Raw genomic sequence first — 112663 nt, forward strand, 5'->3', positions numbered from 1 at the left:
GTCGACGCCGGTGCCCGAGCCGCCCGGCGCAACCGCGGGGGAGGCGGTGGCGGCGTCGCGTGGGGAGGGCCGTGGTGTGCGCCGCGGTGACCTGGTGATCGCCGCGGTGGTGGCCGGCGCCGACAACCTCGGCGCTCTGGTCTTCCGGCCGGAGCGGCCACTGGCCGATGTGGATCTGCGGATCCTGGAGCGGGCCGCGCAGGTCACCGCGTTGCTGCTGCTGTTCCGGCGAACCGTCGCCGACGCCGAGGCGCAGGTCCGGGGCGATCTGCTCGACGACCTGATCAGCCGCCCGGTCCGCGATCCGGAGGCGGTGCGGTCGCGGGCCGCCCGCCTGGGCCTGGACGTCGACGCCCCGTGGGTGGTGATCGCGGCCGGTGACGACACCGGCGACGGGCTGGGGCAGCGGGCCGCGTCGTGGGCGCGGACCTTCGCGGCGACCCGTCGGGGCCTGGCCATGCCCGGGACGGGCGGCTGGCGCTGCTGCTGCCCGGCGACGACCCGGCCGGGACGGCCCGCCTGGTGGCCCGCGAGCTGAGCCGCACGATGGGCCGGCCGGTCACCGCCGGTGGGGCCGGGCCGGGGCGCGGCGCCGAGGGGGTGGCCGGCGCCTACCGGGAGGCCGACCAGTGCCTGAGCGCCCTGGTCACGCTCGGCCGATCCGGTGGCGGCGGGTCGGCAGCGGATCTGGGGTACGTGGGACTGCTGCTCGGCGACCGGCGGGACGTCTCCGGTTTCGTGGCCGGAACGCTCGGTCCGGTGATCGACTACGACCTGCGCCGGGGGACCGCGCTGGTGCGGACCCTGGAGGCGTATTTCGAGGCCGGTGGCGGGCTGGCCCGGGCCGCCGAGGCGCTGCACGTGCACGTCAACACGGTCAATCAACGCCTGGAGCGGGTCGCCCAGCTGCTCGGCGACGACTGGCAGCGGCCGGGCCGCGCACTCGACCTGCAACTGGCGCTGCGGCTGCACCGGCTGCGCGGCCCCTGGGTGACACCAACACCTGAACGGCCGTCAATGTGTGGGCCGCATCCATGGGCTCCCGGGTGGTCCCGGACGTAGCGTCCCCCTACCACCGAATCCTGTGAACCTCCGAGAGGAACGCCCATGGCCACGACCGCCACCCAACGGGCCCCCATCGTCAAGGTCGTCTTCGCGTCCCTGGTCGGCACCGCCGTGGAGTGGTACGACTTCTTCCTCTACGGCTCCGCGGCCGCCCTGGTCTTCGGCGCCCTGTTCTTCCCGTCGTCCGATCCGGTCACCGGCACGCTGCTGGCGTTCGGCACGTACGCGCTGGGCTTCGTCGCCCGTCCGCTCGGCGGCATCGTGTTCGGCCACTTCGGTGACCGGGTCGGCCGGAAACGGATGCTCGTGCTGTCGCTGATGCTGATGGGTGGCGCGACCGTCGCGATCGGACTGCTGCCGACCTACGCCACGATCGGCGTGGCCGCGCCGGTGTTGCTGCTGATCTGCCGGCTTGCGCAGGGTTTCGCGGTCGGCGGCGAATGGGGCGGGGCGGTGCTGATGGCCGCCGAGCACGGCGACGACGCGCGGCGCGGGTTCTGGTCGTCGTGGCCGCAGGCCGGGGTGGCGCTGGGCAACCTGCTCGCGACCGGGGTGCTGTGGCTGCTGGCCCTGGTCCAGTCGGACGAGGCGTTCAAGGCGTGGGGTTGGCGGATCCCGTTCCTGCTCAGCGCGGTGCTGGTGCTGGTCGGCCTGTGGGTGCGGCTGAGCATCGAGGAGTCGGCGGTGTTCAAGGAGGCTCAGGCGTCGGTCCGGAAGGACCATCAGCCGTTGCGCGAGGTGATCCGCCGCTACCCACGGGAGATCCTGGTCGCGATGGGGATGCGGTTGGCCGAGAACATCGGCTACTACCTGATCACCGTCATCTCGATCACCTATCTGACGACGTACGCCGGAACGACCGCCGACAAGAGCATGATCCTCACCGCGCTGCTGATCGGGTCGGCCGTGCAGTTCGTGGTCATCCCGCTGATCGGGGCGGTGTCCGACCGGGTCGGCCGGCGCCCGCTCTACCTGGCCGGCGCGGTCGGGCTGGCGATCTGGTCGTTCGTCTTCTTCGGCCTGCTGGAGAGCCGCTCCGAGCCGAAGATCATCCTCGCCGTGGTGGTCGGGTTGTTCCTGCACGCGCTGATGTACGCCCCGCAGGCCGCGTTCTTCTCCGAGCTGTTCGGCACGTCGGTCCGCTACACCGGAGCCTCGGTCGGCTATCAGCTGGCGTCGATCCTGGCCGGGGCTCTGGCACCGATCATCGCGCTGAAGCTGCTCGGTGACGTGACCGACCCGAACCCGACGGCGGTGGCGATCTACATGACCGTCGCGTCGGTGCTCACCGTGGTCGCGGTGCTGGCCGCCAAGGAGACCGCCCGGACCTCGCTGCGCCACGACCGTACGCTCGAGGAAGTCACCGACCGGACCTGAGCCGATGGGACCACGCCGGGGGTGATGCTCTGTCATCATCTCCGGCGTGATTCGCCTCTATTCGTTGTTCGCGCTGATCGACCTCATATTGATCATCACTGCACTGATCTCCTGCCTGTCCGCGGAGGAGCTCGAGATCCGGGCCCTTCCGCGGGTCGTCTGGGTGATCCTGATCCTGCTGTTCTCGCCGATCGGCCCGATCGCCTGGTTCGTGGCCGGCCGCCCGGCCCGCCCGATCCAGCTGAGCAACGGCACCGTTTGGAAGCCCGGCGGTGGCTTCCCGGAGCACCAGCGGCCCCGCCCGGTCGCGCCCGACGACGACCCCCAGTTCCTCAAGGGGGTCGCCGAGCGCACCCGCAAGGACGACGAGGACCTGATGAGGAAATGGGAGGCCGACCTGCGCCGGCGTGAGGAGGAGCTGCGCAAGCGGGAGGGTGACGCGTGACCCCGTAATTGCACACCGGTGAGCAAGTAAGTAACCTGCACTCGACTGTGCAGGTTCTGCTCACCGGAGGTCGGCTCTGTCCACGATCCTCTATCGCGTCGCCACCGCCGTGGTCCGGCACCGCGCCCGGACCATCGCGCTCTGGCTCCTCGCGATACTCACCCTGGCCGGCGCCGGCAACCTGATCTCGGCCGGCGCCGACGACGAGTTCACCATCCCCGGCTCGTCGTCACAGGCCGCCCTCGACACCCTCTCCCGCATCTTCCCGCAGGTCAGTGGCGCCTCGGCCAAGATCGTGCTGACGCTGCCGGGCGGCCGCGACGTGCGGGACCGCCCGGTCCGCGAGGCCGTCGCCCACGCCGCCGACCGGGCCGCCGGCGTCGAGCACGTCGTCGCGGTCGTCTCGCCCTACGACGAGCGGATCAAGGGCGCGGTCTCCGCCGACGGGACGGCCGCGATCATCACGGTCCAGCTCGACGTCTCGGGCACCGAGGTCCAGCCGGCCACCCGCGAGCGGCTCACCGTCGTCGCCGACGAGTTGCGACAACGTGCCGGACCGGGCGCGCGGGTGCTCGCCGGCGGCGACGCCTTCGCCGACCGGATCCCCAGACTCAGCCCCACCGAAGGGCTCGGACTGCTCGTCGCGCTCATGGTCCTGCTGATCACCTTCGGATCGATGCTCGCCGCCGGGATCCCCCTGCTCACCGCGGTCCTCGGCGTCGGCCTGTCCGCGTCGCTGCTCTACGGGCTTACGGCCTTCACCGGCGTGCCGTCCACCGCGATCATGCTCGCCGTGATGCTCGGCCTCGCCGTCGGCATCGACTACGCGCTGTTCATCCTCTCCCGGCACCGCGACCAGCTCCGGGACGGCCTCGACGTCGACGAGTCGATCGCCCGGGCGACCGCCACAGCCGGCTCCGCCGTCGTCTTCGCCGGGCTCACCGTGGTCATCGCCCTGGTCGGGCTGATGGTCGCCGGCATACCGTTCCTCACCACGATGGGCCTGGCCGCGGCCCTCGCCGTGGTCGTCGCCGTGCTGATCGCGGTCACCCTCATCCCGGCGCTGCTGGCCGTGGCCGGCGAGCGCCTGCGTCCCCGCCGCCGGTCCCGCTTTCGGCTTCCGTTCCGGGTTCCCCGGATCAATGTCTTCGATCACTGGGTACGCCTGGCGACCCGCCGCCCGATCATCACGATCCTCGTGATCGTTCTCGGACTGGGAGTGGCCACCCTGCCCGCGGGGGAGCTCCGCCTCGCCCTGCCCGACAACGGCAGCGAAGCCCTCGGCAGCCCGGCCCGGCTCACCTACGACACGATCACCGAGCACTTCGGACCCGGCTACAACGGCCCACTGCTCGTCACCACGAGCGTCATCTCCAGCCGCGACCCGGTCGGTGACATGAACCGGCTCGGCGCCGAGATCGGCAAACTGCCCGGCGTCGCCCTGATCGCCCTGGCCACCCCCGACCCGAAGGGGCAGGTCGGCATCGTCCAGGTCGTCCCGGACAGCGCCCCCGACTCACAGGCCACCACCGACCTGGTCCACCGGCTGCGCGAGAAGTACGGCACACGCGTCGCCGTCACCGGCATCACCGCCGTGGGCATCGACGTCTCGGCCCGGCTCGGCGGCGCGCTGCTCCCGTTCGGGCTGCTCGTCGTCGGGCTCTCCCTCGTCCTGCTGACCATGGTGTTCCGGTCGATCGCCGTCCCGGTCAAAGCCACCGCCGGCTACCTGCTCTCGGTCGGCGCCGCCTTCGGGGCCACCGCGCTCGTCTTCCAGCGCGGCTGGCTCGCCGGCGCGCTGCACGTCTCCCACACCGGCAGCGTGATCAGCTTCCTGCCGATCATCCTGATGGGCGTCCTGTTCGGCCTGGCCATGGACTACGAGCTGTTCCTCGTCTCCCGGATCCGCGAGGAATACGTGCACACCGGCGACGCCCGGCAGGCGATCGGCACCGGATTCCGGGCGTCCGCCCCGGTCGTGGTGGCCGCCGCGCTGATCATGTTCGCGGTCTTCGCGGCGTTCGTGCCCGACGGCAGCGCCACGATCAAACCCATCTCGTTCGCCCTGGCCGTCGGCGTGTTCGTGGACGCGTTCCTGGTCCGCATGACACTGGTCCCGGCGGTGCTGCGACTGCTCGGCGACCGCGCCTGGTGGCTGCCCGCCCGCCTCGACCGGGCGCTGCCGTCCCTCGACGTCGAAGGGGAGGGGCTCGCCCGGGAGCTGACCCTCGCCGACTGGCCCGAACCGGGCGCCGGCGACGTGGTGGCGATCGCCGGGTTCACCCCGGACGTGCTGCGGGCCGGGCCGGGCGACATCGTCGAGATCGTGGGCGAGCCGGCCGCCACCCGGGACCTCCTCTACGCGATCGGCGGACGGGTCGCCGACCTTCCCGCACCGGCGAAGACGCTCGGGTTCGTGTTGCCACAGCGCGCTTCGGCCGTACGCCTCCGGGCTGTCCTGATCCGGTGTCCCGCGCTCGCCGAGCCGGGCCGGCAGACCGTGACCGCCGCCCGCCTCGCGCCGCCGTTGCTCCTTGTCGAAGGCCTCGACGAGATCGCCGGACAGGCCGACCGGGATGCGGCCCAGCGTGCCCTGCGGGCCGCCGCCCACGACGGATCCACCGTGATCGTCACCGTCCGTGACCACGATCCGCGCCTCGGCGCGACCCGCACGATCAACCTCAACCCCTCCGAGGTGTACGCATGAACAGGCTCCGCCGCGCCGGAATCCTCCTCGTGCCGGTGGTCGTCGCCGGCGCTCTGATCGGCGCCTTCGACCGCCCCGCCGAACATCTCGGCACCGTGACCGCCGCCGTGGTCAACCTCGACGAGCCGGTGCAGCGCGACGGGCAGACCATTCCACTCGGCCGGGAGCTCGCCGGGCGCCTCGTCGAGCACACCGGCGACGACTACACGTGGGTGCTCACCGACGCCGCCGACGCCGCCGACGGCCTACGGACCGGCGGCTACGCGGTCGCCGTCACCATCCCGCCCGACTTCTCCGCCGCGGCCGTCTCCTCCGCCGCATCGTCAGCCGCTCCGTCGTCCCCCGCTTCCGCCAACCCGCCCGCCGCCAACCCGCCCGCCGCCGGGCCTCCCTCCGCCTCCCCGTCCTCCGCCTCCCCGTCCTCCGCTTCCGCCGCCCCTTCGGCGGTTGCGTCTTCGGCCGCCGCCCCTTCGGCCGCCGCCCCTTCGGCCGCCGCCCCTTCGGCCGCGGCGTCTTCGGTCGGCGCGCGGTCCTCCGACGCGTCTGCTGCGGGCTCGGCCGCCGGGAATTCCGCGGCTTCCTCCAGCAGGGTGTCCGGGGCGGCTTCGAGCGGGAAGTCTGCTGCTTCCAGCGGGGATTCCACTCCTTCCAGCGGTGATTCCGCATCTTCCAGCGGTGATTCCACTCCTTCCAGCGGTGATTCCACGGCCTCTTCCGGTGGGAAGGATGCGGCCGCCTCCGGCGGCGGCGTGGCCTCGGCCCGGCAGGCACGTATCGATGTGACCGCCTCCCGGACCGTCGCGGGTGTCGATCCGGTCATCACCCGGACCCTCACCGACGCGGCCGTCACGACCCTCAACCGGACCGTCGTCGAGACCTATCTGGACAACGTGTACCTCGGCTTCAACCGCATGCACGACCAGCTCGGCCAGGCCGCCGACGGTGCCGGTGACCTCTCCGACGGCGCCGGCCGCCTCGCCGACGGCAACGGACGACTCGTCGTCGGCCTGCGCCGGCTCGCCGAAGGCAGCGACGAACTGGCCGCCGGCCTCGGCCGCCTCGACGACGGCAGCCGTGACCTCGCCGACGGCCTGCAACAACTCGACGCCGGCGCCGGTGACCTGGCCGGCGGCGCCCGCAAGCTCGGCGGCGGCGCGACCGCTCTGACCCGCGGGACCGGCGCCCTCGCCACCGGAACCCGGCAGCTCTCCACCGGCGCGGGACAACTCTCCACCGGCCTCGGCACCCTCGCCGACAGCACCGCCGCCCTCCCCGCGCAGACCCGCGCCCTGGCCGACGGCGCCCGCAAGGTCGCCGACGGCAACCGCGAGCTGGCCGACACGGTAGTCCCGCTCGCCGACCGCGCCCTCGACGGCATCGACACGCTGCCCGACCTGACCGCCGAAGCCGCCCGGATCCGGCAGCTCGCCGACCGGTGCGAGACACCCGCCGACCTGTGCGACCAGCTCCAGGCCCTCGCCGACCGGATCGTCGCCCGTGCCGGTGATGCCGAGAGCGCCAAGGACGGCGTACGCGGGCAGGTCGCCGGTGTCCGCAACGGCATCACCGCCCTGGCCGACGGCTCCGAACAGGTCGCCGACGGCGCCGAAACCCTGGCCGGAAAGACACCGCAGCTGGTCAGCGCGATCGGCAAAGCCGACACCGCCGCCGCAAAGCTCTCCACCGGCGCTCGTCAGGCCGCCGACGGTGCCGCCTCCGTCGACCGCGGCGCCCGTCGTCTGTCCACCGGCGCCGGCACGCTCGCCGAGGGCGCCGGACGCCTGGCCGACGGCACCGGCGACGCTGCCACCGGCGCGGAACAGCTGGCAGACGGGGCAGCCGACGCCGCGACCGGGGCGGGACGGCTCAACGACGGCGCCCGGGAGGCCGGCGACGCCGGACAGAAGCTGTCCGACGGATCCACGAAACTCGCCGACGGCGCGGGCAGCCTCGCCGGAGCACTGGGAGACGGCCGCGATCAGGTGCCCCACTACAGCGACACCGACCGCGAACACCTCAAGACCGTCGCCGCCACCCCGGTCGCCGGCGTGACCGGCGACGACATCGGCGTCGGTGACCTGATCGCCGGGGCGGTCATCGCGATCGCCCTCTGGATCGGCGCCATGGTGATCTTCCAGGTCACCCCGGCCGCGGCCCGCGACCCACTCGCCTGGGCCGGCAGCACCTGGCGACTCGCCCTCGTCAACGCCCGCGTTCCGCTGCTGCTGGTAGCCGGTCAGGCGGTCCTCGTCACCGCGGTCGCCGGGGCACTGTTGCGGCCCGGCCCCGTCGAACTCGCCGCCCTGCTGCTCGTCGACGTCCTGGTGGCTGTCACGTTCCTGCTGATCAACCAGGCGATCGCCGTCGCCTTCGGCAGCGGAGGCCGCATCCTGGCCCTCCTGGTCCCGGTCGTCGTCCTGGCGGCGGCCGTCGTCTCCGGGGTGCCCTCCTGGGTGACCACCCTCGACGGCCTGCTGCCCGGCCACGGGCCGGTCCTGGCGATCCGCGCGATCACCGCCGACGCCGGACTCGGCCCGGCCGGCATCGGCCACACCCTGGCCTGGCTGGCCGCCGGAGCGATCGGCTACCTGCTGGCCACCGCCCACCGCCGGACGATCCGTTCCGCCATCCGCGAGCACCCCTGAGCCGACATGGGAAAGCGCGAGCATCCCCGGCGGGGGACGAGAGAGCGCCCGGACCCCGGCAGTGGGCGCGTTGATCGTCGGCGTGACGCGAGGCCGGCGGGCTGGGGAGCTTCCGAGGTCAGGGTCTGTGCCGGGTCACCGCCGCCTGTGTCAGGTCACCGCCGCCCCGGCCGGCCTACCTGCCGGGTTCGGGTGTTCTCGCCGCCGTCTACGGTCGGTGACCGAGCCCGGGTTCCCCTACCGGGTGCACCGGACGCCCCGGTGGTGGGCCTTGTGCCCACCCGAACCGTTGCTCGGGTGCGACTGCGGCGCGACACCGGCGTCGACGACCCGGCCCTCCGATCCACGGCGGGTCCCGCCAGGCCTCCGATTGCGGCCGCTCTCCAGGAACTTTCTGGAGTCAGGGCTTCTGCTGCGCGTAGAAGGCCTGCTGTGGGGGTGACCAGTGTGCGGGACGCCGTCCCACGCATGCCCGTAGTCCGTGTAGTCGATCTTCTCTGTGGTCGCTGGCGGTGATGGGCGCACACGTAGCGGTTGCGTGTGCGCTGGTCGTCGCCCTGGCGTTGGTGGGAGCCCACGATCGGGGTTTCGTGTGAGCTGGTGGTCGTGGGGGCGTGGCTGGGGTCGCACGATCGGCGTACGTGTGCGCCTGTCCTCGTGCTCGTCCTCGGCGAAGGCCTCGGCGAAGGCAGGGAGCGTCCTGGTGACGAGTCCCCCGGTCAAGGGCAGCGGACGTCGCGGTGGCCAGTCCCGCGGGTCGAGGGCGGCGGGCGTCTTGGTGACCAGGTCGGTGGCGGTGCGTCTTGGTGGCCAGTCCCGGGGGTCGAGGGCGGCGGGCGTCTTGGTGACCAGGTCGGTGGCGGTGCGTCGATCCAGGTGGCGACGCGGTCGATGCTCTCGTGGTAGAGGGGCGGTCGGGGCGCAGCCGGTCAGCCAGTAGAGGGTGACCTGGTCCAGGATCTGGTCCGGGTTCAGGCCGTCGCCCCAGGTCAGGAGATCTCGCCCATCCACGCCAGCATGCCGGCGGGGGAGTCGAGCAGGGCGTATCCGAGGGTCTGCGGGGCTGTCCGATGGACCTCGGAGTAGGCGGACGAGTGCTTTGCGCGTACCCCCAGAAGGGTTGAGGCCGACCCCTCGGCATCGGTGAGATGATCGCCGGGTTGCGGGCCCGCCAGGGGCGGGATCAGGTGGATGCCGGCGACGGGGGTGGGATCGAGGGCCCCGAGGAGACCTGCTGACGCTGGTGCCCCGGTCGCTGCCGGCCGCGCCGTATCGGGTGTAGCCGGGGCCGGCCATCAGGGTGGCCCAGGCCGCGGCGATCCGTTCGATGCCCCGGCTGGCCAGCCGTGCGTGAGGATCAGCGGCAATGCGCCCGGGACCTAGCGGCCGGTGAGCTCCCGCATCGTCGACTGGTCGAGGCCGGGTGTCTCGTGGCGCGGCCAGCGGGTCCGCACGAAGCGCTCGTGCAGATCGTCCAGATCGGATTGCGGCACCGCCACCCGGAACGGATCGCATCGATGGCCATTGATCATCCTCCGGCGTAGGTTGACAACGGAACCTTACTGAAGGAGGCCGCGCCAATGACGCTCCGTGATACCCCTCCGTTCCGGGCCGACCACGTGGGAAGCCTGCTGCGGCCGCCGCGCCTGCTCCGGGCCCGCGAGCAGCATGCGCTCGGCGAGATCACCGCGCAGCAGTTGCGGTTCGTCGAGGACGATGCGATCCGTGAGGTGGTCCGGATGCAGCGGGACGTGGGGCTGCGGTCGGCCACCGACGGGGAGTTCCGGCGTACCTCCTGGCACATGGATTTCATCTACCGGCTGGGTGGGATCCGGCCGACCGACGAGAAGATCCAGGTGCACTTCCGCAACGAGGGCGGCGAGCTGGACTTCGAGTCGGCGGCGCTGGCCGTCGACGGGCCGATCACGATCAACGAGACGATCTTCGGCGACGACTTCGCGTTCCTCCGTGCCGAGACCGGTGACGGGGTCACCGCGAAACTGACCATCCCGTCACCGAGCATGGTCCACTACCGGGGTGGGCGGGCCGCGATCGATCCCGCGGTCTACCCCGACGAGGAGCGCTTCTGGGCCGACCTGAGCGCCGCCTACGCCGAGCAGGTGCGCCGGGTCGCCGCCCTCGGCTGCCGGTATCTGCAGCTCGACGACACGAGCCTGGCCTACCTCAACGATCCGGCGCAGCGCCGGCTGCTCACCGACCGGGGTGACGACGCCGAGCATCAGCATCTGCGCTACATCCGGCAGACCAACGCGGCGATCGCCGACCGGCCGGCCGGGCTGAACGTGACCACCCACATGTGCCGCGGCAACTTCCGGTCGTCGTGGGCGGCCGAGGGCGGCTACGACTTCGTGGCCGAGGCGCTCTTCAGCGAGCTGGCCGTCGACGGATTCTTCCTGGAGTACGACGACGACCGCTCCGGCGGTTTCGCCCCGCTCCGCTTCGTCCCGCCCGGCAAGGTGGTCGTGCTCGGCCTGGTCACCACGAAACGGGGCGCCCTGGAGTCCAAGGACGACCTGAAGCGCCGCATCGACGAGGCCGCCCGCTATGTGCCGCTGGAGCAGCTGTGCCTGTCGCCGCAGTGCGGGTTCTCGTCGACGGTCGAGGGCAACGTGCTCACCTACGACGAGCAGGTCGCCAAACTACGCCTGATCGCCGAGACCGCCGACGAGGTGTGGGGCTAGCGCCTCACCGACGCCGGCGAGCAGCTCGACGGCGGTGAAGGGCTTCTGGACGATGCGGGTGGACGCGGGGATGTCGTAGCGGCGGCGCAGCTCGGCGTCGTTGTAACCGGACATGAACAGCACCCGCAGGCCGGGGCAGCGGCCGGTCAGCTGGGCGGCGATGGCCGGACCGGAGCGGCCGGGCAGCACCACGTCGGTGATCAGCAGGGCGACGTCGGCCAGGTCGGCCCCGGCCACGGTGTCCTCGCTGATCGCCGTGGTGCGGTAGCCGTTCTCCTGCAGGATGCGGACCACCAGGTCGCGTACGAAATCCTCGTCCTCGATCACCAGCACCCGCTGCCCGTCGCCGCTCGGCCGGGCCTGGACCGGCTGCGGTCCGTCGTCGCCGGCCCGTGCGGCGGCGTGCGGCAGCAGGATCCGGAAGGTGGTGCCGACGCCGGGCGCCGAGTCGACGCTGATGTGCCCGCCCGCGTCGCCGACGATCCCGTAGACCGTGGACAGGCCCAGCCCGGTGCCGCGGTCCGCCGGTTTCGTGGTGAAGAACGGCTCGAAGAGCCGATCACGGACCTCCGCGGTCATCCCGGTTCCGGTGTCGCTCACGGTCAGCCGGGCATAACGACCTTCCGGCAGCTGTACGCCCGACCCGCGCCGAATCCTGATGAGGTCGGTCTCCACCACCACGACACCACCGTCCGGCATCGCGTCCCGGGCGTTGATCACCAGGTTCAGCAGGATCTGATCGAGCCGTCCCCGGTTGGCCCGCACCGGAACCGCGGTGCCGCACGGTCGGCACACGAGCTGGACGTCGGCGCCGATGGTCCTGGCCAGCAGCTCCCCGGAGCCGTTCACGACCTCGTTGAGGTCCACCACCTCGACCTGGGTGGGCTCCCGTTTCGCGAACAGCAGCAGCTGCCCGGTCAGCGCGCGGGCCCGGTCGGCGGCGTCGCGGATCCGGGCCAGGTCGGCCGCTCCGTCGCCGGTCACCTCGTCGGCCAGGAAGTCCGCGTAGTTCAGGATGATGGCGAGCAGGTTGTTGAAGTCGTGGGCGACCCCGCCGGCCAGCTGCCCGAGGCTCTCCAGGCGGGCGGCACGGACCGACCGCTCCATGGTCCGCTTCTCCTCGGCCTCGAACCGCTTCTTCTCGGTGATGTCACGTTCGGTGGCGGCCGCGGCGACGACGACGCCCTGCTCGTTGCGGATCGGCGAGACGGTGACCGACACGAGCATCGTGCTGCCGTCCCGGCGGACCCGGCGGGTCTCCTCCAGGTGGATGTGCCCGCCCATTGCCAGCACGGCGAGGGCCCGGTCCAGGGCGGGTCCGGCGCCCAGTGGCAGGATGCCGCGGAACGGGGTGCCGAGCACCTCCTCGGCGGACCAGCCGTACATGCTCTCGGCGCCGTTGTTCCAGACGGTCAGCGTGCCGTCCAGGGTGCAGGCGATGATCGCGTCGGCCGACTGGTCGGCCACGGCCGCCAGCATCTCCCGCTCCTGCGTGTAGGTGCGGACGGGCCGGTGCAGGTAGCGGCCGGTGAGCCAGCCGAGCAGCCCGGCGCCGGCCGCGGTGACCACGGCGATGGCGCTGCTTCTCGGGAGCATGACCGCGGACCGCCTTCCGTCGCACCGGTTAACGGGAACGGTAGTCCGCTCAGACCGACATTTCGTGATTTCTCATGGCGAATTGGCATGATGGCCGATGCGGGCCCGCCCCGCCGGAGCCCTTCCGGTCGATGAACTGAGTCGGTGAACTGATCGGGCCGGTCCTCCCGGCGTGGTGGGAGGACCGGCCCGCGAAGACCTCAGTGCGCGATCGGGCAGCCGCCGGTGAGCTTGCCGAGGAAGGCGTTCGGGTCGTAGTAGTGCTCGACCTCGAGAAGCTTCAGATCGTCGTCGACCTTGGCGATGCTCATGCCGAACATCTCGATGGTCTTCCCGCTCGGCTGGTAGCCGTGGTACTCGCCCTCGAAGGCGCCCCAGTGCCGCCACTTGAAGGCGACCACCGGCGGCGGGCTGAGGACTTCGAGGACCTCCCAGTAGAAGCCGTTCGGGAACGCGCCGTGGAAGATGTCGTGCTGGCTGTCGAACGACTCCTTGCCGACCCGGTAGAACGGGCTGTCGCCGATGAGCACGTTGTAGCTGCCCTGGTCGGCGATGTTCTGCGCGGACGCCCAGCCGCCGCCGTTGACGTTGGTGCGGAACTTCTCGGAGACCATCGAGACCCAGGTCGCCGGGTCGTGCTTGTGCGAGACCTCCATCTCGAAGACCTGCACGATCGACTCGACGATCGCCTCCAGCGAACCGGGTGCGTGGTCGGTGGTGCGCTGCTCGGGCATGACCGTGTGCGACAGGTGGTAGTCGGGCGTGCCGTGCCGGAATTCCGACGGGTCAGCGGCTTCGATGACGGCCGACCGGCCCTGCAGCCACAACGGAGTCTCAGACAAGACGAAAGGTCCTTCCGGAATGAGGGAAGGGGGTATCAGTTTGTTGCGCTTCGGTTACCCCCCGTAGTGCCAAAGGCGCTGATCACCATATCCACGATGGACGGTCCGGGGAAGGCTGGAACTGTTAACAACTGAATTCGCGCCGAATAGCCTATAAAGCCGACGGGTTATATGGTTTGCTGAACGCGGGAGCGATCAGCGGGAGGATCCGATGCACTGTTGCTGTACCAGGCGGCTGGCGACCGAGGCGGCAATGCAATGACCAGCAGCGTTGTGCGCAATACGGTCACGGCCGCAACAACCGGGCGCAGCCGAAACACCGTCGCGATCATCGGTGGCGGGTGTAGCGGCGCTCTCGCGGCAGCCGCAATAACGCGAAATCCCGCATGGCGGACAGTTGTGATTTCCCCCGAGGACCGGCCCGGCCGGGGTGTCGCCTACGGTGCCGCCGAGCCCTGGCACCTCCTCAACTCCCGCGTCTCCACGATGTCGGCCGACCCCACCGACCCCCAGCACCTGCTGCGCTGGTGCCGGGCCCGGGGCCTCCCGGCCGACGCGGCGACCTTCCTGCCGCGCGCCTGGTACGGCGATTACCTGTCCGACCACCTGGCTGCCGCGGCGTCCGCGGCCGGCTCCCGGCTCGTTCATCACAGGGCGAAAGCGGTGGAGGTACGAGCGGAGCAGTCCGGCTACACCATCACCGACGCCAACGGGTGCCGGATCCACGCTGACCAGGTGATCCTCGCCCTGGGTAATCCGCCGTCCCGCCCACCGGCCGCCGTCTCCGCCGCCGCGCTGCGCAGCCCCGCCTTCGTGGCCGACCCGTGGACCCCCGGCGCCCTGACGCGGGCTCTGTCCGCCGCCCGGACCGCCCCCGCCGTGACCGCGTCTCCCCCTTCCCCGGCACCGGCCGTGACCGCCGCCTCCGCGGGGCGTGGGCTCAACGACGGGGATCGGGACGGCGAGGCCGCCGTGCTGCTGCTCGGTAGCGGGCTCACAGCGATCGACGTGGCGCTGACCCTCAACGAGCAGGCGCGGGGCGTACGGATGGAGGCTCTCTCGCGTCGCGGCCTGCTGCCCCAGACTCACCCGCAGAGATCCGCACCCGCCGTTGATCTCGCGCTTGCCGAGTCGGCCCAGCTCGCCCCACTGCTGCGCCGTGTCCGTGCCGCCGTCGCCGAGGGCGCCGACTGGACCGCCGTGGTCGAATACGTCCGGCACAACGCCGACCGCCTGTGGAACGGCCTGGATCCGGCCGCGCAGGAGCGATTCCTGCGGCATGTCCAGCGCTACTGGGAGGTGCACCGGCACCGGATGGCCCCGGCGATCGCCGCCCGCATCAACCGCCTCCGCGACCAGGGCACGCTGCGCGTCCGCTCCGGCCACCTGCTCTCGATCGAGCCCGACCCGCGCGGCGGCCTGCTGGTCCACATCGAGGGCGAGGCCCCCCGCCGGTACACCGCCGTCATCTCCTGCACCGGCCCCGGCCCGCTCCCGTCCTCGGCCGGTTCCGTGCTCACCGGCCTGCTAACCGACGGCCTGGTGGAGACCGGCCCGCACGGCCTCGGGCTGGAAGCCGACACCGACGGCCGGATCCGCCCCGGCCTGTGGCTGGTCGGCCCGCTGCGCCGGGGCCGCTCCTGGGAGTCCACCGCGGTCCCGGAGATCCGCGCCCAGGTCGAACGCCTGGTCGCCGCCCTTCCGCAGCCGGTCCCCGCCCCTGACGTGCCGGGTCGGTTGGGCCACCGCCCCACAGCGAGGGTGACGACAGCTCGCCAGCCGCATCTGCGGGTCTCAATCGGCACTTTGGGTTGCAGATGCGGAGGCGATAGGGTTCCGGCGTGACGGAGTTTCGGATCGGTGAGGCGGCCGAGCTTCTCGGCGTCAGCGCTGACACCGTGCGCCGGTGGATCGATGCCGGGCGGCTGCCCGCCGGGCGTGACGAGGCCGGGCACCGCACGATCGACGGGGTGGAGCTGGCCGCGTTCGTGCGGGCCAAGGGCAACGATCCGGACGATCGCGCTGACGAGTCGTCGGCGCGCAACCGGCTCCGGGGGATCGTCACCGCCGTGGTCAAGGACACCGTCATGGCGCAGGTGGACATTCAGGCGGGGCCGTTCCGGGTGGTGTCGCTGATGAGCCGGGAAGCCGTCGACGAGCTGGACCTTCAGGTCGGCTCGATCGCCGTGGCAGTGATCAAATCGACCACGGTCGTCGTGGAGCGTGCCGTGGCACACCGGGGGAGGCCCAGTTGAGGATCCTGGCCATCGGGCTCGCCGCCCTCATCGCTCTCGCCGGGTGCGGCGCCGGCGCGGACGAGCCCGGAGCGGCGGGTTCCGGCGGCGAGAGCAACGTGACGGGCTCGATCACCGTCTTCGCTGCCGCGTCGCTGACCGAGTCGTTCACCGCGATCGGTGAGCAGTTCGAGGCCGCCCACCCCGGGGTCAGGGTGACGTTCAACTTCGCCGGCAGCTCGGCGCTGGCCACCCAGATCAACGAGGGCGCCCCGGCCGACGTGTTCGCCTCCGCCTCCCCGAAGAGCGTGGCCGCCGTGGTCGACGCCGGCAACAGCGAGGGCACGCCCACCACGTTCGTGAGGAACCAGCTGGTCATCGCGGTCGCCGAGGGCAACCCGAAAGGCCTAGCCGGGCTGGCCGACCTGACAAGACCGGAACTCAAGGTGGCGCTCTGCGCCGAAGCGGTGCCGTGCGGCGCCGCCGCGAAGACCGCGATCGAGGCCGCCGGCGTCAAGGTCACCCCGGTGACGCTGGAGCAGGACGTGAAGGCGGCGCTGTCCAAGGTGAAACTGGGCGAGGTGGACGCCGCGCTCGTCTACCGGACCGACGCGAAGGCGGCCGCCGGCGATGTCGACGCCGTCGAGTTCCCGGAGTCGGCGACGGCGATCAACGACTACCCGATCGTCGCGCTCAAGGACGCGAAGAACGGTGCCGGGGCGCAGGCGTTCATCGCTTACGTGCTGTCGGCGGACGGGTCGAAGGTGCTCACCGGGGCCGGATTCCAGGCGCCGTGACCGTGACCCGGCGAGGCGGAGGCACCGGGCGGAACCACTCTGGCGCCGGGATCAGGAGGAACACTCGGGGGATCATGAGAACGGCGCGTGTACCCGTACCCCTGCTGGTCCCTGCGGTCTTGGGTCTGATCTTCTTGATCCTGCCGCTGGTGGGGCTGCTGGCGCGCACGCCGTGGTCGACGCTGCCGGCCCGGCTCGCCGAGCCGCAGGTGGTCGAGGCGCTCCGGCTGTCGCTGCTCACGTCCACGATGGCGACGGTGCTGTGCCTGGCGCTGGGGGTGCCGCTGGCGTGGATGCTGGCCCGGGTGAGTTTTCCCGGCCGGCGTCTGGTCCGCGCGCTGATCACCGTGCCGCTGGTGCTGCCGCCGGTGGTCGGGGGCATCGCGCTGCTGCTGGCGCTCGGCCGGCGCGGCCTGGTCGGGCAGTGGCTGGACACGACGTTCGGGATCACGCTGCCGTTCACGACCGCCGGAGTGGTGATCGCCGAGTCGTTCGTGGCGCTGCCGTTCCTGGTGATCGCGGTCGAGGGCGCGCTGCGCGGCGCCGACAGCCGATACGAGGAAGCCGCCGCCACACTCGGCTCGACGCGCTGGACGACGTTCACCCATGTGACGTTGCCGCTGGTGGCGCCGGGGATCGCGGCGGGGGCGGTGTTGTGCTGGGCGCGGGCACTGGGCGAGTTCGGGGCGACGATCACGTTCGCGGGAAACTATCCGGGCATCACACAGACGATGCCGCTCGCCGTCTACCAGACGATGGAGAGCGGCGACCTGGAGGGAGCTGTCGTGCTCAGCCTGATCCTGCTGGTCGTCTCGGTCGCGATCCTGGCCGGTCTCCGCGACCGCTGGCTGACCGCGCCGTGATCATCGTCTTCCGCGGCGGGCGGGCGCGTGTCGCTCTGGGCGGTGGCGGGTGCGAGGAGACCGTGGCGTGACGCTTCTGGATGCGCGCCTGGTCGTGCGACGCGGGACGTTCCTGCTGGACATCGCGTTGCGGATCGCGCCAGGGGAGACGGTTGCGCTGCTCGGGCCGAACGGCGCCGGGAAGACGACCGCGCTGCGGGCACTCGCCGGGCTGGCCCCGCTCGACGACGGGCACCTGCGCCTCGACGGCCGTGACATCGGCGGCGATCCGCCGGAGCGGCGCCCGATCGGTGTCGTCTTCCAGGACTATCTGCTGTTCCCGCATCTCAGCGCCCGTGACAACGTGGCCTTCGGCCCGCGCCGGCACGGCATGGACCGGCGGGAGGCGCACGCCGTCGCCGACCGCTGGCTGGAGCGGGTCGGGCTGGCCGAGCACAGCCGCCGCAAACCACGTCACCTGTCCGGCGGGCAGGCGCAGCGGGTGGCCCTGGCCCGGGCGCTCGCCGTCGACCCGGTGCTGCTGCTTCTCGACGAGCCGTTGGCGGCGCTGGACGCCCGTACCCGGCTGGAGACCCGTGGCGAGCTGCGCCGGCACCTGTCCGCGCACCCGGGCGCGACGCTGCTGGTCACCCACGATCCGCTCGACGCGCTGGTGCTCGCCGACCGCCTGGTCATCGTCGAGCAGGGCCGGGTCGTGCAGGAGGGCGACGCCGCAACGATCACCGCCCGGCCGCGCACCGACTACGTGGCCCGGCTCGTCGGCCTCAACCTGTACCGGGGGCGCGGCGACGGCCACACCGTGACGATCGCCGACGGCTTCACGCTGACCAGCACCGATACCGTGACCGGAGACGCGTTCGTGGCGTTCCCGCCGGCCGCCGTCGCCCTGCACCCGAGCCGGCCCGACGGCAGCCCGCGCAACACGTGGCCGGCCGTCCTCGCCGACGTCCAGCACCACGGCGACAACCTGCGGGTCCGGCTGGACGGGCCGATCAGCGTGGCCGCCGACATCACCCCGGCCGCCGCCGCCCACCTGCACCTCGAACCGGGCCGGGAACTGTGGGTGGCGGTCAAGGCGGCGGAGACCCGCGCCTATCCGGGGGACGGCTGAGGGCCGGTGACGCGGGAGCGCCACCGACCCCGGTCACCGGGTCAGACCCGGCACTGCCAGGTGGACGAGTCGTAGAAGTCGACGAAACGGTTCAGCTTGGCGTAGCCGTGCGTCAGGTCGGTGCAGGCGGCGGCGACGTCGATGTCGTAGTACGTCGGCCCGGCCCGGCTGTACTGGACACAGTGCCAGTCGTAGACGGTCGTGCCCAGCAGGGCGGCGTCGCTGTAGCCCTTGCCGGTGCAGTAGTCGCCGAAGTCCGGGGTGACCACGTCCGGCTGCACCAGCCAGCAGCGCACCGACGTCGGGTCGTAGAAGTCGCCGATCCGGTCGACGGCGTGGGCGGAGGAGTACGTCCACCGGCAGGCCGCGTCGAAGGCGAGGTCACCCCGCTGCCCGCTGCCGCTGACACAGTGCCAGTCGTACGCCGTCGGCCCGGTCAGAGCGGCGTCGGAGTATCCGATCGACCGGCAGTAGGCGCCGATGTCGAGCCCGCCGAGGTTGGTGGGCGGCGGCGGGGATGCCGAGGCCGGCCCGGCGATCGCCAGAACCCCGGCGAGCCCGACGAGCAGGCTGAGCAAGAACTTGCTGACAGAGCGCATAGCTCTCCTGAAATGATGATGGTCCGGCTGAGCAGCATCAACCAGCCGAAGCCTCCTCAGTGGAGCAGGCGAATCCAGCTTAGTGAATGCCGTCGCCTTTGCAAGTTCTTGCAATTATTGCTTCTTCATTTCTTACGAAACAGTTCGCGAACGTGTCACCGACGCCGACCAGACCCGGGCTTCGTGGGCGGGCCGGCTGGGGAATCGAGACCGCCACCTCGAACTCGAATCCAGCATCCTGGGCGAGCGTGTCCTGCGGGCTCGCACCCCCGGCAGCGTCGAGCAAGAGACCTACGCCCTCCATCGGCGCCCAAGTCCTGGCCCACCTGTTGCCGGACCGCCGGATCCGCACCAAAACCCGCATGATCAAACGCTCACACCGCGGATACCAGGCCCGCGGCCCGACATCGACCGACGAGGTACGCGCGCGGTCGGTCTAGGGAGCTTCCGAGGTCAGGGTCTGTGCCAGGTCGCCGCCGCCCCCGGCCGGCCTACCTGCCGGGTTCGGGTGTTGTCGCCGCCGTCTACGGTCGGTGGCCGAGCCCGGGTTCCCCTACCGGGTGCACCGGACGGCTCCGGTGGTGGGCCTTGTGCCCACCCGATCCGCTGCTCGGGTGCGACTGCGGCGCGACACCAGCGTCGGCGACCCGGCCCCCGCGTGTCGGTAGTCCGTACCAGCGTCGGCGACCCGGCCCCCGCGTGTCGGTAGTCCGTACCAGCGTCGGCGACCCGGCCCCCGCGTGTCGGTAGTCCGTACCAGCGTCGGCGACCCGGCCCACGCGTGTCGGTAGTTCGTGTAGTCGATCTTCTCTGTGGTCGCCGGCGGTGATGGGCGCACACGTAGCGGTTGCGTGTGCGCTGGTCGTCGCCCTGGCGTTGGTGAGAGCCCACGATCGGGGTTTCGTGTGCGCTGGTGGTCGTGGGGGCGTGGCTGGGGTCGCACGATCGGCGTACGTGTGCGCCTGTCCTCGTGCTCGTCCTCGGCGAAGGTCTCGGCGAAGGCCTCGGCGAAGGCAGGGAACGTCCTGGTGACGAGTTCCCCGGGGCAAGGGCAGCGGACGTCTCGGCGACCAGTCCCTCGGGGCAATGGGCCGGAGACGTCTTGGTGGCCAGTCGCGCGGGCCGAGGGCAGCGGACGTCTCGGTGACCAGGTCGGTGGCGGTGCGTCTTGGTGGTCAGTCCCGCTGGCCGAGGGCGGCGGACGTCTCGGTGACCAGTCCGTGAACCGCGGCGTGAACGGGCTTCCGGCGACGTCATGATCTGGCTGAGCTATGGCCAGCCGGCGCCGGCGCAGACCCTGATTCCGAAAGCTCTCTAGGCGCCGCGGAAGATCGGGGGGCGGCGTTCGAGACTGGCTGCGATGCCCTCGGCGCTGTCGGCCGTCGCCCAGTGGATCTTCTGTTCGGCCAGCTCGTGGTCGAGGGCCTCGCGGACCCGGGACGCCAGGCCCGCCCGCAGCGTCGCCCGGATGGAGCGGACCGCCAGCGGCGCCGACGCGGCGATCTCGGCAGCCAGCGCGAAGGCGGCCTCCCGCACCTCGCCGGGCGCGGCGAGGCGGTCGGCGAGGCCGAGGCGCAGCGCCTCCTCGCCGCCGATCCGGCGGCCGGTCAGCAGCATGTCGGCCGCGGCCTGCCGGCCGACGATCTCCGGCAGTGTGACGCTGGTGCCGAAGCCCTGGTGGAAGCCGAGCCGCGCGAAGTTCGCCACGAACCGGGTGGACGGCTCGGCGACCCGGAAGTCGGCGGCGCAGGCCAGCCCGAGACCGCCACCGACGGCGGTGCCCTGCACGGCCGCGATCATCGGCGTACGCACGTCGAACAGCTCCGCGGCCCGCCGGTAGAGACGCTCCGCCGCCGCCACGTGATCGCGCGCGAAGTCGCCGCCGCCGAAGTCCGCGCCGGCGCAGAAGTGCCGGCCCTCGGACGCCAGCACGATCACCCGGCAGCCCGGGTCGTCGTCGAGGCCCCTCGCCGCGTCGACGACCTGCCCGATCAGCGTCTCGTCGAAGTGGTTGGCGGGCGGGCGCCGCATCTCGAGCAGCGCCACACCATCGGAAATCGAGACCGAGAGATCCACACCCTCATCGTCGCACGCGCCCGGAACTGCATGATCAGCAGGAAGAGGCCTCCCGCGAAGTGCGAATCCGGATTTACATTGTGGGCACTGCTCCCACGAAGTAAGCCGAAGCAGGAGGACCGAGTGTTCACTTCGGATCAGATCAACGTGCTGCGACTGCTCTGCGACACCGTGGTTCCCTCGATCGACCGTCCCGACGACCACGACGGGTTCTGGGCTCGCACCGCCACCGACACCGGCGCCGACCAGGGAGTCCTCGCCCTGATCTCGGGTCTGCCGGCCGAACACCGGCAGGGGCTCGGCGGGCTCTTCGACGCGCTCGCCGCCAACGGCTTCACCACGGCGCCGCAGGCCGCCCGCGAGCAGATGCTCGCGGCGATCCCCGAGACCGGGCCGCTGATCAGCCTGATCCTGCTGATGACCTACGGACTGACCGGCCCGGACGGGCGCAACCCCAACTGGGACCGGCTCGGCTATCCGGGTCCCGCGCCCGTCACGGCGCCGGGTGGCCGTACCGCATCGGCTTTGAGAATCGACGGGGACCGTGAGCTGGACGCCGACGCCGTGGTGATCGGATCCGGCGCCGGTGGCGGGTTGATCGCCGGGCGGCTCGCCGCCGCCGGCCTGCGCGTCGTCGTCCTGGAGGCCGGGCGGTTGCGCACCGAGACCGACTTCCACCAGCTGGAGCTCGCCGCCTACCAGGCGTCCTACTGGCGCGGCGGGCCGGCGCCGACCGGCGACGGCAACATCACCCTGGTCGCGGGCGCCGGCGTCGGCGGCGGCACGGTGATCAACTGGACCAACTGCCTGAAGACCAGGGAGGCGGTACGCCGTCAGTGGGCCACCGAGCACGGGCTCACCGACGTGGCGACCGGTGCTTTCGACAGGCACCTGGACGCCGTGTGGCGGGAGTTGTCGGTGACCGACCGGTGCTCGGAGCTCAACCGGATCCACGAGGCGATGTCGCGCGGCGCGGAGAAGCTGGGCTGGTCGTTCGCCACGATCTTCCGCAACTGGGACGAGAAGCGGCACGATCCCACGGTTGCCGGGCACCTCGGGTTCGGGGATCCGTCCGGGGCGAAACAGTCGACGCTCAAGGTCTACCTGGAACCGGCCGTCCTCGACCACGGCGCGCGGCTGATCGACGGCTGCCGTGCCGAGCGGATCCTCGTCTCCGGCGGTCGGGCCGCCGGTGTCGTCGGGCACTGGACCAGCGAGGACGGCACCGCGAGCGCGACCGTCACGGTCCGTGCGCCGATCGTCGTCGTCGCGGCCGGGGCGCTCGAGTCACCCGGTGTGCTGCTGCGGTCCGGGATCGGCGGTCCGGCCACCGGGCGGTACCTGCGCCTGCACCCGTGCACGGTCACCATGGGTGACTACGGCGAGGACATGCGCGGCTGGTGGGGGCCGCCGCAGGCCGGGCTGGTCAACGAGTTCGCCGAGGCCGATGACGGTTACGGGTTCCTGATGGAGAGCGTGCAGTACGCCACCGGCCTGGGCGCGTCGTCGGTGCCGTTCACCACGCCCGCCGAGCACAAGGAGGCGATGGCCGGTTACCGCGACAACGGTTCGTTCATCGGGCTGATCCGTGACCGCGGGCACGGCCGGATCACCCTCGACCCGGCCGGCAACACCGTGGCCTGGTATGACCTCACCGACGAACGCGACGTCCGCACCACGCACCGTGCCCTGGAGGCGCAGATCCACCTGCACCGGGCCGCCGGGGCGCGGCGCATCCAGGCGTTCGGCCGCGGGCTCGGGCCGTGGACCGAGGGCGACGACCTGGACGCGTACATCGAACGGGTGAAACGGGTGCCGCTGCAAGCCGGCGGCATGACCCTGTTCTCGGCACACCAGATGGGCAGCTGCCGGATGGGCGCCGATCCGGCCACCAGCGTCGCCGATCCGCGTGGGGAACTGCACGACACCCCGGGCGTGTGGATCGGCGACGCGTCCGCGTTCCCGACGCCGTCCGGCACCAACCCGATGATCACCATCATGGCGCTGGCGTCCCGGACGGCCGAGAACATCGTCTCCGTCAGGTGAGGGCCAGCTCGACGCGACGGTTGGCGGCCCGGTGCCCGGCGGTGTCGTTCGGCGCCGCCGGGCGCGCCTCGCCGTAGCCGATCGCGGTCATCCGGTCGGCGGCCACCCCGAGCTCTCGCAGCGTGTCCCGGACCGCCTCCGCGCGCTCGCGGCTGAGCTGCAGGTTCGTGGTTTTCGAGCCCTGCGCGTCGGTGTGGCCCTCGATCCGGATCCGGGCGTCCGGATGATCCGCGAGCAGGGCCGCGGCCTTGCGGAGGGCGGCGCGGGAATCGGCGGTCGGTTCGGCGCCGCCGAATCCGAACAGCAGCGGGGGTACGACGGCAAGCTGTTCCCGGAGCAGCATGAGGTCGACGGTGGCCCTGACATCCTCGGCCAGGGTCACCACCTCTCGTGGCGTGGCGGCCGTGGCCGTTGACGGGGCTGCGGCGGGGATCGCGTGGGTGGTCACGGCGCGTACTCCCGTCACGCCCTCGACGATGCTCCGTGCCCGGACGGCGTCGGCCTCGGACGTGACGATCAGGCCGTCCCGCCCGGTGAACGAGACCCGTGCTCCGGTCTGGCCCGCGGCGGCCAGGGCGGCGGTGGCTCGCCGGGTCAGGTCGTTCTCGATGCGGTCGCGGTTGGGGCCGAGCTGGGCGGTGAGGATCGCCGCCAGTCCGAGCAGCGCGATCGGGGCCGCGATCCACCGGCCGGCGGCGCGGCTCATCGGGTGCCCTTCGTGCCGGTCTCGTCAGCGGGCGCTGCGGTGTCAGCCTTCTCGGGGGCTTTCCCCGCGTCGGCGGTGTGGTCGGCCGGACGGGGCCGGGGCCGGGGCCGCGGTCGTGGCTTGTCGGTCCACGGCGCGGCGGGTTGCGGGGTCGTGGCGATCGGCGGGGTCGTGCCGGATGCCGGCAGGCTCGTGGCGGTTACGGGGAGGCTGCCGGTCGCCCGGCGGACAATGGTGGTCGGCCCGATCTCCTCCGTGCGCTCCGATTCGTCGTTGATAAACGCCTTTTTCGGGGGGCGCACGGAAAGGCGTCCGGCAATGACGCCGAGAACGAATGCGAGCAGGATGAAGACGAGTGACTGGCCGATGAACCAAGCCACGACGACCTCCGGAAACACGTGGGAAACCGCACCTGAACGCCCGCATGCCAAGGCGGCGCGGCAACGGTTTTCCCGGGTCCGGGAGCCGCGACGACGCGATCATGCTATCGGCCAAGATCGCCACTTTCAAAATTGACGGACGACGTCTTTGAGTGATTACCTCGCTACGATTCAGGAGCCGATGAGCATCAGTTTGGCGGCGGCGTCGCGCGCCAGGAGGAAGCCGACGATCCCGACGATCCAGGCGATCGTCTCGCTGCTGGACATCCAGGCGCTGACCCGGTTGAGCACCGGATCCAGGCGTTTCCCGGCGACCAGCCGCCCGGCCAGCAACGCCAGCGCCGGCGTGATCATGACGAGGCAGTATCCGGCGAGCGTCACGGTCACCGTGGCCACCGGCAGCGCGGCCGTGGTGATCAGTCCGATCGCGGCGATGTACGGCAGCATCGACCCCACCTCCACCGCGGCCGCCGTCAGCGCCAGCCCGGCCAGCGGCAGAGCCCCACCCTCGTCGTCGAGAGCCCGCTCCCGCCAGCGGTGCATGCGCCCCTGCTCGGCCGGCTTCCCACCCCGGCCCATCACGAAGCTCCAGAAGAACAGCGCCACCCCGAGGACCAACTGCGTCCACTGCACCGGGCGGGTGGCCAGCAGCGCCGTGATCTGGGGAAGCAGGGCACCGGCACTGAGCGTGACGATCAGGCCCAGTGCGAAGTAGAAGACGGCGACCGTACCCAGGAAGACCAGAACGCGACCGGAACGCGCCCGACCCGGATGCAGGAGCAACCAGATCGGGATGAGCAGGGTCCCGAAGCTGGTCGAGTCGATCAGCGCCAGGACGGCCAGCGAGGCGGCGAGGGTGGCATCCATGACCGTCACGATGCCCGAGTCGACGGCCCTGCGCGTCCGCCGAAGGATGCGCTGCGGCGTACGACTTTGGAGGGACGCCGTCACGATCACCGGCATGATGGGATGGCGGCGTGGACGTGCGCGAGCTGTGGCGGAAGGTCTACGTGCCCGCCGTCGGCACGTTCGCCGCCGGTGTGCTGCTCGACGTGGTGGGCCTGACCGACGTCTGGTCGATCCCGCACGTCGACGCGCCGGAGAGCTGGCACCTGGCCCCGCTCGCCGCCGGGTGTCTCGCCATGCTGGGCAGCCGCCGTCACCCGATGCTCGCGCTCGCCGCGGGGAGCGCCGCGTTCGCCGTCGACCTGGTGCTCGGCGGCAGCATCGCGTTCATCCTGGTCATGTTCGACCTGCTGTTCTCGGTCGGCCGGTTCGCGTCGCCGCGGGCGCGGGCCGCCGTCACCACCGCGGTGTTCGTGCTCGTCGGCACGGCCAGCGTCGTCGGCGGGCTGGCCGAGGGCAAGGTGCGCATCGGCGTCTTCATCTGCCTGCAGCTGACGTCGGTGCTGTTCGTGCCGCTGTGGTGGGCCGCCAACATCCGCCAGCAGCGGCAGATCGGCGCCCTCGACGCGGAGCGCATCGCCCGTGAAGCCGTCGTCGCCGAGCGTGCCGCGATGGCCCGTGACCTGCACGACGTGATCGCCGCACACCTGGCCACGACGGCCATGCACTCCGGCGCCGCCCTGGCGATGCCACCGGAGACCGGCCGCGACCGCGCCGCCCTGCGGGCGGTGCGGACCAGCAGCCTCGCCGCCCTGGAGGAGATGCGCTCGATGATCCTGCTGCTGCGGGCCGACTCCGCCTCCGCCGACCCGGACCCGGTGCTGCCCGGCGGGCTGGACCGGCTGCCCGACCTGGTGGCCGCCGCGACCGCCGGTGGCCTGCACGTCGAGGTGCGCACCGGGGACGTGCCGGCCATCCCGGTGGTGGTCGCGCACACCGTCTACGGCATCGTCCGCGAGGCCCTCACCAACGCCGGCAAACATGCCCCGGGCTCCACCGTCGACCTCGACGTCAGGTGTGCCGGCAACCGCTTGACGGTCACCGTCACGAACACTCTGACCAGGTCGAACCTCGACCATCAGGCGCTGAGCGCGGGCACCGGCCTGTGGTCCATCCGCGAGCGGGCCGCCCTGCTCGGCGGCGAGCTGACCGCCACCCACGACGGCGACCGCTGGCGGGTGCACGCCTCGCTGCCCCTGGCCGCCGCATGATCCGCCGCATTCCTGGAGGTGCCCCGTGATCCGGGTGCTGGTTGCCGACGACCATGCCGCGATCCGGGCCGGGATGCGGTTGATGCTCGAACAGGCCGACGACATCGAGGTGGTCGGGGAGGCCGCCGACGGCGCGGTCGCCGTCCGTCAGACGAACGCGCTACGCCCCGACGTGGTGCTGATGGACATCCGGATGCCGGGCACCGACGGCATCCAGGCCACCCGCGAGATCACCACGGCCGGGCTGGCCGACGTGCTGATCCTGACCACCTTCGACCTCGACGACTACCTGTTCGGCGCGTTGCGGGCGGGAGCGGCCGGTTTCCTGCTCAAGTCGGTGGAGCCGGCCACCCTGGTCGAGGCGGTCCGCCGGGTGGCCGCCGGTGACGGCTTCCTGGCACCCGAGGTGACCCGCCGCCTGCTGACCGCCTTCGTCAGCGCCGCACCACGCCCGACGGCCGCACCCCCGTGGCTGAGTGACCTGACCAGCCGGGAGCGCGACGTCCTGGCCGGCCTGGGCCGTGGCCTGTCCAACGCCGACCTGGCCGCCGACCTGGCCATCACCGAGGCCACCGCGAAGACCCACGTCTCCCGCGTCCTGGCCAAGCTCGGCTGCACCTCCCGGGTCCAGGCCGCCATCCTGGCCCGAGAGGCCGGCCTGGCCTGAGCCCCGGTTCGTTGCTCGGATGCTCCATGTCCCGGGTGGACACGACCGGGTGGTCACCCATCAGCTCCCGGTAGCGGCGCCAGCGGGGTACGGGGCGGCGTCGGTCATGCGGGTCAGCTCTTGACGACGATGCCGAGGGCGCCGGCCAGCACGTACGACAGGCCGATCAGGTCGTCGGGGTGGACGAGGGCGCCGGCCCAGCTGGTGATGCCGCCGATGCCGGCCAGCTCGCAGCGCTCGAACCGGGCGCCCTGCATGGTGGCCCCGCTGAACTGGGCGCCGGTCAGGTCGCAGTCGGTGAACCGGGCACCGCGCAGATCGGCGTTGGTGAAGTCGGCGCCGGTCAGGTTGCAGCCGGTGAGGGCGACGGCGTCGAACCGGGCCATCCGCCAGTTGGTCAGGTCGACCTTGGCGTCGGTGACGGTCACGTCCCGTAGCAGCCCGCCGTTCCAGGCCAGCCCGGTCATCCGGCAGCCGTTGATCGCGACGCGTTCCATCGTCGCGTTCTCGGCGCGCAGGTTGGACCAGTCGCAGCGCTCGACCACGCAGTCGGTGAGCCGCACCTTCGGCAGGGTGGCGCCGGCCAGTCGCGCTGATCGGAAACGGACCTGACCGAACTCGACCGACTGCGCGAACACCCCGGACAGATCGGCGTCGGCGAACATCACCTTCTCGTGCAGATCCTCCGACTCGAGGTCGAAGAGAACCTCCGGAAGCGCGTCGGGCACGATGGGCGCCCGAGGCGAGGCGGTGGAAGCCCCGAACCGTGACATCAGACCACTCTATGAGGACACGTATGGACGACATGATCTGGGATGCCGCCCGCCGGTGGCAGCGCTTCCTCGACGAGCAGAACGGCAACGACCCCCTCGAGATCGCCTGCCGCATCATGAAGGTCACCGAGGAGGCGGGCGAGGCCACCCAGGCCTGGATCGGTGTCCTCGGCCAGAACCCCCGCAAGGGCGTCACCCACACCACCGACGACGTGGTGGGCGAGCTCGCCGACGTCGCCTTCACGGCCCTGGTCGCCATCGCGAGCCTCGGCGCCGACCCCCGCAAGGCGATCCAAGACGTGGTCGTCAAGACAAGCGCCTACCTCCCTTCCGAAAACCCCTGAGCCGGTACGGTCCGGCCCGCCCCACGCCGCACATTCGCCGCCCCGGGCCACCCCGCGACGCAGGCGACACTCCCGACCGCATCGCGCCCGCCGGGCTGAGGCCGCCGGTCACCGCCCCACCACGCCCGCCGCCGGATCGCCGGCCGTCGCTGACGATGTTCCCGGTGTGCGCGTGACCGGCCGGTGATCCGGACGCTCGCATACGCCCGGCGGTCGCGCTGTCGGGCCGGACGGGCAGCCTGCGTCGCGTCGTAGTCCGGCGCGGGATCGTCCGGCGTGGGGCGGCGCGGACCGTACCCCCGCCCGGGGTCGATCTCGGGGTGATCATCGCCTCGGCGGTCACCTGTGGCCGGGCGGAGGGGTTAGGTTTCTAGACTCGGTGGCCCGTGTAGTCGTTTCGGAAGGACGCCCCGTGACCCTGACCCAGCACGCCCCCGCCTCGTCCGGGGCGCAGCCTCGCCCCGGTGACCAGGCCGTGCTCATCGTGCACGGCCGAGACCGGACCGGGATCGTGGCGGCCCTCAGCACGGTGCTCGGTCGGCACGGGGCCAACATCGTGTCGCTCGATCAGTATTCGGACAATCCGCAGGGCGGCGCGTTCTTCCAGCGGACCGTTTTCGGACGTCCGGACCTGAAGGCGGCGCTGCCGGCGATCGAGGAGGACCTGCGGCGGGAGCTGGCCGACGGGTTCGACCTGGAGTACACGGTGCGTGATCTGTCGGTGCCGAAGCGGGTGGCGATCTTCGCGTCCAAGGCCGACCACTGCCTGCTCGACCTGCTGTGGCGCAACCGGCGCGGCGAGCTGCCGATCAACATCAGCATGGTCATCTCGAACCACGCGCACACCGCCGACGAGGTGCGCTCGTTCGGGATCCCGTTCTTCCACGTGCCGTCGCAGGGCCCGGACAAGTCGGCCGCCGAAGCGCAGCATCTGCAGCTGCTCACCGGCAACGTCGACTTCATCGTGCTGGCCCGCTACATGCAGATCCTCTCCGCCGACTTCATCGAGAAGGTCGGCGTGCCGATCATCAACATCCACCACAGCTTCCTGCCGGCCTTCATCGGCGCCGACCCGTATGCCAAGGCGCAGCAGCGGGGAGTGAAGCTGGTCGGGGCGACCGCACACTACGTGACCGAGGATCTGGACGAGGGCCCGATCATCGAGCAGGACGTGGTCCGGGTGAACCACGCCCACACCGTCGCCGAGTTGCGCCGCCGGGGCGCCGACGTGGAGCGGGCCGTGCTGTCGCGGGCGGTGCTGTGGCACGCCGAGGACCGGGTCATCCGGCACGGCAACCACACGATCGTCTTCCAGTAGGCCTGCGCGGCCGGGTTTCCAGCGGCTCGCGGATTGGGTGGCGCGTCGGTCAGCGGCTCGCGGGTGGGGCGTCCGGCTGTCAGCGGCTTGCGGATGGGGCGTCTGGCTGTCAGCGGCGCCACCACTGACGCCGGGGCGGTGGCTGGGTGCGGGTCAGGCCGCGCAGCAGTGCGTGCGGATCGCGGACGGTGATCGACGGGGCCGGCCCGGCCTCGGACAGCGCCGCGCTGACCTGGGAGTCCTCGCCGACCTGGACCACCGTGGCGACCCGGTCGACGCCGGCGTCGGCGAGCAGCAGTTTGACCGTGTCCGGTAGGCGGTCCAGGTGGACCGCCTTCGCCGCGGCCAGGTCGTCGCGGGTCAGGACGACGGCCTGATGCGGCTCGGGCAGCAGCATCGCGGCCCGCTGCTGCAGGCCCAGGGTGGCGCGGGCGCGCTCGATCTCGCGGGTCAGCCGCCAGTCGTCGGGGTCGGCCTCGGCGCCGCCGCGGGTCGCGGCCACCCGCAGCAGGGCCTCGTCGATCGCTGGCGCCCCGGGCGCCCGGACCGCGGAGGCGGCCAGCTGGCGGTGCCCGTCGACGAGGGTGAGCTCCGGCCACGCCGCGCCGGCCACACACACCAGCACGATCCCGGGACCGGCCTGGGCGGCGGCCGCGGCGGCGGTCGAGACGACGCGGGGGCGGGGGAGCCCGGCGGTGGCCGCGGCCTGTTCGAGCCGCTCGCGGGCCGGGCGGTCCCACTCCTGGGCGGTGACGACGGCCAGCGCGGCGGGCCGGCCGGTGCGTTCGACGACGTGGGACAGGACCGCGGCGACGGCGGCCGGTGGACCGCCGTGCCGCAGCAGGGTCATCGGGTCTGGTCGATACGATTCCGGGTTCGCCAGGCCGGCGACGAGGGCCGGGGTGCCGGCGGTGTAGACCCCGGGCCCCTGGAAGACCCCGCTGGGTGCGCGGGCTCGCCCGTCGAAGAGAACGGGCCGGTCGAAGCCCTCGGACTCGAACACCGCGGTGACCCACCATGCGGCGATGTCGACGACCACAAGATCCGTCGCTGGCATGTCCGGCAGTGTCTCAAATGGACGAATCTTCCGGCACTCCTTGTCCGGAATTTTCCACGCATAGTGATAGATCGTCAACACTAGGTTAGTCTGGCCGGATCGCTCGCAGACGGCGCAGAATCTCCTCCAGCACGCTCAGTGACGTGGCGAAGTTGAGCCGTGCGTAACCGTCTCCGCCCGGGCCGAAACGGGGACCCGGGCTCAGCATCACATCGTCCGGCGGATCGATGCGCAGCCACGCCAGATAGGTCCCCTCCGGGGAGCGGTTGCCGGGGAAGGCCTCGGCCACCATCCGGCGATTGCGCTCCAGCAGCGACCGCACCTCGGCCAGCCACGGATCGCCGTGCCGCCAGGCGGCCAGTGTCCCGAACACCCCGAGATTGCCGGCCTGGCCCAGCAACAGCGGCGGCAGCGTGTCCAGCGCCTTGCGGACCGACGGGACCGCCACATCGGCGATCGCGCAGCGCAGGCCCGCCAGGTTGAACGCCTTGCTCGCCGAGTTCAGCGTGACCGTACGGCCCGGCGCGATCGAGGCGAACGGGATGTGCCGGTGCGGCTCGTAGATCAGCTCGGCGTGCACCTCGTCGGCGATCACCAGCACGTCGTGGCGCTCGGCGAGCCCGGCGATCCCGGTCAGCTCGGCCCGGGTCAGGACCCGGCCGGTCGGGTTGTGCGGGTTGACCAGGATCAGCACCTTGCAGCCGGCCAGCGGCGCCGGGTCGAACGTCCAGCCGTCACCGTCGTCGACCATCGGGATCGGGACGAGCCGGCGGCCCATCGTCTCGATCGTCTCCAGGAACGGCGGATAGGCGGGCGTGTGCAGCGCCACCGCGTCACCGGGCGCCGTCGCGACGTGCAGGATGGCCTGCAGCGCCTGGATGATCTCGGTGAAGACGCGGATGCCGCCGGGATCGGGACGGTGGCCGTGCAGGCGGGCGGTGCGCTCCACGTACGCGTCGATCAGCGGATTGGCCCGGGGCTCCTCCTGCCAGGCGGGATAGCCGAGATCGGTGGCGGCGGACTCCCGTATCGCGTCGAGGACCGGCTCGGCGACCGGGAAGTCCATGTCGGCCACCCAGGCCGGGATGGCGCCGACGGCGGTGGCCCGGGACCATTTGAGCCCGGGGCGTGCGGACAGGGTCGAGATATCGATGTCGTCCAGCATGTGTCCCACCCTATGGGCAGGCGGACTCGTAGCGCAGGGTCGAGACGTGACCCGGCCATTCGGCCGCGGTGAGGCCGCCCTGGCGCAGGCAGGCCTCGGCACGCGGATCGCGCAACGTCATCTGCAGCGCGCTGACGTCCCAGATCGTCGTCCCGCCCGGGTCGCCGACCGCTAGCAGAGGACCCCGCGGGCTGAACGCCGCCGACGTCGGATCACCCGGCAGCACCGCCACCAGCAGCGGGTCGGCGCCGGGCGGCAGGCTCCACAGCTCGGTGCCGGACCGGCCGGTGATCGCGAGCAGCGTGCCGTCGGCGGACAGCGTGACCGCGCCCACCCCGGCGACCCGGTTGCCCGGCCGCGGCGCGGACCGAACCGTCCCGGCGGTCCAGGCCACCACGTTGCGGTCCACCGTGACGACCGTGCCGCCGCGGGCCTCGAGCGCCTGCACCCCGCCCTGAGCGGCCTGGACCGCCGCCCGTCGCGGAGTGCCCGGGACGGTCAGGTCCCAGACGGTCAGCGCCGACTCGGCGCCACCGTTGTCATCGGCGACCACCAGATCGCCGGTGACCTGGTCGAACACGATCGACGCCACGTAGGCGGCGGGGATCTCGGCGAGCGCCACCGGCTCGGTGCCGGCCGCGACCCGGTAGACCAGGACCCGCTCGCCGTCGCGCAGCACCGCCGCCAGGCCACGGTCCGGATCGGCGTCGACCACGCCCTCCAGCAGGCGGCGTGGCTCGGCTCCGGACAGGTCGTGGACGGCGCCGTTCGCGTACAGCAGGGTCGTGCCCATGCGGATCCGGGACGCCCCGGACGACCGGAACGCCGGCCGTGCCCGCGCCGGCCGGCCCGGGTCGCGCAGGTCCCAGAGCTCGACCTGCTCACCGCCGAGTGCCGTCACCACGAGCACGTCGGCGGGGGAGAGGCCGACCAGGCGGATCGGGTCGGGGGCGGCGTCGAGACGGGACCGCCGCACCGGGGCGAACGGTGCCACCCGCCACAGCGCCGCCGACCGGGCCGCGCCCTGCCAGCCCGCGGTGAGCAGCCGGTTGCCGTCCGGCGTGAAGTCGATCGAGGAGATCCAGCCGCCGTCGCGGCGCAGTGTCCGCACCGGCTGAGGGCGGGCCGGGTCGGCGACGCTCCACAGGCCGACGGTCCGCTGTTCGCTGCCGACGGCCAGCAGCGTCCCGGCACGGTCGAACGCCACCGTCGTCGCGGTCCCGCCGTCGGCTGCGAACGTCGACATCAGCCGGGGCCGGGCCGGATCGGCGAGGTCGTAGAGGCGTACCCCGTCGCTGACCGTCGCCGCCGCGAGCCGACGTCCGTCCGGGCTGAACGCCAGGTTGATCACCGCGTCGGCGTCGGTGATCACCGAGAGCCGCTGGGGAGTGCCGTCGGCCGCCCACACCGTGAGCAGCTCACCCTCGGCCACCCCGGCCAGCAGCCGCCCGTCCGCACTGAGGCGGGCGCCGCCCCGGGTCGCCGTCCCGGCCGGAGCGCTCCACACCGATCGGGGGCGGGAACGGTCGCGCACGTCCCACAGCTCCAGCCGGTCCGAGACCGTGAGCAGCCGATCGCTCGATCCGCTGAACTGCACCCCGTCCCACGCCTGCCCGGTCAGCTCGGCCAGCGGATGGGCCGCGGCCGTGTCCCACAGTTGCAGCCGCGCCCCCGCCGTCGCAATCGTGCGCCCGTCCGGGCTGAACGACAGATCCGTCGTCTCCTGCCCGGCCGTGGCCAGCGCCCCCACCCGGGTGAAGCGACCGCCCTCGACCGTCCACAGACCGACGTCCCCGGCCCCGGCGGCGGCCACCATCCGCCCGTCCGGCCGGAACTCGGTGGTGTAGACCGCCTCGTCCGGGCTCAGCTCACCCTCGTACCCGGTGGCCAGGGCCGCGTCGATCGCGGCCCGGCCCCGGTCCGACGGGCTGATCGAGTCCGCGCTGACCGCCAGCCGTAACGCCAGGCCCGGATCGGTCTCCAGCACCCTCGCCGACCGGTCCAGCAGGTCACGCTGCACCAGCGCCCGGTCCTGGCGCTCCACCCGATCCGACGAACGGGCCAGCGCCACCCCGGACGCCACCAGCAGACCGGCGGCCAGCAGGGCCGCGGCCCTGCCCAGCCAGCGGCCGGTGCGGCGGTTGCCGGCCTGCGCGGCCAGCGCCACCTCGCGCAGCTCCGGGGTCATCTCCGGCCGGCCCGCCGACAACAGGGAGTCCAGCAGCGCGCTCGCCGACGGGCGCCGGGCCGGGTCCTTCTCCAGGGCGGTCGCGGCCAGCCGCCGCAACGGCTCCGGGACACCCTCCAGATCGGGCGGCTGGGTGAGGATCCGCCCGATCGTCGCCAGCGGGGAATCACCACCGAACGGGGTACGGCCGGTGGCGGCGAACCCGACCAGCACACCCCAGGCGAACACGTCCGCGGGCGGGCCCACCCGGCCGCGGGCCCCGGTGTCCAGGCACTCCGGCGCCAGATAGCCGATCGTGCCGATCACCTGGTCCGGGCCGGTCAGCTCGGCGCTCAGGTCGACACCGCGGGCGATCCCGAAGTCGATCACCTTGGGCAGGCCCACGGCGAGCAGCACGTTCGCCGGTTTCAGATCGCGGTGCACGACGCCCGCCCCGTGGATGGCGACCAGGGCCGTGGCCACGCCGACCGCCACGGCGTACGCCTCCGAGGACGGCAGCGGCCCGTTCTCCCGGATCACCTCGGCCAGGCTCGGGCCGTCCACGAACTCGACGACGAGGTACGGCGGATCGTGCTCCAGATCGTCGTGGAGGACGGCCGCGGTGCAGAACGGCGGAACCTGTCGCGCCCGTTTCACCTCACTGCGGAACCGGGCCAGGAACTTCGGGTCGGCGGCCCGCTCCGGGCGGACCACCTTGATCGCGACCCGCTGATCGCCGGGGACCGTGCCAGATAGACGGTGCCCATCCCACCCGACCCGAGACGGCCGACGATCACGTGCTCCCCGAGGCGCTCCGGGTCGCCGGGCGACAGCGGGGTCACGGGCACGGCCGGCTCACCACCCCGGCGCCGCGCGACCCGCATCCCATGGTGAAGAGTCTCGATAGGACGAACGGGTCCCGTCAACGCCGCCCGGATGTCACCCGGGCGAGTGTGCGCGCCGCGCGATCGGCTCGTGCGTCGACTTCTGGCCGCCGGCGGCGGCCCCGGCCGCGCCCGCTACGGCGAGCAGGGCGACGCGAAGGACACGGCGGGGCGGCCGGCGCGGCGTCGTCATGGCCGAGTGCATCGGCGGGCCGGCGCCGCATCCGAGGATTCCGGTGGACGATCAGGTGGGCCGGCGGCGGACCATCTCGGTGATCCAGATCGGGGCGTACGGGGAGGTGCAGTTCGGTGGGGTCGGGTAGTCCTTCAGGACCTCCAGGCGCTCGCCGATCTCCAGCGCCCGGGCCCGCCGGTCCGGGTGGGAGATGCCGATCTGGGCGAGGCAGTGGTTCATCGCCCACTGCAGCCGGTCGGGGGCGTCCTTCATCCGCGCGTCGATCACGTCGAGCAGCCCGTCCAGGTCGAGGCCGTCGGGCTTCTTCGCGACCCGTTCGACGGTCAGGGCCCAGCCGGCGCTCGCCACGACCGGATCCGGGTCGGCGGTCCAGGCGACCCGCAGCGACTCGGCGTGCGGGCTCTTCTTGACCACGTAGTTCACCAGCCAGTCGTGCACCTTCGGGGTCCGCGACTCGCGCAGCATGGCGTCGAGCTCGTCCCGCTCGAACGCCCGCGGCCGGCAGATCAGCAGCGCCAGCAGGCGGGCCGCGCCGTCGCCGGTCGCCCACAGCTCACGGGCCAGGTGCTGCTGGGTCTTGAGTCGTTTCGCGATGGCCCGCAGCGCGCCGAGGTTGACCCCGTGGTCGTCGCCGTGCCGCTCGTTGATCGCGCGCGCCTTCGGGTCGTCCAGAGCGGCCAGCTCCGCCAGCAGCTCGGTCACCGTCGTCTCTGCCACGCCCGCCTCCGGTCGGTCAGGGGAGATCCCGCAGAACAGTATCCCGGCGACCGCGCTCCGACCCGGGACGGCGGGCTCTCGCCGCTGCCCGACGGCTTCGCGGCGGCGGCTCGCGGAGACCGGGCCGCTTCCGGAGGTCGGGCCGCTCGCGGGGATCGGGACGGCCGGGGATCGGCGAGGATGGCGGGCAGGTGGGCGACGAGGAGGTGGGTATGGCTGAGGACGTCAGATTTCCGGGAGCCCTCCTGGAAGCGCTGATCGCATCCGGTCGTGGGCGCCGTGTCACGGCGCGATGCCAGACGTGCGACAGGTATACCGGGCAGCTGACGGTGCCCGATCTGCCGCCCGGCAGCCCCATGGTGGGGCTGCCGATGATGGAGATGTTCACCCGTGGGCATGCGTCGGTGTGCCTGGGCTGCCGGACGCTCAACCGTCAGTCCGAGCCGTTCGACGACTGACGGGACAGCACGGCCACCCCGGCCAGCATGATCAGCAGGATGGCGGCGAACCAGGTCATCACCGTGATCACCGGGGCGGCCAGCACGGCGACGCCGATGGCCAGGGCGGATACTGCCAGCGCCACGTAGGCGATCAGGAAGATCCCGGCGAGCGCCGCTCCCCGCTCCGTGCCGGTGGCGAGGGCGGCGACCGTACCGATGCCGGCTTTGAAGAGAACGCCGGCTCCCGCGGCCGCGAGCATTCCGCCGAGCAGGAAGACCGTCAGGCTGGCCTGATGCATTCCGGTCACCAGGATGATCGTTCCAAGGGCCTGCGCGGTCAGGCCGAGGGTGGTGCGGCGCCGAGCGCCGAGGCCGGTGGTGAGGGTCTGCGCGGCCGCGGAGCCGCCGAAGACGGCGAAGACGATCAGTCCGGCGAGCGCACGCGACGGGTGGTTCAGGGTGCCGGCGACGAAACCGGGCGCGACCGAGGTGAAGAATCCGAACACGGAGAAGGCAGCGAACGCGCCGGTGGCGGCAGCGAGGTAGGCGGGGCCGCGGCCGGTGGCCACCCGCTGCGGCCGGTACCGGTAGGCGGGGTTCGGGCGCACGGTCTCCGGCGCCATCGCGACTGCCGCGATGGCAACGGAAAGCAGAAAGACGAAGAGGAGGTACGGCGTACGCAACGGCGAATCCACGTAAGAGGCGAGCACCCCGGCGACGAGCGTGCCGACGCCGAGGCCCCCGATGTTCGCCGCCGTCGACACGATCTCGAATCGTGCGGGCGAGGCGCCGTTGAGCTCGAGCAGGTGCGCGGTGGCCGTGGCGGTGATCATCCCGACGCCGAGCCCGGTGATGAGCCGAGCCGCCAACAGCACGGGCAGTGACGTCCCGGAGAGGAACAGCAGCGCCGCCACCAGTTCGAGCGCGAGCGCCGGTATCAGGATCCGCCGCCGTCCGACCTGGTCGGAGACGTGCCCGGCGAGCAGCAGGCTGGCCACGACGCCGACCGCGTAGGCCGCGAAGATCACGGTGACGGTGAACGTGGAGTAGCCGTAGAGCGGGTAGAGCGGCGCCGGGACCGTCGAGAACGCCATCGCCACGGTGAACGCGAACGCGACCGGCCAGAAACCTGTGCTCCGGGTGGCGACCCGTGCCTCCAGAAGTGCCATGCGCCGACTGTGCGCCGTCGCGATCATCACCGCCAACGAAAGTTGCAGCTCGTACCGATCGCGATCGTTGATACTTCGATGCGTGGAACTCCGCCAACTCGAATACTTCGTGGCCGTCGCCGAGGAGCAGCACTTCACCCGTGCGGCCGCCCGCCTGCACGTGGTCCAGTCCGCCGTCTCGGCCGCGGTGAAGACGCTGGAACGCGACCTCGGCACCCCGCTGCTCGAGCGCAACGCGAAACGGGTCCGGCTCACCGACGCCGGTCTCGCCCTGCTGCCACGTGCCCGGATCGCACTCGACGCGGCCCGGGACGCCCGGGACGCGGTGGCCGAGGTGCGTGGCGGCCTGCGCGGCACGCTGCGAATCGGCACGCTGACCTCGATCCGGGTCATCGACCTGCCGGCCCTGCTCGGCGAGTACCACCGACGCCATCCCGGCGTGCTCCTGCAGACCGCGGTGTCGCCGATGGGCTCCCGCGGCCTGGTCGCCATGCTGGCCGAGCACCGGCTCGACCTGGCGTTCGTGTCGGTGCCCGGCCCGCGGCCGGCCGGTGTGCACCTGGTCGAGCTGACCAGCGCGGTCATGGACCTGGCCGTGCCTCCGGGCCATCCGCTCGCCGGCCGGGGGTCGGTGCCGATCGAGGAGCTGGCCGGGCTGGGCTTCATCGACCTGCCGGCCGGCTACGGCAACCGGGACGTCACCGATCGGGCGTTTGCGGCGGCGAGCGTCCGGCGGCACGTGAGCATCGAGATAACCGACATCGGCACGAGCGCGGATTACGTACGCCATGGTCTCGGTGTCGCCCTTCTTCCCCGGTTTCTGCTGGGCGCGGGATCGGGACTCGCGGTGGTCCAGGTCACCGGCGCCGACCTTCGATGGCCGTTGTCCCTCGCCGTTGCGGCGGACCGTCCACCGGGCGCCGCGGCGCGTGCCCTCATCTCGCTGACCGCGGACTTCCTGCCGGACGGGGGCCGCCGGCTCGATTAAAGTGACCCGTCATGAGGTCGAAACGGGTGTGGATCATCGCGGCGGCAGCGGTGGTCGCCCTCGGCGGAGGGGGCCTGGTGGTGGCCGATCCGACCCCTGACGAGCCGGTACGAGCGGCCCCCGTTCCGGTCGCCGCCGTGATCCTCCCGGACCGGCCGCTGAAACCGCCCGTCGCCGTCTCGCCCGCGCCGCCGATCGCCTCGGCCGCCGCAGCACCGAATCGCGCCACACGGGTGAAGAACCTCAACGCCGCGCTGAAAGCGGTCAAGGGCGATTTCGCGGTCGCGGTCCTCGATCGCAAGACCGATCAGCGGTACGTGTATCGCGGCTCGGTCCGGTACGACACCGCCAGCATCGTGAAGGTGCAGATCCTGACCTGCATGCTGCTCAAGGCCCAGGACGCCGGCCGCGCCCCGACCGCTGCCGAGATGAAGCTGGCCCGGCCGATGATCCGGCTCAGCGACAACAACGCGACCACGTCCCTCTACCGCAAGATCGGTGGCAAGAGCGCGGTCACCGGATGCAACAAACGGCTCGGCCTGACGCAAACCGTCGTCAACACCCGCTGGGGACTGACCCGCACCACCGCCGCCGACCAGGTCGTCCTGCTGTCCGAGTTGGTCGACACGACGGGACCGCTGTCGGCAGGCTCCCGCAAGACGGCGTTCACCCTGATGAACACGGTCGACAAAGCGCAGGACTGGGGCGTCCCGGCGCTGGCGAGGAAGGGCGAGATCTTCACGGTCAAGAACGGGTGGGACACGCGTACGGCCGACGGCGGCCTGTGGGCGGTCAACACGATCGGCCGGATCACCGCGAAGAACGGCTCGGTCGACGTCTCGGTGGCCGTCCTGACCCGCCGCAACAGGACCATGGGCGCCGGCGTGACCCTGGTCGAGAAGGTGGCCCAGCTGACCCGCAGGCACCTCGCCTACTGAGTGACAGCGGCCCACCGGCTGCGGCCGGGGGGTTGCCCGCGGTCACCGTCCTGGGTAAGGCTGACCGGGTGGGAGAACCGGGTGCCCGAGCCGCGCTCGGGTTCGTTCGTGCCGTTGCCGTGCTCGCGTCCGACGCCGAGGTCCAGGTGGCGTGGCTCAGCCGGGTGTTCGCCTCCGGCAGCGCCGCCGTCGACGAGCTGGCGCTGGAGTTCGACGAGGGATACGGGCAGTTGCCGGCCTTCGTGCGGGAGAACTGGATCGATGCCGCGGCGGCGCCCGCGCTGGCCGATCTCGACCGGCAGCTCGACCAGATGAGCGGCGATCACCAGCGGGCACTGTGGACCGCCGAGGCGCTGGCCACCCGCCCGGAGTGGGACCGGGTTCGGTTCCTGGCCCGGGCCGCACTGATCCTGCTGCCGTGACCTCGCGTTCCCTCGTGCCGGCCGGCCGCCCCGGGCTCGATCGTGGTGACGATCGTGGCTATCGTTTGCGGCGCCCACCGGTTCGATCATGGGGAATGCCGATGTCGTTGCGCCGCTGGACCCGGCTGCTGGGCCGCTGGGCGCTCACCGTCCTGGCCGGCCTGACCTGGCTCGGCGGCCTGTGCGGGCTGGCTCTGATCCTCGCCACCGGGACCGGGGCGCTCAGCGACACGACCCCGGGCCGGATGTGGGCGGTGTGGCTGCTGCTGGTCGCCGCCTGCTTCCTGAGCCTGCTCGCCGACCGGGCCCGCCCGGACGCCGTCCTGGCCCGGCACGCGACGGCCGCCGGATGGGAGCGGGCCGATCCGGGGAGCCGGACGTGGCCCTGGCCGGACCCGGAGCCGGACGGCACGATCCGGGTGCGGCGGGCCTGGTCGACGACCGCCGGCGGCTTCCCGGTCACGGTGGGCGAGGTCCGCTGGACCGGCCGGGGCTTCGGCGCCGCCACGGACGACGCCGAGGGCCGCGGTGTGGTCGTGGTGATCCGGCTCGCGTCCCCGGTTCCGGCGATGGCCTACCACGTCCCGTTCGAGCGGGTCGGTGACTCGCCGGTGCTCGACGACGCCGAGCTGCGCAAGGCGTTCCTGACCCGGCGGATCCCACCGTGGACGGTCCGTGACCGGGAGCTGTTCACCGTCGAGCCGGCGAACGAGGGTGTCACCCCCGCCGTGATCGACGCGGCCGTCCAGCGTGCTCTGCGGGTGGCCGCGCTGCTCGGCCTGACCGCCGGCGCGACGGGCTGAGCCGAGGCGGGTGCGCCCCCGCGATGCCGTGACCGGGGTCGGCCTGATGAATAAGGCCGTGCTCCCGGTGAGGGCCGGACACGCCCGTGAGGGGCCTTGCCGCCGGGGGTGCGGAGGCCTCGTGCCGGTGATCACGGGCGTTGTGGGTGCGGTTGCCGGCGGCGGGCGGCGTACCCCCTGGTTAAGGCGGTTGACCTGGGGTTTGGTGATTTGTGACACGGGAGGCTGGCTCCGGTTGTAAGGGGCTGGGCGTGCTACGGTCCGGTTGGGAGGACGCCACGATGCAGACGCGTACGGATCTCATCGAAGATCTGATGGGACGGTTCCCACACATCCCGCGCGAGGCGGTGATCAAGGAAGACCTGCTGCGAGGCGGGCTGGCGTTCGACGATGCGGCGCTCACCGACAATGAGAACGGTGATGTGAAGCCGAAGTCGTATTTCATCTTCTCGTTCGATCACCGCACGCTGCCGGAGCTGGGTGAGGCGGCGCTGCGGCGGCCGCCGGAGGAGATCGTGCTCACCGGCGGGCCGTATGGGCTGCGCCGCACGGTGGTCTCGGTGCGGGTCAATCCGACTTCGCCGTACCGTGTGAAGCCGTCCGACGACGGCCGTTTGATGCTCTTCCTCGACGACAAGCCGATCGCCGATGTCGGGCTGCCGCCGATGCCGGATTACTACCGGCACACGCTCGAGGGCGGCAAGCAGATCATGGAGGTGGCGCCCACCATTCAGTGGGGCTATCTCATCTACCTGACGGTCTTCCGGGTGTGCCAGTATTTCGGCGCCAAGGAGGAGTGCCAGTATTGCGACATCAACCACAACTGGCGTCAGCACAAGGCGGCCGGGCGGCCCTACACCGGTGTGAAACCGGTCGACGAGGTGCTCGAAGCGCTCGCGATCATCGACAAATACGACACCGCGAAGACGTCGCAGGCCTACACGCTGACCGGTGGCAGCATCACCAGCAAGGTCGACGGGCTGGCCGAGGCCGACTTCTACGGTCGCTACGCGCAGGCCATCGAGGAGCGGTTCCCCGGTCGGTGGATCGGCAAGGTCGTCGCCCAGGCGCTCCCGAAAGAGGATGTGCAGCGGTTCTACGACTACGGCATCCGCATCTACCACCCCAACTTCGAGGTGTGGGACAAGCGGCTGTTCGAGCTTCACTGCCCGGGCAAGGAGCGCTATGTCGGCCGGGCGGAGTGGCACCGGCGCATTCTCGAGTCCGCCGAGGTGTTCGGGCCGCGTAACGTGATCCCGAATTTCGTGGCCGGTATCGAAATGGCCGAGCCGTTCGGTTTCCGCACCGTCGACGAGGCGATCGAGTCGACCACCGAGGGCCTGCAATATTTCATGTCGCGGGGCATTCTGCCGCGCTTCACCACCTGGTGCCCGGAGCCGACGACGCCGCTCGGCAAGACCAATCCGGAGGGCGCCCCCCTGGAGTACCACATTCGCCTCCTGGAGGCGTATAGGGCGACCATGGAGGCGAACGGACTGAGCAGTCCGCCCGGCTACGGCGAGCCCGGCGCCGGTAAAGCCGTCTTCTCGGTGAGCTCTTTCATGGATACTCTGCCGGCCGCTGAATGATCGAGGCGTTCCGCGCTCTGCTGCGGATCCCGACGGTCTCGACCCGTGATCCGCAGCAGTGGGATCATGCCGCCTTCGACGCCTTCCTGGAGGCGTTGGAGGGGCATTTCCCGCTGCTCCACAAGCTTCCGCTGGTCCGCGTCGGAAGCCATGGGCTGCTGTTCCACTGGGCCGGGGAGTCGGCTGACAGACCGGTCGTGCTGATGGCCCACATCGACGTGGTGCCGGTCGAGGGCGAGTGGCGGCACCCGCCGTTCGACGCGGTCGTCGAGGACGGGGTGATCTGGGGCCGCGGCACCCTCGACTGCAAGGGCAGTCTCACCGCGATCTGCCAGGCCGTCGAGGATCTGATCGCCGCCGGCCACACCCCCGCGCAGGACGTGTGGCTGTCGTTCGGCTGCGACGAGGAGGTCGCCGGTGAGGCGGCGCTGCTCGCCGTCGAGGAGCTGCGCCGGCGCGGGGTCACCCCGTGGTTCGTGCTGGACGAGGGCGGCGCCGTGGCGTATGACGCGTTCCCCGGCGTCGAGAAGCCGATCGCCGTCATCGGCGTCACCGAGAAGGGCGTCGTCTCCATCGAGCTGCGCGTCGAGGGCCGCGGCGGGCATGCGTCCACCCCGGCCCCACTCGGCCCGACCGCGCGTCTCGCGCGGGCGATCACCCGCCTCGACCGCTCTCCGATGCGGGCTTCAGCGCCCGATGCCACCGTCGAGCTCTTCCGGCGGGCGGCACCCCACGCCAAAGCCCCTGTTCGGTACGTGTTGGGCACCGCCGTCCGCAGCCGTGCCCTGCTGACCCGGCTGCTGCTGGCGTCGGGTCCCGAGACGGCGGCGATGGCCCGCACCACGTTCGCGGTGACGACGCTCAGCGGCTCTCCGGCGATGAACGTGGTGGCCGCGTCCGCCACCGCGGGGGTGAACATCCGCATTCTGGTCGGCGACACCATGGAGGGCGTCATCCGGCACGTCCGCCGCGTCATCAAGGACCCGCAAGTGCGGATCACCGTGATCGACGAGGGCGAGCCGTGCCCGTCGTCCCCGCTCGACGACGCGTTCGACCTGCTGGCGGCGGTCACCGAGACGCACTTCCCGGAGGCGGTGACCTCACCCTATGTGATGATGGCCGCGACCGACGCCCGCCATTTCACGAGGATCAGCGAGCGGGTCTACCGGTTCACCCCGTTCGAGATGACGAAGAGGCAGCGGGAGTCGATCCACACCACCGACGAGCACATCACGGTCGACGCCTACCGCAAGGGCGTCGCCTGGTATGGCGGTCTCATCGAGCGTCTTCCCGCCGGTCCTCCCGCTGGTTAGTGGAGCGGGCGCGGACGTGGATGCGCTCGCCCTGCCGGCCCAGGATGCTGATGATCTCGACGGCGTGCTCGCCGGTGCTGCCGAACCAGTGCGGCAGCCTGGTGTCGAACTCGGCCGCCTCGCCCGCGCTGATCTCGAAGTCGTGGTCGCCGAGCAGCAGCCGTAGCCGCCCGGACAACACGTAGAGCCATTCGTAGCCCTCGTGGGTCCGCGGCTCCGGCTCGGTCTGATCGGCCGGGATGATCACCTTCCAGGCCTGCAGCGACCCGGCGTGCGGGGTCAACGGCAGCACGATCCGTCCGTTGACCCGTCGTGGCGCGGGCCGGACCCGGGGGTCGGCGATCTGCGGCGCCCCGATCAGCTCGTCGATCGGCACCCGATGCGCCTGGGCGATCGGCAGCAGCAGCTCGAGGCTGGGTCTGCGTTGCCCGCTCTCCAGCCGGGACAGGGTGCTCTTGGAGATCCCGGTCGTCTCGGCGAGGGCGGTCAGGGTGATGTTGCGCTGAGTGCGCAGCCGCCGGAGCCGGGGCCCCACCTCGGCGAGCGCGGCGCTGATCGCGTGATCCACCCGTCCATGACACCCACCTTTCCCGGAAACGGCAACATTGATTGCCGGTTTCAAGGGTGGGGCCGACGCTGGGCCCATGAACGAATACGACGTCGTAGTGGTGGGCGGTGGCGCTGCCGGACTGAGCGCCGCCCTGGTCCTGACCCGGGCCCGGCGCCGGGTCGCGGTGGTCGACGCGGGCCGGCCCCGCAACGCGCCGGCCGCGCACATGCAGGGATTCCTGTCGCGTGACGGCATGCCCCCGGCCGAGCTCCTCGCCGCGGGACGGGCCGAGGTCACCGGGTACGGCGGCCACCTGATCCCCGGCACGGTCCACGCGATCACCCCGGCCGGTCCCCACGGTCTCCACGTCCGTACCGAGGACGGCCGCCTTCTCGTCGCGCGCCGGGTCCTCGTCTCCACCGGGCTGCGCGATGAGATCCCCGACATTCCCGGGCTGGCCGGGCGCTGGGGCCGCGACGTGCTGCACTGTCCGTACTGCCACGGCTGGGAGGTCCGTGACCGGCCGCTGGGGGTGCTCGGCGGCGGCCCGGAGACGGTCGCGCACGCCCTGCTGATCCGTCAGTGGTCGGACGACGTGACCTTCTTCTCCCACGGATATGAATCGACCCCCGTCGAACGGCAGCGCCTGCGCGCCCGTGGCATCCGCATCGTCGACGGTGTCGTGACCAGGATCGTCGCCGTCCGCGACCGGCTGGCCGGCATCGAGCTCGACTGGGCGAGCATGGTCGCCCCGCACGCCCTCTTCGTCCGGCCGCGGCTCGTCCCCGCCGACGGCCTGCTCACCTCACTCGATGCCGTCGTCGTCGACGATCGCACCGGCCGCACCAGCACCCCCGGAGTGTGGGCCGCCGGGAACGCCGTCGACCCGCGCGCCCAGGTGATCACCGCGGCCGGGGCCGGCTCGGCCGCCGCCATCGACCTGCACGCGGATCTCGTCGACGAGGACGTCCGCGACGCTCTCCCCTTCTCGGCCGCCCAGGAGCGTCGGGTGGCCGCCATCCTCGCCAACCAGGAGTAATCGCCATGTCGCATCAATCGAACCGGCACCAGATGGCCGTCATGATCTGGCTCGCCGTCGCCCCGACGCTGATCGTCCTGCAACTGCTGCTCGGCGACCTGCTGCGGGATCTGCCGATGGTGCTGCGCACCTTGATCACGGCGTCCCTCGCGGTGCCGATCGTGGTCTACGGCCTGTTGCCGTTCCTGCAACGCCTTCGGGCTCGCCTGACCTGGCCCCGGTCCGGGTAATCTTCCGGCGTGAGGAGTCATAGGTTCGCGCTGGTCCGGGCGGATCTGGAGGCCGCGGTCTGCCCGCTGCCCGACGATCTGGCCGCCACGGTCGCCGACCGGGAGACGGTCACCGTCGTCCTGGAGCACCGCGCGCTGGGCATGACCCCGGTGCGGGAGTCGTTCGAGTCGGCGACCGCACACGACCCGGGACCCCGGCTGACCGGGATCACCTGGCCCGGCGACGTGCGCCCGGGTGTGCTCGTCACCGTGGCCTGGCGTCCCTCGGAGGAGTGTGTGGTGGTCCGGACCACCTCCCTGGACGAGCCGCTGCGGGTCGACGGCGTCGACTACTTCCACGACTACGACCCGACGGTGATCACCCGCGAGTTCGATCCGGGTGTCTCCAACCGGGGCCGGGTGCTCAAGGCGGTGCGGCGGCTGGGCCGGGTCTTCGACGACGGCTCGGCCGTCTTCCCGGAGGCGGAGCTGCCCGCCCACTGCGGTCTGGGCCGGGGCAAGAAGGGCATGTTCCTGCTCCGCAACGCCGTCGACCAGCTGCTGCGCGAGGGCTACGTCACCCGGGTCACCGGCAGCACCAGCCCGGACGGCGAGCTCAACTATCCGGCCGCCGACGGCGAGGACACAATCGACCTGCTGTTCTACGCCCCGCTCGTGGAGGAGGCCGCACTACCGGGCGAGGGCGGCGGCGACGGGCACGGCGATGCCGGTGAGCGCCGTGACCACTGGGTCAACGGGTTCGTCCGCCGCCTGCCGCCGGGCGCCCACGCGTCGAAGAGACAGCAGACCCTGCACCAGAAGGCTCTGGAGAAGGAGCAGATCGACGGGTTCACCCTGGAGCCGGGTTACACGTTCGTCAAACGGCATCACCGGGGATAGTCGATCTCCTCGATGTCGCCGGCCAGATAGTCGACGGTCACGGCCGGGTTCAGCCGCCGTACCAGCGGATCGGAGAGCGGCCGCAACGCGAACACCTCGGTGACCGCCGCCAGGTCGACGTCCTCCTCGTAGTAGTCCTCGGCGAACTCCTGGTACGCCTCCGGCGTGCCCTCCACGAGCAGCTCGAACAGCCACGCCACGTCGTCGGGCCCGCGCCCGTGCCACCGCTGGTCACCGGTCTCGCGCCAGAGACAGACGTTCGCCCCCTGACTGAACGCCGTCTCCCCGACCTGAGCCGCGAACACCTCCGGAACGTCGTCGAAGAGCCCCGGCGCCTGGGGGGCCTCGTGGTCGAGCCCACGGATGTACACGCCCGCGGGGGAGAACACGATCGAGTACTCGTCACCGGACCCGTTGCGCATCGACGCCAGGTGCTCGCCCCGTTCGGGGTTCCACCGGGAGTCGTACGAGTAGTAGCGGCTCTCCCAGTCGGGGCTGATGATCGCCTCGCACATGGCGAGCGCCCGCGACCGCCGCCGCAGCTCCTCGATGCCGGGCAGAGCCTGGACCACGTCAAGAACACTCACAGGAAGATCCTGCACCCTTGGCGGATGAGAGCCCTCGCCGCCCTCGGTGCCGCCGCCGTGCTCACCTCGCTCGGGCTGTACGCGTCGCTGCACGTGCTGCCGCCCTCGGCCGAGCTGGACTGGACCAGGCGCACCATCAGCCAGTATGCGCTGATGCCCGACGGCTGGGTCTTCGACCTCGCGACCCTGCTGCTGGCGGCCGGTTCCGCGGCGATCCTGGTCGCCCTGCACCGGACCGGCCGGCTCAGCCGCGGCGCGCTGGCGACGCTCGCCCTGTGGGTGGTCGGCCTCGTCGGCGTGGTCTGGTTCGAGAAGCACAACTGGCAGGCCGGCGGCTCGATGAGCGGTGACGTGCACCGGGTGTTCAGCGTGGTCGCGTTCCTCAGCCTGCCGATCGGGGCGCTGCTCGCCGCCGGCCGGGCTCCTGGAGCGGCCCGCTGGGTGGCCGCCGGTGGGGTGGTGTCGCTGCTCTGCTTCACGCCGATCCTGTGGGCGGTGCTGGCCGAGCCGTGGACGGGCGTGCGCTGGTGGCGGGCCATCCCGCTGGGCACAGTGGAGCGGCTGCTGGGCCTGGCCGAGGTGGTCACGGTGCTGCTGCTGGCGTGGTGGGCGGTCGCCACCGAGAAGGTGCGCCGAAAGGTGCCGGTAATGTCCGACTGATACCAGGTGGCAACCGTTCAGCACGGGTCCTGCACTCGGGCATCCGTACTTTTCGACTCGTGCGGTATCGAACCCTGATTGTCGCCGTGGCGCTCACCGCGGCCTCCCTGACCAGCGCGAACCCCGCCGGCGCGACCACCGGCGAAACCGTGGCCATCGGTCTGCGGCCCGGCGTGTCCGCGGCCGCCACGGTCGCGGCACTCGACGCCGACCCGGCGGTCCGTGTCCTCGCCAGTGACACCAACGACCAGCTCGGCGCCGTCACGGTCACCGTCACCGGCGATGCCTTCCGGGCACTGGCCGGTGACCCGGGAGTGGACTACGTGGAGCCGGTGCCGGTCGCGCGCGTGGACCGTACCCCGAATGATCCCCTGCAGTCGCAGCAGTGGGGCAATCGGGTGATCGGCAGCCCCGCCGCCTGGGATGTCACGACCGGGTCGGCCGACGTGACCGTGGCGGTCGTCGACACCGGCGTCACCGCGGTCAGCGAACTGGCCGGCCGCGTGCTGCCCGGCTACGACTTCGTCAACGACGACGCCGACCCGACGGACGACCACGGGCACGGCACGATGTCCGCCTCGCTGATCGCCGCGGCCGGCGACGACGGCGCGGGCCTGGCCGGTCTCTGCTGGACCTGCCGGATCCTGCCGGTGAAGGTGCTCGACGCGGGCGGCTCGGGCGGGCACGACGACATCGCGCAGGGCATCGTCTACGCCGTCGACCACGGCGCCGACGTGATCAACCTGTCGCTCGGCGGCCCGGCCAGCTCCCAGATCCTGTCCGACGCGGTCACCTACGCGACCGACCGGGGCGTGCTCGTGGTGGCATCGGCCGGCAACGACGGCGTCACCACGCCGTCCTACCCGGCGGCCTACCCGACCGCGGTCGCGGTGGCCGGCTCCACCGAGACCGACACCCGTCAGGAATGGTCCAACCACGGGTCCGACTGGGTCGACGTCGCCGCGCCCGGCGTCAACGTGGCGCAGGGCCGCGACGGCGGACGATACTGGTTCACCGGCACGTCGTCGGCCGCGCCGATGGTCTCCGGCGTCGCGGCGCTCGGCCTGTCCGCCCGGCCCGGCACGACCGCCGCGCAGCTACGCTCCGCCATCGAGACGACCGCCGTGCCGGTCGGCTCCTGGGTCGCCGACGGGCGCGTGGACGCTGCCAAGACGGTGAGCACGCTGCTCGCCATCGATGCGCCGCCACCCGCCGTGGGCTGGTCGTCGCCCGCGGCCTCCACCACACCGCGTCGCGGCAAGATCAGTGTCGTGGCGGCGGCCACCGGCGCCACACGGGTCGAACTTCTGCGAGCCGGGCGTGTCGTCGGCGTCGACACGGCCGCGCCGTGGACGTTCACGTTCGACAGCGCCGGCCTCAACGGATCACACACGCTCACGCTGCGCGCCACCGGCCCAGCCGGCGACACCCGCACCGCGAACCGGACCATCGTCCTCGACAACACCGCGCCGAAGATCTCCAAGGTCCGTGTCAGCCGCTCCGGCTCGACCGTGACGATCACGCCGTCGGTCCGCGACGATTCGGGAATCCAGCAGGTCAAGGCCGTTGTCACGGCCGGCGCCAAGAAGGTCACCCTCACCGCGTCGAAGTCGCCGTGGGCTCTGAAGTGGAAACCCGGCACGCGCAAGGCCACCACCCCGGTCACCATCACCGTCACCGACCGTGCAGGCAACACCACAACCCACAAGATCAAGATCAAACCCTGACGGTGGTACGCCCCACGCGCCCCCGGTCGTCGCAAGAGGCCATCCGCAGCCCCGGTCCGGTGCGAGCCTCGGACCGGGGCTGCGGATGCGGGGGCCGTGATTGCGGGACGGTGTCGTCGAGCGCGGTCCGGCCGTAGCCGCACCCGGTCGTTGTCTCGGGTGAGTGCGGCGCCCCTGGCCGATGCACCCGGTGCCGGGTTCGGGCGCCGCCTGTTGAGGGGCGGTGAGGGCGCCCGGGTTCGGGTTCGGCCGCCGCCTGTAGAGGGCTGGTCAGGGCGTCCGGATGGTGACCGGAGCGGCGGGGGACGGCCTCGCCCGTGAGGCGCCTTGGCGGCCGTCGGGGGCCGCCTGCGTCGCGTTGTAGGTACGGGACTGTCCCGGTTCGGCGGGGCGGGGGACGGCGTACCACATCGAAGGTCTTGTTCTCCGGGGCTGCGGATGGTCAACATTGGCGGCAGACTGGCGGGGATGAGCGAATCCGGCGCGACGGCACACGAAGGACTGCTCCTGGGTGGGCGCTATCGGCTGGTGGCGCCGATCGGCGCCGGTGGGATGGCCGTCGTATGGCAGGCGCACGACGAGGTGCTCGGCCGTGCGGTGGCGGTGAAGCTGCTGGCGCCGGAGCAGACCGTGGACATCCGTTCGCGGGAGCGGATCCGGCGTGAGGCACGGGCCGCCGCGACGCTGTCGCATCCGAACATCGCCCAGGTCCACGACTACGGCGAGACCGGACTCGCCGGGCGGGTGTTCCCCTATGTGGTGATGGAGCTGGTGCCCGGCGGGACCCTGTCGGCGCGGCTGTCGGCGGGAGCGCTGGCGCCCCGCTTCGCGATGCGGACCGGGGCCGAGATCGCGGCCGCGCTGGCCGCGGCCCACGCCGAGGGGCTGGTGCACCGGGACATCAAGCCGGGCAACGTGATGCTCGCCCCGACCGGGGCCAAGGTGGTCGACTTCGGCATCGCGGCCGCCGTCGCGCCGGACGGCTCCGCGGGATCCGACGATCCGGACGAGGTGCTCGGCACACCCGCCTACCTGGCGCCGGAACGCCTCGTCGGTGACGCGGTGGTGCCGGCGTCCGACGTGTACGCGCTGGGGGTCGTGCTCTACCGGATGCTGTCCGGCCGCTCGCCGTGGAGCAGCGAGGACACCCGGCAGATGGTTCAGGCGCACCTCTACGTCCCGCCGGCGCCGCTGCCGCCCGTCGTGGACGTCCCGGAGTATGTGGTCCGCCTCTGCGACCACTGCCTGGCCAAGAATCCGGCGCATCGTCCCAGCGCCGAGGAGGCCGCCGCGGTTCTCGCGCACGGGGCCGGCATCCGGGTTGTCACCGACGAGCCACTGCCCGGCGGTGACGTCCGGGCGGAACCGACCGTGGTGGTCCGTCCCGCTCCGCCTCCCCGCCCGCTCGCCACTCCGGCCGCGCCGTGGGCCGCGCCGTGGGCCGCGCCGTCACCGGCGGCCGTTTCATCCTTTTCGGAGCTTTTGTCGCCTGCGCCCGCCTCTCCGGCGCATCCGTTGCCCGCCTCCTCAGCCGCTTCGCCCGCGCATTCGTCGGCTTCACCCGCTTCGGCGGTGCCTTCTTCGGCCGCTTCGCCCGTGGCGTCTTCGCCTGCTTCGGCGGTGCCTTCTTCGGCCGTGTCTTCTTCGGCCGTTTCGCCGGTGCCGTCGCCTGCTTCGTCCCGGCGTTGGAAACCGGTCGTCGGCTGGGCTGCCGGGGTGATCCTCGTCGTCGTTCTCGCCGGGATCGCCGTGTGGGCTCTCGCCGGTCGTCCGGCGGACCGGTCCGGGGCGGCGAGCGGACGGACCGTGGCCGGCGCCTCCGCACCGGTGCCGCCGGTCGCGCCGGGCGCCGACCCGGAGGCGACACCCGGCGCCGGGCCGGCGGCGACGACCGCACCCGGCACGAAGCCGGACCGTTCCCGTCCGGCGTCCGCCAATTCCCGGCAGCAGTTCCCGTCACCCGGCGCGGTGGCGCCCACCGTGACCTCCGCGCGCCCCTCGCCGTCCCCGACGCCGACGGCCGAGCCGGTGGAGCGCGCCCTCTCGTCGGAGGGCGGCACCGTGGTCGCGACCTGCCCGGAGGCGGCGACCGCGCAGCTGCTGTCCTGGAAGCCGACGCGACCGTACAAGGTGCAGACAGCCGATCCGGGTCCGGCGTCCGCCACGGCCGTCACCTTCAAGCACGGAACCGATGTGATCACCATGACGGTGACGTGCGCGGGCGGGATTCCGGCCGCGGATATTGCCCGGGCCTGACCCCGGCCGTAATACTTGCACGAACCGTGCAGAAATCACGGCTGTCTATCGGGAGGGTCGATGGGGATTACTCGCCGAAGCTTGATGACGGCGTCGGCCGGCGTCGCGCTCGTCACCGGAACGGGCGTGCCGGCGCTGGCGGGCCGCAGCCGGCCACCACGGCCGCTCGTGTTCATCCACGGCAGCGCCGGATCCGCCATGCAGTTCCGGGTGCAGGCGAAGCGCCTGGCGAGCAACGGATATCCGGCCGGGTTCGTCGAGGCCCACGAGTACGACTCACCGAACATCGCCGCGATCGTTCAGCAGGTCTGGGCGACCCTCGACGAGCGGATCACCAGGCTGCTGGCGCTGTCCGGAGCGGATCAGGTCGACCTGGCCGCGCACTCGCTCGGCACGTTCGTGACCCAGGGCTATCTCAACAGCTCACCCGAGCGGGCGGCCCGGGTCGCCCACTATGTCAACCTGGACGGGCGGCCGGCCACGGCGCTGCCCGGTGGCGTGCCGACGCTGGCGATCTGGGGCGAGGGCGACCCGGCCCGGACCGTGATCGGCGCGTCCAACGTGTACCTGCCGGACCAGTCGCACACCCAGACCGTGTCGTCGGCCGAGTCGTTCCGGGAGATCCACCGATTCCTGCGGGGGCGCGAGCCCCGTACCACCGAGGTCGTGCGGGAAAGGATCGCGCACGTCTCCGGCCGCGCCGTGCTGTTCCCCAGCAACGCCGGCGTGACCGGTGCGTCGCTGGAGGTCCATTGCGTCGGTGAGCGGACCGGCCGCCGCCGGGGCCGGCCGATCAGGGCGGTGGTCGGCGCGGACGGCCGGTTCGGCCCGATCCCGCTGTCACCCCGGGAGAGGTACGAGTTCGCGCTCCTGCGCCCCGGCCAGTCCACCCACCACTTCTACTTCGAGCCGTTCCGCCGCTCGGACTCGTTCGTCCGGCTGCTCACCAGCCGTCCCGGTGAGGGCCTGGGCGGGCTCGTCGACACCAGCGACCGGCACACGGCGCTGACGTTCCAGCGCCAGAAGGAGTGGTGGGGCGGCGAGGGCGACCACCTGTGGATCGACGGGCGGGACATCCTGAACCCGGCGACCGCCCCGCACAACCGGCGGGTGATCGGCGTGTTCGCGTTCGACGACGGCAGCGACGGGGTGAGTGACCTGACCGCGCCGCTGCCCGAGTTCATCGCGCAGACGTTCATCTCCGGGGTCGACCTGTTCATCCCGGCGCGCGGCACCGTGTCGATCGTGGCGCGCGAGCGGGGCGGTGGTGTGACCCGGTTGCCGGTGCCGGCCTGGCGGTCCAGCGGCCACCGGGTCAGCGTCGAGTTCGGCTGAGCCGCTCGACCACGGTCACCACCTCGGGGAACACGGCGACTGACGCGGTCACGTACCGGCTGTCGAAGTCCTCGAGGCGGCGCACGCCGCTCTGCAGGCAGGCGATGAACGCGATGCCCGCCCCGCCGGCCGCGACCGCGTCACCGGGCGAGTCGCCGACGTAGACACACTGCGCCGGCGACAGCCCGGTGTGCGCGAGCAACTCGTCGAAGGCCCGCGGGTCGGGTTTGCCGTGCCGGGTGTTGCCGCGGTGCCAGACGCCGCTGATCCGATCCGCCAGCACATGGTCCGGCTCGAGCATGTGCGTGACCTCGTGGCCCTCCCGCGAGGTCAACAGCATCACGCCGCGACCGGAGAGGATCAGCTCGTCGAGGGCCGCCAGGTTCTCCGGCGGGATCACGTCGAGCCGGCCCTGCTCCAGATAACGGTCCATGGTCGTCTTGAACAGCGGCGCGAACGCGGCCATGTCGATCCCCGGCGACCGCCGTGGCATCGCCTCCAGCAGCGGCTCGCCCCACGACGCCAGATGCCTGCTCCGCGGCATCGGTGGCCGGCCCATGGCGGCCAGCACCTCGTTCTCCAACTCGAACGAGACCGCCTCGGTCATGCACAGGGTGTCGTCCACATCGATCACGACCGCCTTGATCATCGTCAGAGGATGAAGGCGGAGATCATCTGGCCCAGGGCGCGGATGTCGGAGCTGGCCTTGAACTCCAGGCGCACCTTGCCGAGGCCGCTGAAATACAGCTCCAGCTCGGCGTCCCGGTCGAAGTTGCCGGCCGTCTCGATCGAGAAGGCCTGGATCTTGTTGTACGGCAGGGAGGTGAAGTCGACCTTCTTGCCGGTCATCCCCTGCACGTTCGCAGCGATCAGCCGCTTGTTCGTGAACGCCACGAAGTCACGGGTCGTCTTGAACGCGTAGATCAGCTGCTCGCCCTGGATCAGCAATGGCGACACCTGCGAATACACCGAACCGGGGTCGACGGGGGTGAGCTTGAAAACCGACGGGCTGGAGAAATCGATCACGCGACCACGGTAGCCCGCCATCGCCACCCGCCGGGGTTGATCTCAAGCGCGGTAGAGGTCCTAGCGTGCGGTGCATGAGGATCGAACAGCTCTCCGACGACGAACTGGCAGGGCAGCCGGCCGCCTACTGGACCGGGGTCGCATACCAGGCGCTGATCGCGTTCACCCGGGCGCGGCAGGCCGAGGCGGGCTTCTCCCAGCCGCAGTTCTGGCTGCTGCGCAACCTGTCCGCGAACGATCTGTCCCCGGACGGTGCGGGGCGTACCGTGCCCGAGCTCGAGGAGGCGATGAGCGATTATCTGCGCCCCGAGGACGACCTGGCCGCCTCCGCGGCCGAGCTGGAACAGCGTGGACGGCTCGCGCGGGAGGGCGACCGCTGGTCGATCACCGAGGAGGGCGAGGCGGCCCGCCTGGAGATGAAGCGGGCCGCCCCGGCCATCCGGGCCCGGATCCACGACGGCATCCCGGACGCCGACTACGTGACGGCCCTCCGGGTGCTGGGCCGCATGATCGCCAATGTGGGCGAGCAGGGACCGCCGGGTCCGGTTTGAAAAGGCAGTCCAGAGGCTGCATAATGCAGGTCATGGACATGGTCTTCCGGGCTCTCGCCGATCCGACCCGCCGCCGGCTGCTCGACAGCCTGCGCGAGGAGACCGGTCAGACCCTCGGCCGGTTGTGCGGGAGCCTGGCCATGACCCGGCAGTCGGTCACGCAGCATCTGGCCGTGCTGGAGGAGGCCAACCTGATCAGCACGGTCCGGCGCGGCCGGGAGAAGCTGCACTACCTCAATCCGGTCCCGATCCACGAGTTGCAGATGCGCTGGCTGGCGCCGTTCGAGGAGCCGCGACTGCGGATCCTCTACGACGTCCGGCGCCATGCGGAGGAGCACAGGGTGAAACCCGATTTCGTGTATGTGACGTATGTCCACGCCACCCCGAGCGGGTGTGGGAGGCGCTGACCTCAGCCGACCTGACCGGCGAGTTCTGGGGCACAGCAACGTGTCCGACTGGCAGCCGGGCTCGCCGTGGGAGCACCGGCGGACCGACGGGTCCGGCATCGCCGACGGCGGCGGTGTGGTCCTCGAGGCCGACCCGCCCACCCGGCTCGTCATGACGTTCGGGGAGGCGGGCTCCGGCGCCGGGCCTGACGCGTCGACGGTCACCTTCCTGATCGAGCCGCACCAGGAGATCGTCCGGCTGACCGTCACCCACGTGAAGCTGGCGACTGACGACGACCTCGAGGCCGTCTCGCACGGCTGGCCGGCGGTCATGGCCAATCTCAAGTCCCTGCTGGAGACCGGCCACGTCCTGCCACAGGCGCCCTGGGAGATGCACGCCGCACTCCGCCCAGGCCGCTGATCCGCCCAGACCGCCTCTACGTGCGGGCCGTTGCGCCTGTGGTCAGGGCGGCTGTGACCGCGTCGCGGATCTCCGCCTCGGTCGGCATGCGCAGCCCCTGCTCGTGGGCGAGTTGCCGCAGCGAGGTCATCGCCACGTCGTCGAGGCTGCACGCCACGAAACGGTCGAAGATCGAGAGGTCGGGGTCGATGTTGAGGGCGAAACCATGAGTCGTCACCCCGCCGCGGATGCGCATGCCGATCGAGACGAGCTTGCGGCCGTCCGGCGTCCACACGCCGACCAGGCTGGGCGAGCCCGGGGGAGTGTCCCGGCGCTCGGTGGCGAATCCCAGCCCGGCCAGCGCGTCGATCAGCCCGTTCTCCAGCCAGCGGACCACGTCGACCGGTCCCCACTCGCGCAGGTCCATCACCAGGTATCCGACGAGTTGGCCCGGCCCGTGATAGGTGGCGTTGCCGCCCCGGTCGACCTCGACGACCGGGATCGCCGAAAGGTCGTGCGGCAGGTCGCCCGGCGGGGTCCGGCGGCCGTAGGTGATGACCGGTGGATGGCTGAGCAGGAAGAGACGATCCGGTGCGGCACCCGCCCGGCGCTCCTCGGCCCACTCCGCCATCCACCCCACGGCCGTGCCGTAGTCCACCTCGTTCAGATCAACACGCTGGAGTCGCATGGACTCCATGAAACACCGTCAGGCGGGTTCGACCGGCAGCCACAGCTCGGTGGTGGCGGTGCTGAAGTCGGCGGCCCGCTCGAGGAAGGTGACGATCGACGGCCCCGGCCGCAGACGCCACGGGTTGGACGGGAACCATTCGGTCGCCGTCGCCGCCCACGTCGCCTGCAGCGTGTCCGGGAAGGGGCCGCTGGCGTTGAAGACCGCCCACTTCCCGGCCGGCACCTCGATGGCGTCGAGGTCACCGGGCACCGGAGTCTGCCCGGTCACGGCGACCCCGTGCAGATAGGTGAGCTCGCTGCCCTCCGGCGCGTCGGGCTCGACACCGTCGGTGATCTGCAGGAGCCCGGCCGGCTCGGTGTCGCTGAGATCCTTCAGCCGCTGGTGCACCTCGGGTGGCAGCGCGGCGATGTGCTGCTGGATGTGCGGGTTGACGCCTTCGTGGATCAGCGGAACCCTCGCGGCGTGGCCGACGAGCCGGAAGGCGGGCCGGTCGGCGATGCGGGTGTCCATGGGGGTGCTCCCTTCGACGGTCAGGCGGAACCTGAGTTGTGGTTGAGTCCGAAGGGGACCTCCGTCGCGGCGTACCTCACCGGGCCCGGCGCCGTGGACCGCCCGGAACGCCCGGCCGAACGCCTCGGTCGAGCCGTACCCGTAACGCACCGCGATGTCGAGCAGGTCGCCCGCACCGCGGACCACGTCCCCGGCGGCCACCGTCATCCGGCGCCGCCGGACGTACTCCGACAGCGGCATGCCGGCCAGCGACGAGAACATCCGCCGCAGGTGGTATTCGGTGGTGCCGAGGCTCTTCGCCGTCGACCCGAGGTCCAGCTCGGCGCCGAGGTCCTCCTCGACCAGGTCGACGAGCCGGTTGAGTGCCGAGATCATGAGGTCTCCCTTCGGCTTCCACTCTCATCCGCGGGGCCGGGTCGGCGCCCGATCGTTCTGGCCCGATCCGATCATGTTTGGCAGAGTAGGCCGGTGGAACTGCTCGATGATCGCGCCCTGCACGCCTCGTCGGTCGTCGCCAACAACGCGATGAACCGGGAACGCCAACTGCACGGGGTCAACAGCTACGCCAAAGTGCTCGGGTTCGACCCGCTGACCAGGGCCGGGGCGGCGTGGCTCGACCTGTGCTGCGGCAGCGGGCGGGCCCTGATCCAGGCCGCCGGGCAGACCGGCGGCGCCACACTCATCGGGGTGGACCTGGTCGACGCGTTCCGGCCCGCCCCGCCCGGGGTGACCCTGATCGCGGCGCCGCTCGAGACGTGGGTGCCGAGCCTGGCGTTCGACCTGATCACGTGCGTGCACGGGCTGCACTACGTGGGGGACAAACTGGGCGTGCTCGCGAGGGTCCTGACGTGGCTGACGCCGACCGGGACGTTCGTCGCCGATCTCGACCTCGCCTCGATCCGGGCCGGCGACCGGTCACCGGCCGAGCCGGGCAGTCGATCACCGGCCGAGTCGGGTGACCGGCGGCCGGCCAAGTCGGGCACGGCCGAGTCTGGTGGCCGGCGGCTGGCCGCCCTGTTGCGTGCCGCCGGTGTCGAGTACGACAGCCGCCGCAAACGCCTCAGCTGCACCGGCCCCCGGGTTCTCGACCTGCCCTACCGATACCTGGGCGCCGACGACCGGGCCGGGCCCAACTACACCGGTCAGCCGGCCGTGACGTCCTACTACGAGAAAACCGTTTGACGGCACCGATAATCTGATCCTCCGTGCTCGCGATGGGTGCCGAGGGGGGCTTTCGCCCACCTCGACTCACCGGAGCCGACGTTGAGATTCCTGCTCGTCACCGTCTTCCTCGACATGCTCGGGCTCGGCCTGATCGTGCCGATCCTGCCCACCCTGATGACCGTGGTCACCGCCGATCCGGCCACCGCGGTCCTCTGGTCCGGGGTGCTCGGTTCCACCTACGGCGTGCTGCAGTTCGTGGTGTCGCCGCTGCTCGGCCGGATCTCCGACCGGTACGGCCGCCGGCCCGTCCTGCTGGTGTCACTGACCTGCCTCGGCGTCGACTGGCTGGCCCACGCGTCGGTGTCCGGCCCGTGGACGCTGCTGGTCTTCCACGCTCTCGCCGGAGCGTGCGCGGGCACGAACACCGTGATCAACGCGTATGTCGCGGACGTCACCGAACCCTCGGGGCGGGCCTGGGCGTACGGCCGGATCGGCGCCGCGTTCAGCCTCGGTTTCGTCGCCGGGCCCGTCCTGGGCGGGTTGCTGGGAACGGTGGACGTACGCCTGCCGTTCCTGGCTGCGGCCCTGCTCTGCTTCGCCAACGTCGCCTACGGCTGGTTCGTGCTGCCCGAGTCGCGCCCTGGTGACGGTGTGACCCCGCTGACTCTGCGCGCCGCGAACCCGATCGGCGCCGTCACGGCCGTCCTGCGCCGCCCGGTCCTGGGCCGCCTCACCGGCGCCCGCCTGTGCGCCGACATCGCCCGCATGATCCACCAGTCGGTGTGGACGTTCTTCCTGACCGTCCAGTTCGCCTGGAGCACCACCCACATCGGCGTCGTCATGGCCACGGCCGCCCTGGCCGGAGCGGCCTTCCAGACGCGGGCGACAGGTGGGATCGTCCGCCTCCTCGGTGACCGCCGTGCCGCGATCGTCGGCAGCCTGATCGGCGTCGCGTCACTGACCGGCATCGTCTTCGCGACTGCGCCGTGGATGCTGTACACCTCGCAGGCGGTCGGGGTGGCCGGCTCGTTCGGCGGCGCCGCGGCCCAGTCGTGGTTCGCCCGCAATATCGGCGCCGGTGAGCAGGGCACGGTTCAGGGCGCCCTCACGGGCGTGAGCGCGATCGCCGAGGCCTGCGTCCCGGTCACCGCAGGCGTGATCTTCGGCTTCCTCATCGGGTACGGCCACCCGCCCCTGATCTTCGCCGCCGCCGCAGCCTTCGCCGCCGTCTCGACGTCGCTGCTCGCCACCACCCGCGACCTCGCGCCGGCACCGTAGCCGGGAGGTGGCGGGCCCGGCCGGCGGCCCGCGTTCGTGGGGCGGGCGAGCCTGCCGTGGCGGTGCGGTGGATAACAGCGCCGCCGGCCGGGCCCGGGGCGGCGGTCTCAGGGCTGCCGCGCCGACATCTCCAGCCAGGTGGCGAGTGGTGGCAGCACCGCGCGCAGGTCGTCGCCGTCGGCCGACACGTGTGCCGCCGCCCGTGCCGCCGGTGTCGCGTTGAAGGCGACCCGCGACGGTTCGTGACCGCGCCATCCACGGGCGTCGAGAACGGACACCTCCTGGTTGGTGAGGGTGCCCGCCGCGTAGGCCGCCTCCGCCTCCCGGACCACCGGCGCGTGCCCCAGCAGCCCGGCCAGAAACTGCCCGCTGCTCGTGCCGGGCACGAGCGTCCCGTCCACGTCGAAGAACACCACCCCACGAACCACGCCCGCACGCTACCCGGCGCCGGGCCGGCTCTCGTGCAGCACCGGGCGCCGCCGGTCCGGGAGTGGGGCGAGCCCGTCCCGGACCGGCGGCGCCGCTGCTCAGGCGGCCGGGATCGGCAGCACGTGCAGCTGGGCCGGCGTCGTGTGCAGGTAGCCGTCGTTGCTCACCGCGTAGAGGCGGCGGCCGTTCGGCGACCAGGCCAGAGCACCGGGCGCCAGGGTGTGGTCGGTCCCGCCCAACTCGAACCGGGTGACCAGGGTGCCGTCCGGGTCGAACACGTAGACGTCCGGGTCGTACCAGGCGAAGACACCGCCTGCGATCCGGGTGCCGTCCCGGGTGACGTCGACGGCGCTCGGGTACGCCCCGGTGTCGTACAGCGTCTCGGTCCGGCTCATGTCGGCGACCGGGAAGGACCGCACCTGGTACGGCGCGCCGTTGGCTGAGAACGCGGTGGTCCCGGCCGGGTCGAGCGCCAGGTCCTGCCCGTTGCCTCCGGAGTTCTCCCAGGTGGTGGCGCTGATCCGGGTCAGTGTGCCGCCGGTGCCGATCGCGTACGCGATGTGGGCCGACGGGCTCTGGCCCTCGTCGCCGGCGAGCAGCACCTTGGTGTTGCGCACCGCCGACGCGAGCAGCGGCGGGGTGTAGAAGGAGGTGTCGGCGAGGCCCTTGGTCACCACGGCGGGCTGGCGGCCGAGGTCGATGCGGCCGATGTTGCCCTCCCAGCCGCCGCATCCGTATCCGAACCAGACGTACCGGCCGGTGTAGGCGAGCGACGACGGGCACGTGCCCTCGCCGATGTCGTAGGTGGCCGACCGCAGCAGTGAGCCGGTGTCGAACGCGGCGATCTCACCGCCCGCCCGCAAGGTCACGTAGAGGGTCTTGCGGTCGTTGCTGAGCTGCAGCTTGGTCGGCCCGTCCAGCCCGTCGATGGTGCCGGTGATGGTGCCGACCGCGTTGGTGACGGCGATCCGGGTGGACTCGCGTCCGCCGCTGACGAAGACGCGGTCTCCTGTGCTGACGACGTCGAACGGGTCGCTGAACGGAAGGACGGTGACGGTCGGCGCTGCCGCTGCCGCTGCCACGCCGGGCGTGATCGCGGCGCCGGTGAGACCGGCTAGAAGTGCGGTGAACAGGGCGAACTTCTTCGAGTGGCGCACTGGCTCTCCCCCATGGATTGTCTGGCGCTCACCACGCGGGGACCGATCCCCGGGCGGCGATCGAATCGTATCTATGGGACTGGCGGGGCGCGACCCGAGAGAGGTCGGCGGGCAAGGCGCGGCAACGGCAGCCGGGCGGCCTGTTTGAATCCATCCCATGCGACACGCTCTCGTCATCGGCGGCACCGGCATGATCGGCGGCGCCGTCGCCCGTCACCTGATCGGGGCGGGCTGGCAGGTCACCGTGACCGGCCGCCGCCCGCGCCCGGTCCCGGACGGGGCCGCCCTGCTCCTGGCCGACCGCTCCGCCCTGCCCACCGGCGCGTACGACCTGGTCGTCGACTGTGCCTGCTACACCGCCGAGCACGCCCGGCAGGTGCTCCCGCTGATGCGTGACGCCGGCTCCGCGGTGATGATCTCCAGCAAGGCCGTCTACGTCGACGCCGCCGGCAACCACGTGAACTCGCCGGAGCCGCCCCGTTTCGACGGCCCGGTCACCGAGGACCAGCCGACCCTGCCGCCCGGTGACATGGACTACGACTCGGCCGAGGGCTACGGACCCAACAAGGTGGCCGCCGAGCGGCTGCTGCTGGACAGCGGGGCGCCGGTGACCGTGCTGCGCCCGTCGAAGGTGCACGGCCCCGGCTCGAACCCGCCCCGCACCTGGTGGTTCCTCAAACGCGCCCTGGACCGCCGGCCGTACGTGCTGCTCGCCGACGGTGGCCGGGGCGCCGACCACACGTCGGCCGCCGCGAACATCGCCGCCCTGGTCGAGTGTGTCGCCGACCACCCGGGGCGGCGGATCCTGAACGCCGCCGACCCGGACGCCCCGGACGGTCTCACCGTCTCCCGCGTGATCGCCGGCCTGGCCGGGCACACCTGGGAGGAGATCGACGACGAGACCGGACGGCATCCGTGGCACCGGGTCCCGCCGATCGTGCTCGACATGACCGCGGCCACGGCACTCGGTTACCGGCCGATCGGCGACTTCGCGGCCACGGTCGTGCAGGAGGTCGACTGGCTGCTGCGCAACCGCCCGGAGGATCCCGAGGGCTGGTTCGACTATCCGGCCGAGGACGCACGGGTCCGATCGGGCTCGGGATCGGCCCGGTGACGGGATTCGGGGGACGGCTGCGCTCGTTGCGGCGCGGGGCCGGGCTGACGATGGAGCAGCTGGCCGAGGCTTCCGGGGTGAGCGTCCGGGCGATCAGCGACATGGAGCGCGGGCACAGACTTCCGCGCCGACCTGGCCGCCTTCGACGTGCCGACGCTGGTGATCCACGGCGACGACGACCAGGTGGTGCCGTTCGAGGTCGGCGGCAAGGCGTCGGCGGAGCTGGTCAAGGGCGCGCGGCTGATCGTCTACCCGGGCGCGCCGCACGGCATCACCGACACCCACAGCAGCAGCTCAGCAACGATCTGTTGACGTTCCTGCAGGAGTACGGCGCCTGACCGCGCCGCCGGCCGCCCCCGTCTCCGCCTCGTCGGGGGCGGGGGTCGCGGCGCTCGCCGGGTGCCGTGGCATCCGGCTGACGTCCGGCTGAGCACGGAACGCCTCGGCCAGCTTGTCCCCGTGGAACTTCTTGGGCGCTTCCGGTACGTGTGTCTCTCCCATACGTCCATGGTCGGCCCGCCCGGCCGCTCACGTGACCGCTTTCGGTCACCCGGGCTCGTGCCGCGCTTCTTTCGGTCACCCAGGCTCGTGCCGGGCTTCTTCGGTCAGCCGGACTTGTGGCGGGCTTCTTCGGTCAGCCGGGCTCGTGCCGGACCCCCGCCGCCACGAACCCGCCCCGCAATGCCTGCTCCGCGCCACTGACCGTACCGCTGCCGCTCCGAACGCCCTACGCTGCGAGGAGTGAGCGACTTCGATCTGGCCGGCCGCCTCCGCACGGTCGCCGAGGAAATGTCCGCCCTGAGCGACGACCTGCGGGCCGCGACCACGGCCGCGCACGCCCGCGAGTTCCACGCCGCCGACCACGACGGATACGTTGAGGTGACCGTCGACGGCCGCCCCCGCGTCATCTCGATCCGGTTGCACCGCGACGCCTTCCAACTGCACCCCGACGACCTCGACGAGATGCTGACCCCGCTGCTCAACGACGTTCTGGGTCAGGCGCGCACCGCCGTCCGAGACGCGATCTTCGAGGCGCTGCCGCCGCACTTGCGCACCGACATCGAACGGGCGGCCGACCGATGACCGACCCGATGGACGCCCTGCACCGGGCCATCACCGACTACCCCCGCCTACTGGCCGCCGCCTCCGAGAGGGCGGCCACCGCCGCGGCGGCGACGATCACCGCCCGAGACGAGAGCGGCGCGGTCACGGTCACCGCGTCAGGCGCGGGAGACATTCTTGCGGTACGGGTGACCGCCCGATCCCTGCAGGACTGGGACGCCCACCAGTTGGCCGCAGCCGTGACCACCGCCGTGAACGAGGCCCTGTCCCGAGCCGAGGCCTCCCTGGCGCAGGCGACGACCGTGACCACCGCCGACACCGAGCGTCGGGTCGAGGGCCAGTTGCAGGCCTTCGAGCAGAAGATGGACGCCACCCTGGACCGCCTCGACCAGCTGACCCGCGACCTGGACCGCCTACTCGACGACTGACCCGGTCACCGCCGCTCCTCCTCGGCGATGTCGTCGGCTCTTTCGGCGGCGCGGCCGGCGTCGTAGTAGTTCTTGGCGGCGTCCTCGGCCGCGCTCACCAGGGTCGGCGGCGTCACCACACCGAACGTCGCGATACCCACGGCCTGCGCTGTCGCCGCGTTTGCCGAGTGGAATGCGGCCGTCTTGCGCAGTCCTTCGACGCCCTTCGTGGCCTTGGCCGTCGTCTTCATCTTCGTGAGCGTCTCGTGGAAGCTGTTCATCGCCTTGTGGAGCTTTCGCAGAATGGCCGTCAGTCTTTCGAGTAGCCCGGCGACCTTCTTGAGCAGCCGGCTCAGCCTGGTGATGACCCGGGTGACGTCGGATAGCGTCTTTGCCGCCTTGGCGAGGGCGGCCGTGGCGAAGGCGGCCATGGAGGTGCCGGCCGTGACCGTCAGAAGGGCGAGATTGGTGATCCAGATGCCGACCACGAACATCACCAGGCTGGTGACGAGGCTGATGATGACGTTGGCTGCTTCGACACACGCTGCCGCTGACTGCTCCAGCAGCTCAGGGACCTGCTGCAGCGAATCGCCCAGATGGCGCAGCTGACGATCGATCAGGCCGATGTCGGCGGCGATCGCCAAGTAGGCGCCGCCTTCCCAGTCAGCGGCGAGCTGGTCGCATTCGCGCAGCTGCGCGTCGGCCATCGCGGTGACGGCGGTCGCCATCGCGGCGTACTGCGGGGCCGCGGCCATCAGCGCCTGTGGATCACCGCTGACCGCCTTGAGGTTCTCGTTGATACTGGTGAATGGCTCGTGCAGTACCGATTGGATGATATCGGGCAGACCTGCGAACCAGCTCTCGAGCTGATTGGCCGCTGTCTGGCTCATTGGACCCCCGGGTGCAGGGTCTCGTCGAGGTCGTCCGCGCTGAACTGGTCAGTCTGGGCTATCAGGTCGACTGCCTTGTGGATGCGCCGACCGAGCGCCAGCTCGATCTCGCTCGCCATCTCCGTCGCCTCGGCACACTGCGCCACGAACTCCTCGTAGGCGTCGTGGACCTTCCCACCGATACCCGGCACGTAGCCGAACGCGTCGCGTGGCAGCCTCGTCGAGTTCAGCTGACTCCGAATCTGATCGAGGTGGTCCCGGCGCACGATGGTGCGGTCGGCGAAGGCCTCGATCGCCGGTAGATCGGCTCTCACGTCGGACATGTGACCCCCGTTGTGGCTCCTCAGTGCTGATCGGACAGAGCGCGCATGAAAAGGCGGGGAGCGCCCAGGTCGAAGGCGGTGAGGGTGAGCATCACCGTCGAGCCGTCGACGAAGGTCAGCTCGCACCGGCCCCACTGGATGAAGAGCTTGCCGCGTCGCCGGACGCTGCGGATCGTGGAGCGGGGAAGCTCGTCGAGAAGTCTGAATCGGACCTCGTCGTCGCCTTCCCTGTTCAGGAACAGCAGCCGTTTGTCGGTTACCGCCCAGTCCGGATTGATGTTCTCGGAATCGGCATTGCGGATCATCTGCCAGACGCGGTGGCCCCAGGTGCCCGGCGGTCCGTTTCCGGCTGAGCCGAACAGCCACCGAAAGAAATAGACCTTGTTGACGTGGATGCCCATCCAGGAAACGCCCTCGATGAAACGGCGTGACTCGGGCGGATCCATGCCGCTGCTGTCATTAGGCATGTGCGTGTGGATGTAGCCCATGGCGAGGAGGCGCTCGCCCGGGTCGAGGATCTTGGCTACGTCGGCGCCGTACACCTTTAGCAGGTTGAACAGGGGCACGCTGGTCACGGTATCGGCGACGACGCCTTTTGCGCGACCCCGGTGCGCCTTACGCGTACCCCTGCAAAAGGGTTCAACCGGAAGTGATCGGCTTTGTCAGGTAGACGCAGGTCAATGCGGCTTGGGCCGGCCTGCCGGTGATCATTTCGCGGATGTCGGGGTCGTCGGTTTTCGGCATCTTGCAGGATTTGCGGGCCTGGTCGATCAGGCGCAGCGCCTGGGCGATCTCGGCCTCGCGCTGCGGGCAGCGGTATTCGACGTCCACGTGCACGTCGGCGAGGGTGCCGTCGTCGGTGTTGACGGCCACCCAGCCGGCGAACTCCTCGCGGTCCCAGCCGCAGACCTGTTGGGCGACCTCTTCGATCTCGGCGAAGCCGGTGTCGGACAGCCGGTGCCCGATCTGGCCCTCGAGGGCCTTGCGGTAGCCGTCGGCGTCGTAGAGGGCCTCGGCGACCGGCTCGTTGACGACCGGGCCGGCGGGCGCCGTGTATCCGGCCGGCGCGGTCACCGGGGCCGCGGGCTGGTCGAGGACACCGGCCTGGAGGGCTCCGGCGCCGACCGCGCCGGCCAGGGCCAGGGCGGCGACGGCAAAGCGGGTACGGCGGGTCGTCCGGCGTCGGTGCAGCGCGCGGCGGGTGTGTACGCCCCGGTACCGCTCCTCCATCCGATGATCCCCTCCGTGTCCGCCGGTCAGCCGTTCCACCAGTCCTTTCGGCCGTTCCGGCGTGGTCCCAAGGGGTTCGGGGCAGATCTCACACGGTCAGTCGCCCTTGACGTTGACGATCTGGCGCAGGGTGTGCCGGATCTCGACCAGATCCTCGGCGTCCTTCATGACGACGTCGATCGGCTTGTACGCCTGCGGGATCTCGTCGAGGAACGCGTCGGTGTCGCGGAACTCGATGCCCTTCATGGCGGTGCGCAACTGCTCACGGGTGAAGGTCTTGCGGGCCTGGGTTCGCGAGTAGGCGCGGCCCGCCCCGTGCGGCGACGAGCTCAGGGCGGCCGGGTGGCCCTTGCCGACCACCACGTACGACGCGTCGCCCATCGAACCGGGGATGAGGCCGGGCACGCCCTTCGCCGCGTTGATGGCGCCCTTGCGGGACAGCCACACGGTCTCGCCGTAGTGGGTCTCCCGTTCGGTGTAGTTGTGGTGGCACTGGACGCGGTCGCGCTGCGCGACCGGGCCGCCGACGAACGCGGCGAAGCAGGCGATCACCCGGTCCATCATCTCGTCCCGGTTGACCAGGGCGAAGTTCTGCGCCCACCGCAGCTCCCGCAGGTAGGCGTCGAACTGCTCGGTGCCCTCCTCCAGGTAGGCGAGGTCACGGTCGGGCAGGGTGACGCCCCGCTCGGCGATCAGGGTCTGCGCGACCCGGATGTGGTGGCTCGCGATCTTGTTGCCGACGCCCCGGGAGCCGGAGTGCAGGAACAGCCAGACCGCGCCCTTCTCGTCGTGGCAGACCTCGATGAAGTGGTTGCCGCTGCCGAGGGTGCCGAGCTGCAGGGCCCAGTTCTTCGCATACCCGGCGGGGTCGAATCCGGCGGTCTCGGCCTCGGCGGTCAGCCGCTCCACCCGCTGCCGGGCCGAGTCGGTGAGGCTCGTGTTGTAGGCGCCCGCCGACAGGGGCACCGCCCGCTCGATCGAGGTGCGCAGCCCGGTCAGGTTCCCGCGCAGGTCGTCGCGGTGATACTGGGTGCGCACGGCCGCCATCCCGCACCCGATGTCGACGCCGACCGCGGCCGGGATGATCGCCCCGAGCGTCGGGATGACCGAGCCGACCGTGGCGCCCTTGCCCAGGTGGGCGTCGGGCATGAGCGCGATGTGCGGGTGGATGAACGGCAGCTGCGACGCCTTCTCGGCCTGGCGCTGCGTCTCCGCCTCGAGGATGCTGGCCCAGCTGATCAGCCGATCATTGATCTTGCGCATGCGTCCACCGTACGGTCAGGGGGCCCCGAGATCGCGGACGTGCCGGATGCCGCCGCGCTCCGACGGGCCGACGGCGACGAAACCGGTGGCCCGCAACACCGCGAGCGAGGCCGTGTTGTCCCGGCCGGCGCCCGCGGTCAGCCGGGTCAGGCCGTAGTCGTGGCGGGCCAGGTCGATCACCCTGCGGACACCGAGTTTGGCGAGCCCGCGCCCGGTCGCGTGCTCGGCGACCCGGTAGCCGAGCTCGGCGCTGCCCTCCGCGACGTCGAACAGGTTGAACCGGCCCAGGACGGCCCCGTCCTCGTCGACCAGCACGTGGAATTGGCAGGTCCCGGTCGACTGCTCGGCTAGCAGTGCCGTGTGCCGTCGGCTGAAGTCGGTGAAGTAGTCGTCGCCGCGGTCCGGAATGGTCCGGGCGAAGAACTCGCGGTTCGTCACCTCGAACGCCAGGAGGGCTTCCGCATGGTCGTCCCGTAGGCGCTGTATCTCGGCCATTCCGCCATCGTAGGTTCTCGATCGAGCCGCCGGCCGCCGGTGTCGTCCACACGGTGACCGACGGCCCACGGCGTACCCTAGGAAACCGTCCTCGACCATTGCTGATTGGTGCCGGAACCGCAGGTGTACTGCTGGATGTCGGCGCCGTCGGCGGTGTTGGCCGAGACGACGTCGAGGCATTTCCCGCTGTGCCGGGCCTTGATCTGGAAATAGCTTCCGGTCGCCGCCCACTGCCACTGCTGGTTGGTGCCGTTGCCGCAGGTGTACTGGATGACGTTCGCCCCGTCGGCGGTCGAGCCGGACGCCACGTCGAGGCATTTTCCGCTGTGCTGGGCGACGATCTGGAAATAGCCGCCGCCGGCGTCACGGAACTCGAACTTCTGGTTTCCGCCGCTGTTCCAGGTGTACTGCTTGATCTCGGCGTTGTCGGCCTGCGACGCGCTCACCACGTCCATCACCTTGCCGCTGTTGCGGTTGGTGACACGGTGGTAGGTCGCCGCGTTCCCGGTGACCGTGCCCGCGGCCGCGTCCACCGTGATCGTCGGATACCAGGTCAGCGACATCGACGTGGAGCTGGGGAAGCTGATCGGCAGCCACACGTAGCGGGAGTCGTTGACCGGCCCGGACCACGCGCCGGCCCAGCGGTCGCCCATGTAGAGGTAGCCGGTGCCGGCCGTGCCGGTGATCGGCAGGACGTACGCGGACTGCGAACCGTAGGTGGTCGAGTCGCCGACGTTGGTCCAGCCGGACCATGGCCCGCTGATGCTGGTCGCGGTGGCGTACTTGGACTGGTTGGGGTTCCACCCGGAGGTGCCCGACGTGATCAGGAAGTAGACGCCGTTGCGTTTGAACATGGCCGGCGCCTCCCGGGTCGCGTTGTCCCAGAAGTTGCCGACGACCGTGGAGACCTGCAGGTAGTCGGCGGTCAGGCGGTAGATCATCAGGTCCCGGTTCTCGTCGGCGGCCGAGATCATGTACGCCGTCCCGCCGTCCTCGTAGAGGGTGATGTCCCGCGACATGTAGGTGCCGAACGGCCGGAAGCTGCCGTGGTACGTGTAGGCGCCGTCGATCGTGGCCGACGACGCCACCGCGGCCCGCGCCTCGCCGTAGTCCGTCGCGTTCTCCTTGTGCATCCACATGACGTAGCGCCCGGTCGACGCGTTGTAGACGACCTTCGGCCGTTCGATCTTGGAACTGCCCAGCTCGGACGCCGACGACGACGTGAGCACGTTGTTGCGGAACTCCCACGTGCGCAGGTCGGTCGACCGGTAGACGGAGACGGCCTTGAACGTGTCGTCGGCGTTGCGATTCTCGCCGAACCAGTACCAGTAGGAGCCGACCTTGAGCACCCCGCCACCGTGGGCGTGCACCCCGGCTCCCGACGTGTCGGTGAACTGCACCCCGTTGGTGATCGTGACCGGTGCGGCCTGCGCCGGCGCGGGCAGCACCAGGATCAGCAGGAAGGCCGCGACAGCGGCGAGAAGTCTCATCCGAAAGCCCCGATCGATGCGTAAGAATGTGCGTAACGTCTTCGTAAACGGTCGGAAACGGTGATGCCATGGTGCGATCCCGCTCGGTCGCAAACGCAACCAATCGAACAGCCCTGTTCCAGGTGCAGAGGCACGAGCGGCTGCTCACCGAGTTGCGGCGCTGCGGCGCGGTCCGGGTCAGCGACCTGGCCCGCGATCTGGGCGTCAGCGAGTTGACCATCCGGCGGGACATCGCCGCCCTGGCCGCCCGCAACCTGTGCCATCGGGTGCACGGCGGTGCGACCCTGCCCGCCCCGACACGGCCTTCCCCGATACGCAAGACCGCGTTCACCATCGGCATGGTCGTGCCGTCGCTCGACTTCTACTGGCCACCGATCGTGGCCGGCGCCCGGGCTGCCGGCGCCGCACTCGGCGTCAACGTCCAGCTGCGCGGCTCCAGCTACGACCCGGAGGAGGACCGCCGCCAGATCAGCCGGCTCGTCGACGCCGGCCAGGTGCAGGGTCTGCTGCTCGCCCCCAGCCTGGACGGCGACGACGCGGCCGAGACCCTCCACTGGATCGGCCGCCTGCCGGTCCCGACGATCCTGGTCGAACGTCAGCCGCACCGCTGGACGAGCGCACCCCGGCGGATCGAGTGGGTGCGCAGCGATCACGCCCTGGGCCTGGAGATCGCCGTCCACCATCTGTACGAGCAGGGCCACCGCCGCATCGGCCTGCTGCTCTCCGGCGGCAGCCCCACCTCGACGTACCTGCTGCAGGGCTGGCGCCGGGCCTGCGCCGACCTGGGCCTCGCCGACGACGCCGTGAACGTGCCGATCAGGGGCCTGTCAGCGGTGATCGTGCACAGTGACCCGCAGGCCATCGTGCTCGCCCAGAACGCCGCCGACCAGGGCATCCGGGTCCCCGACGACCTGGCGATCGTCTCCTACGACGACGAGGTGGCTCACCTGGCCGAGCCGGCGCTGACCGCGATCCGCCCGCCGAAGAACCACGTCGGCCGCCTGGCCGTCGAGCTCATGGTGTCCAGGCTGCTCGACGGCGACAAACGACCGGTCCAGGGGGTGCTGGTCGCGCCGGAGCTGGTGGTCCGTCAATCCTCACTGTCACGCAGGACGAGGGTGTGACGGCGATGCCCGGCCCGTGTCACGGGCGGCGCGGGGCGGCCGCCGAGTCGCGGATGCGCAGCGAAGGGCTTATCACGATGCGGTGGGTGGGGCGCTGCGGATCGGCGAGACGGTCGACGGCGAGACGGACGGCGGCGTGGCCGATCGAGCCGCGCGGCGGCCGGACCGCGGTCAGCGCCGGGCTGAACAACCCCGCCACCTCGTCGTCGTAGGCGATCACCGACAGGTCGCCGGGGATCGACAGCTGGCGCTCCTCACAGCGCTGGACCAGGGCGATCGCCTCGGCGTCGGCATGGACCAGCAGTGCCGTGGTGCCGGTTTCGAGGGCCCGGTCGAGGGCCTTGTCGAGGGCCGCCTTGCTGTCCGGCGTACGCGCGTCGGGCACGCGCTCCTCGACGGTGCCGGTCGCGTCCAGGCCCAGCTCGGTGACCGCCTCGTGCCAGCCGCGGTGGATGTGCGGGCTGGTGGGGCTGAGCGCGGCCAGGACCACGCCGACCTTGCGGTGCCCGAGACCGGCCAGGTGGCGGACGGCCATGCCGGCGCCCTGCGCGTGGTCGGAGACGACCGATTCGAGGTGGGCGTGGTGCGGGCCGGCGGTGGCGGTGCGTTCGAGCAGGACGACCGGCATGTCGAGCCCGGCCAGCCACTCGATGGTCTGCTGGGCGGTCGGCGCGTCCAGTCGCGGTGCCACGATCAGCGCGTCGACGCCCTGGTCGACGAGCCGGTCGAGCTGGGGCCGGTCGTCCTCGGTCTGGTAGGACGAGCCGCGCAGCACGATCCGCAGGTCGAGCTCGCGGGCGGTCTCCTCGGCGCCGCGTGCCACGTGCGGGTAGTAGTAGTCGAGCGACGGCACGAGCATGCCGATGCTGCCGCTGTACACGTCCTCGCTGTCGCGCTGCTCGTCGCCGGTGGGCAGGGCGACGCCGCCGTGCACGCGCCGGACCAGGCCCTCGGAGGCGAGCTGGGCGATGTCGCGGCGGATCGTGACCGTGGAGGCGCCGAGAGCGTCGGTGAGGTCGGAGACCCGCAGCACACCGTCACGCTGCAACTGTTCGAGCAGCCGCGCCCGGCGGGCCACCTGCAGCGGCCCCCGCTTGTCCGTATTGCTCACCGTCTCTCCTTCACGATCAGTTCGAGGGAGCCGACGGGCCCCAGGGTGGTGACGTCGATGTCGAGGCGGGTCAGCCGGCCGCCCCACACCTCGGTGAGCAGCGGGTCGTCGAGCTGCCGGGTGGTGACCGTGCAGGGCAGGGCGCCCCAGGTCACGCCGACCCCGTCGATGTCGGCGCCGTCGTCGGTGAGCGTGACCTCGCCGGCCGCGATCAGATGGAGCACGATCGGCCCGCTGCCCGGGAGCAGCTCCCACGAGTCGCGGACGGTGATCGTCGCGGTGTCGCGGTCCAGCCGGGCGGCGCGAACCCAGTGGCGCACGTCGTCACGGGGGTAGGCGCCGGCGAGATCGAGGGTGAGCGACGTGGACTCCCCGATGTCGGCGACCACGTCACGGGCCGCGAACGACCGGCCGGCGCTCTGCTCGGCGCCCCGGATCGACGGAGTGTTGTGCCAGGTGGAGCGCATGGTCCAGATCTCGTACCGCCGGGGCCCGAAGGTCTGCGCGGTGTAGGTGGGCCGCCCCGGGTCGATCAGCACGGGCACCCCGTCGCGGGCCACGATGAAGCTGCCGACGTCGTTGTGGTTGTGGTTCTCCCCGTTGTGCCCGCCCTTGACGGCCAGGGTCAGCCCGGCGGAGCTGCCCGCGGTCGGCCGGGCCAGCAGCACCTGTGTGGACGGGAACCATACGTCGCGGGGCAGCGGCGACGCGACCGGTGTGGCGGTGATCCAGTCCTGGTCGACGACCGCCTGCAGCAGGTAGCCGAGGCCGTGGCTCTCGTGCGCGACGGGCTCGCCGGGCCGTCGATGGGTGGCGGCATGAAGGAGGGCGTCGCGGGCGCCGATCGACCGGGCGAGCCGGTGCAGGACGTGCCACGGCTGGTCGGGCGACGGGCGCGCGGGCCCGTCGGCGTGGTTGAGATACCAGGGTCCGCCCAGGTGGACGCGATGCGGGAAGTCGATCAGCCCGGGATCGAGGTCACGCCCGAGGCGTTCCAGGGTCTCCAGGTAGCGCAGCGCGCCGTACCACCAGTAGTGATAGCCCTCGTCGATGGCGCCGTCGGCGGGAACTGCGGCGCCATACCACCCGAGGCCCTCGACGACGAGGTCGGTCAGCTCGTCGTCCTGGAGGCCCAGGAGTGAGGCGGCGACGAGGACGTTGCTGTGGATCCACGGGTTCCAGTTGTGCACGTGACCGTCGAGACCGAGCCAGTGCCAGTCGCGCCGCTCGGCGAACGGCCGCAGCACGCGCAGCGAGACCTCGTGCCGGATGCGGGCGCGCAGCCCCGGATAGCGCTCGTCGAGCTGGGCACCGAGCACGTGATCGGTCCAGGCCAGCTCGGCGGCGACCTCACCGGCGCCCAGGTCGAGGTAGGGGTCGGTGACGGTCGGCACCACCGAGCCGTGCTTGGTGAACGTGTCGTCGTGGGCCGGCCAGCACCAGGTGCTCTGCTCGCAGAACAGGGTGACGCCGTCGGCGACCTCGTCGAGCCAGACCGGGTCCTCGGTGGCGGCGGCCAGCACGACGGCCCGGGACAGCCGCTGGTGCCGGCCCCAGATCGCCTGCTCGTAGGTGTCACGGTCGCCGTCGCGGTGGTAGCGGGCGAAGTCGCGGGCCAGGGGAGTGGGCCAGGGCGTGCCGAGGGTGGCGCGTGCGCGCGCGGACAGCGCCCGCAGGGTCGGCTCGTCGGCCGCGCTCCACACCGGACGGTCGGTTGCCGGTGGCACGAACATGGACACCTCCCCGTGATCGATCGCGATCGTATCAGATCGCTTTAACCGTCCTGTGACGATCGGGCCGCGCTGAGGGGCCCGATCGGCTAGCTGTTAGTCCTCCTAAACGGCCAGCTCACGGCGTTATGCGATCACTTTTGGCGTGGTCTGAGCGAAGAACTCATTGACATGGTCGATTGTGAGCGTTTTACTTCCCGGAAACCGATCACAGGTACCCGCCCGACCGACTCCGGAGCGTGAAGTGCCACCTGCCTTGGACACCCGTGCCGACTGGACCGGGTTCGCCGACCGCCTGCTCGCCGCCGCGTCCCGGCACGCCTCGCCGTCACACGCGCTGATCACGTTGCCCGGCGCCGAGGGCGGCTACGGGCGTGCGGTCGACGGCCTGGAGGGCTTCGCCCGCACCTTCCTGCTGGCCGGCTTCCGCCTCGCCGGCGAGCGCGGCCGGGGCCTCGATCACCTGGTGGAGCGCTATTCCGCCGGCCTCGCGGCGGGCACCGATCCGGCAAACCCCGACCGGTGGGTACGGATGACCGAACACGCCCAGGCCAAGGTGGAGGCGGCGTCGATCGCCCTGATCCTCGACATGACCCGCGACTGGATCTGGGACCGTCTGGACCCGGGTGTCCAGGAGCGGATCGTCGACTACCTGGCCCCGGCCGTCGGCGACGACACCTACCCGCGGATCAACTGGGTGTGGTTCCGCCTGGTCGTGCAGACGTTCCTGCGCTCGGTCGGCGGCCCCTACTCCGAGGCCGAGATGGCGGCGGACCTGGCCACCCACGACACGTTCCGGCGTGCCGACGGCTGGCTGTCCGACGGCTCGTCACGTGCCTATGACCACTACACCGGCTGGGCCCTGCACCTCTACCCGGTGCTGTGGTCACGGATGAGCGGCGCCCCCGGCCTGCGCCCGGTCGACCGTGACCTGCTCGACCGGTTCCTCACCGACGCGCTCGCCCTGACCGGCGGCGACGGCTCCCCGCTGCTGCAGGGCCGCAGCCTGATCTACCGGTTCGCCGCGGCCGCCCCGTTCTGGGCCGGGATACTCGCCGACGTCCCGTCGCACGCGCCCGGGCAGCTGCGGCACGCCGCCGGCAAGATCGTCGGCCACTTCGCCGGGGACGGCGATCTCCTCACTCTCGGCTGGCACGGACCGTGGCCACGGCTCGCCCAGTCCTACTCCGGTCCCGGCTCGCCCTACTGGGCGAGCAAGGGACTGCTCGGCGTGGCACTCCCGGAGGATCATCCGGTGTGGGCCGCGCCGGCCGAGCCGCTGCCGGTGGAGACCGGCGACGTGCTCCGCGCCGTCCGCGCCCCGGGCTGGCTGATCGCCGGCACCCGCGCCGACGGCATCGTCCGCGTCATCAACCACGGCACCGATCACGGCGACGAGGGCGTGCCGGGCGGCGACTCACCGCTCTACGCCCGGATCGGCTACTCGACGGCGACCGCGCCGGTCCTCGACGAGCGCGGTTGGACCGACCCCGAGGACCAGTCGGTGGCCCTCGTGGACCGGGCCGGGCGGCACTCGCACCGCACCGGCATGCGCACTCTGGCCGTACGCCTCGATGGGTCTCTCGGTTTTGCCGGATCCGTGACCGAGGCGCATTGGCTCGAACCGGACCCGCCAGGCCGGGACCACGGCTCAGGCCGCACCGGAAAGCTCCGCCCAGCCGGGCGGATCACCACGTTCTCGCTGGTCCGCGGCCCCTGGGAGGTCCGGCTCGTCCGGGTCGCGCAGGTCTCGCCGGACGCCTTCCGCCTGCGGATCGGCGGCTGGCCCGCGACCAGGGGGCTCGTCTCGCGTCTCACGCCGATCATCGGCGCGGGCGTGACGGGCGAGACCGAACACGACGACGCGTCCCCACTCGGCAACCCGGTCCGGGTGCCGTGGATCGAGTTTCCCCTCGCGGAGAGCTGGATCGCCGTGCTCGTCGAGCTGTCCACCGACCCGGCGGAGACGACGTGCCGCGTCGAGATCAACCGCGAACACGTCCGGGTCGTCTGGCCCGACGCAGTTCTGACCCACACCAGAATAGACATAGAGGAGTAGAGATGAAGCGCTCCCTCGCCGCTGTCACGGCGCTCCTGCTCGGTCTCACCGGCTGCAGCAGTGGCGGCGACGCCGAGGAATCCGGCCCGGTCACGCTCACCCTGGCCGGGTGGAGCCTCGCGACCACGCCGGAGTTCAAGACCCTCGCCGACGGCTTCAAGAGCTCGCACCCCGACATCACGGTCGAGCTCAAGGAGTACGACGCCGCCAACTACGACACGCAGATGATCGCCGACCTGGCCGCCGGCAAGGCCCCGGACATCTACGTGCAGAAGAACCTGAAGAACTTCTACACCTACCAGAACGGCAAGCAGCTCGTCGACGTGTCGGACGTGGCCGCCAAGCTCGGCCCCAAGGTCGGCGGGGTGAGCGGCTACCAGGTCGAGGGCAAGACCTGGGCCATCCCGTACCGGGCCGACTCCTGGGTGCTGTATTACAACAAGGCGCTCTTCGACAAGGCCGGCGTCAAGCACCCGGACGGCAGCTGGACCTGGGCCGAGTACTCTGCCACCGCCAAGGAGCTGACCACCAAGCTGAAGGCGTCCGGGGACAAGGCGCTCGGCGCGTACCAGCACACCTGGCAGTCCACCGATCAGGGCTTCGCGCTGGCCCAGACCGCGGGCGCCAGTCTGGAGACCGGCGACTACGGGTTCCTCAAGCCGTACTACGAGACCAGCCTCGACCTGCAGAACGCCGGCGCGCAGGTCAGCCTCGGCGACGCGACCACCAACAGCCTCACCTACCAGGCCCAGTTCGGTAAGCAGTCGGCGGCGATGATGGTGATGGGCACCTGGTACATCGCGACCCTGCTCAACCAGCAGGCCAAGGGCGACGCCGACACCTTCGAGTGGGGCATCGCACCGGCGCCGCAGCTGACCAAGGCCACCACCGGCACGTCGGCCACCCCGGTGACGTTCGCCGACCCGACCGGTCTCGGCATCAACCCGAAGAGCAGCGAGAAGAAGATCGCCGCGGCCAAGGAGTTCCTGGCCTACGCGGCCGGCGCGGACGCCGCCAAGGCGCTCGCCGGCATCGGAGTCACCCCGGCCGACAACAGCACGGTGGCCGACACGATCTTCTCTCTCAAGGGCGCGCCCGGCGACGACCTGTCGAAGTTCACCTTCGCCAACCACGACACCAAGCCGGAGAACCCGGTCTCCAAGTACACGGCGCCGTTGCAGAACATCCTCAAGGACCTGCACACCGAGATCCTGTCCGGGACCACGCCGATCGACGCGGCCATCACCAAGGCACAGGACCGGGCCAAGAACGAGGTCCTGAGCAAGTGAGTCTCCGCGGGCCCGGCACTCCGACCGGGCCCGCGGCACCTCTAGGAGATCTGATGACGACGATGCCCGTACGACGCCGGCGGTGGCGCAACACCGCGATCGGGCTGAGCTTCCTGCTGCCGAACTTCCTCGGCTTCCTGATCCTCACCCTCATCCCGGTCGGGCTGCTCTTCTACTACGCGTTCACCGAATGGAACGTGTTCGGCGGCGCCACCTGGACCGGGCTGGACAACTTCCGGCAGATGGCCTCCGACACCACGTTCTGGACGGCGCTGCGCAACACCCTCTACTACGCGGCCTTCCACATCCCGCTCACGCTCTGCGTGTCGCTCGGGCTGGCCCTGCTGCTCAACCGCAGACTGCGCGGGGTGGCGTTCTTCCGTACGGTCGCGTTCTTCCCGTACATCACCTCGATCGTCGCCATCGCGCAGATCTGGAACATGCTGTTCAGCCCGGGATACGGACCGGTCAACGAGCTGCTGCGATGGATCGGCGTGGACAACCCGCCCGGCTGGACCACCTCGGCCGACTGGTCCATGCCGGCCGTCATCATCGTCGGCACGTGGCGCGACATGGGCTACTACATGCTGCTCTTCCTGGCCGGCCTGCAGACGATCCCGGGCCAGCTCTACGAGGCGGCCAAGGTCGACGGGGCGTCGGCGTGGCAGCGGTTCCGCGCGGTCACCCTGCCCGGGCTGCGGCCCACCACCTTCTTCATCACGGTGCTGCTCACCATCGGCAGCTTCAAGGTCTTCGACCTGATCCTGGTGATGACCAACGGCGGGCCGGGACAGTCCACGCTGGTGCTGGCGCAGTACATCTTCCGGAAGGGCTTCGAGGAGAACCAGTTCGGGTACGCGTCGGCGGTCTCCATCGTGCTGTTCGCGATCTGCCTCGTGGTGACGGTCATCCAGTTCGTCGTCAACAAGCGCAGGAGCTCGTGATGACCACCCTGTTGGTTCCCACCACCCCCACAACGGCGGAAGCCCCCTCCCTCACCCGCCGTCCGTCGAGGGTCTGGCGCCTTCTCGGGTACGCCGCACTGGCCGCCGCCGGACTCGTGGTCCTGATGCCGTTCTACTGGATGGTGCTGTCGTCGCTGAAGTCCAACAACGACGTCTTCACCATCCCGGTCCAGTGGATCACCACCGATCCGGTCTGGAGCAACTACGCCGACATCTGGTCGAAGTCGAGCATGACGACCTGGCTGGGCAACACCGTCTTCCTGTCGGCGGTCGTCACACTGCTGCAGGTCCTCACCGGCAGCTTCGCGGCGTACGGCTTCGCCAAGGTCCACTTCCCGGGGCGTGACGTGCTGTTCCTCGCCTACATCGGCACCCTGGCCGTGCCGTGGCAGTCGTACATGGTCCCGCAGTTCGTGATGATGTCGAAGCTGCAGCTCACCGACTCGCTCTGGTCGATCGTCGCGTTGCAGGCGTTCGGCGCGCTGGGCGTGTTCATGATGAAGCAGTTCTACGAGACCATCCCCGACGAGCTGCTCGACGCGGCCCGCATCGACGGGATGAGCGAGTACGGCATCTACCGCCGGATCATGCTGCCGCTGTCCGTCCCGGCCCTGGCCAGCCTCACCCTGATCACCGCGGTCACCACCTGGAACGACTACATGGGGCCGCTGATCTACCTGCGCAGCCCCGACCTGTGGACGATCCAGATCGGTCTCAAGTCGTTCATCAGCCAGTACAACGCCGAGTACGCGCTGATCATGACCGGATCGGTGCTGTCGGTGCTGCCGATCGTGGTGGTCTTCCTGCTCGGCCAGCGGTACTTCGTCGAGGGCATCGCGACCACGGGGCTCAAGGGATGAACGCCGGCCGGATCTTCGAGGCGGTGTACGTCGCGCTGCTGACGAATCTGCTGCTCGCCCTCGCCTGTGCGCCACTGGTGCTGGTCGTGCTCACCACCGACCCGGGACGGACCTGGCCACTGCTCGTGCTGTTCGCCCCGCTCGGCGGGCCGGCGCTCGTCGCGGCCTTCGCGGTGCTCCGGGCGGTTTCCGACGGCGAGGTCTGGCGGGTCTTCTGGACCGCCTGGCGCACCTCGGCACGACCCGCACTGACCGCCGGGAGCCTCGCCACCGTCGCGCTGCTCGTCCTCGGCGTCGACGCGGCCTGGCTCGCCGGTCGCCCCGCCGGCGCCGTGCTGCTGCCGGTGATCGCCGTCGTCATGACACTGATCGTGATCACCACCGTGCTGACGCTCGTGGCCCTGGCCGAACGGCCGGACGCCCGGCTGCGCGACCTCGCCCGCGCCGGCGCCTACCTGGGCCTGCGCCGCTGGTACCTGAGCCTGTTCTCGCTGGTCGTGCTGGTGCTGTTCGAGGTGCTGCTCGCGGCGCGGCCGGCGATCGCGATCGGTGTGGCGGCCAGCCCGCTGCTCTACATCGTGTGGGCGAACAGCCGGTTCACCCTGACCACCAACGGAAGGACGACATGACGGCGATCGCCGACCAGACCGGAACCGCGGTGACCGCCGCCCTGCGCACCATCGACGCCAACATCGCCGAGTTCGGTGACCGCTACCCCGACGACACGACCGTCGACGACCGCTATCGACCACGGCCGGCCAACACCGGCTGGACCACCAGCTTCTGGCCCGGGATGCTGTGGCTCGCCCACGACCTGACCGGCGACGAGACCTACCGCAAAGCGGCGTCCGCGCACGTCCGGTCGTTCGTCGAGCGGGTCGACCAGGAGATCGACCTGGACACCCACGACCTCGGGTTCCTCTACACGCTGTCGTGTGTGACCGCATGGCGGCGAACCCGGGACCCCGAGGCCAAGCGGGCCGCGCTGTCCGCCGCCGATCACCTGATGCGGCGGGTGCTGCCGTCGGCCGGGATCATCCAGGCCTGGGGTGATCTCGCCGACCCGCGGCAGCAGGGCCGCACCATCGTGGACAGCCTGATGAACACGCCACTGCTCTTCTGGGCCAGCCGGACCAGCGGGGACCCCCGTTACGCGGCGGCGGCCCGGCGGCACACCGCCCAGCTGCGCGACCACATCCTGCGGCCGGACGACACCACCTACCACACGTTCTACTGGGATCCGGCGACCGGCGAGCCGCTGCGCGGGGAGACCGAGCAGGGCAGCGCCGACGAGTCGTGCTGGGCGCGCGGGCAGGCGTGGGGGATCTACGGCTTCACGCTCAACCACCAGTACACCGGCGATCCGACGCTGCTGCGTGCGGCGATCCGATGCGCCGACTACTTCCTGGCCCATCTGCCGCCGGACGGGGTGGCGTACTGGGACCTGATCTTCACGTCCGCCGGCTCCGGCGAGGAACGCGACAGCTCGGCGGCGGCCATCGCCGTCAACGGGCTGCTCGAACTGGCGGCCCTCGTGCCGTCGTCACTGGCTGACCACTATCGGGCGTCGGCCGGCCGGATGCTGCGGTCACTGATCGACGGCTACGCGACCCTCGACCGGCCGGACTCCAACGCGCTGCTGCTGCACGGCGTCTACGACAAACCCAAAGCCGTCGGCGTCGACGAGGGCAACCTGTGGGGAGACTACTTCTACCTGGAAGCCCTCGCCCGCGTCACCCGGCCCGGCTGGACCCACCCCTGGTAAGGAGCACCACCGATGGACTACAAGTACCACTGCTACATCCCGGCCGCGCCCGGACTGAACGAGCTGCCGTTCAACCCGTGCTCGCTGCTCGACCTCCAGCTGCTCACCCTGTCGCCCGGAGAGACCTGGACGGGCTCCTCCGGCGACCGCGAGATCCTGGCCGTGATCCTCGGCGGCACCGCGAACTTCACCGTCGGAGGGTCGAAGTTCGCGTCGGTCGGCGGCCGGGCGGACGTGTTCAGCGGCAAGCCGCACTCGGTCTACATCCCGGCGGGCTCCGACATCTCCGTCGAAGCCGTGTCGCACGTCGAGATCGCCCTGCCCAGCGCACCCAGCGATCTCGTCACCGAGCCGTACGTCATCGAACCCGCCGAGGTGGCCTCCGGGCGCTGGGGCGGCGCCAACTTCGGTCGCGACTACCACCAGATCCTGACCGAGATCGCCCAGCCGACGCTGCCCGCCCGGCGGCTCATCGTGGGGGAGACGTACACACCGTCGGGAAACTGGAGCACCTACCCGCCGCACCGGCACAAGACCGACAACCTGCCCGCCGAGGCCGCGCACGAGGAGATGTACTACTTCCGCGTCGCGCCGGAGGGTGGCTTCGGGATCTGCCGCCTCTACACCGACGAGGGCTACGAGGAGAACTTCACCGTCCGCGACCACGGTGTCCACATGATGCCGGAGGGCTATCACACCGTGGTCAGCGCGCCCGGGTACACCACGTACTACCTGTGGTTCCTCGCCGGCACCCAGCGCACCCAGGGCGCCCACGAGGACACCACGCTCAGCTGGGTCGGCAAGACCGTACCCACCCTGCGCGACCTGGGCCTCTGACCGTGATCCTCTCGCCTCTCCCGGGCCCCGCCCGCTCCGGTCCCGTCCCCCTCGCCCGTGGTTCCGCCGTCATCGGTCCAGCGAGTCGTTCGGGTGTCGCTGGTCTCGCGGACCGTTCCGGTGTCGCTGGTCTTGCGGGCCGTTCGGGTGTTGCTCGTCTTGCGGGTCGTTTGGGTGTTGCTCGTCTTGCGGGTCGTTCGGGTGTCGCTCGGCTCGCGGGCGGTTCCGGTCTCGCCGGGCTCGCGCTTTCCGGGGGGTTCCGGTGATCCTGGACAGCTTCCGCCTCGACGGGCGGGTGGCCCTGGTCACCGGCGGCAACCGTGGCCTCGGCCGGGCGTGCGCTGACGCCCTGGCCGAGGCCGGCGCCTCGGTGATCGCCGTCGGCAGCAAGGAACTCGACCTCGCCACCGCCGACCTCCACGCCTACGTGTCCGAACTCGATCGAATCGACATCCTGGTCAACAACGCCGGGATCATCCGCCGCGCCCCCGCCACCGAGGTCACCGCCGGCGACTGGGACGACGTCCTCACCGTCAACCTCGACGCCGCCTTCCATCTCAGCCAGGCCGCCGGCCGCCGGATGATCGCCCAGGGCCACGGCAAGATCATCAACGTCGCGTCGATGCTCTCCTTCCAGGGCGGCGTCCGGGTGCCCGCCTACACCGCCAGCAAGCACGCCATCCTGGGGCTGACCAGGGCGCTCGCCAACGAGTGGGCCGGTTTCGGGGTCAACGTCAACGCGATCGCCCCCGGCTACATGGAGACCGACAACACCGCCGAGCTCCGCGCCGACCCGACTCGTGCCCCCGGCATCACCGACCGCATCCCGGCCGGGCGCTGGGGCACCCCGGACGACCTCAAGGGCGCGGTCGTCTTCCTGGCCTCCGACGCCGCCCGCTACGTCCACGGCGCGGTCCTCCCGGTCGACGGGGGCTGGCTCGCCCGCTGACCGCTCCGCCGGTGGCGCGTCTCCAGCAGGCGTCCCACCGGCGGCCTTCCCCAGCCTGGCGGGTCACCGGAACTGGTCGATCACCGGACTGGTTGCTCAACGGGCTGGTCTCCGGACTGGTTGGTCTCTGGGCTGGTTGGTCTCCGGGCTGGTTGGTCTCCGGGCTGGTTGGTCTCCGGGCTGGTCGGTCACCGGGCTGGTCGGTCACCGACCTCGTCGACGAGCGCCTGCTCGGTGGTGTCGAGGTCGCTGCCGAGGAACTCGTGCGTCCTCGGGTTGAAGACCCACATGGTGCTGCCCTTGCCGAACCGCCAGGTCACGCCGGTGCCGGTGCGGCCCGCGGCGTCCACCGCGTCGTCGACGACCGAGATCCCCGGAATGCGGGCCGCCGCCTGGAACAGAGCGGCCCGCTGGGCCGGCCGCAGATAGCGCGACGAACCGAGTGTCCCCATGTCCTTGGCGATGCCGTTCGTCTTGTTCTCCGCCGGATCGTCGTCGAGGTGAGAGTTCGACAGGTTGAGGTATCGCGCCATGGCCTCGGCGTCCTCCGGGAGATCGGGCAGGTAGGCCGGGTCCGCCTCGCACGACCCACCCTGATCCGGGCCGGAGACGTAGCGGCCGTCGCGGCAGCCGGGAAACGCGAACCGATCCACGACCCCGCCCTGCATGTTGAAGCCGAGACCGTCGCGGGTGCCGTCGATCGAATACCACCGCTCGGCGAGGACCCGGCCGTCACGCCCCACGGTCCGGGTGTAGAGGAACCGGCCCGGCTCGGGCACCACGTCGGGAGCCTTCGCGGCGGTGTCGGCGGCCAACTCCAGAACCTGGGCCACCGGTCGCATCGACAGGCGTGTGCCAGGACCGTAGCCGGGCGTCGCCGACAGCGTCCCCGGGGCCCGGACCGGATCGGTGGGTGGGGAGGCGACCTGTGGGAACGGCACCGGCTCGCTGGCGAGCGGCCACACCGCGAACGCCGTGGCCGTGACGGCGACGACGCTCGCCGCCAGCGCCCAGGCGCCCGTGCGCAGACGCTGTGAACGGGCCGCCCGCCGGGTGCTCGTCACCAGGTCGGCCGGACGTGGCGCCGCGTCGGCCTCGGCGTTGAAGAGGTCACGCAACTGCTGCTCGATCAGGTCGCTCATGGTCCCTCCAGGACAGTCTCGGGTGTGGGTCGGCGTGTCGTCGGCATGGCCGTCGGGGGCGCCTGGCTGCGGAGGGTGGCCAGGGCGCGGGAGGCGGTGGCGCGCACCGAGCTCTCGGTGATCCCCATCGTCTCGGCGATGGTGGCGTCACTGAGGTCCGCGTAGTAGCGCAGCACCAGCACCGTGCGGGCTCGTGGCGCCAGGCCGGACAGCATCGTCCGCAGCTGGTCGCGCTCGGCGAACGCGTCGCCCGGATCGGGCAGCGCACCGGCCGCGGCGTCACTGATCTCGCTCGGCCGCTCAGTGGTCCACCGTCGGCGCCGCCAGCTCAGATGGGCGTTGACCAGCACCTTGCGCACGTAGGAGTCGGGTCTTCGGGCGGCCGTCACCTTCGCCCAGTTGCGATATGCGTCGACCAGCGCGCTCTGTGCCAGATCCTCGGCGTGCTGCCGGTCGCCGGTGAGCACGAACGCCAGCCGGACCAGCGACTGGCCGTGCTCGGCCACGAAACTCTCGAACGTCATACCTGCCCCATCGGTTGCCATCACCTCGAAGACGCACCGGCGGACTGCGCCCGCTGCAGCCGCGGAGAAAATGTCGGAGGGTGCTGCCATCATCTCGGGCATGGAGATCCTGCCGGGTGAGGGTGTGGCGTCGGTCAAGGTCGGCGAGAGCCGCGACGTGGTCGAGAGTCGGGTCGGCCCACCCGTGCATCCGGGGCGGCACAGCCGGGCGGTCTACGACACCGACCCGATGTTGGTGATCACCTATCGGGAGGACGAGACCGTCGAGCTGGTGGAGATCGGCTACGGCGGTCCGGAGGTGTTCTTCGAGGGTGTTCAGCTGACCTACCGATTCATGGACGATGTGGTCGCCGAGCTGGCCGCGCTCGGCCACCGGGCCGAGCCGTTCGACGTCGGGTTCGCCTTCGAGCCCGGTTTCGCGATCTTCTCGATGTCGTCGCTGTCGGCGTCGGAGCTCGACCCGGCGGCGTCCGTCGACGACCCGCGCCGAGTGGTCGAGGGCGTGTCGGTGGCGCCGTTCGACTACTTCCGGGAGCCGACCGAGGAGGAGATCGAGGCGTACATCCGCGCCCGGGAGGAGTCGCCGTGAGGCTGCGCTCCGCTTCCGGCGAGGCGGAATGAACCGGTCGCCCTCAGGGTTGGATGACGTGTCAACTACTTCGGGAGGGTTCGCCATGACGACCATCGGCATTCTCGGTGCGGGCAAGCTCGGCACCGTGCTGGCACGGCTGGCCGTCGCGGCCGGATACCGGGTGCTGATCGCCGGCTCCGGTGATCCGGCGAAGATCGAGCTCATCGTCACCGTGCTCGCCCCCGGCGCGACGGCCGTCACCGCTGCCGAGGCTGCTGAGCGGGCCGACGTGGTCGTGCTGGCGCTGCCGCTCGGCAAGCACCGGACCGTTCCGGCGGAGGCGCTGCGTGGCAAGCTCGTCATCGACGCCATGAACTACTGGTGGGAGGTCGACGGGATCCGTGACGACCTGCGGTCGGACACCAGCTCGCTGGTTCGTGACTCGCTGCCCGGGGCGCGTGTCGTCAAGGCCTTCAACCACATGGGCTATCACGTGCTCGAGGAGGAGGCTCGACCAGCTGGTACGCCGGGACGCAAGGCCAACGCCATCGCCGGAGACGACCCCGCTGACCTGGCCGAGGTCGCCGCGATCGTCGACCGGCTCGGCTTCGACCCGGTCGTGGCCGGTGCGCTGGCCGAGGGGGTCCGGATGGAGCCGGGCACCGACCTGTTCGGCTCCAACAGCGACGCCGCCGAGGTGCGCGCCATGCTCGGCCGGTTCGGGCAGCGTGTGTGATCGGCCTGCGCCCGCTCGGCCGGTTCGGGCAGCGCGTGTGATCGGCCTGCGCCCGCTCGGCAGGTTCGGGCAGCGCGTGTGATCGGCCTGCGCCGTGCTCGGCGGTTTTCGGGAGCGCGTGTGACCGGTCCGCGCCGTGCTCGGCGGGTTTCGGCAGCGCGTGTGATCGGTCAGCGCGACCGGCGCCACCATGGTCGCTTGGGCGGTTCCGGGACCAAATCGGAGGGGAAGGGGCCGGGCCGCTCCGCCTTGTTCCACACGATCGGGGTGGGGCCGGCCGACTCCAGGGGGAAACGCGGGAGGCTGGACTGGATCAGGCAGAGAAGCTGCTCACCCTGGAGTTGGGCGTTGCGCGAGTGAGTGGCGAAGATGTCGAGCAGGGCGCGTGCCACATCGGGCGACGCGCTGGCGAAATGGTCGAATCCGGTCATGGCCAGGACGAGCCCGGTCGCGTCCGCCGGAAAGCCGTAGGCGTGGGCGGCCACTTCACCCAGGCAGTCGTTCAAGGCGTCGAGGTTGTTGCCGTAGTGCGCCGGGAAATCCAGGGCGACAGCCAGGGCGGCGTGCATCTGTTGGGCCGTTCGCCATGTGCTCGCCTCCAGCGACACGACGTGGTAACCGTCCATCCGCAGAGCCGTCAGCGTCTGCACCAGCCCGGTCATGCGGTGAAAGAGGATCAGCGAGGAATCGGACAGCAGTTTGGCGCCCTCGACACGACGAGGATCCCGATCACCGGTCGACATAGGTGACGATGGTAGTCGGCCCGGCCGGTGGTGAGCCGTGGCCTGATCGCGTCGGGGCAGTGCTGACCGGTGGTGAGCCGCGCGGCTTGATCGTGTCGAGGTAGCGGTGAACCGGTGGTGAGCCGTGGCCTGATCGCGTCGGGGTAGCGGTGACCGAACGCCTCCGCCAGAGAGGCGCGCTGTTGGGCCGGAGTGGGCAATCCGTCGCGCGGTAGCCACGAGCAGATTTGTGGCCGTACCGCATAGGGGTTGGTGTCCGCCCTGCCGCCGAAGACCGGTGACCGGCGATCGGATCGGAAGGTCGGCGGACGGAAAGCGGCCCGGCCGCCGCGAACGCTACGCGGCGGCCGGGCCGAGGACCGGCCCGGCCGCCGGGGGGGGGGGGGGGGGGTAGCTGCCGGACCGGAGGGAATTGGTCCAGCCGCCGGGGGTAGCAGCGGGACCGGGGGATCAGGCCGGCCGCCGGGGTGGCAGCCGGATCGGAGGGATCAGGCCGGGGGTGGCAGCCGGCTTGGAGGGATCAGGCCGGCCGCCGGGGGTGGCAGCCGGATCGGAGGGATCAAGCCGGCTGCCGGACCGGAGGGATCAGCGGAGAACGGGCTCGGCCGGCTCCGCGTGGGACGGGTGGTGGACGACGTGGTGGGCGCGTTCGAGTGCGGCGCCCTCGACGTCGACGTTGGGCAGGATGCGGTCCAGCCAGCGGGGGATCCACCAGGCCGAGCGGCCCAGCAGGTGCATGACCGCCGGGATGAGCAGCATCCGGACCAGGAAGGCGTCGACCAGGACGCCGAAGGCCAGGCCGAAGCCGAGCGAGCGGATCATCGCGGTGTTGGAGAAGATGAAGCCGCCGAACACCGAGATCATGATGATCGCCGCCGCGGTGACGACCGTGCGGCCGGCGTGGACGCCCTGCTGGACGGCCAGGCGGGCGGGAGCGCCGTGGGCGAAGGCCTCGCGCATGCCGGACACCAGGAACAGCTGGTAGTCCATGGCCAGGCCGAACAGGATGCCGATCAGGATCGTCGGCAGGAAGCTCAGCACCGGGCCCGGGTCGTGGATGCCGAAGACGGCGCTCAGCCAGCCCCACTGGAAGATCGCGGTGATGCCACCGAACGTCGCGAACAGGCTGAGGATGAAGCCGAGCGTCGCCGTCACCGGCACCAGGATCGACCGGAACACGAAGATCATGATGATCAGCGAGATGCCGATGACCAGCCCCAGGTAGAGGGGCAGCACGTTGTCCAGCTTCTCCGAGATGTCGATGTTGCCGCTGGCGGAGCCGGCCACGCCGAGGGTGACGTCGCCGTTCAGCGGGTCGAGGCCGCGCAGGTCGTGGACGAGCTGCTCGGTCTCGGCGCTGGTCGGGCCGGTCACCGGGATGATCTGGAAGCCGAGGGTGCGGCCGTCGGAGGAGGCGCCGATCGGGGCGACCGCGGCGACGTTGTTCTGGGAGAGCAGCACGTTGCCGATGCGGAGCTGCTCCGCCTGCTGGGCGTCGCCAGTGACCGGGGCGGGCAGGTCGGCGACGACGACCAGGGAGCCGTTGACGCCGGGGCCGAAGCGGTCGGCGATCAGCTTGTACGCCTGGTACTGGGTGGACGCCGTGTCCTCGGACGAGCCGTCCGGCAGGCCCAGCCGCATCGACATCGCCGGGATGGCGACCGCGACCAGGGCGATCAGCAGGGCCAGGACGGTGACGACGGCCCGGGGGTGCCCATCGGCTTGACCGAGGCGTTCGACACGGCGTGGGCCTTGCGGTTGAGGACCCGCTTGCCGATCAGCGCGAGCAGCGCGGGGGTCAGGGTGACCGCCAGGAGTACGGCCACCGCGACACAGATCGCCGCAACGGTGCCCATCAGCCCCAGGAACGGGATCCCGGTCACGTTGAGGGCCAGCAGGGCGACCAGCACCGTGGACCCGGCGAACACCACCGCGTTGCCGGAGGTGCCGTTGGCCAGCCCGATCGACTCGTGGAAGTCGATGCCGTCGAGCAGCTGCCGTCGGTGCCGGTTGAGGATGAACAGGCTGTAGTCGATGCCGACGGCCAGGCCCAGCATGACGCCGAGGACCGGGGTGATCGACAGCATCTCCACCACGCCGGAGAGCGCCAGCGACGCGGTCACGCCGATGCCGACGCCGGCCAGGGCGCTGAGGATGGGCAGGGCGGCGCCGACCAGCGTACGCAGCATGACCAGCAGCGTGATCGCGGCGATGATGAGGCCGACCACCTCGCCGACGCCGACGATCTCGGGCAGTCCCTGGGTGATCTCGTTGGAGTACTCCGCCTCGACGCCACCGGGCAGGCCCGCGTTGACGTGCTCGACGACGCGCTCCTTGGTCTCCGGGGTGACGTCGAGCTGCGGCACGGTGAACCGGACCTGCGCGACCGCGGTGGAGCCGTCCACCGAGACCTGCCGGATCGGCGACGACATGGCGAGCAGCCGCTGGCCGACGGCCAGCTTCTCGGCCTGCGTCTCCAACTCCTTGCGCTTCTCGATGATCAGCGCCTGCTGCTCGTCGATCTTCGCCTGGGTGGCGGCGTCGGCTCCGTCGCCGAGCAGCGCCTTGGCCCCGTTGATCTGCTGCTGGCCCTCGTTGAGCTGGTCGCGGCCGTCCTCGATCTGCTTCAGGCCGTCGGCGACCTGGGCGCGCCGGTCGCTGATCTGCTGGGAGATCGCGAACGGGTCGGTGGTGGAGGCGACGCCCTCGAGCTTCCCGGTCGAGGCGAGCAGCGCGGAGATCGCGGTCTTCTGCGAGTCGGTCAGGGGTGTGTCGTCGGGGGTGTGGAAGACGATCTTCCCGTTGCCGCCGGCCGCGACCGGGAGCCGTTCGCCGAGGCGCTCGCTCACCTTCGCGGTCTCGGTGCCGGGAATGTCGACGACCGGGGACAGCTCGCCGCGGGCGACGAAGTAGCCGGTGACGGCGACACCCAGGACCACCAGCCAGGAGGCCAGGACGACGCCGGCACGCCGGGCGCAGAAGCGGCCCAGGCGGTAGAGGAGCTCGGCCAATGTGGTTCGTTCCTTCTAATAGCCTGTGCGGACAGTTTCGATCATGCGTTCGAGCAGGTGGTGCCACAGCTCACGGGACTGCTCGTCGGTTTGCGCGGCGGTCACCGCGATCCAGTGGGTGGCGACCGCCACCGTGCCGTTCATCAGTGAGCTGACCAGGATCGCGGCGTCCAGGGGGTCGGCTTCGGGATATTTGCGGGCCAGTTCGAGCGCCATCTCCTCGCACGTGCGCGCGACGGTGGCGTGGAAGATCTGCGCGGCCTGCGGGTTGCCCGGAGCGAATCCGCCCAGGGCCCGCCAGAGGTAGGCGATGATGCCGGGCACGTCGGTGACCCGCAGCGCCCCGGCGACGTCGGTGAACATCGACTCCCGCTCGCCGGACGTGACGGTGGTGCGGAAACCGTCGATCACCACGTGGAGCATCTCGGTGCAGACCGTGGTGACGACGTCGTCGATCGACGCGAAATGGTTGAAGATCGTGCGCCGGGAGATGTCGGCGCGCTCGGCGAGCTGGTCGACGCTGAACCGGCCGCCCTCGGAGATCAGGGCGTTGGCCGCGTCGAGGATGGCGCGCCGATGACGGGCCTTGAGAGCCGACCGCCGATCGATGGTCACGCTTCTACACTAAGTGCATCGTTGCACTAGGTGCAAAGCGGCCCCCCATCGCTGGTCCGATGGGGGGCCGCTTTTTCCGAGGAGGATCAGAGTCTCTGGGTCTCGGTCGTGGCGGAGTGCAGCTCGGCAGTGGTCTCGGTGACGAACTTGCCGGTGCTCGCGCTGCGGTTGACCTCGCGGTCACCGCGCTCCTTCTCGCCGCCGACCTTCTCGGTGGTCGTCGTGCTCGGGTTGCGCTCCGCGGTGCTCTCCTTGACGAACCGCCCGCTGCGAGCGCTGCGGTTGACCTCGTGCTCGTTGCCGGCCATCGGGGGGCCTCCTCGTCCGGTGTGACTGTCGTTGCGCCCCTATCTGTGCCCGTTTCCCCGGACCGGAAACTACTGTGGCCGATGTGATCACCGTGGTCGACGCGTGTGTCCGGGACGGCAGGGGCGGCAGCCCCACCCTCGTCGCCGACGACGAGGGTGGCGATCGCTGCGCGATCGTCCGATCCAGCGGCGCGTCGCACGGCGCCTTCCTCGACCTCCCGATCGTTCGCTTCTTCACGGGTACGAGCGAGTTGCGCAACTGTGGACACGGGACGATCGCCGCGCACGCGGTCCTGCTGTCCCGCAGCGGCTCGACGCGGCAGCGGCTCACCCAGCACACCGGCGGCCGGGTCTACGAGGTGACCGCGACGCGACTGGCCGACGGCGGGATCGAGGTGTGGTTCGACCAGGGGCCGGTCACCGTCGAGGCGCCGCCCGCCGACCTCGGGGAGATCCTCGGCGCGCTCGCGCTCGACGACCACGGCGGCATCGTGGTCGCGTCGCCCGGCATCCCGCGCCTGCTCATTCCGGTCGCCGATCCGTCGGCTCTGGCTCCCGACTTCCCCCGGCTGGCCCAGGCCTGCCGTGACCTGGAGATGCTGGGCTGCCTCGTCTACCGCCTCGACGGCCCGGTGGCCGTGGCCCGGTTGTTCGCCCCGGCCATCGGGGTCGACGAGGACGTGGCGAACGCGAACAGCTCCGGGTGCCTCGCCGCCCACCTCGGCCGGCCGGTCGAGGTGTGGCAGGGCGACGCGCTGGGACGGCCGTCGGCGATCCGGGCGGACACCGACGGCCGCACGACCCGGGTGGGCGGGATCGTCAGACTGCGCTGAGCGCCCGTTTCAGGCCGGTCTCCGGTGGGGCCGGTCTCCCGGTGGGGCCGGTTCTCTAGGCTGCGCCGAGTGCCTGGTCCAGGTCGGCGATCAGGTCGTCGGGGTGCTCGATGCCCACCGCGATACGGATGGTGCCGGGGCCGATCGACGCGGCCCTCAGCGCGTCGTCGTCCAGTTGGCGGTGCGAGCTCGACGCCGGATGCAGGATCAGGGTCTGCGTGCCGCCCAGCGACGGCGCGAGCTTGATCACCCGTACCCCCTTCTGGAAACGCAGACCCGCCTCGTAGCCGCCGGCCAGATCGAAGCAGAACGGCGCGGCGAAGCCGCCGACGAACGCCGAGGCGATCGCATGGCTCGGATGGTCGGGAGCGCCGGTCCACAGCACCCGCTCGACCGCCGGGTGCCCGGTCAGGAAACCGGCGACCCGTGCCACGTTGTCGGTGTGCCGGGCGATGCGCAGCGGCAGTGTCTGCAGGCCGCGCAGGGTCAGCCAGGCCGCGAACGGGTCCGGGACGGCGCCGAACTCGACCGCCTCCGACCACACCTCCCGGTAGAGGGTGTCGTCGGCGAAGACCGCGATGCCGCCGGTCACGTCGCTGTGCCCACCCAGGAACTTCGTCACCGAGTGCAGCACCACGTCGGCGCCGTGCTCGATCGGGCGGCACAGCAGCGGCGTCGCGAACGTGTTGTCGACGACCGTCACGATGCCGGCCTCGCGGGCGATCGGCGCGAGCGCGGGCAGATCGCTGACGTGGCCGGTCGGGTTGGCCACGGTCTCCAGGTACAGCAGCCTGGTACGCGGGGTGATCGCCGCGCGTACCTCCTCGGGATCGTGCCCGGACACGAAGGTCACCGTGAGGTTGTTGCGGTCGGCGAGTTTGCGCAGCGCGGCATGCGTGCCGCCGTAGAGGGTGTGCTGCGCGATCACATGGTCTCCCGCCCGCAGCAGGCTGTGCAGCAGCAGCGAGACGGCGCCCATCCCGGAGCCGGTGGCGATCGCGGCCACGCCGCCCTCCAACTCGGCGACGATCTCCTCGAGGGCCCGTACGGTCGGGTTGGCGAAACGGGAGTAGACGAACGAGCCGTCCGGCCGGTTGAGGCCGTCGGCCAGCGGATCCGGGTCGTCGAAGGCGAACGACGACGTCTGATAGAGCGGCACGCTCAACGGCGTGCTGTCCGGAACCGGGGCGCGGAGGTGAACGACGCGGGTATCGGCATGCATACTCCGATCCTGTCCCCGGAGGCGGTGCGGGGACAGGGCCAATGCCGCTGGAATGGCTCGCTGACGAGTTTCATCGGGGTCGCTGAGCCTGTGCGGGTCGCCGCGGGATCGGCTGCCGTTCGTGGCCGCTCTGCTCTGTCGACTGCAACCTCAGCACACGCTCCTCGACCACGATCGACCCCGTCCCCTCGAACGTCAGGAAACCCCGATGAACGCCGAAGCTCTCGACCCGCGCTGGGTCGGCACCTGGGCCGCAGAGATCACCGCGTACCTGCAGTCTGTCCTGTCCGCGTTCGACACCTACTACCCGTTCCCGCCCGGCGAGAACGAAGTCGTCCTGGCAGGCCCCGACCAGAGCCCGCTCGACGCCACTCTGGTAAACCGAGCTGCTTCACCCGACCTGACCGCCTTCTACGAGGTGATCAAAGAGGTCACCATGTCGGACATCGGAAACGGGTTCTTCATCCACCCACCTGACGTCGTCGTCGCCCGACTCGCTGACGGCCCCGTCCTCTTGCGCGACGGCGACACCGGAACGGTCTTCGCCGGCAACGGCGGCGGAATCCTCTACGCCATCAGCCCCGACAACACGGTGCACCGGTCAAACGACGCCTCCACCGACAGCGGCTTCGAGCCCGTCGCCACCGACTTGCGTGACTTCCTCGGACAGGTCCTCAACGCCGTCGCACACTTCACGGCCACCAGAACCCCCGGCGACCTCTGACCCTGCCCTCGATCAGCGGCAGGCATCCGGACGGTTCCCATCGAGACGCTGACTCTCGAAAGCCAGGCTGTGGCGGCGGGCCCGAGGTCGCGGCGCCGGCCGCCATCGCGGTCTGAGAAAGATGTCAGGGGGTCAGGGCATGATGCGGGACATGTTCAGCTTTCCCGGCTCACCGGCCGTCTCCGGTGACGAGTTCTCCCTGTCGGCTGCGTCCACCACCGTGGAGCGGCTCCGGCTCGTTCAAGCCGTCGCGGCCCTCCCCCCGGCGTCCGCGGGTGTCGTGCCATGGCTGGCCCGGGTGTCGGCGGACGAGGCGGCCGAGCCTGAGGTGCGGCTGGCCGCGCTCGTCCACCTGGTGCGCCGCAGCGCCGATCAGCGGCTGGTCACGTCGCGCTGAGGAGGCAGGCTCCTCTTTGCACTCGGGACTCGTCATATGTAGTTGGACTACGTATAGTCGAGTGCATGCGGGAGACGACCTACTTCATCCTCGCGGCTCTCCAAGACGGGCCGCTACACGGCTACGCGATCATCCAAAGGGCCTCGGCCCTGTCCAGCGGGCGTATCAAGTTGGCAACCGGCACCCTCTACACCGCGCTCGAGCGCCTGACCACCGCCGGGCACATCCGGGTCGTCGACGAGCAGATCGTCAACGGCCGGGCCCGCCGGTCTTACGAGCTCACCCCCGAGGGTGGCGCCGCCCTCCAGCAGCACGCCGAGCAGTTGGCCGCCGCCGCCCGCGTCGTCACCGAGCGCCGCGTGAGCCGGACGGTGGTGCGCCCCGCATGACCACCGCAGGAGGGACCACCGTGGAGCAGCGCTATGCCCGGCTCGTCAAGCTCTACCCGTCGCGCTACCCGCGTGACGAGATCCTCGACACCGTCCTGCAGAGCAACGCCCGGTTCACCGCGCGTGAGGCGTTCGCCCTGGTCGTCGGCGCGCTACGGGCCCGGACGGGCGCCGACGTGCACCGCGGTCCGGCGGCGTTCCTGCAGTCCGCGACCCGGCTCGCCGCGCTGGCGCTGCTGGTCCACGCGGCCGCCGTCGACCTCCTGCGGGCGCTGCCCCTGGACGTCCCGGCCATCTTCCAGAGTGCCGGCGGCATCGTGCAGTATGCGACGGCCGGCCTGGTCGCGCTGGCCCTGCACCTGGCCGCGATCGTCACCCTGGCGCGCGGCGCCTACCTGCTGTCCGCGGCCGCAGCCGTCATCGGCCTGGTCGCGGGAGTCGTCGCCGGCTCCCGCTTCGGCGGCCCATGGGTGCACGAGGGCTTCTGGGCCGCCCCACTCGCGGCCGTGCTCGTCGGTGGCCTGACGTGCACCCGTCACCGTGAGCGATCCTCGCCACTGTGGTGGCTCCTCGCCGTCGTGCCCGCCGTCGTTCTGCTCCCGACCGGCTCCGGCGTGATGCTCAGCCCGGCACTGTTCATCGAGACCCAGGCCTTCCTGGTGATGGCCGCCATCGCGGTCGGCTGGTCCCTCCTCGACGCGCGGGTGCCCGTCGCGGTGGCCGCCCTGGGCCTCGGCAACCTGCTTACGATCGTGCAGGTCGTCCTGGTCAACGGCATCGTCGGCGACGCACCGGTCGCCGGTCAGGTCGCGTTCGCCGCGGCGCCGACCCTGGTCCTGCTGGTCGCCGCGACGATCAGCCGGCGTCGCTCACCGATCTGAACCACAAGGGGGTACGGGGTAGGCCGCGCCACAAGCACAGGACCGCGGTCCCGTGCCCACGGCGCGGCGCAGGCTTCCCCGTGCGGCCCCAAGGCGCCTCACGGGCGTGTCCCCGCCTGGCGTTCAGGACCTGGTCAGGGAAGCGGTCGCCACGTTGAGCGGTTCGCCGAGGTCGTGCCAGGACATCTGCATCCGCCCGTCGGCGTCGATGCGCAGGGTGATGTCGGCCGCGTCGACGCAGGTTCCGCGGGGGTTCCAGCCGGTTTCCTGCCTCAAATGGATCTCGCGTTCGGTGGGCCACGGCGTGACGACCGTCAAGGTTCCGTTGCAGCCCAGCGACGTGTCGAAGCCGCCGGTCGACGACGTCGCGGTGAACGTGATCGTCACCTCCCACGACGACACCGTGCCGATCGGCTGCTTCGCGGTCCCGGACCACTCGCCGACGAAGGCCGCCGGGATCGCTCCAGGCGGCTTGGACGGTGACGGGCTGCTCGACGGCGTCGCCGAGCCGGTGCCGACGATCGGCGTCGATGACCGACCCCCTTCGAGCCATGCCGTCCGGACGACCGCCCCCGCGGCGATGAGGGTGCTGACGACCAGCACCATCGTCCAGAGGACATGCCACGGGAACGGCCGGCTCGCGTCGATCCCCGCATCCCGATGGGGCCACGGCGCGGGATTCCCAGCATCCGCCGGACGACGCGGCCCGGCCGGGAGCCGCCCGGCATCCGGATCGGCCCCGATGGCTGGCCCAGTGTCGCCGGGGGCCCCGGTGGCGCCGGCGCCGGCGGCCCCGGTCTCCCGTGTCGGCTGCTGACCGCTTCCAGCCGGTGCCTCGCTGACCTGGGGCACCGTAACGGTCGTGCGGTCCTCCGGCGGCGTGGTGAGGGCGGGATCGGTGAGCGGACGTTCGTCGTCTCGAAGGGTGGCGGCCTGCGGTCCTTCGCCGTCTCGAACGGTGGCCGTCTGCGGGCGTTCGTCGTTGTGAGCGGTGGCGGTCTGCGGGCGCTCGTCGTCCCGAATGGTGGCGGTCTGCGGACGTTCGCCGTCTCGAACGGTGGCGGGTAGCGGGCTTTCGTCGGCTCGAAGGGTGGCCGTCTGCGGGTGCTCGCCGTCTCGAGCGGAGGCGGCCTTCGGTCGTTCGCCGTGGTCTCGGACGATGGCGGTCAGCATGGTTTGCGCCTGGTCTGCGGTGAGACGCCGGGCCGGGTCCTTGGCGAGCAGGCCCTCGATGACCGGCCACAGTGAGCCGGCCCGGGCGGGTGGCTCGGGGCTGCGGTGCAGGATGGCGGCGAGAGTGCCGGGAAGGTCGTCGCCCGGGAACGGGGATCGGCCGGTCACCGCGATGTAGAGGGTGACGCCGAGGGCCCACAGGTCGGTCGCGGCGCTCGCCGGCTGCCCGTCGTACCGTTCCGGGGCCAGGAACGCGGGTGAGCCGATCATCTGCCCGGTCGAGGTGATCGAGGTGGCGTCGTCGATGGCCGCGATCCCGAAGTCGGTGAGGACCACCCGGTCGGCGTCGAGCAGGATGTTGGCGGGTTTGACGTCCCGGTGCAGCACACCCTGGCGGTGGGCGGCGTGGAGCGCGTCGACGACCTGCAGGCCGATGTCGGCGGCCCGGCGTTCCGGCAGAGTGCCCTCGGCGCGGACGGCCGCCGCGAGCGAGGGCCCGTCGATCAGCTCCATGACGATCCACGGCCGTCCGTCCTCGGTGACGACGTCGTGGACCGTGACGATGCCCCGATGCCGTAGCCGGGCGGCGGCCCGCGCCTCCCGGAAGGCGCGTCGGATCATCGGATCGTCCGGTCCGGCGCCGTCGTCCGGCGAGTAGATCTCCTTGAGCGCCACGTCCCGCCCGAGCAGGGTGTCGTGGGCTTCCCAGACCGCGCCCATTCCGCCGCGGCCCAGCCATCCCGACAGCCGGTATCGGCCACCGACCACGCGTGTCGCACCCCCGGACATGCCGCGAAACTTACCCGCCACCGATCAACCGTGGTGAGCGCCGGGACCGGTGGATCGATCCGGCCCGCCCCGAGAGCTGTATCGCGGCAGCTCTCACGGCCGGCCGGAGACGAACCGGCAGCCCGGCCGGAGCTGAACCGGCAGCCCGGCCGGAGCTGAACCGGCAGCCCGGCCGGAGGTGAACCCGCAGCCCGGCCGGGTGTCGGGGCATTCGGCCGGCCGCAGATGAACCGGCCGGGTGCCGGGGCAATGAGGTCAGGGTGGTCGACGGCAGCGCCCGTACCCGCTGCCACGGGCGTTGCCGGATCACGACTGGGCGGCGGGCGCGTGGCTGCGGCAGCGCGAGGAGGGCCACGTGTTCGTGGGTGAGCTTCCAATGGTCCCTGTGCCGGACGCGGACCGGTTGATCGAGCGCGTCGAGGAGCTGGAACGCTTCGCCCGCGGCTTCGACTGGCGGGTCCATGACCTGGTGGTGGCTCCGGCGATCGCGATCGAGACTCCGGATCAGGGTGCCATCCGCGGCTCGGACCGGCTGGAGATCCACTCGAGCAGTGGTTTGCGCTGAGTGTTCTGGAAGGCGGTGAACAGCCAGCCTTCGGTACGGCGTACCGCCACCAGGGTTTGGATCTTGTCGGTCCTGGGTTTGCTGTTCCGGCGTTTGAGGACCGCGCCGCGGCTGACCACGATCGCGACGTCCGGTGTGGGGAAGCGGACCGAGTCGATCTCGCCGTGCAGGCGGGTGCCGCGCAGGAACCGGGTCCACAGCGCGTCGTGGGTGTCGATGATCTTCGCGCGGCCGCGGTAGTGCGTGCCGGTGTAGATGACGTAGTCGGCGTCCTCGGTGAAGACCGATCCGAACGTCTCGGCGTCGGCGCGGGCCCAGGCGTCGTTCATGATCTCGAAGAGCCGGCGCAGGGCGGCCAGGTCGTCGGTGCTCATCGGGTCTCCTCGTAGAATCGTTCCGCAGGAGGGAAGTCTCGATAGATCGAGATTTCCTGCCAATCGAAGTTTCTGCCGAGGGGCCCGCCATGTCAACCCGTCCGGACCTGACCGCCGCGGTCGGCGCGCAACTGCGTACACAGTCGAGCCTGGCCGTCGTGCTGCACCAGGCGATCGCCGAGCGGTTCGGACTCGGCCCCAGCGACCTGAAATGCCTGGATCTGGCGGCCCGCGAGCCCGACCTCACCGCCGGCCGGATCGCCGAGGTCGCCGGCATGAGCACGTCGGCGGTGACCGCCCTGCTGGATCGCCTGGAGAGCCGCGGACTGGTCGAGCGCCGCCGTGACCCCGGCGACCGGCGGCGGGTCTTCGTGCAGCTCACCGGCCGGCACCACGAGCAACTCGCCGAGGCGTTCGCGCCGCTCACCGAGCTGACCACGGAGACGCTCGGCGGCTACACCGACGCGGAGCTGGAGCTCATCCACGGCTTCCTGGACAAACTGATCCGGGGCAGCCGCGACTTCCTGGAGCGGCTGCCCCGCACGGGCTGAACCCCCGTCACTCGCTACAGCCCGCCAGATTCCGTACGTCCCGCGGCATGTCACGCCCCTTCTCGCCGGTCGCCGCCCAGAGCATCCTGGACCAGTCCCCGCGCTTCGACGCGTGCATGTCCTTCAGAACCGGCCAGTTCCGGCTGCCGCGCAGCGCCGCGGCCGCGGTCTCGGCGGCCATGTCGTCGCCGGCCTCGTCGGCGCGCACCCACTCGCCGGCCCAGCCGCAGGCGACCAGCTTCACCACCCGGGCCTGGAACTGGTACGGCGTGTACGCGCCGTCCAGTCCCAGGTTCCCGGCGTCGAATCCGGGCGGGCGCGGCACCCCGGTGAGGGCCTTCTCCGCCTCGGTCGTCGCCTCACCGGGAGTGACGACCTCCGGCGGCAGCGCGGCCAGGAAGACATCCGGCTCGACCCGTTCGATCCGCTCGAGCAGACCGTCGAAGTAGGACCGGCTCACCCCGCCGCCCTGGACGCGGATCTCGACGAAGGTGCCGTCGCGCGGGTCGAGCATGACCGCGAAGTCGCTGCGGCTGTAGGTGAACACCTTCGCGTCGGTCCCGGCCACCCGGGTCGCCCTCGGTCTGCTGACGTGCAGCCGGTCCTCCAGATAGCCCTGGTAGTGCTCGGCCCGGTACCAGGTCATGGTGACGCCGCGGTCGCCCTTGTGGAAGACGGCGGAACCGGTCCCGCCGGCGAAGCCGTAGATCACCCGCAGCTTCCAGCCGGGCTCGTCGATGAGCAGCCGCGGATGGCTCGCGGCGTACTTCAGATCCAGCTCGTGACCGCCGCCCGCACCGCCGGTCGACGGGCTGGGCGACGCCTCAGGCGTGACGCTCGGCAGAGCGAGCGGGACGGGCCGGGAACGATCAGGCAGCAGGGTGGAGGCGCTCAGGATCCCGGCCACCACGGCAGCGGCGGCCACCGCCCCGGCGAGACGGCGGCGCAGTGGGAAGGACGGCGCGTGCGGCACGGACATGATCTCCTCCAGGAGGTCCGCCCCGTCGAGGCGGCCGGCGAAGGAACGGTGGGGATCCGCGTCGAGGAGCTGGTCGTCGTTCATCGGCCCTCCTCCGGGACGGTCGCGGTCAGGACGTCGAGTACATGTCCGGGTGTCGGCGGATCGTCACCGACCAGTTCCCGTAACCGGGCCCGCGCCCGCGACAGCCGGGTCCGTACCGCGCCCGCGCTCATGCCGACGACCTCGGCGACCTCCCGCGGCTGCAGCCCCTCCCAGACGGTGAGCATCAGGACCTCCCGATCCGTCTCGGGCAGCCGGGCCAGCGCTGCCCGCACGGCGAGTCGCTGCGGCACCTCGTGTCCGGGATCGGCGGCGACCAGCTCGGTGATGCGCTGGCGCAGCCGCTCGCCGAGCCGGTCCCGGCGCACACCGCCACGGTGGTGGTTGGCGACGACGCGACGGGCCACCCCGTACAGCCACAGGGTGACCTCGTCGTCGGGCGGCAGCTCACGGCCGCGCCGCCACGCCACCAGGAACGTCTCGGCGACGACGTCCGACGCGTCCTCGGCCTGCTCGACCCGGCGCATCGCGTACGCCAGCATCGCCTCGAAGTTGGCCGCGTAGACCCGCCGGAAGCGCTCCTCAGGAGAGATCACGTCACGTCCATGTCCGGTCCGGCCCCGAACGTTACCGCCGTGCGTACCGAATCGTTCCGGTCCCGGGACTCGCTGGAACACCTCACCGGCCGCCGGGCAAGTCGCGGCGAAGAGGGAGGGCGCGGGCGGAAATCGCCGGCAGGTGCCGGACGGCACCTGCCGGAACGACGGTCCCGATGATCAGCTTCAGCGCAGCAGGGCCAGGTTCTGGATGGCGGCCAGGCCGTAGAGGGCGGTGGTGTTGGTGTCGACCCAGGAGGCGTCGTCGACCGGGTTGAGGACTTCCGGGCCGGTCAGCGCGACGGTCCGCCACGGGGAGGCGTCGGTGTAGCCGTCGGTGGTGTTGAACTCGCGCCAGGCCCTGGTGGCCAGGGCCGCGTCGCCGAGGCGGGACGCGGCGTAGGCGGTCAGGCGGGAGTGGCCCTGCTTGAGGATCAGGTTGCCGAAGTGGGCGCCGGTCTCGGCGGTCTGCTCGTCGCGGGTCGCGTTGAACAGGCGGCAGTACTGCAGCCAGGCGGCCTCGAAAGCGGGCATGTCGACCAGGGCGATCAGCTCGGCGCAGATCTCCACCTGACCGAACATGGCGCTCAGGTGCGACACGCTCACGGTCTTCTGCGCGGGAGCGAACTCGCCGGTGTCCAGGTCGTAGAGGCCGCTGCCGGTGACGAACCCGTTGGGCATCCGGCCGATGGTGCGCATGGTGGCGAGCAGCTTCTTCTCGGCGATCGCGGCCTTCGGGCCGCGGCGCTCCCACTCGGTCAGCCAGGCCGCGGCCAGGCCGCTCCAGTCGGTGCCGAGACCGATCGACAGGGCGTGCGGGTCCGGCGTGTACGGCTCGGTGCGGATCTTGCGCAGCGGGTCGAGGGCCAGGAACGTCCGGTCGGAGTCGACCAGTTCGTGCATGAGGTCGCCGACCCGCTCGTCGGCGGTCAGGAAGTAGAAGATGCGCCGGTAGACGGCGGTGCTGATGCGCTGCTGTTTGGCGCTGTCGGCCCAGTGCTGGACGCCGTGGCGCGTACCCAGTCCGGCCCATTTGCCCAGGTGGTAGACGTCGACCTCGCCGGTGTGCCGGGTCATCGCCTCGGCGAAGCGGAAGATGTCGGCGCGCCCGGAGCGCAGGTAGGCGAACCACAGCCACAGGTCCGGCGACAGTTCGGAGTTGTCCCACGCGTAGCCGCCGATGTCGTAGCGCCACACGTGCCGGTCCACGTCCGGTGTGTGCATCACGTCGCCGTAGTTCCAGAACCCGTACCAGTGCCGGGCTTCGACCTGGTCACGGTAGTAGTCGAAGAGGAAGTCGAGCCGGTCCTCGATCTTCGCCCGGTCGGGCGTGGACCGGTCGACGGGGGCGAACAACCCCCCGAACGCTCCGGCGGCGGCCAGGTGGGCGGGCGGAGCGACGATCTGCGGTGGATTCTTGATCGTACGGGCGAGAGCAGCCGTCTCCACGGAAGAGGGAGTGGCGGCGAGCGCGAAGAAGCTGAGCTCCGTGGTTCGCGCGATGCCGTACGGCGTACCGAATCCGGGCTCGTAGTCCTCGTAGGTGATGTTGAGCCCTTCGAGCTGCTCAGGATAGGTGTCCTGGCCGAGCCCGTCGTGGTAGAACCGGGTGTCCATCGGCCCCGCCTCCGGCGACCACATCCACAGTGTCGCCTGCGCCTCGGCGGTGTCGGCGCCCCGGATGTCGAGCTGCGCCGGGTATTTCTGCCAGAAGTCGCGCATCCCGAACCCGAGCCCGCCGCTGACCCCGCCGACGTAGCCGAACCCGCCGGCCCGCTGTCCCGAGTCCACGTCGATCCACCCGTGCCCGGCCCTGGTGCGTTTGCGGATCGTGTACCCCTGCGAGCTGAGCTGTGCGAGCGTGTAGTCGCCCCAGGTCGGGATGAGCGGCAGCCGGGTGGTGACGCGCTGGTCCCAGGTCGCCGGATCGGGCAGTCTCTGGCCGGCGAGCTGCGCGTTCCGTACCACTGCTCCGGGGTCTCGGCGCAAGCCGGTGATGCCCTTGACCGCCTCGCGCAGGAGCCCGTCGCCGTCGCCGGAGATGCGGATGTGCCGGTCGTAGGCCTCGTCGCGCATCGGCACCCCGACGCGCACCCCGAGCCCCGCGACGAACTCCTTCTGCCCCTCGGAGTCGAACAGGAACGTGTGCACGACCCGCACGTGCTCGGCTCCCGCGTAGAGGTAGAGCCGCACGATGAACGGCAGCCACGACCGCCCGCGCCGCCGATGGTCGCCTTCGATCCGGACGACCGCCCGCACGGGTCCGCGCTGTTCGACGGTCACGCGCCGGATGTCGCTGGTCAGGCGCTCCCGGGAGGTGCGGCGCTCGTCCCCGTCGCCGGCGGTGGTCTGGCGCAGGCTGACGAGCTCCAACGCGCGAGCGATCTCCACTCCGCCGCGCGTGATCGACCTGATCAGCGACGAGCCGCGACGGCGGATCACCACATCGATCACACCGGTTCCGACGGTGATCGTGTCGTGTCTCTCGGCGACTGTCACGGCGGTGGTGACCGGAGCGCCGGCGGTCCGGCTCAGCGTGTACGACGAGGAGAGCGGCGCGTCGGCGGGCAGCGCGTGTGCGCTCCACTTGAGCGACCCGTCCGGCCAGTATCCGATCGGCCAGCTCTGCACCGGCACGGCCGTGCCCTCGGCGCTGGTCAACGCGAACGGTGAGTCGGCCGGGACGGCGCCCTGTGGCCACGGCACACCCCAGGTGCTGCCGACGTTGGTGCCGGGCCGGTCTTCGAGCCACTTCAGTGCCACGGTGTCGGGTGCCTGCACGGGAGCCGGCGGCACTCGCAGCGGGAGGGGCTCGGCCGCGGCGGGCGAGCCGGGGACAGCGGCGAGCAGGGGAGTGGCGGCGACGCCGCGTACGAAGGTGCGGCGGGAGAGTTCCTGCATGGGGATCAGCCTTCGAGTCCGGAGGTGGCGAGACCGCTGCCGCACACGGTGGTGGTGAGCTCGGCGCCCGTAGGGGAGTCCTCCCCGTGTAACGTTTCATCTGCGTGCGTGAAAGAGGCCTGGGCAGCGGAGATTGAGGTCAAATCATCGAATTGCTTCGATTGGATGACGGCAGCTTTGCATGCAGGTCAATGGCACGTCAACGCCCGCCAGGCATTGATAGGAAGCTTTATGATGACGCGTGAGGGCGGGCCGCCCGGGACTTAGCGGAAACCTTGACAGGTTCCAAGTGATCGCTAACATCCGAGCGGCCCGCCCGACTCTCACCGGGCCGCGACGGTCACCTCGGGGTAACGGGCCGACACCCCGTCGAGCAGAGGCTGCGGCCGGTGCCGCAGGTGCTCGTCGAACATCGCCCGTACGTAGCGGCGGGTGATCCCGGTGGCCCGTGCGCCCGGCGTCGTCGCACCGATGTCGATGCCGAGCTGATCGGCGAAGATCCCGAGATCGGTGAACGACGCGTGGTCGGTCCCGGCCACCGCCAGCCACCGCTTCCATCCGGTGAGGTTGGCGAAGTCCGCGGTCAGCCACCGGTCGTGGCCGCCCGGCAGATGATCGTCGCTGGTCAGCACGAGCGCCGGCCGGGACAGGCCGGTCACCGGGATCACCGGCTCGCCGCCACTGTTCGTCGTGCCGTCCACGTCGATCCCGGCGTCGATGCGACGGTCCGTGGCCAGGGCGGCCAGAGCGGACGCCCCACCCGCCGAGTGCCCGGCCGCGCCGATCCGCCGGGTGTCGATCAGCCGGCTGCCCCGCCACGCCGGATCCCGGCCGGTCAGCTCGTCGAGGACGAACGACATGTCGGCCGCGCGGCTGCGGTACAACCTGCCGAAGAACGCCCGGTCGTCGTCGAGCGCGCACGCCGCGCACCCGGTGATCCGCCCGTCCGGGAAGGTGATCGCGTAGGTCTCGTAGGTGTGGTCGATGCCGGCCACCACATAGCCGTGACTGGCCAGATCCTCGGCCAGCCCGGTCAGCGTGGCGATCGGCTGGGTCCAGCCCGGTGACAGTACGACCAGCGGCAGGCTGTGCGGGCTGCCGGCCGGTCTCGCGTCCACGATCGCGTGCGTGCCGACCGTGCTGAAGATGTCCAGCGGGACGCCCTCCAGGTGCTTGCCCTCGATCAGCAGGCGGGACTCCTCGGCGGACAGGTACTCGGTGCGGGTGCCCTGCCGGGTACTCGTCGGATACCAGAGGGTGACCATCAGCTCCCGGGCGGTCTGCTCGGGCACCCACGGGTCGGGGCGGGCGGTGTCCCTCAGGTACAGCTCGGTGGCGCCGACCGCGTACCGGCCGGTCGGCGCCGACAGTTGCAGAGGCTCGGCCGCCTGCGCCGCGGTCCCGGTCACCACCGGGACGAGCAGGCCGGCGGTGAGTGCGCACACCGCGAGGAGGGCTCTCATGGGCTGTTCCCTTCGATCGGAGTCAACCGATGCTAGGAACGGCGGCGACCTCGAATCGTCCGCCCGCGGACCGACATCGGGCGGCGCCCGTCAGACCGTGGTGATACATCGCGTGAGGGATCAGCGGGTCAGCGAGCTGTCCACACCGGCCCGGAAGTAGTCCTGGAACTCCGGCAGCGGCCGTGCGCCGGGATCGGCCCGGGCCAGCGCCGACGCGGCCTGCCGGATCTCCCGGCTCGTCACCGCACTGTGCACCCACGTCTCGACGAACGCGGTGTCGTCGGTCATCAGGAAGCCCCGGGCGCCGGTGAGGAAGGCCGGATCCAGATCGGGCACCGTCTCGGTCAGCGCGATCACCGCCTGGGCCAGGGCGACCGTCTGCGCGGGGGTGGCCACATCGAAGCCGAGCACCTGGATCGCGGACGCGGCCAGGCCGGGGTCGTCGGCCGCCAGCTCGGCGGCGGCCTCGCGCAGCAGCACCGGCCGGGTCTGCAAACCGTGCCGCTGGTCGTCGGTCAGGGTCAGCTCGGGAACGTCCAGACCGCGCCGGCGCCGCAACCGCAGCCCGGTGATCGAGGCCTGCAGCACGAGCATCTCGTTAACACTGTGCCGGGATACGTCGGCGGCCTCGTCGGCCAGCCCCGCCGCGGCGTCCAGCCGGCCGCGGCCCTCCTCGATCACGGTCATCTTCAGCAGCAGGTCCAGAGCCATGTCGACGGCGCCGGCCCGGATCGCCGCCTCGACCCCCGTGCGGGCCACCCGCAACGCCTCGTCCGGCAGGCTGAGGAACCGCAGCGCCTCGGCCTCCAGGGCGTAGAGCGGGCTCCGCGGAGACCGGTCGGCGCGCTCGCGCAGCGTGGTCACGGCGTCCTGCGCCCGCCCGGCCTGCAGGTACCGGCCGGCGATGCGGCCCGCCTGGTCCTCCCACTCGACCAGGCTCGCCGCCCGGCGGACCGCGTCGTCGAGGGTGATCCCGAGATGCCGGGCAAGCCACAGCCGCTGCGCGGGCGGCACCTCCTCGACGGCGCTGCGGAGATGATCGGCGGCGGCCGGCAGCCAGCGGACGTCCAGCACGTCCGCGGGTTGCCGCAGCCGCAGCCGGTGATAGATCTCCTCGGCCCGGCTGACCGGATCGTCGCGCGTCGCGTAGTACGCCACGGCGCCCTGATCGATCTCGGTGACCACCTCCTCGCGCACCTGGTCGGTGAGGTCCTGCAGCATCGACCGGCGCACGTCGGCGCGGTGCCGGAGACTGCCGTCGGCGTCCTGTCCGACCAGCGCGACCTCGGCGCCCAGCTCCCGGACGACCTGCTCGGCGGTCGTCTCGCGCAGGTCGAGGCCGCACGGTCCGGCGAGCACGTCGCGGACGACGCCGGGGGTGATGCGGCGTACCACCAGGCCGGGGAAGGCGACCGCCCGGGCGGTGTCCGAGTGCAGGTGGCGCAGGATCCGGCCGTACAGCAGCGCCTGGATCTTCTCGGCCCGCAGGTGGGTCAGAAAGTCGCTGCGTGACTCGCGCAGGCGCTCCACGCCCTCGTCGCGCAGCAGCCGGACGGCGAGCTTGAGGCACATCGGGTTGCGGCTGACCACCGCGATGACGTCGTCGAGGTCCGCCACGGAGAGCCCCGGCAGCTCCGGCCGCCGCAGCAGGTCCCGCGCCGACTCCTGGTCGAGGACGCCCAGGTCGACCTCGCCCCGCCGCCCCGGGAAGACCTGGCTCAGCTCGCGGGGGAGGGCCCGCCCCGCGACGACGATCCGGAGACCGCCCAGGATGTCGAGGAGTTCGCGAAGGAAGTCCAGGAGCAGCCACACCACGTCGCCGCCGAGGTATTGAGCCTCCTCGAACGTGTCGACGACGACGAGCATGTGACGGTCACCGAGCCGGTATTCGAGCAGTTTGCGCACGGCGTCGTGGACCGGCTGCAGGTTCGACTCGAAAGCATGCGTGTCGTCCTGTCGTCTCAGCAGGTGGGCGAGCTCCTTCAGGAGGGCGTCGCGCGCGCCGGGTGGGATGTCGAGTTGGGCCGCGAGCTGCTCGAACATGGCCAGCACCAGAGTCGTGGGCCGGTCGGGGCGCACCGTCGGGCGATCGATGTCGACATAGGCGACGGGCAGGCGCATCCCGGCCACCGTCAGCAGCAGCTGCGCCAGCAGGGTCGACTTGCCGACCCCACCGGGGCCGTGAACGAACACGAGAGGCGCCGGGAAGGGCGAGTCGTCGAGGACGTACCGGCGCAGCTCGAGGAGCTCCTCGGACCGTCCGACGAAGCCCTCCGCCACCAGGCGGCGCATCGGGGCGGTCACGTCGTCGCGGGCGAGCGCCCGCAGGACGTCCCGCGCCGGCGGAAGGACGTCGAGGATGCCGTCGAGCCAGTCGTGCAGGGTGACCAGGGCGGCCAGCTCGGGACGCGACAGCTCCGCCGGACTGATCGGCCGGTCGTCCAGGACCAGCTCGAACATGCGCTGCACCGGCAGATCGGGATGGTCCGGATTGGCCCGCAGCGCGTCGCGCATCCCGGTCCGGGTGCCGAGCGTGGCCAGACGTGCCCGGCGGTCGGCGAGGGTCAGCGTCCACAGTCCCCGGCCCGCGCCCTCGGACACCGGCTCGCAGCGCGGCAGCAGGCTGTCGATCACCGAGAGCCCGTCCGCGTCCTCCACCGGACCGGCCGGGCGCAGGGTGAGCGGGTCGAAGGCCTCCAGCACGGCGGCCGCGTCCAGATAGGGGCCGAGGTCGTCGGCGCCCGCGTCCAGCCCGAGGATGCTCTCCAGCTCGGCGAGGGTGAACACGCTGTCGTCAGCTTCGCTCAATGGGCTCACCCCGTCGCAGCTTCTCGCCCATTTCGTTGATCACCAGGCAGAGCCGGCTCATCACCGCCTTGGACAGGACGGGGTGCCCGGACATCAGGCTCTGCGCGTACGTCAGCGCCTGCTTCTCGGTCAGGGGGTTCCCGCTGTGCTCGGCGATCGACCGGAAGTGCTCGGCGAGGTGCGCCTCGCTCGGGAACCGGGCGTCCTCCTGCGCGACGTACAGCAGCTCCGGATCGGTGACCTCGGCGTTGTAGCCGAGCAGCGCCACCCACAGGTTCCGTGGCCGCGACTCCTCCACGGCGAAGGCCAGCGCGTACGCGGCCTCCCGAACCTCCCGGGTGACCGCCGGATCGTTGAGGTCGTCGATGACCAGCCAGTACGCGCTCGGCAGATGGGTCACCTGGCCGGTGAAGGCGGCCACCAGCGAGTCGATGCGGGCCGCCTGTGGATCGTCGGTGAGCTCCGGCAACCGGGTCAGGTCCAGGCCGAGCAGCCGGAAGACCTGCTCGAAGAACATGCGGGGGCTGTACGCCGTGTTGCTGAGCCGCAGACGTGTCGAGACAGCGCCGACCGTGGACGCCGCGAGGTGACGCAGGAAGGTGTAGGTGTACGACTTCCCGCCGGGCTCCACGCCCCGGACGATCAGCACATGCGTCGTGTTGTGGGAGGGATCGACGAACTCGCTCAGCGCCCGCCGCAGGTCGCCCCGATTCACGAACGCCGCCCGGCCCACCATGATCGCGCCCAGCGGCGTGCCGTTGAGGGAGACGAAGTCGGGCCGCAGCAACTCGGTGGCCGCCTCCCGGATCGCCGGGTTCGGCCCCGCCGTGGACAGCGCCGTCAGCAGGTCGTGGTCGCGGGGCGGGAAGACCTTCGAGTTCAGCTCGTTGATCAGGGTGTACGCGCGGTCCCGTAGGCTGCCGTCAGCCTTCAGGTTGACCAGGTTCACGTTCAGGCGGTCGCTGGCGAACTGGTCGAGTCCGTTGTGGTCCCACCAGTCGCCGATCGTCTTCGCGAGGCGCGACACCTGGGCGCCGGTGAGGGGCACGGCTCAGTCCTCCCACCCGGCGGCGACGCCGTGCTTGCGCCACACGTCGCGGACCATGCCGATCGGGACCGCCTGGTTCCAGGCGGGCGGGAAACCCGGGTCGTGGGCGTGGTGCAGGGCGACCAGGCGCAGGTCGGCGTCGAAGCACGGCGCCCCGGAGGAGCCGTTCTTGCTGTTGGCGTCGTAGCGGACGCGGGTTCCGGCGTTGTTGAAGGCGGTGACCGTGCCGATGGTCAGCTGCAGCGGCTCGCCCTCCGGATGCTGGAGCAGGAACACCTGCTTGCCGACGGCGAGCGGGGTGCCGGCCTCGTAGCGGATCCAGCCGCGGACCGGGTCGGCCGGATCCGAGGAGCTGCCGACCGGCATGTCGCCGACCGGGTCGGCGAGGCGGATCAGTGCACTGTCGGTCTCCTCCGGTCCGGCGTCGCCGAGCGCGGGCGTCCAGTCGAACGTGCTGGGCGGGCGGCTGTCGACCAGCCAGTCACCGGCCAGGGCCACCTCGGTGATCTTCTTCTGCGGCAGCCCGGCGTTGCCGAGGGACATCCGATGGTCGAACCAGCAGCGCACCTGGGAGGCGCCGACCCGCCCGTCGAGGATCGGCCGGATCACGTGCTCGTTGGTGAGCAGCAGGTCGGGGCCGACGAGGAAGCCGGTGCCGCCGCCGCCCGGGATCGCGATCCAGCAGATCCGTCCCTCCAGGACGGGTAGTCGCTGCGCGAACAGCGCCGGGGTGATGAACTGGGCGTTCGCCTGAATGAGCAGCTGCAGCGGCTGCCCGGTCGGGTTGTCGAGCCGGGCGCCGCCGGCGGTGAGGCCCAGGTCGTCGGCGATCGCGGCGAGCACGGGGTTCTTCGGGCGGCGTTCGTGGGCGGCGGCCACCAGGTCGAGCAGCCAGTCCTCCATGCGGGCCTGGTTGATCAGCAACTGGAGCCGGTACTCGAAGGGGCCGGCCGCCGGCGACGCGATGGTGGAGAACGTGGTCGGCGCGAAGTGGTCGAAGGTGAGCAGCTCCATCGTCTGGTCGTTGAAGGCCTGCGCGAGCGCCTGCCGGAACCGCATCATCCACGGGCCGGACGGCTGCCAGGGGTCCGTCATCGCTCACCTCCGATCATGATCACGATCTCGTCCTGTGCCGGCGCGCCCTCGACGGCGGTGTCCCCGGCACCGGCTGGGCCGTGGGCGCGCAGGGTGAAGACCCCCGGCGGCAGCCGGAGACCGAAACGGCCGTCGGCGTCGGCCAGCAGGGCGATCTCCGGCATCGGCACACTGCCGGAGACGATCACGACGGTGGCGTACGGGACGGGACGGCCGTTCTCGTCGAGGACCCGGCCGGCCCGTTCCGTGCGGGAGCTCAGGGGCTCGGCCATCCGCCGTCCTGCGTGACCCACTCGGTGACCAGCGCCAGCACCTCCGGCGTGATCCGCGGCGCGGAGTTCGCGGTGATGCCCAGCGTCGACGGGGTGCCGCCGGTGCCGTACGCGTGCACGCCCACCGCCAGCGGCTTGGTGGTGTCGTCGTTCTCGTAGATCCACACCGGCGCGCCGCTCTGCCCGCCGAACGTGTCCACCTCGTAGAACAGCCGGCGCTCACTGACCTGCACGATGCGGTTGTTGCCGTGGAACTGCGCGGTCCCGTTGCCCCGGTCGCCCGGGTAGCCGGAGACGTTGACCTGGAAGCCCTCCAGCTGTTCGGCGGTGCGCACCCCGACGGAGAACCAGCCGACGGTCTCGCCGATCGGCTCGTCCAGGTGGATGCAGCCGATGTCGAAGTCTGGGTCCTCGCTGCTCTGCCACCGGTCCACCGAGGAGAAGCTGGTGCTGGTGACCCGGCCGAACGGCTCCGACTCGGCGGCCGGCCCGGACCCGTTGCGGCCCGGGATGACGTCGATGGTGGCCGCCCAGCCGCCGAAGAAGGACGTGCTGAAGACACAGTGCCCGGCGGTCAGCACCGTCCGCGGACCGACCAGCCAGCCGGTGCCGATCGCGCCCGACCCGTTCGGTCCCCGCATCTGCAGCGAGCAGACCATCCGCCACGGGGACAGGTCGGTGTCGACGATCCGGACCCGCTCGTCGCGGCCGATGATCGACTCGAACGGGGGCAGCAGCGGTCCGCTGCGCCCTCTCACGGTCAGGAACCGCACCGATCGCGACGGCTCGCCCGAGGCGGTCCCGGCCGAACCGGACGTGGACGTGGGGCGCACCGGCGCTGTGTCGGCGCTCTCGAACGGCGACCGTGGGTTGGTCACTGATTTGATTTCTTGCATCTCTGGTGAGTCTCCTGACCGGTTCACTGCTGGAAGATCTGAAGAATCGGCTGACGGACCGCCACCGTGGCCAGGTACTCACCGATGCCGTGATGATTCCAGCTGTCATTGACGACGGAAAGATCCGTACACCGGCTCGCCGGAGTGAATTCCGGCCGGATGGTGTGATCGAGTGCGACGAGATCGCGGAAATCGGAGACGTTGCGCCATTGTGCGACCGGCGCCGGGACCTGCAACGGGCGCGCCACGAGATCCTGGACCTCGGTGACGCCCAGTGGGGAGCCGGCCGTGACGAACAGCGGCACGGTCAGCCCGGCGAAGGCCGGTTCGCGCAGCACGTCGTAGGCGATGATCGAGCCGAGGCTGTGCCCGAGCACGACGACCGGGCCGTCCAGCCCGGACAGGCTGTCGCGGACGATCTGGCGCATGGCGTCGCCCCGGCCGCCGAAGAAGTAGGCGTACACGTCCTTGAAGGTCCGCTTCACCAGCTCCCGGAAGGCCGCCTGACGCAGCGGTCTCGGCAGTGGCAGGGCCTCGAAAGGTGAGGTCACCGGGGGTGCGGTGTTCTCTCCGTCGACGATGGCGTCGCCGGTGTAGACCAGGTCGCGCAGCCACGGCTCCAGCTTCCCGGCATCGTCGCCGGTCTCGCGCAGCACCGCGGCGGTGAAGTCGTCAGGGGGTGGCGACTCGGGGACGAACGACTCCAGCGGCGACGCCGGCAGTTGCTGTGCCTCATCGGCCTCGCCGGCGCCCAGTGGGCTCGCGTGCAGCACCGGCGCCCAGTACGCCATCCGGGACCGTTCGCCCATGTCGCGTCCGAACAGCGCGCGGTCCCACTGGCCGCGTAGCGCGGCGGATGCAATCTTGTTACCGTTTCCGTGGACATAGACGATTGTTGTCATCGGGGATCTCCCGCCCTATTCCGAATGTGATCTCGGGCGCGTGTGGCGCGCTCGGGGGCGAAATGAGTATCCACGACCGGTGGCACCGTGGGGCCATCGTTTTGTGCTTCTTCTGCGTGTTGTCGGTTTGCCGACAAAAAGAAAGGCCGGGCGCTGGGCCCGGCCTTTCCTGATTCATTTCTTGGATCTTTTCCGGCTCGATCCGACGTCCTCGGTGTAGGTCGCGCCGCCGTCGGACTCCGGGGTGAGTGGCCGGGCCCCGCCCTCCGGTGGGCCGGCCAGCGACTGCTCGCCGGCGGCCAGGTGCGGGAACTTCACGTCGAAGGCCGGGCGCTCGGAGCGGATCCGCGGCATCCGGTCGAAGTTGCGCAGAGGAGGCGGGGTGGTGGTGGCCCATTCCAGGGAGTTGCCGTGGCCCCATGGATCGTCAGTGGTGACGACCGGACCCATCTTGTAGGACTTCCACACGTTGTAGAGGAACGGCAGGGTGGCGAGGCCGAGGATGAACGAGCCGATCGTGGAGAACGTGTTGAGGAAGGTGTAGCCGTCGGCCGGCAGGTAGTCGACGTACCGGCGGGGCATGCCCTTGGTGCCGAGCCAGTGCTGCACCAGGAACGTGCCGTGGAAGCCGATCATGGTGAGCCAGAAGTGGATCTTCGCCAGCTTCTCGTCGAGCCTGCGGCCGAACATCTTGGGGAACCAGAAGTAGATGCCGGCGAACACCGCGAACACGATCGTGCCGAAGAGCACGTAGTGGAAGTGGGCGATCACGAAGTACGAGTCGGAGACGTGGAAGTCGATCGGCGGCGAGGCCAGCAGCACGCCGGACAGCCCACCGAACAGGAACGTCACGAGGAAGCCGACGGCCCACAGCATCGGCGACTCGAAGCTGATCTGGCCGCGCCACATGGTGCCGATCCAGACGAAGAACTTCATGCCGGTCGGGACCGCGATCAGGAAGCTCAGGAAGCTGAAGAACGGCAGCAGCACCTGGCCGGTGGCGAACATGTGGTGCGCCCACACCGACATCGACAGCGCGCCGATCAGCAGCGTCGCCGCGACCAGGCCCTTGTAGCCGAAGACCGGCTTACGGCTGAACACCGGGATGACCTCGGTGATGATGCCGAAGAACGGCAACGCGATGATGTAGACCTCGGGGTGACCGAAGAACCAGAACAGGTGCTGCCACAGCATCGGCCCGCCGGTCGCCACATCGAAGACGTGCGCACCGAGCACCCGGTCGGCGGCGAGCGCGAACAACGCGGCCGCCAGGAACGGGAAGACCATGACCGCCAGCAGCGCGGTGACCAGCATGTTCCACGTCATGATCGGCATCCGGAACATGGTCATGCCCGGGGCCCGCAGGGTCAGGATCGTGGTGATCAGGTTGACCGAGCCGAGGATCGTGCCGAGCCCGGACAGCGCCAGCCCGACCACCCACATGTTCCCGCCGATACCCGGCGAGTGCAGGCTGTTGCTCAGCGGCGTGTAGGCGAACCAGCCGAAGTCGGCGGCACCACCCGGCGTGCCGAATCCGCCGATGGTGATCAGACCACCGAACAGGTAGAGCCAGTAGGCGAACGCGTTGAGCCGGGGGAACGACACGTCCGGCGCGCCGATCTGGATCGGCACCACGTAGTTGCCGAACGCGAACACGATCGGCGTCGCGAAGAACAGCAGCATGATCGTGCCGTGCATGGTGAACAACTGGTTGTACTGCTCGGGTGAGAGCAGCTGCATGCCCGGCCGGGCCAGCTCGGCGCGCATCAGGAGGGCCATCAGGCCACCCAGCAGGAAGAACACGAAGGCCGTGATCATGTACATGATCCCGATCTGCTTCGCGTCCGTCGTGCGCAGGATCCGAGCGAGCGCCGAACCCTTCACCTGCCGGCGTACCGGATGTGGCCGGACGGGCACCGGTCTCGGCGCGACGGTCGTCATGCAAGGCTCCTCGACTGCGGTGCGGATACTTCTGGCCTATACCCGTTATAGGGGTCTAGCGCAGCAATCCGCTCCGAATCGACGTAAGAGCCGCATTCGGGGCATCACTTCCTGTATAGGGGCCGTCAGGCCGCGATGCCGACTCCCGGATCGAGCAGCTCGTCGATGGCCTCGGCGGACATCGGCCGGGCGAAGAGGAAGCCCTGCGCCCGCCGGTAGCCCAGCTCGAACAGGCGCCGGGCCTGCTCCGGCCGCTCCACGCCCTCGGCGACCGTGCTCAGCTCCATCTTCTCGGCGATGTCGGCGATGGCGCCCGCGATCGCCTCCTGGTGCGGTGTCCCGTTGAGCCCGTCGACGAACGACTTGTCGACCTTGATCACGTCCACCGGGCACGTGCGCAGCAGGCCCAGCGACGAGTGCCCGGTGCCGAGGTCGTCCAGGGCGATCTGCACGCCCAGTTCGGACAGCGCCTGCACGGACGCCAACGCACGGCCGCCGCCGAACACCGCGGTCTCGGTGATCTCGACGGTGAGCTGCTCCGCGGGGAGACCGTGGCGGGCCAGCGCAGCCGCGACCATGTCCGGCAGGCCGGGGTCGAGCAGCTGGCGCGCCGACACGTTGACGCCCACCGAGCCCAGCGCCTCGGCCCCGTACCGCCGGCGCCAGTCGGCAGCCTGCGCGCAGACCTCGTCGACGATCCACTCGCCGAGCTCGACGATCAGCCCGGTCTCCTCGGCCACCGGCACGAAATCGGCGGGCGAGATCGTCCGGCCGTCGGCGCGGGTCCACCGGATCAGCGACTCGACGCCGGTGATCAGGCCGTGCGGCAGGGCCACGATCGGCTGGTAGACCATGTGGAACTCGCCGGTGCTCATCCCCCGGCGCAGGTCGGCGGCGATCGTCGCGCGCTGGTTGAGCTGCCGCTCCAGCGAGGCGTCGTAGCGGACCACCCGGGCGTCGGCGTGGCCGGCGGCGTCCCGCAGTGCGATCTCGGCCCGCCGGTACAGGTCGGTGTCGTCGGCGATCCCGATGGACACCTCGACCACCACCTCGTGTCCGGCGGCACTCAGCGGCTCGTCACCGGCGGCGACCAGGC

108 protein-coding genes and 2 pseudogenes (2 of these 110 running past the window's edge) are annotated in these 112663 nt (G+C 71.1%); 57 read left to right on the forward strand and 53 right to left on the reverse strand.

Annotation, left to right across the window (positions count from 1 at the left end; genetic code table 11):
- The 5 genes and pseudogenes from ACQPZW_RS16995 to ACQPZW_RS17015 all read left to right on the forward strand — a co-directional run.
- Positions 1–1062: pseudogene (locus ACQPZW_RS16995) on the forward strand (helix-turn-helix domain-containing protein); it begins 908 nt to the left of the window's first position.
- A 45-nt stretch (positions 1063–1107) separates the two neighbouring features.
- Positions 1108–2442 carry an MFS transporter gene (locus ACQPZW_RS17000; RefSeq protein ID WP_433795850.1) on the forward strand — a complete coding sequence of 445 codons (1335 nt, stop codon included), beginning with the start codon at positions 1108–1110 and terminating at the stop codon, positions 2440–2442.
- Positions 2443–2488: 46 nt separating this feature from the next.
- Positions 2489–2887 (forward strand): PLD nuclease N-terminal domain-containing protein, encoded by a 399-nt coding sequence (locus ACQPZW_RS17005; protein ID WP_433795851.1) that lies wholly within the window; start codon positions 2489–2491, stop codon positions 2885–2887.
- Positions 2888–2996: 109 nt separating this feature from the next.
- Positions 2997–5594, forward strand: coding sequence for an MMPL family transporter (locus ACQPZW_RS17010; RefSeq protein ID WP_433795852.1), 2598 nt, complete (start codon positions 2997–2999; stop codon positions 5592–5594).
- Positions 5591–8239: a hypothetical protein gene (locus tag ACQPZW_RS17015; RefSeq protein WP_433795853.1), complete on the forward strand. Its 2649-nt coding sequence runs from the start codon at positions 5591–5593 to the stop codon at positions 8237–8239. Before ACQPZW_RS17010 ends, ACQPZW_RS17015 begins: the two co-directional genes overlap by 4 nt.
- Positions 8240–9618: 1379 nt before the next feature.
- On the opposite strand, the gene ACQPZW_RS17020 is transcribed toward ACQPZW_RS17015, so the two are convergent.
- Positions 9619–9738, reverse strand: a complete 120-nt coding sequence (locus ACQPZW_RS17020) for a hypothetical protein (RefSeq protein ID WP_433795854.1) — start codon at positions 9736–9738, stop codon at positions 9619–9621.
- 81 nt (positions 9739–9819) lie between these two features.
- Between ACQPZW_RS17020 and ACQPZW_RS17025 the strand changes: the two genes are divergently transcribed.
- Positions 9820–10941: a 5-methyltetrahydropteroyltriglutamate--homocysteine S-methyltransferase gene (locus ACQPZW_RS17025; RefSeq protein WP_433795855.1), complete on the forward strand. Its 1122-nt coding sequence runs from the start codon at positions 9820–9822 to the stop codon at positions 10939–10941.
- Here the strand turns inward: ACQPZW_RS17025 and ACQPZW_RS17030 are convergent.
- Together ACQPZW_RS17030 and ACQPZW_RS17035 are read right to left on the reverse strand one after the other, a co-directional pair.
- On the reverse strand, positions 10900–12537 hold the full coding sequence (locus ACQPZW_RS17030) for an ATP-binding protein (protein WP_433795856.1): 1638 nt from the start codon (positions 12535–12537) through the stop codon (positions 10900–10902). The genes ACQPZW_RS17025 and ACQPZW_RS17030 overlap by 42 nt on opposite strands.
- A 200-nt stretch (positions 12538–12737) precedes the next feature.
- Positions 12738–13379, reverse strand: coding sequence for an ester cyclase (locus ACQPZW_RS17035; RefSeq protein ID WP_433795857.1), 642 nt, complete (start codon positions 13377–13379; stop codon positions 12738–12740).
- 258 nt (positions 13380–13637) lie between these two features.
- On the opposite strand from ACQPZW_RS17035, the gene ACQPZW_RS17040 reads away from it, so the two are divergent.
- From ACQPZW_RS17040 to ACQPZW_RS17060, 5 genes are all read left to right on the forward strand, one after another.
- Positions 13638–15224, forward strand: a complete 1587-nt coding sequence (locus tag ACQPZW_RS17040) for an FAD/NAD(P)-binding protein (protein WP_433797564.1) — start codon at positions 13638–13640, stop codon at positions 15222–15224.
- The gene (locus ACQPZW_RS17045) at positions 15221–15634 is read left to right on the forward strand and encodes a TOBE domain-containing protein (RefSeq protein WP_433795858.1); all 414 of its coding nucleotides are present in this window, start codon (positions 15221–15223) and stop codon (positions 15632–15634) included. The genes ACQPZW_RS17040 and ACQPZW_RS17045 overlap by 4 nt, the downstream gene beginning before the upstream one ends.
- Positions 15631–16410: a molybdate ABC transporter substrate-binding protein gene (gene modA, locus ACQPZW_RS17050; protein WP_433795859.1), complete on the forward strand. Its 780-nt coding sequence runs from the start codon at positions 15631–15633 to the stop codon at positions 16408–16410. The genes ACQPZW_RS17045 and modA overlap by 4 nt, the downstream gene beginning before the upstream one ends.
- A gap of 74 nt (positions 16411–16484) precedes the next feature.
- On the forward strand, positions 16485–17273 hold the full coding sequence (locus ACQPZW_RS17055) for an ABC transporter permease (protein WP_433795860.1): 789 nt from the start codon (positions 16485–16487) through the stop codon (positions 17271–17273).
- Positions 17274–17340: 67 nt separating this feature from the next.
- A complete protein-coding gene (locus tag ACQPZW_RS17060; protein WP_433795861.1) occupies positions 17341–18384 on the forward strand; it encodes an ABC transporter ATP-binding protein in 1044 nt (347 codons plus the stop codon).
- A gap of 41 nt (positions 18385–18425) precedes the next feature.
- Here ACQPZW_RS17060 and ACQPZW_RS17065 read toward each other — a convergent pair whose 3' ends face one another.
- Together ACQPZW_RS17065 and ACQPZW_RS17070 are read right to left on the reverse strand one after the other, a co-directional pair.
- Positions 18426–18983 carry a hypothetical protein gene (locus ACQPZW_RS17065; protein WP_433795862.1) on the reverse strand — a complete coding sequence of 186 codons (558 nt, stop codon included), beginning with the start codon at positions 18981–18983 and terminating at the stop codon, positions 18426–18428.
- Positions 18984–20297: 1314 nt separating this feature from the next.
- The gene (locus ACQPZW_RS17070) at positions 20298–21059 is read right to left on the reverse strand and encodes an enoyl-CoA hydratase/isomerase family protein (protein WP_433795863.1); all 762 of its coding nucleotides are present in this window, start codon (positions 21057–21059) and stop codon (positions 20298–20300) included.
- A gap of 123 nt (positions 21060–21182) precedes the next feature.
- On the opposite strand from ACQPZW_RS17070, the gene ACQPZW_RS17075 reads away from it, so the two are divergent.
- Positions 21183–23105, forward strand: coding sequence for a GMC family oxidoreductase N-terminal domain-containing protein (locus ACQPZW_RS17075; protein WP_433795864.1), 1923 nt, complete (start codon positions 21183–21185; stop codon positions 23103–23105).
- On the opposite strand, the gene ACQPZW_RS17080 is transcribed toward ACQPZW_RS17075, so the two are convergent.
- From ACQPZW_RS17080 to ACQPZW_RS17090, 3 genes are all read right to left on the reverse strand, one after another.
- The gene (locus ACQPZW_RS17080) at positions 23098–23811 is read right to left on the reverse strand and encodes an OmpA family protein (protein ID WP_433795865.1); all 714 of its coding nucleotides are present in this window, start codon (positions 23809–23811) and stop codon (positions 23098–23100) included. The genes ACQPZW_RS17075 and ACQPZW_RS17080 overlap by 8 nt on opposite strands.
- Positions 23808–24209: a hypothetical protein gene (locus ACQPZW_RS17085; RefSeq protein WP_433795866.1), complete on the reverse strand. Its 402-nt coding sequence runs from the start codon at positions 24207–24209 to the stop codon at positions 23808–23810. Before ACQPZW_RS17085 ends, ACQPZW_RS17080 begins: the two co-directional genes overlap by 4 nt.
- Before the next feature lie 153 nt (positions 24210–24362).
- Positions 24363–25058, reverse strand: coding sequence for a GAP family protein (locus ACQPZW_RS17090; RefSeq protein WP_433795867.1), 696 nt, complete (start codon positions 25056–25058; stop codon positions 24363–24365).
- Positions 25059–25168: 110 nt separating this feature from the next.
- On the opposite strand from ACQPZW_RS17090, the gene ACQPZW_RS17095 reads away from it, so the two are divergent.
- Both ACQPZW_RS17095 and ACQPZW_RS17100 read left to right on the forward strand, forming a co-directional pair.
- On the forward strand, positions 25169–26308 hold the full coding sequence (locus ACQPZW_RS17095; RefSeq protein ID WP_433795868.1) for a sensor histidine kinase: 1140 nt from the start codon (positions 25169–25171) through the stop codon (positions 26306–26308).
- A gap of 73 nt (positions 26309–26381) precedes the next feature.
- Positions 26382–26975 carry a response regulator gene (locus tag ACQPZW_RS17100; protein WP_433797566.1) on the forward strand — a complete coding sequence of 198 codons (594 nt, stop codon included), beginning with the start codon at positions 26382–26384 and terminating at the stop codon, positions 26973–26975.
- A 113-nt stretch (positions 26976–27088) separates the two neighbouring features.
- Here ACQPZW_RS17100 and ACQPZW_RS17105 read toward each other — a convergent pair whose 3' ends face one another.
- Positions 27089–27748: a pentapeptide repeat-containing protein gene (locus ACQPZW_RS17105; RefSeq protein WP_433795869.1), complete on the reverse strand. Its 660-nt coding sequence runs from the start codon at positions 27746–27748 to the stop codon at positions 27089–27091.
- Between the two features lie 23 nt (positions 27749–27771).
- Between ACQPZW_RS17105 and ACQPZW_RS17110 the strand changes: the two genes are divergently transcribed.
- Both ACQPZW_RS17110 and purU read left to right on the forward strand, forming a co-directional pair.
- Positions 27772–28092 (forward strand): MazG-like family protein, encoded by a 321-nt coding sequence (locus ACQPZW_RS17110; protein ID WP_433795870.1) that lies wholly within the window; start codon positions 27772–27774, stop codon positions 28090–28092.
- Positions 28093–28504: 412 nt separating this feature from the next.
- Complete coding sequence (gene purU, locus ACQPZW_RS17115; protein ID WP_433795871.1) at positions 28505–29410, forward strand: formyltetrahydrofolate deformylase; 906 nt, start codon at positions 28505–28507, stop codon at positions 29408–29410.
- Positions 29411–29519: 109 nt separating this feature from the next.
- Here the strand turns inward: purU and ACQPZW_RS17120 are convergent, their stop codons facing one another.
- The 4 genes from ACQPZW_RS17120 to ACQPZW_RS17135 form a co-directional block, all read right to left on the reverse strand.
- Positions 29520–30467, reverse strand: coding sequence for a hypothetical protein (locus ACQPZW_RS17120; protein WP_433795872.1), 948 nt, complete (start codon positions 30465–30467; stop codon positions 29520–29522).
- Between the two features lie 85 nt (positions 30468–30552).
- Positions 30553–31632 carry a MalY/PatB family protein gene (locus tag ACQPZW_RS17125; protein WP_433795873.1) on the reverse strand — a complete coding sequence of 360 codons (1080 nt, stop codon included), beginning with the start codon at positions 31630–31632 and terminating at the stop codon, positions 30553–30555.
- Positions 31633–31642: 10 nt separating this feature from the next.
- The gene (locus ACQPZW_RS17130) at positions 31643–34513 is read right to left on the reverse strand and encodes a WD40 repeat domain-containing serine/threonine-protein kinase (protein WP_433795874.1); all 2871 of its coding nucleotides are present in this window, start codon (positions 34511–34513) and stop codon (positions 31643–31645) included.
- Positions 34514–34927: 414 nt separating this feature from the next.
- Positions 34928–35596 carry a DNA alkylation repair protein gene (locus ACQPZW_RS17135; RefSeq protein WP_433795875.1) on the reverse strand — a complete coding sequence of 223 codons (669 nt, stop codon included), beginning with the start codon at positions 35594–35596 and terminating at the stop codon, positions 34928–34930.
- Between the two features lie 212 nt (positions 35597–35808).
- On the opposite strand from ACQPZW_RS17135, the gene ACQPZW_RS17140 reads away from it, so the two are divergent.
- Positions 35809–36054: a hypothetical protein gene (locus ACQPZW_RS17140; protein ID WP_433795876.1), complete on the forward strand. Its 246-nt coding sequence runs from the start codon at positions 35809–35811 to the stop codon at positions 36052–36054.
- Here ACQPZW_RS17140 and ACQPZW_RS17145 read toward each other — a convergent pair.
- Positions 36030–37205 (reverse strand): MFS transporter, encoded by a 1176-nt coding sequence (locus ACQPZW_RS17145; protein ID WP_433795877.1) that lies wholly within the window; start codon positions 37203–37205, stop codon positions 36030–36032. The genes ACQPZW_RS17140 and ACQPZW_RS17145 overlap by 25 nt on opposite strands.
- A gap of 82 nt (positions 37206–37287) precedes the next feature.
- Between ACQPZW_RS17145 and ACQPZW_RS17150 the strand changes: the two genes are divergently transcribed.
- The 6 genes from ACQPZW_RS17150 to ACQPZW_RS17175 all read left to right on the forward strand — a co-directional run bounded on the left by ACQPZW_RS17150 (position 37288) and on the right by ACQPZW_RS17175 (position 43258).
- The gene (locus ACQPZW_RS17150) at positions 37288–38193 is read left to right on the forward strand and encodes a LysR family transcriptional regulator (RefSeq protein ID WP_433795878.1); all 906 of its coding nucleotides are present in this window, start codon (positions 37288–37290) and stop codon (positions 38191–38193) included.
- Between the two features lie 11 nt (positions 38194–38204).
- The gene (locus ACQPZW_RS17155) at positions 38205–39131 is read left to right on the forward strand and encodes a serine hydrolase (RefSeq protein ID WP_433795879.1); all 927 of its coding nucleotides are present in this window, start codon (positions 38205–38207) and stop codon (positions 39129–39131) included.
- Positions 39132–39199: 68 nt separating this feature from the next.
- Complete coding sequence (locus ACQPZW_RS17160) at positions 39200–39553, forward strand: hypothetical protein (RefSeq protein WP_433795880.1); 354 nt, start codon at positions 39200–39202, stop codon at positions 39551–39553.
- A gap of 101 nt (positions 39554–39654) precedes the next feature.
- Positions 39655–40356, forward strand: a complete 702-nt coding sequence (locus ACQPZW_RS17165) for a hypothetical protein (RefSeq protein WP_433795881.1) — start codon at positions 39655–39657, stop codon at positions 40354–40356.
- Between the two features lie 281 nt (positions 40357–40637).
- Complete coding sequence (locus ACQPZW_RS17170) at positions 40638–41945, forward strand: radical SAM protein (RefSeq protein WP_433795882.1); 1308 nt, start codon at positions 40638–40640, stop codon at positions 41943–41945.
- Complete coding sequence (locus ACQPZW_RS17175; protein WP_433795883.1) at positions 41942–43258, forward strand: M20/M25/M40 family metallo-hydrolase; 1317 nt, start codon at positions 41942–41944, stop codon at positions 43256–43258. The genes ACQPZW_RS17170 and ACQPZW_RS17175 overlap by 4 nt, the downstream gene beginning before the upstream one ends.
- Here ACQPZW_RS17175 and ACQPZW_RS17180 read toward each other — a convergent pair.
- On the reverse strand, positions 43221–43826 hold the full coding sequence (locus tag ACQPZW_RS17180; protein WP_433795885.1) for a helix-turn-helix domain-containing protein: 606 nt from the start codon (positions 43824–43826) through the stop codon (positions 43221–43223). The two genes, ACQPZW_RS17175 and ACQPZW_RS17180, sit on opposite strands and share 38 nt — an antisense overlap.
- Positions 43827–43902: 76 nt before the next feature.
- Here ACQPZW_RS17180 and ACQPZW_RS17185 point away from each other — a divergent pair, with 76 nt between their 5' ends.
- Genes ACQPZW_RS17185 through ACQPZW_RS17195 form a run of 3 tightly spaced genes read left to right on the forward strand, consistent with a single transcriptional unit; the run spans position 43903 to position 45956 of the window.
- Positions 43903–44847: an NAD(P)/FAD-dependent oxidoreductase gene (locus ACQPZW_RS17185; RefSeq protein ID WP_433795886.1), complete on the forward strand. Its 945-nt coding sequence runs from the start codon at positions 43903–43905 to the stop codon at positions 44845–44847.
- A gap of 5 nt (positions 44848–44852) precedes the next feature.
- Positions 44853–45077 carry a hypothetical protein gene (locus ACQPZW_RS17190; RefSeq protein WP_433795887.1) on the forward strand — a complete coding sequence of 75 codons (225 nt, stop codon included), beginning with the start codon at positions 44853–44855 and terminating at the stop codon, positions 45075–45077.
- 9 nt (positions 45078–45086) lie between these two features.
- Complete coding sequence (locus ACQPZW_RS17195; RefSeq protein ID WP_433795888.1) at positions 45087–45956, forward strand: hypothetical protein; 870 nt, start codon at positions 45087–45089, stop codon at positions 45954–45956.
- On the opposite strand, the gene ACQPZW_RS17200 is transcribed toward ACQPZW_RS17195, so the two are convergent.
- The gene (locus ACQPZW_RS17200) at positions 45944–46543 is read right to left on the reverse strand and encodes a hypothetical protein (protein ID WP_433795889.1); all 600 of its coding nucleotides are present in this window, start codon (positions 46541–46543) and stop codon (positions 45944–45946) included. The genes ACQPZW_RS17195 and ACQPZW_RS17200 overlap by 13 nt on opposite strands.
- A 24-nt stretch (positions 46544–46567) precedes the next feature.
- On the opposite strand from ACQPZW_RS17200, the gene ACQPZW_RS17205 reads away from it, so the two are divergent.
- The 4 genes from ACQPZW_RS17205 (at position 46568) to ACQPZW_RS17220 (ending at position 52521) form a co-directional block, all read left to right on the forward strand.
- The gene (locus tag ACQPZW_RS17205) at positions 46568–47203 is read left to right on the forward strand and encodes a DUF998 domain-containing protein (RefSeq protein WP_433795890.1); all 636 of its coding nucleotides are present in this window, start codon (positions 46568–46570) and stop codon (positions 47201–47203) included.
- A 59-nt stretch (positions 47204–47262) separates the two neighbouring features.
- On the forward strand, positions 47263–48930 hold the full coding sequence (locus ACQPZW_RS17210; protein ID WP_433795891.1) for a S8 family serine peptidase: 1668 nt from the start codon (positions 47263–47265) through the stop codon (positions 48928–48930).
- Positions 48931–49398: 468 nt separating this feature from the next.
- Positions 49399–51186 carry a protein kinase domain-containing protein gene (locus ACQPZW_RS17215; protein WP_433795892.1) on the forward strand — a complete coding sequence of 596 codons (1788 nt, stop codon included), beginning with the start codon at positions 49399–49401 and terminating at the stop codon, positions 51184–51186.
- 84 nt (positions 51187–51270) lie between these two features.
- Complete coding sequence (locus ACQPZW_RS17220; protein WP_433795893.1) at positions 51271–52521, forward strand: alpha/beta hydrolase; 1251 nt, start codon at positions 51271–51273, stop codon at positions 52519–52521.
- On the opposite strand, the gene ACQPZW_RS17225 is transcribed toward ACQPZW_RS17220, so the two are convergent.
- Positions 52502–53170, reverse strand: a complete 669-nt coding sequence (locus tag ACQPZW_RS17225) for an HAD family hydrolase (protein ID WP_433795894.1) — start codon at positions 53168–53170, stop codon at positions 52502–52504. The genes ACQPZW_RS17220 and ACQPZW_RS17225 overlap by 20 nt on opposite strands.
- Before the next feature lie 2 nt (positions 53171–53172).
- Positions 53173–53547, reverse strand: coding sequence for a PH domain-containing protein (locus ACQPZW_RS17230; protein WP_378073821.1), 375 nt, complete (start codon positions 53545–53547; stop codon positions 53173–53175).
- A 74-nt stretch (positions 53548–53621) separates the two neighbouring features.
- On the opposite strand from ACQPZW_RS17230, the gene ACQPZW_RS17235 reads away from it, so the two are divergent.
- The 3 genes from ACQPZW_RS17235 to ACQPZW_RS17245 are packed head-to-tail and all read left to right on the forward strand — an operon-like array spanning position 53622 to position 54905.
- Positions 53622–54098 carry a MarR family transcriptional regulator gene (locus ACQPZW_RS17235; RefSeq protein ID WP_433795895.1) on the forward strand — a complete coding sequence of 159 codons (477 nt, stop codon included), beginning with the start codon at positions 53622–53624 and terminating at the stop codon, positions 54096–54098.
- 32 nt (positions 54099–54130) lie between these two features.
- Complete coding sequence (locus ACQPZW_RS17240) at positions 54131–54505, forward strand: ArsR/SmtB family transcription factor (RefSeq protein ID WP_433795896.1); 375 nt, start codon at positions 54131–54133, stop codon at positions 54503–54505.
- A 40-nt stretch (positions 54506–54545) separates the two neighbouring features.
- Positions 54546–54905: an SRPBCC domain-containing protein gene (locus ACQPZW_RS17245; protein ID WP_433795897.1), complete on the forward strand. Its 360-nt coding sequence runs from the start codon at positions 54546–54548 to the stop codon at positions 54903–54905.
- A 16-nt stretch (positions 54906–54921) separates the two neighbouring features.
- Here the strand turns inward: ACQPZW_RS17245 and lipB are convergent, their stop codons facing one another.
- Together lipB and ACQPZW_RS17255 are read right to left on the reverse strand one after the other, a co-directional pair.
- A complete protein-coding gene (lipB, locus tag ACQPZW_RS17250) occupies positions 54922–55572 on the reverse strand; it encodes a lipoyl(octanoyl) transferase LipB (RefSeq protein ID WP_433795898.1) in 651 nt (216 codons plus the stop codon).
- Between the two features lie 18 nt (positions 55573–55590).
- On the reverse strand, positions 55591–56460 hold the full coding sequence (locus tag ACQPZW_RS17255; RefSeq protein WP_433795899.1) for an AraC family transcriptional regulator: 870 nt from the start codon (positions 56458–56460) through the stop codon (positions 55591–55593).
- A gap of 93 nt (positions 56461–56553) precedes the next feature.
- On the opposite strand from ACQPZW_RS17255, the gene ACQPZW_RS17260 reads away from it, so the two are divergent.
- Positions 56554–57267, forward strand: coding sequence for a class I SAM-dependent methyltransferase (locus ACQPZW_RS17260; RefSeq protein ID WP_433795901.1), 714 nt, complete (start codon positions 56554–56556; stop codon positions 57265–57267).
- Positions 57268–57348: 81 nt separating this feature from the next.
- On the forward strand, positions 57349–58527 hold the full coding sequence (locus tag ACQPZW_RS17265; RefSeq protein WP_433795902.1) for an MFS transporter: 1179 nt from the start codon (positions 57349–57351) through the stop codon (positions 58525–58527).
- A gap of 107 nt (positions 58528–58634) precedes the next feature.
- Here the strand turns inward: ACQPZW_RS17265 and ACQPZW_RS17270 are convergent, their stop codons facing one another.
- A complete protein-coding gene (locus ACQPZW_RS17270) occupies positions 58635–58955 on the reverse strand; it encodes a hypothetical protein (protein ID WP_433795904.1) in 321 nt (106 codons plus the stop codon).
- A gap of 99 nt (positions 58956–59054) precedes the next feature.
- Positions 59055–60113 (reverse strand): YncE family protein, encoded by a 1059-nt coding sequence (locus ACQPZW_RS17275; RefSeq protein WP_433795905.1) that lies wholly within the window; start codon positions 60111–60113, stop codon positions 59055–59057.
- Positions 60114–60270: 157 nt separating this feature from the next.
- On the opposite strand from ACQPZW_RS17275, the gene ACQPZW_RS17280 reads away from it, so the two are divergent.
- The 4 genes and pseudogenes from ACQPZW_RS17280 to ACQPZW_RS17295 all read left to right on the forward strand — a co-directional run bounded on the left by ACQPZW_RS17280 (position 60271) and on the right by ACQPZW_RS17295 (position 62717).
- Entirely contained in the window at positions 60271–61227 is a 957-nt protein-coding gene (locus ACQPZW_RS17280) for an NAD-dependent epimerase/dehydratase family protein (RefSeq protein ID WP_433795906.1), read from the forward strand.
- 114 nt (positions 61228–61341) lie between these two features.
- A pseudogene (locus ACQPZW_RS17285) lies at positions 61342–61565 on the forward strand (alpha/beta fold hydrolase); the annotation flags it as partial.
- Between the two features lie 403 nt (positions 61566–61968).
- On the forward strand, positions 61969–62310 hold the full coding sequence (locus tag ACQPZW_RS17290; protein ID WP_433795907.1) for a YbaB/EbfC family nucleoid-associated protein: 342 nt from the start codon (positions 61969–61971) through the stop codon (positions 62308–62310).
- Entirely contained in the window at positions 62307–62717 is a 411-nt protein-coding gene (locus ACQPZW_RS17295; RefSeq protein WP_433795909.1) for a YbaB/EbfC family nucleoid-associated protein, read from the forward strand. Before ACQPZW_RS17290 ends, ACQPZW_RS17295 begins: the two co-directional genes overlap by 4 nt.
- Before the next feature lie 5 nt (positions 62718–62722).
- On the opposite strand, the gene ACQPZW_RS17300 is transcribed toward ACQPZW_RS17295, so the two are convergent.
- The 7 genes from ACQPZW_RS17300 to ACQPZW_RS17330 form a co-directional block, all read right to left on the reverse strand.
- A complete protein-coding gene (locus tag ACQPZW_RS17300; RefSeq protein WP_433795910.1) occupies positions 62723–63586 on the reverse strand; it encodes a WXG100 family type VII secretion target in 864 nt (287 codons plus the stop codon).
- Entirely contained in the window at positions 63583–63909 is a 327-nt protein-coding gene (locus ACQPZW_RS17305) for a hypothetical protein (RefSeq protein ID WP_433795912.1), read from the reverse strand. The genes ACQPZW_RS17300 and ACQPZW_RS17305 overlap by 4 nt, the downstream gene beginning before the upstream one ends.
- Before the next feature lie 20 nt (positions 63910–63929).
- Entirely contained in the window at positions 63930–64475 is a 546-nt protein-coding gene (locus ACQPZW_RS17310; RefSeq protein ID WP_433795913.1) for a hypothetical protein, read from the reverse strand.
- Positions 64476–64548: 73 nt separating this feature from the next.
- On the reverse strand, positions 64549–65139 hold the full coding sequence (locus ACQPZW_RS17315) for a hypothetical protein (RefSeq protein WP_433795914.1): 591 nt from the start codon (positions 65137–65139) through the stop codon (positions 64549–64551).
- 96 nt (positions 65140–65235) lie between these two features.
- Positions 65236–66402, reverse strand: a complete 1167-nt coding sequence (locus ACQPZW_RS17320) for an RtcB family protein (protein WP_433795915.1) — start codon at positions 66400–66402, stop codon at positions 65236–65238.
- A 15-nt stretch (positions 66403–66417) separates the two neighbouring features.
- Positions 66418–66897 carry a GNAT family N-acetyltransferase gene (locus ACQPZW_RS17325; RefSeq protein ID WP_433795917.1) on the reverse strand — a complete coding sequence of 160 codons (480 nt, stop codon included), beginning with the start codon at positions 66895–66897 and terminating at the stop codon, positions 66418–66420.
- Positions 66898–66974: 77 nt separating this feature from the next.
- Positions 66975–68387: an RICIN domain-containing protein gene (locus ACQPZW_RS17330; RefSeq protein WP_433795919.1), complete on the reverse strand. Its 1413-nt coding sequence runs from the start codon at positions 68385–68387 to the stop codon at positions 66975–66977.
- 122 nt (positions 68388–68509) lie between these two features.
- On the opposite strand from ACQPZW_RS17330, the gene ACQPZW_RS17335 reads away from it, so the two are divergent.
- Positions 68510–69511 (forward strand): substrate-binding domain-containing protein, encoded by a 1002-nt coding sequence (locus ACQPZW_RS17335; RefSeq protein ID WP_433795920.1) that lies wholly within the window; start codon positions 68510–68512, stop codon positions 69509–69511.
- A 19-nt stretch (positions 69512–69530) separates the two neighbouring features.
- On the opposite strand, the gene ACQPZW_RS17340 is transcribed toward ACQPZW_RS17335, so the two are convergent.
- Positions 69531–70622, reverse strand: coding sequence for a substrate-binding domain-containing protein (locus ACQPZW_RS17340; RefSeq protein ID WP_433795922.1), 1092 nt, complete (start codon positions 70620–70622; stop codon positions 69531–69533).
- Positions 70619–72355, reverse strand: a complete 1737-nt coding sequence (locus tag ACQPZW_RS17345) for a heparinase II/III domain-containing protein (RefSeq protein ID WP_433795923.1) — start codon at positions 72353–72355, stop codon at positions 70619–70621. Before ACQPZW_RS17345 ends, ACQPZW_RS17340 begins: the two co-directional genes overlap by 4 nt.
- 253 nt (positions 72356–72608) lie before the next feature.
- Here ACQPZW_RS17345 and ACQPZW_RS17350 point away from each other — a divergent pair, with 253 nt between their 5' ends.
- The 8 genes from ACQPZW_RS17350 (at position 72609) to ACQPZW_RS17385 (ending at position 81076) form a co-directional block, all read left to right on the forward strand.
- A complete protein-coding gene (locus ACQPZW_RS17350; protein ID WP_433795924.1) occupies positions 72609–74411 on the forward strand; it encodes a DUF2264 domain-containing protein in 1803 nt (600 codons plus the stop codon).
- 2 nt (positions 74412–74413) lie between these two features.
- Positions 74414–75700, forward strand: coding sequence for an ABC transporter substrate-binding protein (locus ACQPZW_RS17355; RefSeq protein WP_433795925.1), 1287 nt, complete (start codon positions 74414–74416; stop codon positions 75698–75700).
- A gap of 53 nt (positions 75701–75753) precedes the next feature.
- Positions 75754–76644 (forward strand): carbohydrate ABC transporter permease, encoded by an 891-nt coding sequence (locus tag ACQPZW_RS17360; RefSeq protein ID WP_433795926.1) that lies wholly within the window; start codon positions 75754–75756, stop codon positions 76642–76644.
- Entirely contained in the window at positions 76644–77525 is an 882-nt protein-coding gene (locus ACQPZW_RS17365; protein WP_433795927.1) for a carbohydrate ABC transporter permease, read from the forward strand. Before ACQPZW_RS17360 ends, ACQPZW_RS17365 begins: the two co-directional genes overlap by 1 nt.
- On the forward strand, positions 77522–78154 hold the full coding sequence (locus ACQPZW_RS17370; protein ID WP_433795928.1) for a hypothetical protein: 633 nt from the start codon (positions 77522–77524) through the stop codon (positions 78152–78154). The genes ACQPZW_RS17365 and ACQPZW_RS17370 overlap by 4 nt, the downstream gene beginning before the upstream one ends.
- Positions 78151–79290, forward strand: a complete 1140-nt coding sequence (locus tag ACQPZW_RS17375) for a glycoside hydrolase family 88 protein (RefSeq protein WP_433795929.1) — start codon at positions 78151–78153, stop codon at positions 79288–79290. The genes ACQPZW_RS17370 and ACQPZW_RS17375 overlap by 4 nt, the downstream gene beginning before the upstream one ends.
- Positions 79291–79302: 12 nt before the next feature.
- Positions 79303–80127, forward strand: a complete 825-nt coding sequence (gene iolB / locus ACQPZW_RS17380; protein ID WP_433795930.1) for a 5-deoxy-glucuronate isomerase — start codon at positions 79303–79305, stop codon at positions 80125–80127.
- A gap of 262 nt (positions 80128–80389) precedes the next feature.
- On the forward strand, positions 80390–81076 hold the full coding sequence (locus ACQPZW_RS17385) for an SDR family oxidoreductase (protein WP_433795931.1): 687 nt from the start codon (positions 80390–80392) through the stop codon (positions 81074–81076).
- 188 nt (positions 81077–81264) lie between these two features.
- Here ACQPZW_RS17385 and ACQPZW_RS17390 read toward each other — a convergent pair whose 3' ends face one another.
- Positions 81265–82218: a CU044_5270 family protein gene (locus tag ACQPZW_RS17390; protein ID WP_433795932.1), complete on the reverse strand. Its 954-nt coding sequence runs from the start codon at positions 82216–82218 to the stop codon at positions 81265–81267.
- Entirely contained in the window at positions 82215–82742 is a 528-nt protein-coding gene (locus ACQPZW_RS17395) for a SigE family RNA polymerase sigma factor (protein ID WP_433795933.1), read from the reverse strand. The genes ACQPZW_RS17390 and ACQPZW_RS17395 overlap by 4 nt, the downstream gene beginning before the upstream one ends.
- 100 nt (positions 82743–82842) lie before the next feature.
- On the opposite strand from ACQPZW_RS17395, the gene ACQPZW_RS17400 reads away from it, so the two are divergent.
- Both ACQPZW_RS17400 and ACQPZW_RS17405 read left to right on the forward strand, forming a co-directional pair.
- Positions 82843–83331 (forward strand): hypothetical protein, encoded by a 489-nt coding sequence (locus ACQPZW_RS17400; protein WP_433795934.1) that lies wholly within the window; start codon positions 82843–82845, stop codon positions 83329–83331.
- 85 nt (positions 83332–83416) lie between these two features.
- On the forward strand, positions 83417–84049 hold the full coding sequence (locus tag ACQPZW_RS17405; protein WP_433795935.1) for an NADPH-dependent F420 reductase: 633 nt from the start codon (positions 83417–83419) through the stop codon (positions 84047–84049).
- Positions 84050–84219: 170 nt separating this feature from the next.
- On the opposite strand, the gene ACQPZW_RS17410 is transcribed toward ACQPZW_RS17405, so the two are convergent.
- From ACQPZW_RS17410 to ACQPZW_RS17430, 5 genes are all read right to left on the reverse strand, one after another.
- Entirely contained in the window at positions 84220–84792 is a 573-nt protein-coding gene (locus tag ACQPZW_RS17410) for a barstar family protein (RefSeq protein WP_433795936.1), read from the reverse strand.
- Positions 84793–85377: 585 nt separating this feature from the next.
- Entirely contained in the window at positions 85378–86439 is a 1062-nt protein-coding gene (locus tag ACQPZW_RS17415; RefSeq protein WP_433795937.1) for an MMPL family transporter, read from the reverse strand.
- A 29-nt stretch (positions 86440–86468) separates the two neighbouring features.
- Complete coding sequence (locus ACQPZW_RS17420; protein WP_433795938.1) at positions 86469–87803, reverse strand: MMPL family transporter; 1335 nt, start codon at positions 87801–87803, stop codon at positions 86469–86471.
- A gap of 15 nt (positions 87804–87818) precedes the next feature.
- Positions 87819–88418, reverse strand: a complete 600-nt coding sequence (locus ACQPZW_RS17425; RefSeq protein ID WP_433795939.1) for a TetR/AcrR family transcriptional regulator — start codon at positions 88416–88418, stop codon at positions 87819–87821.
- Positions 88419–88504: 86 nt separating this feature from the next.
- Positions 88505–88726 (reverse strand): hypothetical protein, encoded by a 222-nt coding sequence (locus ACQPZW_RS17430; protein ID WP_433795940.1) that lies wholly within the window; start codon positions 88724–88726, stop codon positions 88505–88507.
- Positions 88727–88809: 83 nt separating this feature from the next.
- Between ACQPZW_RS17430 and ACQPZW_RS17435 the strand changes: the two genes are divergently transcribed.
- Positions 88810–89559 (forward strand): PhzF family phenazine biosynthesis protein, encoded by a 750-nt coding sequence (locus ACQPZW_RS17435; protein WP_433795941.1) that lies wholly within the window; start codon positions 88810–88812, stop codon positions 89557–89559.
- 55 nt (positions 89560–89614) lie between these two features.
- On the opposite strand, the gene ACQPZW_RS17440 is transcribed toward ACQPZW_RS17435, so the two are convergent.
- Complete coding sequence (locus ACQPZW_RS17440) at positions 89615–90781, reverse strand: trans-sulfuration enzyme family protein (RefSeq protein ID WP_433795942.1); 1167 nt, start codon at positions 90779–90781, stop codon at positions 89615–89617.
- A gap of 208 nt (positions 90782–90989) precedes the next feature.
- Between ACQPZW_RS17440 and ACQPZW_RS17445 the strand changes: the two genes are divergently transcribed.
- The 4 genes from ACQPZW_RS17445 to ACQPZW_RS17460 all read left to right on the forward strand — a co-directional run bounded on the left by ACQPZW_RS17445 (position 90990) and on the right by ACQPZW_RS17460 (position 93172).
- On the forward strand, positions 90990–91505 hold the full coding sequence (locus ACQPZW_RS17445) for a hypothetical protein (protein ID WP_433795943.1): 516 nt from the start codon (positions 90990–90992) through the stop codon (positions 91503–91505).
- Between the two features lie 151 nt (positions 91506–91656).
- A complete protein-coding gene (locus ACQPZW_RS17450; RefSeq protein ID WP_433795944.1) occupies positions 91657–91902 on the forward strand; it encodes a hypothetical protein in 246 nt (81 codons plus the stop codon).
- Positions 91903–91967: 65 nt separating this feature from the next.
- The gene (locus tag ACQPZW_RS17455; protein ID WP_433795945.1) at positions 91968–92291 is read left to right on the forward strand and encodes a PadR family transcriptional regulator; all 324 of its coding nucleotides are present in this window, start codon (positions 91968–91970) and stop codon (positions 92289–92291) included.
- The gene (locus tag ACQPZW_RS17460; RefSeq protein ID WP_433795946.1) at positions 92288–93172 is read left to right on the forward strand and encodes a hypothetical protein; all 885 of its coding nucleotides are present in this window, start codon (positions 92288–92290) and stop codon (positions 93170–93172) included. Before ACQPZW_RS17455 ends, ACQPZW_RS17460 begins: the two co-directional genes overlap by 4 nt.
- 123 nt (positions 93173–93295) lie before the next feature.
- Here the strand turns inward: ACQPZW_RS17460 and ACQPZW_RS17465 are convergent, their stop codons facing one another.
- Entirely contained in the window at positions 93296–95134 is a 1839-nt protein-coding gene (locus ACQPZW_RS17465) for a protein kinase domain-containing protein (protein WP_433795947.1), read from the reverse strand.
- Positions 95135–95489: 355 nt separating this feature from the next.
- On the opposite strand from ACQPZW_RS17465, the gene ACQPZW_RS17470 reads away from it, so the two are divergent.
- On the forward strand, positions 95490–95699 hold the full coding sequence (locus tag ACQPZW_RS17470; RefSeq protein WP_433795948.1) for a hypothetical protein: 210 nt from the start codon (positions 95490–95492) through the stop codon (positions 95697–95699).
- On the opposite strand, the gene ACQPZW_RS17475 is transcribed toward ACQPZW_RS17470, so the two are convergent.
- The gene (locus ACQPZW_RS17475; RefSeq protein WP_433795949.1) at positions 95639–96073 is read right to left on the reverse strand and encodes an SgcJ/EcaC family oxidoreductase; all 435 of its coding nucleotides are present in this window, start codon (positions 96071–96073) and stop codon (positions 95639–95641) included. The genes ACQPZW_RS17470 and ACQPZW_RS17475 overlap by 61 nt on opposite strands.
- Positions 96074–96162: 89 nt before the next feature.
- Between ACQPZW_RS17475 and ACQPZW_RS17480 the strand changes: the two genes are divergently transcribed.
- Positions 96163–96624 carry a MarR family winged helix-turn-helix transcriptional regulator gene (locus ACQPZW_RS17480; RefSeq protein WP_433795950.1) on the forward strand — a complete coding sequence of 154 codons (462 nt, stop codon included), beginning with the start codon at positions 96163–96165 and terminating at the stop codon, positions 96622–96624.
- A 7-nt stretch (positions 96625–96631) separates the two neighbouring features.
- On the opposite strand, the gene ACQPZW_RS17485 is transcribed toward ACQPZW_RS17480, so the two are convergent.
- From ACQPZW_RS17485 to ACQPZW_RS17540, 12 genes are all read right to left on the reverse strand, one after another.
- Positions 96632–97687 (reverse strand): hypothetical protein, encoded by a 1056-nt coding sequence (locus ACQPZW_RS17485; RefSeq protein ID WP_433795951.1) that lies wholly within the window; start codon positions 97685–97687, stop codon positions 96632–96634.
- On the reverse strand, positions 97684–98241 hold the full coding sequence (locus ACQPZW_RS17490; RefSeq protein WP_433795952.1) for an RNA polymerase sigma factor: 558 nt from the start codon (positions 98239–98241) through the stop codon (positions 97684–97686). Before ACQPZW_RS17490 ends, ACQPZW_RS17485 begins: the two co-directional genes overlap by 4 nt.
- 186 nt (positions 98242–98427) lie before the next feature.
- On the reverse strand, positions 98428–101142 hold the full coding sequence (locus tag ACQPZW_RS17495) for a hypothetical protein (protein ID WP_433795953.1): 2715 nt from the start codon (positions 101140–101142) through the stop codon (positions 98428–98430).
- 323 nt (positions 101143–101465) lie between these two features.
- Entirely contained in the window at positions 101466–102605 is a 1140-nt protein-coding gene (locus ACQPZW_RS17500; protein ID WP_433795954.1) for an alpha/beta hydrolase family protein, read from the reverse strand.
- 120 nt (positions 102606–102725) lie between these two features.
- Positions 102726–105413 (reverse strand): ATP-binding protein, encoded by a 2688-nt coding sequence (locus ACQPZW_RS17505; RefSeq protein WP_433795955.1) that lies wholly within the window; start codon positions 105411–105413, stop codon positions 102726–102728.
- A complete protein-coding gene (locus ACQPZW_RS17510) occupies positions 105400–106461 on the reverse strand; it encodes a hypothetical protein (RefSeq protein WP_433795956.1) in 1062 nt (353 codons plus the stop codon). Before ACQPZW_RS17510 ends, ACQPZW_RS17505 begins: the two co-directional genes overlap by 14 nt.
- Before the next feature lie 3 nt (positions 106462–106464).
- Positions 106465–107556: a trypsin-like peptidase domain-containing protein gene (locus ACQPZW_RS17515; protein WP_433795957.1), complete on the reverse strand. Its 1092-nt coding sequence runs from the start codon at positions 107554–107556 to the stop codon at positions 106465–106467.
- Positions 107553–107828 (reverse strand): carboxypeptidase-like regulatory domain-containing protein, encoded by a 276-nt coding sequence (locus ACQPZW_RS17520; protein ID WP_433795958.1) that lies wholly within the window; start codon positions 107826–107828, stop codon positions 107553–107555. The genes ACQPZW_RS17515 and ACQPZW_RS17520 overlap by 4 nt, the downstream gene beginning before the upstream one ends.
- Positions 107813–108706 carry a trypsin-like serine peptidase gene (locus tag ACQPZW_RS17525; protein WP_433795959.1) on the reverse strand — a complete coding sequence of 298 codons (894 nt, stop codon included), beginning with the start codon at positions 108704–108706 and terminating at the stop codon, positions 107813–107815. The genes ACQPZW_RS17520 and ACQPZW_RS17525 overlap by 16 nt, the downstream gene beginning before the upstream one ends.
- Positions 108707–108747: 41 nt before the next feature.
- A complete protein-coding gene (locus ACQPZW_RS17530; RefSeq protein WP_433795960.1) occupies positions 108748–109626 on the reverse strand; it encodes a hypothetical protein in 879 nt (292 codons plus the stop codon).
- Between the two features lie 174 nt (positions 109627–109800).
- Positions 109801–111567, reverse strand: a complete 1767-nt coding sequence (ctaD, locus tag ACQPZW_RS17535) for an aa3-type cytochrome oxidase subunit I (RefSeq protein ID WP_433795961.1) — start codon at positions 111565–111567, stop codon at positions 109801–109803.
- A gap of 125 nt (positions 111568–111692) precedes the next feature.
- Positions 111693–112663, reverse strand: partial view of a putative bifunctional diguanylate cyclase/phosphodiesterase gene (locus ACQPZW_RS17540; protein WP_433795962.1) — the 3' end only. Its footprint extends 1288 nt past the window's final position; only the last 971 of its 2259 coding nucleotides appear in the window; the start codon falls outside the window, past its right edge — the gene reads right to left on this strand; it ends in the stop codon at positions 111693–111695.

This window comes from Actinoplanes sp. CA-252034 (genome assembly GCF_050956125.1).
In the GTDB taxonomy this organism is placed as follows: domain Bacteria; phylum Actinomycetota; class Actinomycetes; order Mycobacteriales; family Micromonosporaceae; genus Actinoplanes.

Excerpts from the sequence above, each read along its gene's own strand:
- ACQPZW_RS17000 (WP_433795850.1), top strand. The coding sequence starts at position 1,108 with ATGGCCACGACCGCCACCCAACGGGCCCCCATCGTCAAGGTCGTCTTC.
- ACQPZW_RS17015 (WP_433795853.1), top strand. The coding sequence starts at position 5,591 with ATGAACAGGCTCCGCCGCGCCGGAATCCTCCTCGTGCCGGTGGTCGTC.
- ACQPZW_RS17025 (WP_433795855.1), top strand. The coding sequence starts at position 9,820 with ATGACGCTCCGTGATACCCCTCCGTTCCGGGCCGACCACGTGGGAAGC.
- ACQPZW_RS17030 (WP_433795856.1), bottom strand. The coding sequence starts at position 12,537 with ATGCTCCCGAGAAGCAGCGCCATCGCCGTGGTCACCGCGGCCGGCGCC.
- ACQPZW_RS17040 (WP_433797564.1), top strand. The coding sequence starts at position 13,638 with ATGACCAGCAGCGTTGTGCGCAATACGGTCACGGCCGCAACAACCGGG.
- ACQPZW_RS17055 (WP_433795860.1), top strand. The coding sequence starts at position 16,485 with ATGAGAACGGCGCGTGTACCCGTACCCCTGCTGGTCCCTGCGGTCTTG.
- ACQPZW_RS17065 (WP_433795862.1), bottom strand. The coding sequence starts at position 18,983 with ATGCGCTCTGTCAGCAAGTTCTTGCTCAGCCTGCTCGTCGGGCTCGCC.
- ACQPZW_RS17080 (WP_433795865.1), bottom strand. The coding sequence starts at position 23,811 with ATGAGCCGCGCCGCCGGCCGGTGGATCGCGGCCCCGATCGCGCTGCTC.
- ACQPZW_RS17090 (WP_433795867.1), bottom strand. The coding sequence starts at position 25,058 with ATGGATGCCACCCTCGCCGCCTCGCTGGCCGTCCTGGCGCTGATCGAC.
- ACQPZW_RS17100 (WP_433797566.1), top strand. The coding sequence starts at position 26,382 with ATGCGGTTGATGCTCGAACAGGCCGACGACATCGAGGTGGTCGGGGAG.
- ACQPZW_RS17105 (WP_433795869.1), bottom strand. The coding sequence starts at position 27,748 with ATGTCACGGTTCGGGGCTTCCACCGCCTCGCCTCGGGCGCCCATCGTG.
- ACQPZW_RS17110 (WP_433795870.1), top strand. The coding sequence starts at position 27,772 with ATGGACGACATGATCTGGGATGCCGCCCGCCGGTGGCAGCGCTTCCTC.
- ACQPZW_RS17120 (WP_433795872.1), bottom strand. The coding sequence starts at position 30,467 with ATGCCAGCGACGGATCTTGTGGTCGTCGACATCGCCGCATGGTGGGTC.
- ACQPZW_RS17125 (WP_433795873.1), bottom strand. The coding sequence starts at position 31,632 with ATGCTGGACGACATCGATATCTCGACCCTGTCCGCACGCCCCGGGCTC.
- ACQPZW_RS17140 (WP_433795876.1), top strand. The coding sequence starts at position 35,809 with ATGGCTGAGGACGTCAGATTTCCGGGAGCCCTCCTGGAAGCGCTGATC.
- ACQPZW_RS17145 (WP_433795877.1), bottom strand. The coding sequence starts at position 37,205 with ATGGCACTTCTGGAGGCACGGGTCGCCACCCGGAGCACAGGTTTCTGG.
- ACQPZW_RS17155 (WP_433795879.1), top strand. The coding sequence starts at position 38,205 with ATGAGGTCGAAACGGGTGTGGATCATCGCGGCGGCAGCGGTGGTCGCC.
- ACQPZW_RS17165 (WP_433795881.1), top strand. The coding sequence starts at position 39,655 with ATGTCGTTGCGCCGCTGGACCCGGCTGCTGGGCCGCTGGGCGCTCACC.
- ACQPZW_RS17170 (WP_433795882.1), top strand. The coding sequence starts at position 40,638 with ATGCAGACGCGTACGGATCTCATCGAAGATCTGATGGGACGGTTCCCA.
- ACQPZW_RS17175 (WP_433795883.1), top strand. The coding sequence starts at position 41,942 with ATGATCGAGGCGTTCCGCGCTCTGCTGCGGATCCCGACGGTCTCGACC.
- ACQPZW_RS17185 (WP_433795886.1), top strand. The coding sequence starts at position 43,903 with ATGAACGAATACGACGTCGTAGTGGTGGGCGGTGGCGCTGCCGGACTG.
- ACQPZW_RS17190 (WP_433795887.1), top strand. The coding sequence starts at position 44,853 with ATGTCGCATCAATCGAACCGGCACCAGATGGCCGTCATGATCTGGCTC.
- ACQPZW_RS17205 (WP_433795890.1), top strand. The coding sequence starts at position 46,568 with ATGAGAGCCCTCGCCGCCCTCGGTGCCGCCGCCGTGCTCACCTCGCTC.
- ACQPZW_RS17215 (WP_433795892.1), top strand. The coding sequence starts at position 49,399 with ATGAGCGAATCCGGCGCGACGGCACACGAAGGACTGCTCCTGGGTGGG.
- ACQPZW_RS17220 (WP_433795893.1), top strand. The coding sequence starts at position 51,271 with ATGACGGCGTCGGCCGGCGTCGCGCTCGTCACCGGAACGGGCGTGCCG.
- ACQPZW_RS17225 (WP_433795894.1), bottom strand. The coding sequence starts at position 53,170 with ATGATCAAGGCGGTCGTGATCGATGTGGACGACACCCTGTGCATGACC.
- ACQPZW_RS17235 (WP_433795895.1), top strand. The coding sequence starts at position 53,622 with ATGAGGATCGAACAGCTCTCCGACGACGAACTGGCAGGGCAGCCGGCC.
- ACQPZW_RS17240 (WP_433795896.1), top strand. The coding sequence starts at position 54,131 with ATGGACATGGTCTTCCGGGCTCTCGCCGATCCGACCCGCCGCCGGCTG.
- lipB (WP_433795898.1), bottom strand. The coding sequence starts at position 55,572 with ATGCGACTCCAGCGTGTTGATCTGAACGAGGTGGACTACGGCACGGCC.
- ACQPZW_RS17255 (WP_433795899.1), bottom strand. The coding sequence starts at position 56,460 with ATGATCTCGGCACTCAACCGGCTCGTCGACCTGGTCGAGGAGGACCTC.
- ACQPZW_RS17280 (WP_433795906.1), top strand. The coding sequence starts at position 60,271 with ATGCGACACGCTCTCGTCATCGGCGGCACCGGCATGATCGGCGGCGCC.
- ACQPZW_RS17295 (WP_433795909.1), top strand. The coding sequence starts at position 62,307 with ATGACCGACCCGATGGACGCCCTGCACCGGGCCATCACCGACTACCCC.
- ACQPZW_RS17300 (WP_433795910.1), bottom strand. The coding sequence starts at position 63,586 with ATGAGCCAGACAGCGGCCAATCAGCTCGAGAGCTGGTTCGCAGGTCTG.
- ACQPZW_RS17305 (WP_433795912.1), bottom strand. The coding sequence starts at position 63,909 with ATGTCCGACGTGAGAGCCGATCTACCGGCGATCGAGGCCTTCGCCGAC.
- ACQPZW_RS17315 (WP_433795914.1), bottom strand. The coding sequence starts at position 65,139 with ATGGAGGAGCGGTACCGGGGCGTACACACCCGCCGCGCGCTGCACCGA.
- ACQPZW_RS17320 (WP_433795915.1), bottom strand. The coding sequence starts at position 66,402 with ATGCGCAAGATCAATGATCGGCTGATCAGCTGGGCCAGCATCCTCGAG.
- ACQPZW_RS17325 (WP_433795917.1), bottom strand. The coding sequence starts at position 66,897 with ATGGCCGAGATACAGCGCCTACGGGACGACCATGCGGAAGCCCTCCTG.
- ACQPZW_RS17330 (WP_433795919.1), bottom strand. The coding sequence starts at position 68,387 with ATGAGACTTCTCGCCGCTGTCGCGGCCTTCCTGCTGATCCTGGTGCTG.
- ACQPZW_RS17345 (WP_433795923.1), bottom strand. The coding sequence starts at position 72,355 with ATGTTCGTGCCACCGGCAACCGACCGTCCGGTGTGGAGCGCGGCCGAC.
- ACQPZW_RS17355 (WP_433795925.1), top strand. The coding sequence starts at position 74,414 with ATGAAGCGCTCCCTCGCCGCTGTCACGGCGCTCCTGCTCGGTCTCACC.
- ACQPZW_RS17360 (WP_433795926.1), top strand. The coding sequence starts at position 75,754 with ATGACGACGATGCCCGTACGACGCCGGCGGTGGCGCAACACCGCGATC.
- ACQPZW_RS17365 (WP_433795927.1), top strand. The coding sequence starts at position 76,644 with ATGACCACCCTGTTGGTTCCCACCACCCCCACAACGGCGGAAGCCCCC.
- ACQPZW_RS17370 (WP_433795928.1), top strand. The coding sequence starts at position 77,522 with ATGAACGCCGGCCGGATCTTCGAGGCGGTGTACGTCGCGCTGCTGACG.
- ACQPZW_RS17375 (WP_433795929.1), top strand. The coding sequence starts at position 78,151 with ATGACGGCGATCGCCGACCAGACCGGAACCGCGGTGACCGCCGCCCTG.
- iolB (WP_433795930.1), top strand. The coding sequence starts at position 79,303 with ATGGACTACAAGTACCACTGCTACATCCCGGCCGCGCCCGGACTGAAC.
- ACQPZW_RS17390 (WP_433795932.1), bottom strand. The coding sequence starts at position 82,218 with ATGAGCGACCTGATCGAGCAGCAGTTGCGTGACCTCTTCAACGCCGAG.
- ACQPZW_RS17395 (WP_433795933.1), bottom strand. The coding sequence starts at position 82,742 with ATGACGTTCGAGAGTTTCGTGGCCGAGCACGGCCAGTCGCTGGTCCGG.
- ACQPZW_RS17400 (WP_433795934.1), top strand. The coding sequence starts at position 82,843 with ATGGAGATCCTGCCGGGTGAGGGTGTGGCGTCGGTCAAGGTCGGCGAG.
- ACQPZW_RS17405 (WP_433795935.1), top strand. The coding sequence starts at position 83,417 with ATGACGACCATCGGCATTCTCGGTGCGGGCAAGCTCGGCACCGTGCTG.
- ACQPZW_RS17410 (WP_433795936.1), bottom strand. The coding sequence starts at position 84,792 with ATGTCGACCGGTGATCGGGATCCTCGTCGTGTCGAGGGCGCCAAACTG.
- ACQPZW_RS17415 (WP_433795937.1), bottom strand. The coding sequence starts at position 86,439 with ATGTCGATGCGGCTGGGCCTGCCGGACGGCTCGTCCGAGGACACGGCG.
- ACQPZW_RS17430 (WP_433795940.1), bottom strand. The coding sequence starts at position 88,726 with ATGGCCGGCAACGAGCACGAGGTCAACCGCAGCGCTCGCAGCGGGCGG.
- ACQPZW_RS17440 (WP_433795942.1), bottom strand. The coding sequence starts at position 90,781 with ATGCATGCCGATACCCGCGTCGTTCACCTCCGCGCCCCGGTTCCGGAC.
- ACQPZW_RS17445 (WP_433795943.1), top strand. The coding sequence starts at position 90,990 with ATGAACGCCGAAGCTCTCGACCCGCGCTGGGTCGGCACCTGGGCCGCA.
- ACQPZW_RS17450 (WP_433795944.1), top strand. The coding sequence starts at position 91,657 with ATGTTCAGCTTTCCCGGCTCACCGGCCGTCTCCGGTGACGAGTTCTCC.
- ACQPZW_RS17455 (WP_433795945.1), top strand. The coding sequence starts at position 91,968 with ATGCGGGAGACGACCTACTTCATCCTCGCGGCTCTCCAAGACGGGCCG.
- ACQPZW_RS17460 (WP_433795946.1), top strand. The coding sequence starts at position 92,288 with ATGACCACCGCAGGAGGGACCACCGTGGAGCAGCGCTATGCCCGGCTC.
- ACQPZW_RS17465 (WP_433795947.1), bottom strand. The coding sequence starts at position 95,134 with ATGTCCGGGGGTGCGACACGCGTGGTCGGTGGCCGATACCGGCTGTCG.
- ACQPZW_RS17475 (WP_433795949.1), bottom strand. The coding sequence starts at position 96,073 with ATGAGCACCGACGACCTGGCCGCCCTGCGCCGGCTCTTCGAGATCATG.
- ACQPZW_RS17480 (WP_433795950.1), top strand. The coding sequence starts at position 96,163 with ATGTCAACCCGTCCGGACCTGACCGCCGCGGTCGGCGCGCAACTGCGT.
- ACQPZW_RS17485 (WP_433795951.1), bottom strand. The coding sequence starts at position 97,687 with ATGAACGACGACCAGCTCCTCGACGCGGATCCCCACCGTTCCTTCGCC.
- ACQPZW_RS17495 (WP_433795953.1), bottom strand. The coding sequence starts at position 101,142 with ATGCAGGAACTCTCCCGCCGCACCTTCGTACGCGGCGTCGCCGCCACT.
- ACQPZW_RS17500 (WP_433795954.1), bottom strand. The coding sequence starts at position 102,605 with ATGAGAGCCCTCCTCGCGGTGTGCGCACTCACCGCCGGCCTGCTCGTC.
- ACQPZW_RS17515 (WP_433795957.1), bottom strand. The coding sequence starts at position 107,556 with ATGACGGACCCCTGGCAGCCGTCCGGCCCGTGGATGATGCGGTTCCGG.
- ACQPZW_RS17520 (WP_433795958.1), bottom strand. The coding sequence starts at position 107,828 with ATGGCCGAGCCCCTGAGCTCCCGCACGGAACGGGCCGGCCGGGTCCTC.
- ACQPZW_RS17530 (WP_433795960.1), bottom strand. The coding sequence starts at position 109,626 with ATGACAACAATCGTCTATGTCCACGGAAACGGTAACAAGATTGCATCC.
- ctaD (WP_433795961.1), bottom strand. The coding sequence starts at position 111,567 with ATGACGACCGTCGCGCCGAGACCGGTGCCCGTCCGGCCACATCCGGTA.